Genomic DNA, 115,343 nt, shown 5'->3' on the forward strand with positions numbered 1-115,343 from the left:
TTGTATTGATGACCACGCGTCAGGCCCTAGCCGCGGTACACGATATGGAAAATATAACAGCTTTAGCAACTGCAATTTTTTGCATGGAAGACCTGGTTAATTTGCCTGATGCGGACTTTAATCCGGTACAGCAAAACATTAATGACCTGGCGTACGTCATTTATACATCAGGCACAACAGGTAAACCTAAAGGCGCCATGGTAAGCCAGAAAGGAATGATGAATCACCTTTGGGCGATGATTGATATCCTGGGCATAAGCAGTAGTGATGTAATTGCGCAAACAGCTTCTGCCTGTTTTGATATATCAATATGGCAATTACTCAATGCACTTCTTACCGGAGGAAAAACACTGATTATAGATAAAGAAAAATTACAGTCTCCGAAATTGCTGCTGCAGCTCTTGCTGGAGGAGGAAATCACTATTTTCCAAACGGTGCCATCATTGCTTTCTGTTTTTCTGGAAGAGCTTGTACAGATAGATACCACGGCCTTGCCGCAGTTAAGATGGATGATTCCTACCGGTGAGGCACTTAGCGTGGCCCTTGTAAAAAAATGGCAGGAAATATACCCCGGTATTTCGCTGCTTAATGCCTATGGACCTGCAGAAGCCTCGGATGATGTAACCACCTATGTAGTGCCGCCGCCTGCCGAAGGGCAGCTTTTTATTCCGATAGGAAGGCCTGTGCAAAACATGCATGCTTATGTGCTGGACAAAAACAACAACCTGTGCCCACCGGGTGTTAAAGGTGAAATAAGTGTAGCCGGATGGGGGGTAGGTGAAGGATACTGGAAGGATCCGGAAAAAACAAATAAAGTTTTTGTACCTAATCCATTTATCGGCGATATCGGTGATCCGGCCTTTGCTGTGATGTATAAAACAGGTGATATCGGATATTACCTGGATGATTATAACCTCATCTGTTTGGGCAGAAGCGACGATCAAGTTAAAATACGGGGTTTCAGAATTGAGCCTGGCGAGATTGAAAGTATATTGCTTACTTATGCACCGATAAGGGAAATAAAGGTAATGGCCAGAAATTGGGCCGACAATAAATACCTTGTGGCCTATTATGTATCTGATGAGGCAATAGATCATACTGAATTGGAACAATACCTGGCCGATAAGTTGCCCCTGTATATGATACCAGCATATTTTATTCACTTGGAACAGTTCCCTGTAACACTAAACGGAAAAATTAATAAAAGGGCGTTACCGGTGCCTGAAATACAACAGGCTGATTTTAAAGCGCCTGAAGGCAAAACTGAGGAGCAACTGGCCTTGATGTGGGCAAATGTTCTGGGGCTTCAAACCGGGCAGATCAGTGCAGAAGCCAGTTTCTTTTCCATGGGCGGCCATTCGCTTAACGCCATTACCTTAATCAACAGTGTTTACAAACAGTTTAATGTTCAGCTTTCTTTAAAAGATTTCTTTATGAAACCCACCATCAGAAGTATGGCTGATTACCTGGATGCGCATCTCTGGCTAAAAAAAGAAAACCCTGTTACATCATCCACCAAATCAGAATTATTACTTTAATGGAAGTTCTTATACATAAGTTGAGACGCCACAACATTGATGTTGATGTGGTGGGCAGCCAGCTGAAACTGCAGGTGCCCGACGGATTGCAGGCAGATGATATTATTGCTGAAGTAAAGCAGCATAAAGAGGCTTTGATTGCATTTATTCAAAAGGCTAAAAGCGGGCAATTATCTGGCGAAATACCTGCTGCAGCCATACAGCCATCATACGTGCTTTCGGCCGCGCAGCAAAGGCTTTATTTTTTACAGGTGTTTGATCCTTCCTCATTGGCCTATAATATGCCGCAGGCCATCAGGATCAATGAGGAGCTGGATAACGAAAGGGTGGAACGTGCACTTAACAGATTAGTTAACCGGCAAGAAAGCCTTCGGACGTCCTTTGTGATGGCAGATGAGGAGCCCGGTCAGCATATTGCTGCAAACATCAGCTTTAAGCCTGAACATTTTGTGGCCACCGAGAAAGAAATTGATGTGATCATTAAAAACTTTATCCGGCCTTTCAACCTCGAAGAAGCACCCTTATTCCGCATTGGCCTGATCAGATTAATTGGCGAAGATGGCACTCCCTTAGGTGTTTCCGTGCTTCTTGCAGATATGCACCACATTATAACCGATGGTATTTCAGGCGACATCCTGATCAATGATTTTAATGCCATTTATCATGAAAACGAGCTGCCTGCATTACGATTACAATACAAAGATTATGCGGTATGGCAGCAGGGTAAAGCGCAGCAGGAAATCATTTCCGCCCAAAAAGATTTCTGGCTCCGGCAATTTAATGAGGAAGCTGCGGTATTACAGTTACCGGCTGATTTCCAGCGGCCGCTCCAACCTTCAAATGAAGGCGCACATTTATCTTTTAATATTGGTGCTAAAGAAACAACAGCGCTGAAAAGCTTATGTACAAGCAACGGTGTTACGATGTTCATGACGGTGCTTGCGGTATACAACATCTTGCTGGCAAAATTATCTAATCAGGATGATATAGTGGTTGGTACACCCGTGACCGGCAGAAAGCATGCCGATTTTGAACGTGTTATCGGCATGTTTGTCAATACCATCGCCATGAGAAACAAAGCCGATGGAACGCTGGGTTTTATAGATTTTCTGAACAGGATTAAAGCCAGTACCCTGAGCTGTTTCGAAAACCAGGATTACCAGTTTGAAGAACTGATTAATGAACTGAAAATCAAACGAGATCATGCGCGCAATCCTTTATTCGAACTTTTTTTTGTATATGAACATGCCAATGGAGCCAAAGCCGATACTTCCGGTTCGCCATACCAAGTATTGAGCAGCGGACTTACTGTAGCTAAATTCGACCTCACTTTGCTTGCGGTAGAAACGGAAGACCAGTTACTGATGCGTTTTGAATACCTCACCTGTTTATTTAAAAAGGAAACTATAGCCCGTTTTGCCGGGTATTTTAAGCAGATCATCACGGCAGTGATCACTAATCCCAACCTGACTATTGCTGAAATCGATATCCTTAGTGCAGAAGAAAAAAAGCAGGTGATACACGGTTTTAATCAAACCAGTTTTGCTTATACCAACGAAGGAAGTATCTGTGAATGGTTTGCCAGGCAGGTAGCAGCCAGCCCCGAACAGATTGCCGTTTATGAGGATGGACAAAGTACGAGTTATGAAGCATTGGATGCCAAAGCCAATGAACTGATAATATTCTTGAAGCAAAATAATTTACCTAAAGGTGCTGTTGTAGCCATATTACTGGATCGTTCGGTACAGGGTATTGCCGCAATATTGGCGACCATTAAATGTGGCGGTGCCTACCTGGCAATGGACATCAGCAATCCTGATGAAAGACTCAGTTTTATGCTGAATGATAGTGGTGTCGCCATTTTGCTTACCACATCTGCATTAATAGCCGGCAGGCAGTTGGATTGGAACGGCAAGACCCTCATACTGGATGATCCGTCAGCTTTTATTGCACAACCTGCAGTGCCTGTAACGGTACCGGCAGGTACACTTTACATCATCTATTCGTCGGGTTCAACAGGTACTCCGAAGGGTGTTGCCGGCAGTGAAAAGGCCCTGATGAACCGCTTAAACTGGGGCTGGGAGCAATATCCTTATCAGGCGGGTGAGGTTTGCTGTTTTAAAACCAATCTCAGTTTCGTAGATCATGTAGCCGAGCTCTTTAGTCCTTTACTTAAAGGTATACCGTTGGTTGTATTTCCGGATCATGTGGTCAGTAACCCTGAAGTATTAACCAATGCATTGATGGAACATCAGATCAGTAGGATAACCCTGGTGCCTTCTCTGCTTCAGTCGCTGCTACAGGTTAAAAAATACCGCAATCTCCAGCTTAATGCATTAAAGTATTTATTCTGCAGCGGCGAAACCTTGTCGATGCAGCTAGCGCAACAGTTCTGTAAAGAATTCGGGCAAGCCGTATTGGTTAATATCTACGGATCATCAGAAGTAGGCGCTGATGTTACCTGGCACCAGATAGACCGTTTTAACGTGGAAGAAGTGCTGGGTTATTTCAGGCATATTGCTGCACTTAACGATATTGAAGTGCAGGGCGGAGCCGATTTTACATCGGGGCACGTTGGGCTGGAAGAAATGGCTGCGCGGTTTACCAACAGTAATGTGGCAGAGTATCCTGTTCCGGTAAGCGAATATTACAGCATGCTCCGTAAAGATGTTATACCTTATACCATCAATACGGCATCGCCAACTTTTATCGGGCACATGACCTCAGTACTGCCTGATTATGTGCATGATATCAGCAAACTGGTTTCCCAGTTGAATCAAAACCTGGTAAAAGTAGAAACGTCCAAATCCCTTACCTTTCTGGAGCGGGAGGCCATAGCCATATTACACCGTCTCTTTTATAACCGGCAGGCTTCATTTTATAACCAACATATCCAGCAGCTCAATGCTAACCTGGGTATCATTACCAGTGGCGGTACCACAGCCAATATTTCGGCATTGCAATGTGCACGCAACAGGGCCCTGCTTAATCTTGTAAAAGATGAACGAACACTTAAAGAAAGCAGTGTACATGCGCTATTAAACACGCATGGTTATAATGATATGGTGTTGCTGGGATCCGGACTGATGCATTATTCTTTTAAAAAAGCCATGAGTATCATGGGGCTGGGTACAGGTAATATCATACTGGTTGAAAATAATGAAGATGGGGTAATGAGTACAAAAGATCTTCAGAAAAAGATCGATGAATGCAGGCAGAACCGGTTGCTGATCATTGCTATTGTTGGCATAGCAGGATCTACCGAAAGGGGCAGCATAGATCCGCTCGAAGAAATTGCGGTCATTGCCAGAAATAACCAGATCCATTTACATGTAGATGCTGCATGGGGTGGTGCGCTTATCTTTTCAGATACTCATCGTAATTTATTGAAAGGAATAGAACAGGCTGATACCATTACTTTTTGCGGGCACAAGCAGTTGTACCTGCCGCAGGGTATCAGTGTTTGTTTGTTCAGTGATCCTGACCGCCTTCATTTGAACGCCATTACCGCTACTTATCAGGCCGCTCCCAATTCATATGATACCGGCAGGTTCACTATCGAAGGATCAAGACCTGCATTGTCCATGTGTTTGCATGCATCACTTAATATTATCGGGAGAAGAGGCTATGAAATGCTGATCAACAGCAATATTAAAAAAGCGGAAACATTCGCTTCAATGCTCCGTGCATTGCCTTTTTTTGAGCTCATCAGCTGTCAGATCAACATTATCAATTATAGGTATTTACCTGTGGCTTATCGAAATAAGAAAATCAGTTTGGATAAAAACAGGCGCATTAATACCATTAACCGTGAGATACAGGAGAAACAATTTTTTCAGGGAGCCACTTTTGTTTCAAAAGCCGTAATTGTACAGCCTGTGTATGGAGATACCGTTGTTTTCCGCGTAGTGCTCTCAAATCCGCTTACCACACACGATGATTTAATCCGTGTACTCGAGAATCAGCTGCAAATTATCCGTGAATATTATCATGAAGATAACGAATTGCAGTTTAACGGACACCTGCCTGCAACGGATGATGTTTTTGAAGAAGATGACCACTACAGCATCAATAAAATACCCATTGGCAAACCTTTGCCTCATACGCAGATCTTAATTACAGATAAATACGGACAGGTACTGCCCATTGGTGTACCTGGAGAGATAAGTGTTGCAGGCTTGGGGCTGGCAAACGGATATATTGGGCATGCTGCTCATACCATCAATAAATTTGTAAAGCATCCTTACCAGGAAAATGACTGTTTATATCAAACAGGCGACCTGGGGAAGTGGCTGCCTGATGGCAATATTGAATTTCTGGGAAGAATAGATGGCCAGGTTAAAATACGCGGGTTTAGGATAGAACCCATTGAGATAGAACAAAGCCTTTGCCTGCACGATGCCGTTGAACAGGCAATTGTTATCGGTAAAGTAAAACAGGGAACCACTTATTTGATAGCCTATTATGTATCGCAGAAATCCATACCTGTAAATGAGCTTAAGGCATTGCTGCTTAAGCGCTTACCTGCCTACATGGTTCCGGCTCATTACGTCAGGCTAGAACAGTTGCCTTATACGCCGAGCGGAAAAGTAAACCGGAAGCTGTTGCCGGAAATCGAAGCGGGCGAAGTGATGCGTCATGTTTATGAAGCACCTTGTACCACCTTACAAAAACAGTTGGTTCTGGTATGGGAAAACCTGCTGGGTATTAACCGCATCGGAATCAATGATAATTTCTTTGATCTGGGTGGGCATTCTCTGTCGACCATCAGACTGGCAGCCGCCATAAAAAGAGAGATTGGTGTAGCCCTGCCCATCCATATTATTTTTCAGCTGGGAACCATTGCCCGTATTGCGCAGTGGATAGACCTTAACGACCCTGAAAAAAACGAAGAGACAGCACTTTACGACGAAATAAAAATATAACTGCAGATGAAATTACATATTTTACTTTTATGCCTGCTCGCATGGCTGTGTCCTGCAGTATCATTTGGCCAAAGTGATTCCTTTACCGTAAATGGTAAAAAGGTGTTCATCCAAAGTTTTGATCGTGCATTTGAGCAAGTGCTGAAAGCAACTGATGTTCCCGGAGCCAGCGTGGCTGTTATCAACAACAATCAGGTGGTGTATGCAGGGCACTATGGGGTTAAAAAGTTAACGGATAAGGAAAAGGTTGACGCTGAAACTGTTTTTGAAGCTTGTTCACTTTCAAAAAGTTATCTCGTTTATGCCGCATTCAGGCTGGTTGAAGAGGGTAAACTCGATCTGGATAAACCGGTATATCAATATATGGAGCCTGGACCCGCACTTAATCATGATCCACGTTATAAGTTAATTACTGCCCGAATGATTTTGTCACATTGCTCGGGGATTGAAAACTGGAAAGAAGACAATAACCGCGATACACTTGAAATATTGACCGATCCGGGTAAAAGTTTTGTATATTCTGGTACGGGGTATAATTACCTGGCAGAAGCGATTTCCGCTATAATTGGCAAACCTTACGAAACATATGTGAAAGAATTGGTCCTGCAGCCATTGCAACTGAAACATTCCTATTTGACCTTTACCAGTAACGGCCCTAATAATTATGCTACCGGTCACAACATGTTCGGAAAAGAAATCCCTAAGTGGAAAAATGAGGAAGCCGTACCATCCAGTGCGAACAATGTTACCGCAGAAGATTATGCAAAACTGATTATTGCCACATTTGATGGCAAACACTTTTCCAAAAAAACCGAAAAATCGCTTCTTACACCGTTGATTAGCACAAGCGGTAATGAAAAACAATACTATTATGGACCAGGTTTCGAAATATTTTATGCTGCCGGTGATACCATTATCGGTCATGGCGGCAACAATGCTGGTTTTAAAGGGCAGGTATTTTATTCAGTAAAGCATAAATGTGGTTTTGTATTGCTTACCAATGGCGATAGGGGAAAACTGGCAGTAACGGCCCTTAATAAACTGACAGCTAATCTGCCTGTTGAAGAATACTATAAACAAATAAGCCTGGAGGAATATCCGGATGTTTCCATTGATTTATTTCATACTTACTTAACCAAAGGCCCCAGTGACATGCTGGATTTAATAAAAGTGATGGAGCAACGTAAAACGCTTCCTGAAAATACATTGAATGCTTTGGCAAATGCATTTATGGATACAGATACCGCTTTAAGCCGAAAATTGCTGCAAAAGAATATCAAACTGTTTCCACGATCTTCACTTGGAAATTATCTGCTCGGAAACCTATATAAGAATCGTTCTGATTATAATATTGCCTACAAATACTATCTAAAGGCGAAAGCGCTTCAATTTGATATTTGGGAAACAGAATTAACGCACGAGCTGGAAAACTGCAGAAAAGAAATAGCTGACGCAGAAAGAAGAACAGCGTTGCTTTCCAAAATTGATGTGGAAGGTAAACTACTGCTGCAGGCGGAAGATTATAATGCCATGCATGGTGTAGAGGTGAGGGCCACACAAGATACAGGTGAAGGGCATGCGCTTGGTTTTATTGATACCAGTGACTGGATGAATTATAAAGTAAAAGTATTGTCTGCCGGTAAATATAAACTTCAGGTCAGGGTCTCCAGCGAATCCGGAAACGGTCGTTTAGAACTGCGATCCGGAAATCATGCCATCGCAGCCTTTAATATCGATCCAACAAAAAGCTGGGAATCATTCACAACGCTTACTGCCTATGCTGATTTGCCTGCAGGTATACATACCTTCCAGGTTTATGCAGCTAAAGGTGGTTTCGACCTCAACTGGATACAGTTTACTAAAGCCAATAGCATATCCTCTAAAAAATAAACATCACTTATGAATAGAACCACATCAACCACCGAACTTGTCCTGCCTTATATCATACAGCTGGATAACCTCAGCCCGGATAAGTTTATTGATTATTACCAGCTTAACAAGCCATTTATTGAAGAGCAGCTTCTGATTAATGGTGCAGTAAAATTCGCGGGTGTAGAAATAAATGCCCTTGATATATTTGAGCACATTGTCCACTCGATTTCGACCAGGTTTTTAAATTACGTAGATGGCAATTCGCCAAGGGTAAAACTGTCAGGAAGTGTGTATACTTCTACAGAATACGATAAATCCCAGGTGATTACCATGCACAATGAATTATCGTATTCGGCAAAATGGCCGAATAAACTGTTTTTTACCTGCCTCAAGCCTGCTGAGCGTGGTGGAGAAACCCTGCTGGCAGACAGCCGTGAAATATTGCAGAACATGAACCCGGATATTGTAAAAGAAATCGAATCCAGAGGTTTACTTTATATCAGGAACCTGCATAGTGGAGATGGTATGGGACCATCCTGGCAGGAAACCTTTGAAACGGCAGATAAAAAGGAACTCAATAATTACTGTAGAAAATACAACATTAATTATGAATGGGCGGATGGTCACAACCTGAGGCTGAAACAACCTGCACGCGGCATTATAAACCACAGGATTACCGGAGAAAGGATATGGTTTAACCAGGCAGACCAGTTTCATCCGCTGCATCTAGGTGCAGAAATGATGGAAGCGCTGGAACTCATGTACGGTGCACCTGAATATTTTCCTATGTATGTTAGTTATGGCGACGGAAAGGAAATCAGCGAGGATACCATACGGGAAATCTTACAAACCATTGGCCGCGTAACCAAAGCACCTGAATGGAATAAAAACGAACTGCTTATCATCGATAATGAACTGGCAGCGCATGGCAGGAATTCATTTACCGGCGACAGAAAAGTGCTGGTTGCCATGTCCGAATAATCCCATATACTTCAAAACAGATCCAGATGAATACTGAGAAAGATCAGGTAATTGGCATTGTGGGCGGTATGGGCCCCGAAGCCGGTATTGCACTTTGCAATTATTTGTTGCATAACCCCGCCGGTAATGCAGACCAGGGTCACCTGTCTTTTATGCTCATGTCTTTTCCTTCGTATATTACCGATAGAACGGCTTTTCTTGAAGGAAGTTGTGCAACCAATCCGGCTTATGCTGTTGCAGGCTTGATTACCAGATTGGAAATGGCAGGTGCAACAATCATTGCCATTGCCTGCAATACCTGTCATGCCCCGGAAATATATGATGTTATACTCGATGAGCTTATTAAACGAAACAGCCGGGTAAAATTGGTTCACATGCCTTATGAAACGCTCTGTTTTATCAAAGAAAACCATCAGCATGTGCGCCGTATCGGATTAATGACAACCAATGGTACCTATCATTCCGGAATATACGAAAAACTGTTTAAGGCAGGCGGTTACGATGTGGTGCTTCCTGGTATCAGCTTGCAGAACAGTTGTATCCATCGGATGATCTATGATCCTTTAACAGGTATAAAGGCTAACCCGAACCACATTACGCCCGAGGTTAAAGCATGGATGAGAGAAGCCATGCATTTTTTTAAAAGTAACGGTGCCGATGCCATTGTGTTGGGTTGTACAGAATTATCGCTCATTCACATGGCCGAATTTGAAAATGAAATCCCGGTGATTGATGCCATGAAAATATTATCGCTTACACTTATAAAAGAATCTGCATGCCGTCCAGCTATAATGCCCGGCAAACTAGCCGGCTAAAAAGGCAAACTAAACCATTTAAACCTATTATTCATGAATGATCTCTTAGAAAATAAAACTATTGAGGATGAAATGATACCTGTGATGAACCGTTTCTTGTCGTTTATACCAGGTATAAGCAAATCGCTTGCTGTTCCGGTGGTATACGCCGAAAACCTTACGAAAAAGGAATTTATAGAAAAATGGGTGTCGAGGAATAAACCATGCCTGGTAAAAAATGCAGTCCTTCATTGGCCGGCAGTACAAAAATGGAAACATCAGGAGTACTGGTTAAGTCAATGCGATAATTTTGATATCAATGTTTATCCGCATCAGAATTTCAACACACATGAAAGACAAGACGCAGGAAAGGAAGTCATGCCGTTTCATAAAGCTATTGAGCGGCTGTTTAGTGATAATGAGGATACGGTTAGCCTGCCGGCCGAACATATCACAGAAAATGGAAGATTTGCTAAAATAAAAGCAGATATGCCCGGGTTCACTTTTTTACCCGAAACTGAAAACCCGAGATATTATCAACGCATGCGCTTCTTTTCGTACAGGAGAGCCGCCACGGGCTGGCACTACCATGGAATAGATGAAACCCTGATGTGCCAAGTAAATGGAACCAAGCGTGTTGCACTGTTATCTCCTGAAATACCAAAACCGGCCTACATTACAAAATACCTTAACCAGGAAAACTATTTAAACAATGAACCCTTTAATGTACAGCATGATATAAATCCCTACCTGGTAGATGTGGAGGAAGGTGATGCACTTTACATTCCTCCTTACTGGCACCATGTGGTGGTTCCGGTTGATGGAAAGGTTGGTTTTACAGTAGCTTTTTGCTGGAAAAGCCCCTTGCATATACTTGGAGATTTCTCAAACTATTTTGTGCGTGCACTCTATAAACAAGGCATGTGGCCATTAAATATCAATACCTTCTTTATGCCACTTTTGGGCTGTTATGCAGGTACTTCACACCTTATCAGAAAACTATCACGACGAGTATGAAAAAGATGATGTTGTTTTTAATTGCACTCTTCCTGATGCACCCATCACTGATGGCTCAGAAAAAAAAGCCTCCTGTTTTTAACTTCAGCCAGGTTGATCAAAAAGTACTGAAGCTGATGAAGCAGGGAAGCATTCCGGGGTTAAGTATCGTGATAATCAGGGGAGATAAGCAGTATATCAAAAGCTATGGTTATGCCAACCTGGAAAAAAAGCTGCCTGTAAATTCAAACACCTTATTTGAACTTGGATCATGCAGCAAGGCTTTTACCGCCCTGGCAGCTGCCAGGCTGATAGAAGAAGGCAAGCTGCATCCTGATAGCAATGTGCAATACTACCTGCCCTGGTGGAATGTAAATTATAAAAATAAAAAGGCTAATGTTACGATAAGCGAATTGTTACACCATACCAGCGGTTTGCCCTGGAATACAATCTCTAAAATTCCGCAAACCAACAAGCCTGATGCCCTGGAACTTACAGTGCAGCAGCTTCAGGGTCAGGAACTCAGTCATTCGCCTGGTAAAGAATATGAGTATGCAACCATTAACTATGATGTTACAGCCCTCATTATCCAGGTGATTACCAAGCAGCCATTTGAAAACTATTTGCAGCAGCAGATCATTAATCCGCTGGGTTTAAACCATACCACAATTGGTTTACAACCTGAAAAAGTAATAACCGCTACCGGTTATAAAAATGGTTTTTTTAAGCCAAGACCTTATCCTTCACCTTTATTCCGCGGTAATAATGCAGCAGGATATGTAGTTTCAAATGCCATTGACGTAGCCAAATGGCTGCAGTTCCAAATGGGGCTGGTATCCAGCCCTTTGCTTAACCGTGCCCTTGCAATTACACACCGGCGAGATGAAAACGTGCCTTTACATTCCATGTCGGCTTATGCCATGGGCTGGCACGTATCCTTAAACGGAAACCGGGAGATCTTTCATGATGGGTTAAATCCAAACTTCACTTCCTATACCACTTTCAGGCAGGATAATAAAACCGCGGTAGCCGTACTGGCCAATTCCAACAGTAACCTCACCGCAGTGATAGGCGACAGGGTAATGCGGATCGTTAACGGCGAGGAAATGCCTAAAGAGTATGATACAGGTGATGGGTTAGACAAGGGCTTTTCACTTTTTGCCATAGTTATTGGTGTTTACCTGCTGGCGGTATTGGCATTTTTGGCCATCATCATCGCTGCCGTGCTTAAAGGCACAAGAACATATACAGGTTTATCAGTAAAGAAACTGCAGCAACTCCTTTCCATGCTGTTGGTTTTTTGTCCTTTTTTAGCTGGTATATATCTGTTGCCCAAAGCAATAACTGGTTTTTCATGGCATGCTTTATTAGTATGGTCGCCGGTGAGTTTACCCGTAGCCCTTTACATGATTATTGTTGCCATGGCCTTCAGTTACCTGGTATACGGGGTAAGCCTGCTTTTCCCGGAGAAAAACAACCTGAAACGTATTGCGCCCATGCTGCTCTTGCTTTCCATCCTTTCCGGCCTGGCCAATATGGCAATCATCATCATCATTACCTCCTCACTGGACAGCAAAGTAGAATTAAAATACCTTATTTTTTATTATGTGTTAACCATCGGCCTGTATTTGTTCGGAAGAAGATTTGTACAAACGAACCTGATCCGTTTTTCGAGAGACCTGACCAATGAACTGCGTATAAAACTGATAGAAAAGATGTTTTCAACCTCTTACCAGAAATTTGAAAAAATCGATCGCGGCCGGGTGTATACCGCGCTTAACGATGACCTGAATACCATAGGTGAATCCACAAATGTATTTATGACACTGGTTTCGAGTGTCATCACAGCAGTTGGCGCTTTTATATACCTGGCTACAATTGCGTTTTGGTCTGCCGTGTTAACCATAGCATTATTAAGCATTATCATGCTTTTATATTATTCGGTAAGCCGAAAAGTGAATTCCTATTTCGAGGATGCACGGGATGCACGGAATGTATTTATACGCCTTACAAATGGTATGATAGACGGTTTTAAGGAAATCAGTCTTCACAGGGATAAAAAAAGGCAATATAAAAATGATGTGGCCGATTGTGCCACCGAGTACAAGGATAAGGTGGCCCTTGCCGGTATACGTTTTGTGGATGTTAACTTGGTAGGAGAATCGGTACTGTTTATTTCCCTGGGGGTAGTGGTATTTGCTTTTCCGAAGCTTTTCCCGGGTATACCATCTTACACCATCATGAATTTTGTGATTATCCTGCTTTACCTGATTGCGCCGGTAAACGGTATACTCAATTCAGTACCGGCGGTAATGCAGTTACGGATAGCATGGAACAGGATCAAGCAGTTTTCAAAAGAGATTCCGGCCAATCTTAACCTTTTAGAAGTTCCTGAACTGGAATCTGCAGTCAGCAGTATAGAAGCCGATGGCCTGAAATTCAAATATAAAAGTGAGGCAGGCACCTTTACCGTTGGTCCGATAAACCTGAAAGCCGGGGCAGGTGAAATACTTTTTATTATTGGTGGTAACGGCAGCGGTAAAACAACACTGGCCAAAATGCTTACCGGGTTGTATGAGCCCGATGAGGGCAGCCTGAAGATCAATGATAAACCCGTGTCATCTGCCGTAATCGGCGAATATTTTTCTGCGGTATTTAGCCCGGTCCATCTTTTCGAAAAATTATATAATATCGATACCATAGCTAAATCAGAGGAGATCAGCCGGTACCTTAAATTACTGGATCTGCACGATAAGGTTACGATCAGGGATAGCATGTACAGTACCATTGCACTTTCCGGCGGTCAGCGAAAAAGACTCGCACTGCTGCAATGTTACCTGGAAGATTCGCCGGTATACCTGTTTGATGAATGGGCAGCTGATCAGGATCCCGATTACCGCTATTTTTTCTACCGTACCTTACTTCCTGAGATGAGGAAAAAGGGTAAAATTGTAATCGCCATTACCCATGATGATCATTACTTCGATGTGGCAGATAAAGTATTGAAAATGAATCAGGGCCAGCTGGAAAGTTATGTGCAGAGCCCCTAAAAAACGATAGGCATTCTCTAAAATAAACAATCAGAGCGTTTCTTGACCTATCTGAAAAAGGTTACCGGAACCGACGGCTGGTTGCCTGCGCATTCAAAAAAATAATAACTAACTAAATCACCTGAGCCAATAAATCATGAATAAATTTACAGAATTTCATTTATCAGAAAATGCACGGATACTGTCTCCGTCAATCCCCGGCGAAAAATCCAGGTCATTACTGGATTTCCAACGTGCCCATGAGGGAAGTATTGTTTCATATCCCGTTGCCATGCCTATTGCCATTTCGCATGCCAAAGGATCCATTATTGAAGATGTTGATGGCAACAGGTTTATTGATTTTTTCAGCGGTGCAGGGGTACTGAATGTGGGCCATAGCAACCCATATGTATTAAGCTATGTACGGGAACAACAGGAAAAACTAGTACATGCACTTGATTTTCCGACAGCAAACAGGATGCAGCTGGTACAGAAAATTTTAAACCAGTTGCCGGCAGCGATCCGCGATGAGTATAAGGTAAGCTTTTGCGGGCCTAGTGGTTCAGATGCGGTGGAGGCATCCATAAAGTTGGCCAAACATTTTACCGGCAGAGAGGGCATATTTGCGTTTCAGGGTTCCTATCATGGTATGACTTCCGGCGCCCTGTCGGCAACCAGCAATGTAAAACTGCGCTCACGTTTACATGCCATGGTACCCAATATAACATTTATCCCTTATAATTACAGCTATCGTTCCTTTTTTCAAAAGGATTCATCCGGGCGCCCTGGCTGTCTGGATTATCTTGAAGATTTGCTTAGTAATCCCCATTCTGGTCATGATAAACCCGCTGCCATTATCCTGGAGCCTATACAGGGTGAAGGTGGATCAATCGTGCCTGAAGATGGTTTCCTGCAAGGTATTGTAGAAATTGCCCGTAAACATGAAATCGTAGTCATCTTCGACGAAGTGCAAAGCGGTTTTTTCAGAACAGGCGATTTTTGGGCCTTTCAGCAAAGCGGTGTATACCCCGATATCATTACCATGTCTAAAGGATTGGGCGGGGTCGGTTTCCCGATATCTGCCATTATTTATAAAAAGAATATTGAATCATGGGGGCCGGGCGATCATATTGGAACTTTCAGGGGCAATCAGGTGAGCATTGCTGCCGGTAATGGCGCATTCGACTTTATAGAAGAATACCATGTAGGCCGCCATGCAAAGGAAATGGGCGAATATTTGCTCGGCAAACTCCGGATATTGAGTGAATCAGTAGCCGGCATTGGCGAGGTAAGGGGCCGTGGATTAATGATCGGAATAGAATACGTTACAGACAGGATCACCAAAAAACCCGATCCGGTTACCGTGAAAAAGATCCGTTCAGTGTGCCTTCAAAATGGCCTGCTGTTCGAAACAGGCGGGCATTATAATAACGTTATCCGGTTTCTGCCTGCTTTAATTATTACCCCTGCAATTATAGATCACGCCATGTCCATTTTTGAAATGGCCAACACAGAAGTATTCACTGAATCATTTGTACCTGAAATTAACCAACACTAATATGCCTGCTATAGATTTGATTAAAGTGCTCGACCTGCTGACCAGGTACGGAAGACAAGGGATCCGAATATCGCTATCTGATGACGAGCTGCTGGTAAAATACCCAAAAAAATACACGGTAACTGAAGAACTGATTGAAGAGATTAAAGCCAATAAAGCGCATTTACTCGAATATTTCAGGTATTACGACCGCGAATTCGGTTTTATGGATGATGCAGTTGAAACGCCTAAACCCTTTGAAAACTTATGCGGCTTTAAAGAACCTGAAAAAGTGCTCAACAGCCACCTGTTATTACTAAACCAGCCGGAAAAAGAAAGGCCGATTTTTATGTTACCTGGTTCGGGTGGTAAAAGCGGTGCCTACCAGGAACTTGCAAATTGTTTGAACGATGTATACAGCGTGTATGGCCTGGAAATGATGGGCACACAAAAAGGTGAAACCCCGCTTAAAACCGTACCTGAAATTGCTTCCCTGAATATTCAATGGATAAAAAGTCTGCAGCCGCATGGTCCTTATCGTTTTATAGCGCATTCTTTTAGTGCGTATGTTGTTTTTGAAATGGCACGGCAGCTGGAACGCGAAGGCGAATCGATTGAATTTATTGCGGTACTGGATCAGCAGATTATCGGGCTCTCCGGCTTGCAGCAGGTACCTGTTGAGGTAAACAATGTTGATATTGTTATGGGGCTCGCCATCGATTATTTCGATAGTTTTAAAATCCTAAGTCCCCCTTATCCGGATTGGGCCCTTAATTTAAGTGCACAGCTACAAAACCGTCCGCTCGAACAAATGTTGCCGTTTATTACTGAAACCGTTATAAAGCACATGCCCCATACCACAAAAATTGTGGAATATGTGGAAAGGCTGATCAATATCAGGATTTATAACGATACCATGGAATATGTACCGGAAGGGACCATAAATGCTGGTGTAATTGTTTTTAAAGCAATGGATAATGAAGTAAAAAACCCGGACGAATGCCTTGGATGGAATATGTTTTCCAGTAAGGTGGAAGTTTATGAAGTGCCGGGTACTCATCATAATATGGTAGATGGCGATCATGCCGTCGAAATTGGCCGAATTTTCAAAACACGTATGGGCTTGCCCGCTGATGCTGTTTTATTGACAGATCAAACCAATGCTTAATTGATTGTGTATGCATAATTTTTCTACAGGGATTTTACAGCCTTTATCCAGTAAAAAGAGTTTACAACAGCAACTGAATAAGATTTATCTCGGGCCAGATGTACCATTAAATCATCCCAGCGGTGATATTACCTTAAATCCTGAAGCCATTGGAAAACTTCCCGTTATCGCAGGTAATTTTACAAAGCAGCTTACCAAAATACTCTCCGCATATGCGCAGGTACTTAAAGAGGCCCATGAATTGTTAAATGCGCTTGATCAGCAGAATATACAGGCTCTTCAAAGTCGTGACTTGCTGCAAACCACCTATAATATCATCCGGGATCAGATACATAAAACGAACAGATTATTGCTGCTGGCAGAAAATGACCTGGCAGGTGTAAATCATCCCATGCTTGGTAACGTACCCCGGGTATATGCACTATGTAACTGGCTTGTGCAGCATACCAGCGCAAAACTTGATGCTGCTAACCTGTGGGCACTGGTTGGCGATTGCCAGCAGGTTATGGACCTGCATATAGCAGATTTGAAGGCCATCAGAGGAATGTTAAAACTGGTGCTGATTGATCATTTGCAGCGCATAGCCCTACGTATGTCTGCCAGCGCTTTGGGTATAGCCCCGAAAGACGGGGCAGAAACAGCAAATGATACTGCAGATAAGGTTATGTTCAGGAATATAACCAGCAGCCTGCGGGTACTTGATACGATAGACTGGCATCAGTTTATTGATCAGGTTAATATCATAGAGCCCCTGTTAAATAAAGATCCTGCAGGTGTATATCAACTGATGGATTTCTACACCCGTGAAAATTATCTTACCGCAATAGGTGATGTTGCAAGGCTATCGAAACGAACAGAACTGGAAGTAGCACAAAAAGTTATGACGCTTTCCCTGCAGGCACCGCCCGATACTCCTGCTGCACATGTAGGCTTTTTTTTGGTGGGGGAAGGTCGCGGGCAGCTCGAAAAGACATTGGAAATTCCCAATCGCTGCAGAAAAAATTCAAAACAGGTACCAACGAAAATATCATTTAACTTTTATTTGGGAATTATCCTAGCATTTACTTTGCTGCTGCTCATTTTGGTAAGCATACCATTATATCATCATCATATAAAAGCATGGCCAGCGACATTAATGGTAATCTTACTGTTAATAATGATGTTGGGGATATCAAGACTTGTAGCAGATACCATAGCCATGCTAACAGTTAAACCATCGTTTTTACCCAGATTAGACTTTTCAGAAGGCGTACCATCCAATCACGCAACGCTGGTGGTAATACCCGCTATACTCACCAGTGAAACATCTATAGAATCACTGGTTTCTGGTATAGAAGTTAGATTTTTAGGAAACAGAGATGAAAATATTCGTTTTGCCCTACTAACCGATTATGCTGACGCCAATGCCGCGGAAATGCCTGGAGATATTGCATTGCTAAATAAAGCAAAAAGTTGTATTAATGCATTAAATGCTAAATATAATACAGATTGTAGTAAACACTTTTATCTTTTCCACAGGCCACGGCAATGGAACGCAAAACAGGGTGTTTGGATGGGCTGGGAACGGAAAAGAGGTAAATTGTTGGCACTAAATGAGTTTTTGAGAGGATATGGTGAACAGCATTTTGAATATGTATCAGCCAGTACAGATTTATTGCAAAATGTAAAATACATCATTACTTTAGACTCAGATACACAATTGCCAAGATATACCGCATGGAAAATGATCGCCGCTATGGCACATCCATTAAATGCGCCCGTATACAGCGAAAAAAAGAAAAGAATTACAGCTGGCTATGGGGTACTGCAACCGAGGGTTGGACTGGATATTCGCGGCATGAGTGATTCCTACTACCAGCACATGCACAGTGTAATGCCCGATATAGATCCGTATAACTATGCAGCACCAGATGTTTATCAGGATCTTTTTGGCGAAGGCTCATTTGTTGGGAAAGGGATTTACCATATCGATACCGTAATTAAAGTTGTACATGATGCATTTCCAGAAAATAGAGTGCTTAGTCATGATTTGATCGAAGGCTGTTACATCCGTTCTGGCCTGCTTAACGATGTTACTTTATATGAACATTCTGTAGATTACTGGAGTGATGTTAGGCGTCGTCACCGATGGATTAGGGGTGATTGGCAAATTGCTTCCTGGATTGGTTTACATGTTCCTCATGCCAATGGTAAAACCAAAGTCCGTAACCCGCTCTCCGCATTATCCCGCTGGAAAATATTTGACAATCTTCGAAATAGCCTTGTGCCCCTTGCACAGGTCTTTTTGTTGGTATTGGGTTGGTTACTTTTACAATTCCCTTTATACTGGACACTGATTATGATACTTCCCAGTTTGTTTCCGGGAATGTTAATTGTAACGAAAACAATATCCGAAAGGCCTGACAGATTAATTTCCTACCAGCACTGGGGAAACGCTTTTAAAGAAGCATCAGGTCGCTTTTTTATAGGAATATATAGTCTTGTTTGCCTACCTTATGAAGCTTGGTATGCTTTCGATGCCATAGTATTGCGAACTGGATGGAGGATGCTCTTTTCGCATAAAAAAATGCTGGAATGGACTGCTTCAGACAGCCATTCAAAAGCGCATGATACCAGTATTGGCCATACCTATTTACGTATGCTTTCAGCACCGGTTGTGGCCATAATGATCGGGCTTGCATTGTGGTCATTGAATCTTGAATCATGGTGGCATGCCGCACCATTGCTCATACTTTGGATACTCAGCCCCGCTATGGCCTGGTATATGAACCGTTCGTATATTAAAAAAGGTATTATATTGACCAAAGCACAGGAAGCATTTATTCGGAGAATAGCCAGAAAAACATCTGCCTACTTCGAAGAGTTTGTAAATGAAGCACATAACTGGTTACCTCCCGATCATTACCAGGAATACCCAAGCCCGAAAGATGCAGCATATACATCACCCACTAACATTGGTCTTGCATTACTATCATATATTACAGCAAACGATTTTGGCTATATCACACAAGGACGGCTTTTGCAAACCACCACGGGTACATTGCAGACCATGGGTAAGCTTGAACGTTACAAAGGCCATTTTTATAACTGGTATAATACACAAACATTAATGCCTGCTACACCCCGTTACGTATCTACAGTAGATAGCGGAAATCTAGCCGGACATTTATACGTTTTTAAACAGGGAATCAAAGCATTGTGCAATCAGCCGGTAATTAGTAAAGTCTTATTTACAGGGCTTTATGAAACCATAGGGATCTTAAACGATGCTTTTAAGGAGCACTCAGGTTCAAAACAGGATGATGTTTTTATTTTACCAGATGAACCTTTACAAATCATCAATTTGCAACTAGGCTTTCAATATCTCCAACAGGTATTGGAATATGTCCGGCACACTTACAATCAGGCCCAGCAGTCTGAGGAAACAAATTACTGGTGGAAAGTCCTCAATCGCCAATGTAATGATATCAGTGAAGAAATGTTATTGCTTGCACCTTGGCTTCAATTGCCTACTGCACCTGAAAAATACAAACAGCTTATTCCTGTGGCATTTCCGGTACTGAATGAGCTGTCAGCATATGAGGTGCAATTAGAAAATACGGGCAACGAAGCAGAAGACGAGTGGTTACAGGCATTACACAATTGCAGGCTGCAGGCAAAGCAAGTTGCAACCAAACGTTTACAGGCAATAGCAGAAATTATGAATTACTGCGTGGATTATGCCATCATGGAATATGGATTTGTTTACGACGAATCAGCACACTTATTGTCCATAGGTTATCATGTAGAATCAGGGTGTGCGGATACGGACTGTTATGATGTACTGGCTTCTGAAGCAAGACTTGCAGCTTTTATAGGTATTTGCCAGGATAAACTTCCGGTTAAAAGCTGGTTCTCACTGGGACGCCCGCTGGTTAATACCCAAAATACCTGTACATTATTATCGGCTAACGGTACAATGTTTGAATATCTTATGCCATTACTCGTAATGCCGGCATTCGAACATTCTTTACTTCTCCACGCCTGCAACGCTGCCATCCAAAAGCAAATAGATTATGGTAATAAATATGGTATTCCATGGGGTATATCCGAATCATGTTATGGCATCATGGACAATAATGACAATTACCAATACAAAGTTTTTGGTGTACCAGGCCTTAGTCTTAAGCACAATAACACGAACAATGAAATGGTCATTACGCCATATGCATCTGCTATGGCACTCATGTTGGCACCGCAGGCTGCCTGTCAAAATCTCGAAAATCTTTCTTCCTATGGCTTTGAAGGTCGTTATGGCTTGTATGAGGCCATTGATTATACATCTTACGTTGCCGGACAAAGTGCACCTGAAATTGTGAAATCCTATATGGTACACCATCAGGGAATGAGCTTCCTGGCTTTTGGTTACCTTTTACTGAACCAGCCTATGCAGAAACATTTCATGAATGACCCAGAACTCCAGTCATCTATGCTACTGCTTCAGGAAGGATTGCCCAAAGACATTTCTTCTTATTTGCAGGATGCAGAAATAGATGGTCATTCAGAAAAAATGCCAGAGCTTGCATTGCCTCACGAAACAGATGGTTCAAAGGCAGGTCAAAACAAAGCTACAATAAAACCACAGATGCATTTACTTTCTAATGGTAGTTATCATTTAATGCTTGGTGAGGGCGAAAATAATTTTTGCCGTTGGGGCACGAACTTACGTTCAAGAAGCTTTGGCGAAAAAGTGCCGGATGCAGGCATGTGTTGTGTGATAAATGATTTAGAAAATGATACACGCTTTATTGCTTCAGTTTCCCTGCCTGCCAAAGATGATCAAAAGATTTTAGCCTTCAACCAAGGCTATACAGATGTATATCAAAAACATAATGACCTTGAAATCCACACGCATATTATTGTAGCACCAGAAATTGATATTGAAGTAAGACATTTGAAAATTCAAAACACTTCATCATATTCTAAAACCATAGAATTGCAGAATATATGTGAATTGGGCATGGAACTTGCCGGTAGCCGCGAAACCAGTATCGTTCCATTTTTTCATAAAGAAGTGATTCATGATGGACAGGCGATCATCAGTTGTAATTTGTTTCTACCACCAAATCAGCAGCAGCCATGGACATTTCACACTGTAACTGTGCACACTGGAAAAATTCTGAATACCTTTTGCGAAACAGATAGTGTTCATTTATTTCTTTCAGATACCGACAATGTCCAACTGCTCAATGCTTCTGCAATAAAGTATAGGTTATTGCTGAAGGCAGGTGAACAGGTTACATTAACGGTTTGCAGGGGCGTTGCTGAAAGTAGAATGGCATGTTTGGCATTGATTTTACAATGCAGGCAACCAGATTTCAGCAGAAATCTTATAGCTGAGGTATACCAGAATAATCTGGTCGTTTTGCAGCGTATTAACGCGGTAGAAAGCGATTTGCAGTTATGTAATTTACTGGCTGTTGAAATTTTGAGGGCTGGAAATATATCTTCCGGTTTCATGTTTGACTATAAGCCCAGCTTTGATAAACAGCCACTTATAATATTGCGCATTCATAGCTGCGACCATATAGAAGTAGTGGCCAAAATGATACAGTTACATGCCTATTGGCATTTAAAAGGGTGGTCGATGCAGCTCGAAATCTGGAATGAAGATGACAGCAGTTATAACAATTTTCTACAGCGTCTGGTGATGGAACTCATTACAAGTGGTATAGGAGCGGAGGCTGTTAACCGCAATACGGCAGGTATTTTTGTTAAATATAATAAGATTCTTTCCGAAGCTGACTATGCTACAATACCTGTAGCTGCGTGTGTGATAAATGCAGCCGAATGGATGGATTGGAATGCGCGTATTAATGATGATTTATATTCACAAAATTGAGCAGAATAAACCACTTTTATCCATTAGCCGGAATAACTTTTCATAAATATTAAAATGAATAAAATAGATCAACCCACTATTTTTATGTTGCACTTTGCCGGTGGTAATACTTATTCATTTAATCCGATCAGTGCTTTTTTAAAAGATTTTAACCTGGTAACGCCCGAATTGCCGGGAAGAGGAAACAGGATGAACGAAGCCTTAATTAAGGATTTCGAATCTGCGGCGGAGGATCTTTTTTTTCAAATATTAACTAAGCCAAAGGTTACAGAATATTTAATTTTTGGACACAGTATGGGCGCATCACTGGCAGTAAAATTGGCCGCAATGCTCGAAAATATCGGCAGACCTCCCATAGCGACTGTAGTGAGTGGCAATGCCGGCCCAGGCACGGGTAAGAAGAAAAATACTTATTTACTTAATCCCCCCGGATTTAGGGCTGAACTGGAAAAATTGGGCGGTATTTCTGAACAAATATTTGAGCATGAAGAATTGTTCGGCTTTTTTGAACCAATTTTAAGAGCAGATTTTGAAGTTGTTCAGAAACACCCCCTGCAAATAAAATCTGTGAATACGCCGATTTATGCCATAATGGGCAGCGAGGAAGATACAGTTTCAGAAATAAGTAACTGGCGCAAATTTACCACAGCAGAATTTGATTATAAAGTACTTCCAGGTAATCATTTTTTCTTATTCGACCATTGTGAAAAGATGGCTGAAATTATCAGGCACTGTTACAAGCGGTATAAAATCTCTTGATTAAATAATCATTTAAATGGCTCGGTTTATCAGATAAGCCGCTAACCAGCATTTAAATCAAAATCAAATCATTAGCTTACATTGTCCATCAAATCCTTCCTGAAAAATCCACCAATAGGAATAGTATGATTGCCCTTAATCACAATTTCATTTCCAATAATCACTTCCACAAACTTTAAATTAATGATAAAAGATTTATGCGAACGAAAAAATAAGTGAGGTGGTAACTTTTCAAGAATATGTTTTAAACTGGTATAAATTGTATATGATTTTTCCGATTGCGTATGTATCCTGATGTAATTGCTCAAACCCTCAATATGTGTAATCTCCTCGGTATTTATTGTTAAGCGATTCTTGTTATTTTCAAATTCAATAAATTTAAAATTATTTTGAGGTACGGTGGTTGTTAAATTACCTTTGGAATAAATCTTATTAAGGCTTTGAAGAAATCTTTCGTACCTGAATGGTTTCAGCAGGTAATCTACAGCATTCAAATCGTAAGCCTGGTGGGCATAATTTTTAAAACCGGTCGAAAAAATAATATTTGTTTTATCCTTGATCAGGTATGACAGTTCAATACCCGAAAGTTCAGGCATATCAATATCTAGAAATGTAATATCTGGTGAAATTTCTTGTTTTGAAATTTTACTTAACGCCATCAAGGGATTGGTTTCCGTTCCGATCAGCTGAAGTCCGGGTGTCTGCTCTATATATTCTGAGAGAATTTCAATAGCGTGTTGTTCATCATCAATGATGTAACAGGATCTTATCATAAATTTATTAAAACGTTTAACATCGTAAATAAAATTTGCTTTACAGGTCTTTATTTTAATTCATTTTGTCTTGTTATTTTTTATTGTTAATATGGAAATAGTTCATGTTTATATGGTTTTTCGATGATAATAAAACCCGCTCAATAAATTATAATTTTGTATGTTTAAACAGTGTATTCTGAATAACAAATTTACAACTAAAGAGGTAGGCATCATTTTTTTTATGTATTATTAGTGTCTCAATTTCTTAATAAAAGGTTTAGCTGACTTTTTTTACAAAAATCTGTAAATTAAATTGGCCTATGTAACCTATATCCGCTTAAACCTATCTTAAAAATAAACGATAACAATGAGTACAGGTTACGAATTCTTACAAGCTTTTTTGTATAATTTATGTTACTAAAATGTTATTATTTAATTACGCCAAAAATTCAAGAAATAAACATGGTTAATATATAAATTGTTTTTACATCGATAAATTATAAAATTACATAGCTTGTAGTATATTTCGTATAATTTGCAATTAACAATATTTTTTAATGCCTGATTTAAAGTAATTTAGAAATTGAAAAATGATGATATAAGTTGTTAAAATTTCAATAGTTACTTATGAGTGTAATTGCAAAGAAATGGTATGTTGTTTATACAAAACCGAAGTCCGAAAAGAAAGCAGCTTCACAACTTGGTGAGCTTGGGGTGGAATATTTGTTACCTATGAAAAATGAAAGCCGTACCTCAAATGATCGCAGAAAAACAAACAATACGCCACTTTTCCCGTCATATGTTTTTGTCCAGCCACCCGATAAAAAAAGCTACCTGGATATTTTAGATTTAAATACTGTAGTCAACTATGTTAAAATTGGAAAAGACGCTGCCATTGTTCCCCAATCCGCAATTGATAACCTCCATATTATAACGCAACAGAATTGCGATATATCTGTAACATCCGATCGTTTTGAGGTTGGTCAGGATTTAACTATAGTACACGGACAGTTCAAGGGCTTGCAATGTGAAGTAGTGAAAGTTGATAAAAAAGATTTTGTACTGATCAGACTTGATATCTTCAAAAGACAAATACTAGTTGATATTCCTAAAGCTATGTTATCTTAAAGCTTAATATGTTAATTGCTTATCAAAATTTAATAAAATGCTAAGTTAATTTCCAGCTGAGATAATAAATTGGAAAAAACTTAGCATTATTTATAACAGATCGATGTTAAACTGATGCGGTACTTCAAATAGCTGGGGGAATATGGCCCTGAAGCTGGATTCCTGATAAAGCACTATCATGATTTCAACCACATCTATGCTGTATTTTGTCTGAATCCGATGGGCATATAACAAATCTGATTGTATAAGACGTTGATAACGTTCTAATACTTTTTCATCATTGAAAAAATCTGCAATATTAAAATCTACAGGATCTCCGGTTTGAGGTATATGCGGAGGATTCTCTAAAATAATAGCGTAAGGACCACAGTAATTTTTATGAAATAACTGGTTGTCGAATTCAAACCTGACGATTGTCTTCATTTTCTATATTTATATGAGCACAATAACATTCAACCCTATAAATTATTAGCTTCAATAACATCCATACCAATGAACAATTAAAATTAAATAGTCAGTTTTTTTTGAAAACATTAATTGGCCAGGTCATTATTTCTTATTGATTTTTTACTTTTGTTAATACCACCATTAAGACCGCCAAACTTATAATTCAGGCTGAGACCAAATGAGCGGAAATAATCCTGAGAAGTATATACTTGGTTAAAATCCGGTCCGAAACTGCGTACAATATTATCTCTGAATTTGGTAAATGGATTTTTAACCTGAGCAGCAAATATCAGTTTGTTTTTAATTAATTCTTTATTTACACTAAAGGCAGTTCCTACAAATCCATTCGAATATCCCTGTAATCCTGTAGGATTTCTGCTGATAACATTTAAATCGGCATTTACTGCCCATCCCTTAACAAAACGGAATCCGTTTGACAGGTTGAAAGAATACATTAACCTGTTATTGTTAACAATCTTTCCATCAGCTATGCCTTCCAGCCATAAGTAAGTCGCGTTACCATTCAGGTTAATGCTGTAGGTTTTACTAATCGGATAGGAAAAGGAAAGGTTACCGCCTAAATTGCTCGACCGGCCTGTATTTGCATAACTTGTTCTGGTGATTTGTGTAGCAGGATCAAAATCAATTACCTGGAGGTCAAGGTTGTTCATGAAAGAATAATTTATTCCGATATTTAAGGATACTTTTTTATTCAGGCCATATCCAATCTGAAAATCATTAATCAATACCGGACGCAGGTTGGGATTTCCCGTAACTTCAAAATTAGGATTCGATCGGTCAATATATGGATTGAGCCTGTTTATGCCAGGTCTTCTGATCCGCTGGGAAAAACCAAAGTTTAGTGATGTGCTGTTTTTAAAGTTTTTTCCTATGGCTACAGATGGTAGGAAATTCAGGTAATTTTGGTCTGTCGCCGTATTATTACTGATAAAATCAGCCCTTATCATAGTCCCCTCAACCCTTAAACCTGCATTAATATTCCAGCTGTTTAAGTTTATTTGATAACTGTTATAAGCACTAAATACATTTTGCGTATTGGTATATTGGTTTGATAGGGCAGGGTCGGGTTCAAACACATTGTTGAAACTATTGAAGCTATTATACCCAAAATCACTATTACTGTTACGCAGAATTGCTTTTAAGCCGGCTTCGATATTTACTTTTTTAACAGGTGTAATGAAATCGACCTGCATAGTGTGTTCGTTAAACCTTTGGCTATCGTGCTGTTGGTAATCGGGAGTGTTAAAATTAAGCTGTCCGGTGGTCGCTACCTGATCATCGCGATTGTTCTGATTATCCGAAAACTGATAAGAAAAAGTAAGAAGCCTGTCTTTAACTGCTTTAAATCCAATCTGATAGTTAATGGCGGCATCAATTCCGAAAACATTTCCCTGATTATCACTAAACAAATCATATGCCTGAGTAAGAATATTATTTTCCCTCAGTGCAGACATTTGCGTCCTGTTGGTATTTGAGTGGTTTCCATTCAAATTTAACTGGGCAGAAATAAGATGGATCGAATCGATCTCCAAACTCATTTCAGTACCAAAATATGCGCTTTTATTATTTGATTTGTTAATACCTTGCTGTAATAAACTTGTAGGGTTACTACCAAAGGTTGATCGGTTATTTATATAAGTGGTTTGCGGATTATAATTGAGGCTTCCACCACCATAGGCTGATATCGCAAACTTACCGGTTTTAGCTGTAAATGAGCCACCAAGACCTGGTCCTCCTACAGGAAAATTACCGTTAGCATTGAGCGATCCGCTATAGCCATCATTTAATTTTTTAACGGTAATAATATTAATAATGCCCGTTAGCCCTTCACCGTCATATTTTGATGGCGGAGTAGTGATGACTTCTATTTTTTCGATAGTAGATGCGGGCATACTTTTTAGAATTGTATTTAAATTATTCTCCACACTGGCTGATGGTTTACCATTAATTAATACTTTAAAGCTCGAATTGCCTTTTAACATGATATTATCACTACCATCCAAAGAGATGTATGGAATTTTATGCATCATTCCCAAAACACTGTTGGATTTACTTTCAGGGTCTGCCTGCAAATCGTAGACTATTCGATCGGCTTTTTGCTTAATGATGGGCATATTAGCCGTAATAGAAACTTCGTTTAAAACATTCACTTGTTGTTTCAGGTTAATCTGCCCCAAATCGGTATCCTTCTGCAGGTTAACAGATAAGATTTTAGGTTCATATCCTGTAGCAATAATTTCAATGCGGTAACTCGATGGACTTACATCAGGAAAATTAAAGGCACCATCTTCCATACTTACACCAGCCTTAATGGTTTTACCCTCACCATTATTTATTTTGATGGTGACGAAAGGAAGCTTGCTGTGTGACAGGGAATCGCTAATGCTACCTTTCAGAAAAAAAGAAGCTATGTTTGTTTGAGCCATTAATCTGCCATTTAGAAGAATAATAAAAGCAAATAATGCTATGAAGAATAAACGGAAATGTTTGTCTGTTTTCATATAGGCTGTAATAATGAGGTAGATAATTGTATATAAGAATTTCCAATAAAAAGGAAGATTTTTGAATTTGTTGGATATTTTTCTTGATAAATGCTTACTTTTTATCCTGTTTATTACGGATAAAAAGGTAGTAAAGAAAAAAACCTGATGCAATGAACATCATTTCAATGCCATATGGAAGTGGTGAATCTTCAGCGCTGTAAGGTATAAACTGCATTACAACCAAACCTAAACCAGTGGTCATTAAAATGATGGCCCATTTCATAGCCTCAGTACCAAAACCCGATAACTGCTGCAAAAACTTTAACCCTGTCTCATCTAAAGGACCTGATTCGATAATCCTTTTCTTTAAACGATAGTTATATAAAGCAAGGATGAAAACTGCAATTACAACGAAAAATAAAATTACGATTATAAATGGCATTAACTGTTTCATGATATTTAATTTAAATTTTAAAAATGGATTCAGAAACAGTAGACTTTAAAAACATGGCAACGGTTGCAATTTTTTTTATTTATTTTTTGCAACCATAAATTAACGGTTACCGACTACTGTATATATGTTAAATGAGAAGGAAATAATTTCTAGAGTACTGAGAGGAGATTTCCGCGCTTTCGAAATGTTGGTAAAACAATACCAGAAACTGGTATTTTATGTAGTAAACCGCTTGGTACATCAGTTACAAGACAAGGAAGACATCTGCCAGGAGGTTTTTATTAAAGTGCATTTATCTCTCCATAAATTTCAGTTTCAATCAAAATTATCAACGTGGATAGCCCGTATTGCCTATTTAACAACTGTTGATCATTTAAAAAAAAGAAAGACTGAATGGCTGGAAGATCATCCGGAACAGCTGGCGAATTATAACTTTAACGATGATAGTCCGGAATTGCAACTGGTGAAAAAAGATACATCGGCCTATGTTAATAAGCTGATAGAAAGAATGCCGATGCAATATAGAACTGTTTTAACCTTGTATCATTTAAATGAATTTACTTGCGCTGAAATAGAACAAATTACAGGAATACCGGAAGGAACAGTTAAAAGTAACCTTTTCAGGGCACGCAGATTATTAAAAGAAAAAATTGAACATAATTTAAAAAACGAATGATGGACGAATTAAATGATGAACAAATACAGGCGCTGTTGGAAAAAGGAATAAATCCAGCAACAGATTTATTCTCTGCAGCTGAACAGGAACAAGTAGATCAATATTCTTCTTTATTTCAAACGCTTAAAAATGAACCGCAATACGACCTGCCTGCAAATTTTGCATCCAAAGTTTCATATCGTATTGAATTTAAATTAAAACGCCGTAGTGATTTAAAGTTTAACTTATTTGCCGCCCTTGGCATGGCTGCCGGTTTAATCATCGCTTATTTTCTGTTAAGCATCATCAAAGTTGAAATAGGTAACCAGTTTCTATTAACCGTTTTCAAGTTTAAATGGCTGTTGCTAATAGGAACCATGTTGCTTATCGGGACACTTGTTATCGATCAGAAAGTGGTAAAGCAAACTATTGCATGATAAATTTAAGATCTACCCCAAACCTACACTCAGACCTGCTGAGAAATTAATTTATGCCTAAATGATAGCTAGTTAGCTCTTATCTTAACCAATTGGAGGTATTTGATAAGTGCCTCGGGATGATCGGTCTGCAAACCCTGAACGCCATGTTTTATTGCCTTATCCCAATCACCCTGTGTTTCGCTCGCTTTTTGTACATCCATGAAGATACTGATGCCCATGGTTTTTAAAACCGGCAGTAATTTTTCATTTGGAACATTATCAATCGCCTCCAGGGGTGTTTTTGCCATGGCCTCCAATAATCCTTCCCTGGTTGTAATGGTATTATCAAAACTCGACATTAAAGGCATTTCAGGTGTGGTTTTCCGCCACGAAAGGTAATCGCTGTTGCCACTCACATAAACCAGTACCTGACGCTCCATTTTGGCTTTTTTAATGGCCTGATAAGCTTTCTCTGCTTCGGCAGCTTTAAAGTCCAAATAGATATTGATTTTTCCTTTACAGACTTTAAGCGCCTCTTCAAAACTGGCAATACGGTGCAAACTGCCATCTTTGCCTTTAAGAACGAGTTTTTTTACCGCTTCTAAATCAAGGTCTTTTATGAGCCCCTTTCCATTGCTTACCCCATCTACACGGTCGTTATGTAAAAGTACCAGATGTCCGTCTTTTGTAGTACGCAGATCGAGCTCCACATAATCGGCACCGAAAGCAATAGCCTCCGTAATGGAAGCTATTGTATTTTCGGGTTTAATTAAATGACTACCACGGTGGGCAATCACAATAAAAGCATTTCTTGATTTCGGCAATGGCCTCATCACCTGTTGTGAGAATGCCGGTATCCATAAGCCACTAAATAGGATGCACAGTAAAAACGATTTTATTTTTATTTTCATGACTAAGGCTTTTGCGCAGGGTTCATATCTGTAAATGCTGCAGCGCTATTTCTGTCGCCTTTTTTTAATGAGAAGGCATCAAAAAGTTCGCCCGAGGTTTTATAGGCCTCAAATTTAAGGTTCTTACCATCAACGTGGATTACCTGGAAAAGCTGCGTGTTCTCTAAAGATACATCCATCCATTTTGCACCATCTACTTTGTACATTTTAGGGCCTGCAACCGAAACCAGATAAACCGGTCCGCTTAAGTCCCTTCCCGATAATCCCCTTGGCAGATTTTGGCCACGGCTGTAGGTATGGTCGTGGCCCTGCAGTACAAGATCAATGTAGTATTTATCAAACAATGGTTTAAACCGATCTCTGAATTCCTTATTATCCCTGCTTTTTGCTGTCGAAAAAATAGGGTGGTGGAAGGTAATCACTGTCCATAGCTTTGTATTTTCCTTTAATACTTTTTCGAGCCATTCGTATTGGGCTTTCGCCGAAGCTTCATCCAGGATAATCATTTGAGAATCCAGAGAAATGATCCTCATGTCCTGATAATCCACATAATAAACCGATTCTTCCAGCCCTTTTGGTCCATTACCTGCAAAGGTATACTGTACACCCCAATGAGGGTCGAGTACCAGTTTTCTTTTATCATCGCGCACATATTCATGGTTTCCGGGCGAAGGAATGCTCGGTACCATACCATTGATAAAACCACCGCCATAATGCCATTCACCCCATTCCTGGTCGTTGTTCGAACGGTTAATCAGGTCGCCCGTGTGGATGATAAACCTGGCATCAGGCTGATGTGAAAATGCCTTGCGGATTACCCTCGACCACTTGGAACGGATATCGTTCTGTGCATCGCCAAGATAAATAAAAGAAAAAGGGATGCTTTTAACCGATGCAGTGGTAAACTGGAACCACTCGCTCCAATGTTCGCCAGAGCCAACGCGGTAAGCATATACCGTTGCCGGTTTAAGGTTGTTAAAGGTAACATGGTGGTACCTTGCAATTTCATAATTATTTCCGCTGCCCAGAAGGTTAGAAGCAGCGTCGTAATTGGTGATAGATTGCTCGAGTGCCGGATTTGAATCCTCAGCCTTGATCTGTGCTTTTGAGGCTTTAATCGTGGTATCGGTACGCCAGTTTACGGTTTGACTCGTAGCAGGATCGCCGGCCCAGGTTAAAATTACGCGGTCGGGAAAATGCCCAGGTTTAAAATCCTGGGCATATGTTTTAACGCCAGTGGCTAAAACAGAGAGTGTAAATAAAAAAGAAAAAGTTTTGATGTATAATTTCATGTTATTTTAATCAGTAATAAAGGAATTGATTTATTTCAGGTACCACATTAGGGTAGTTTGATTGTCGGCACCGAAAACGGAAACGGCTTTTTGATAGTTGACACGGTTTTTTGCGCTTTCCGAATCGGGATAGGTATAACGTTTTGGAATGCTTCTTCCGGCTGCAAGCGGACCGGTAACAAAAGCAGGATAGCCGGTACGGCGCTGATCAAACCATCCCTCCGAACCTTTAAACAACATGGCCAGCCATTTTTGGGTGATCAATTGTTCGAGCGTACCATTATATTTTACCAGGGATTGATCGAAATAAGTTTGCGCTGCGGTTACCGCATAATTGCTCATCGATTCTCTGATGCCTTTATAGTACAGCGATTCTGCGGTTTCGCCACTTACCGTAAGTTTGCCTTTTTGTACGGCTTCGGCCAAAATAAAACACTGCTCGGTATAAGTGATCAGGCTGGCTTTTAACAATGCGTTCGAAGCACCTCCGTTTTTGCGGAAGAATGCAGAAGAGAAAACCGAAACATGATCTTCGCCACCGTTATAAGCTGATGGTGCATCGATGGCATTGGGTACACCCACATAACGGTTAAGATCAACGGTTGATCCGCTGGTGCTTTTTACCGGTTCTACCCAAACGCCAAGCCTCGGGTCGTTCCTTTGGATCAGCCTATCCACCAGTTCCTTACTTACTTTGGTTTTCTGGTAATCGAAATCGATCATCGCCAAAGGGCCACCCGGCCAGCTATAGGCCGCAATATTGCCCAAATAGGCTACCTCTGCATTATCAGCACTGCTTTCGAAAATAGGGAAGGCAGTTTTATCGTTCAGGATTTCCTGCATCTCGGTAAAGGCCGGTGCATAGTTTTTCGAGATCCGCAACAACATCCGCAAACGCAGTGAGTTGGCAAACTTGCGCCAGGCCAGTGCTTTTCCTTTAAACATTACATCGCCTTTGGCATTTATTTCCTGACTATTGCCTTTTAATATATCGTTGGCTTCCCTCAATTCTTTCAACAGATCAGGATAAATGGCCTGCTGCTGATCGTATTCCGGGTAGATGAGGTTGGCCTCTTTTGATTTTAATGCCTGCGAATAAGGGATATCGCCATACAGATCGGTCAAATAGCCAAAGTTGAAAGCCTTCATAATTTTACCGATGGCCACATATTGGTTTTCCGAACGTTTTTGTGCGGTTTCCATAAAGGTTTTATTCACCGCTAAGCGGGCATAAATGTCATCCCAATCAACCGGACCCCAATCTAACAAATCGTAGCCCGTATTGCGCACAAGGGTAAGGTAGCGCGCTGCCGAGGCCGGCCTCCGGTCCACGGCGTTTTCCTGGTAGGCATAAGCGGTAGAAACGAGCACATCCGACATTAAAAATTCGGTATTTGTGGTTTCAGGTGCATTGGGGTTGGTATTTATTTCTTCAAAATCTTTGGTGCAGCTTGTGATTAAAGCAGCCAGCGTGAATAGGAGCGTTGTATATTTGAATTTCATTTTTGTACAGGTTAAAAGTTACAACTTAGTTTAAAACCGAATGAGCGGGTGCCTGGGAGTGTCCAGTGGCCTACACCGAGTTTAAAACCTTCGGTTACGCTCATGGTCGTTTCCGGATCATAGCCCAATCCATTGGCAGTCCAGGTGTAAAGGTTCCTTCCGATAAGCGATAGCGACAGGTTGCTGATGGGCAGTTTACGCGTTAGTTTCTTATCGAACACATAGGTTAACGAAGCTTCCCTGATTTTCAGGAACGAAGCCGAATAGGTTAACCTTTCGTAGTATTTGTTGTAAGTATTATTGTAAAAATCTGCAGCGGCAATAATTACCGTGTTTTGGGTAAGGTTACCGTTTGCATCAGCAATATAACCCGGAATAATCATCCCGTCGTTACGTTTTCTGCCCTGCGAATCTGTCCATGGCAAACCGCCTGTTTCTGCATCTCTGCCTACCAATGTATTATCGGTTAAGCCGGCATTGATTAAGCTTTTAACTACATACGAATAAAAATTACCACCCTTGCGCCAGTCTAAAAGCACATTTAAAGTGAAGTTTTTGTAACTGAAAGTATTGTTAAAACCCACGGTAAAATCGGGGTTGTAGTTTCCTACCTTAATATATTCGGTGTTATTTCGGATATAATGCCCGGTTTTATCCAGTAAAGCCGCTCCGGCATTTGGCCCGCTGCTTACCTTGGTATAACTAGGCGTGTAAAAATCGCCGATTTTGGTACCTTCTTTAATCAGATAACGGATGTTGTCGCCATCGGCACTGCCCATAGAGTATTCTTTTAAACCTTCTGATAATTCGATTACCTTATTTTCGTTTTTCGTAAAGTTTACGTTGGTTTCCCATTTTAAGATGCCATCAAAAGGCACTGCATTTAGGCCAATTTCCCAGCCGCTGTTCTGGATGTTTCCGGCATTGATCAAACGGTTTGATGAACCTGATGCAATTGTGGTAGGGATGTTGATGATCTGGTTCCGCTTATTGGTTTTGTACCAGGTTACATCGATGCCCACACGACTTTTGAAAAAGCGAAAATCTCCACCAAATTCGTAAGATGTAGCAATTTCTGGTTTAAGGAAGTTGTTTTTAAGGTTAAACTCAATGGTTGCCCTTTTTACATCTCCCCAGTCCTGGTTAAAAGGAATGGTATTGTACAACTGGTAAGGATCTGTATCACTACCCACCTGCGCCCAGTTGGCCCTAACTTTAAGAAACGAAAGCACATCAGATTTGATTTTGAATACATCGGTTACAATGGTGCTTAACGATGCCGACGGATAAAAATACGAGTTGTTGCCGTCAGGTAATGTGCTCGACCAATCGTTTCTGCCCGTTAAATCAAGAAAAACCATATCCTTAAACGATACTTGCCCAAGTCCATAGATGCTATTAATGCGTTTGCGAGAGTTGTACTGCGAATTTACAATGGTACCGGCCTGTGCATTGGCAATATTATATACCCCTGGTATGCTTAGGCTTTCTGTTTTCTGCGCGGTAAATCTGTTGGTCTGGTTCATTTGGTTACCTCCGGCAGAAATACTTAACGACCAATCCTGGTTCAACAGTTTTTTATAGCTCAGTAAAAAATCGGTATTCTGTTCTTTAAAGAAAGAATTATCTACCCCGTATCCACCGAATTTAAAACGTTTTGAACTGAAGGGGCGTTTAGTTTCGTGTTCTTCGTTGTACATATCCAACCCTGTACGTACCATTAAACTTAAGTTTTTGCTAATGTCGTAAACCGCCTGTATGTTTCCCGTTAACCGGTTCCTGTCGTAGCCGTTGGTATGCTCATACGCTACAAAATAAGGATTGTCGGAATCATCTGCTGAAAACTGCTCGATGTTTTCCCTTCCCGGTTTCCAATAGTTTTTCAGGTCGTTGATGTTCATGTTCGGCGGAAGCGAATACAGCATTTGCGTTACGCTTTCGCGGTAAGCCGATGGCCTGTTGTCGCTTTTATTGTTTACATAACCAATGTTGGTACTGATCTTTAATTTAGGATGCAGCACGTAGGTGGCTGAAAGGTTAAGCGTATTCCTTTTCAGGTCGGTATTGGGTACAATCCCTTTATTGTTGAGGTTAGTGTATGATAAACGGTAATTGCCATCGGCATTTTTGCCACTAATGGAAATATTGTTGGTGTAGGTAGCGCCGGTTTCGTAAAAATCCTGCGGGTTGTTGGGGTGAGATACCCAATCGGTGGCAATCGGTTTTCCGCTGGCATCCAATGGGCTGTTCCATTGCAGGTGTTTTGTACCTACATCAAGCCTTGGGCCCCATGCCGAAGTGGTAGAAGAAGCCTGATCGTCAGTATATTCGCCGCCGCCAAAGGTATGCTGAAAATGTGGGAACATCCAGGCCTGATCGTACATGGCATTTGAGTTGAAATTGATGCCCAAACCTTTTTTGTTTGCCGAACCGCTTTTGGTGGTAATCAGTACCACACCGCTTCCGGCCCTGCTGCCATATAAGGCTGCTGCACTTGCACCTTTTAAAATGGTAATGCTTTCTACATCATCCGGGCTGATATCGGCAATGGGGCTGCCATAATCAACTGATGAGCGACCAACTTCTGATGTGGCGCGTAGCGAATGTGCTACCGGAACACCATCAACCACAAATAAAGGCTGGTTATCGGTAGCGATAGATGATTGCCCCCTGATGGTGATAAAAGAAGTTGATCCGGGATCGGAACCGGCACTTACTACATTTACTCCGGCTACTTTGCCTGCGAGCGAGTTAACCACGTTTACTTCTTTTACAGTATTAATATCGCTTCCCTTTACGGTGGCGATAGAGTAACCCAATGCTTTTTCGGCACGTTTAATACCCAGGGCGGTAACCACTACATCTGAAAGTGCAGTTTCATCAGGGGCGAGGCTAACAATTAGCTCGCTTTGGTTATTGATTGCGATTTCTTTGGTCTGATAACCGATCATCCTGAAAATCAGTATGGCCGATTTGTCGGTAACGCTCAGGCTAAAATCGCCGTTCAGTTTGGTGCTGGTAGAATTGTTGCTGCCTTTTTCGATTACGTTTACGCCGGGCAGGGGCAAACCTTTATTGTCAGTCACCTTTCCACTCACGCGGACTGATTTTTTAATAATCACCTGGTTTCTTTCGATCAGGTAGGTAAGCTGCATGGGGGTTAAAATCCGGTTTAACAAACTGCTAACCGTTTCGTTATCAGCTTTTAAGCCGGTAATGTGCTGTTGCGCTACCGCATCTTTATTGGAGTATACGAAATACAGGCCGGTTTTCTTTTCAATGGTTTTAAATAGATCGGTTAAGCTGCCCTGTTTTAAATTGATGCTTACTTTGGTGTTTAATTGTTGTGCATTTACGGGCGATGCCTGCCCTACAAAGAGCATTACCGAGAGCATGATGTAAATGATGGTGAAAAAACGCATTGCGCTAAAAATTAATTGACTAGTCACTGCTGACTTTTTCATAACTTTGTATGTTTTAATCTTGATGGGTTAAAATAAAATTTAAAATTTCTTAGCTGCGGCATGCGCCAACATGCTGCAGCTATCTTTTACGCGTTGTTTAGTTACATTTACCTCCTTTTATATAAATAGTCTGTTTGTTTATGGTGTAATGGATATCGAATGTAAGCCCGATGGTTTTCATTACCTCGCTTAGTGCCACATTGTCGAATTTTGCTGTGAGTTGGCAGTTTTTGAAAGACTGGTCGGTAATAATCTTAACCGCATATTTACGTGATATGATCTGAAATACCTCTTCCATAGGTGTGCTTTCGAAATTCATCTTTCCTGTTCTCCAGTCCACCGAGGTTTTGGCATCATCAACGTCTTCGCGCAGCAGCCGGGCTAATCTTAGATCGTAAACTGCTTTCTGATCGGGCAGGAGGTGAACCGCAGATGATTGTGCGCCTGCAGAATCTCTTGAAACCGCTACCTTTCCGGTAAGCACGGTTACTTCCGGCCGGGAGCCTTTCCAGGCACGGATATTAAAACTGGTTCCCAGTACCCGGGTTTGGATGTTCTGGCTTTTTACGATAAACGGATGAGCAGGATCTCTTTTTACCTTGAAGAAAGCTTCTCCATTGAGTTTAACCGTTCTGAAGCCGGCATGTTTCAGGTTTTGCGGAAAGCTGATGCTACTGCCTGAATTTAACCATACCTCCGAACTATCTGGGAGCATAACATTAATAATTTTGCCAGGCTCAGCAGTTTTGGTTACCCAGGCAATGGCGTTTTGGTTAGTAACAGCGGTTTTTTGATTACCGGTTACAAAAAATACCAGCGCCCCAATAACCGCTGCGGCAGTTGCAGCCGGCCACCATTTTAATATCTTCAGTTTTTTTGCCGGAGCCTCATCCAGCTGTTGTTTGATGATGGCAAAACTTTCTCTCCACGATCCATCGTCCGGTAGTTGCGCCGTATCTTCCCATAGCGATAATGCCTCTTCCAATTGTGCTAGCCGCTCGGCATCGTTATCTGCCCAATCGTTAAGCTTTTGTTCGAGCATGGCTATTTCGGCCTTGCTGCGGCCGGGGTTTTCCTTTACCGCTAAATATTCGAGTACCAATTTCCAGGTTTCCTGATCCATTCACATGCTTTTATACTTAAAAAGACAAGAATAGGAGGGGCACTACGGGCCGTAAGTCGTTAACTTTGTGTTAATAAATCGTTAAGTGGTGTTTTACCTGAATTCAAATCTGTTTTTCAGTACTTTTTGTTGAAGAAACTCAAAACCTTTTACAAGATGATCTTCTACGGTGCGTACCGAGATATCCAATAAAACTGCAATTTCCTTGTAACTGAAGCCATCAATCCGGTACATGTAGAAAATAAGCCGCCTGCGCTCGGGCATCTGATCAATAAGGGCATAAAGTACCCGGTTCCGGTCTTTATTCTGAAGCGCCTGCGCCGGGGTTTCTTTCATGTCAGTAATTTCAGGGATCTCTTCTTCGCTATCAATATGCCAGAGATTGGCTTTCGGCGCTTTGTGATAATTGGTAGCCGCATTTTTAACGGCACGGAAAAGGTAGGCTTTTTCGTTAGTGAGGATGGTGCCGTTTTTCCATATGGAAATAAATACATCATTTAAAATGAGTTGCGCATCTTCTATGTCCTTAACAAGATAAAGGGCATAATTTTTTAACGTAGGGTACATACGGCGATAAAGATCTTCGAAAGTTTTTTCATCAAACTTTTGTTCCATATCGTCGTTAAATCCGGCAGTATTGTTTTCGCCCATAAATTATCGCGTCAAAATTAAAATTCAGAAACGATACGCATATTAACAGAATATTAAATACTCATGGTAATTTAGCCTTCAGGTACCAACGGTCTGAGAAGAGGATATTAAGAATTGTACTCTATTTAAGCTTGTTTTTTTTAATTGATATTTAGTTAGTGTTAAATTATAGGAGGGTTAATTCATTGTTAAGTGTCTCATTTGTCTTGTTGTAATGATAATTTAATATTAAATTTATCATTAGGTAACTTTGCGCCAATGAACTTTCCCCTTTTTCTTTACTACGAGCTACTGATCAGATTGACCCTTTTTAATCCTGAGATTGGAGAATTCCGATCTGCACTGCCTTTTGATGATCATGTACTGCTCAAAACCGATAAGGGGATGATGGAGATCCCAATATATATAATGAACATGCAGTTCAACGATCCAGGATTGATCCCGGAGCTGGAGATAAGCAAACTTGCTGCCGCCTTTCGAGCCTATAGCGAAATTGACGCAATGACCTGTGGGCCGGTTTCAAATGCATCCTAAGGCAAGCTTGAAATATTACTTCAGCACTAGCCGAAATGCTATCATAAGCAGTATATCGAGTGAACATATAGAGGGATCCTAAAAAATAGCGTGCAATACCGAAAAGTGAAAAAAGGATTGAGATATTATTGTTTTTTTCTTTAAAAATTACGCCACGTTATTCACTTAATTTGCTTTGGTTATCTCTCATTCCAATTTGAAGGCTTCATTGTCATTCCCATCTTTCAAAACCACGGTTTGGCTTTACCTTTTTCTGAAGAATAAGTTTGCAAGTAAATGCAGTGATATATTACTTTTTTGTATCTTTTTTTAGCGTTTAAAAAGCAAAACCCCGGCTTTTTACAACCGGGGCTTCTTCTTTATATTTTAACAAGCAATTGTTCTGCTGGTTCCTTAGAGATATTGGCAGGCTGCTTCGCCAAAATTTTCCCCGGTTTCTTTTTCTTAAACTTCCGGCCATACCATACCAGGAATCCGGTAATCGGTAAACTGGCGCCAATGAGTGAGGCCAGGAAGGCCAATACTTTGCCAGGAAACCCTAAAATACTGCCTACATGGATATCGTAATTCATTTTTCTTAATTTCTGCCCGAAAGTGGCTTGCGCGTATGCAACAGAATAGGCATCTTCCCGCTTTAATTCCTGCAAGGTATGTTGATCAAAGGTGTAGCCCTGGCTATTGTAAAACTGCCCTTTATTTGGGTACACGGTAATGTTTATGGCGGCCTTAGCATCTGCGGTATCCACAAAACTATAATAAAAACCCATTGATTTAGGGTGGCGCGCAACGACTTGGTTCCAGGCCATATCCATCGCTTTTTCTGGCCTGTAACCTTTTCCTTTTAGTGTGGAGTCTGAATCCAGGCGTTTGTATTCTGCCAGCTTATCGCCACCAGATGTAACCCAATAGATACCCTCACTATACCATTTAATGCCATACACCATTCCGGTAAGGGCTATGGCTAACAGAAATAATAAAGCGTAAAAGCCGAGTACGTTATGCAGGTCGAGATTTAACCTTTTAAAAGAGGCACCCCATTTGATTTTAAAACTCTTATTACGCGTGGATTGATTCCATTTCTTGGGATACCACCAGATCAATCCGGTAAGCAGTAAAAACACAAAAATCAGGGTACCGTAGTTAACAATTGCCCGGCCTATTTGAGACGGCATCCAAAGAAAACGGTGTCCGTTTAAAATAAACCTGAAGAAATCTGATTCGCCAGGTTTATGCACTTCTGTACGGATTACTTCGCCCGTATAAGGGTTCAATTTAAGGATGGTATTGCCCGTACGGCGATCTTTTGGGCCGGCATTGGCGGCACGTAAATTTAAGTTAATGGCCCTGCCTTGCTGGTAGTTGGCGTACGACGGCACTTTCTCCGGGTAAAGCTTAGCCGCAATCTGCATCAGCTCGGAGGGTTTAATTACGGGCTTATCTTGCCAGGCTACTTTCGTGTCTGGCTCCAGCAGCCCGGTAATTTCTTCATTAAATACCCAAATACAACCAGTGAGGCACACGATGAATACAATGACGCCAGATATCAAACCTAACCACAAGTGCAGCCAATTGTTGATGCGTTTGAAAAGCGTGTCTTTTTGCTTTTTCTTTCCTTGATTTCGGGTATTGGTCATGGTGCCTGCTTTATTGATCGGATATAGATTATTTAAAACGGTAGGTAATGCTCAATCTTGCATTGCGCGGAACCTCATAAATATAGGTATAGTACGAAACTGATGTTGCCGTTTCAGTAGCCAGCTTGGTATATGATCCCTGTGTGAGCAGTCTACGGTCCAATAGGTTATTCACTAAGGCTGCTATGGTTATTTTACCTTTTTCATAGGAAACACCTGCATCAAAACGATAATAAGCCGGTAACATCAATGGAACAGCAGTAGATCCGGCATAACGCCCCAATTGGATCTGGTAGCCCGCACTCAATCCAAAACCGTTCAACAAAGCCCCTTGCTTCTGGTAGCGGTATGATAACCAGCCGTTGGTAATATGTTTAGCCGAGTTAGGGGTATGCCTGCCTACCAGTTCTGGTTTAGCATCTTCACTTACCTTGGCATCCGTTAGCGCATAGTTTAATACAACGTTTAATCCTGGGGTAATTTCGCCATTGATATCCAGTTCAATACCTTTGGAGATGATACCGCCCAATTGGATCTGGGCATTTGGGTTCATCGCCAGGTGTGCCGGATCGAGGTCGGCAGTTAACACATTTTTTTTCTTGATGCGGAAGGCAGCAGCGGTTACGTTCCATTTACCATCAAAGAAATCCTTTTTTAGGCCCAGTTCGATATTATTGCCACGAATCGGCTTGAAGGGGTTTCCGGCATAATCCTGGCCGGCAACAGGCAGAAAACTCTGGTCATAGAGTGTATAGGCACTAAAATCTTTTGCCAGGGTTACGCTCAAGCCGGCCCTTGGGCTAAAAACATTATCAGATAGCTGCGTGAGGTTTGTTTTGCCCACGGTTACGGCATGTGTAAAACGGCCGGCTAAGGTTAACCGAACCCGTCCATCCAGCATGCGGAGCTCATCCTGCAGGTAAGCGCCTGTATAGGTCAGGCTAGTGGCATATACATTTGATCCTGAACGGTTCTGAATGCTGCGCGAACGATCGAAGATTGGAATACTGGAGATAGGAAGGCCGTAAACAGGATTGTAAATGTTAAACGGAGCATCATTTGTCAATGGTATATCAGACTTTGTTACACTCGAAAAATCGCCCCAGGTTTTCAGGTTCCCCATATCCAATCCACCCAAAATACGGTGTACAATAAGCCCCGTAGTCAGGTCGCCCATTAGGCTTACCTGGATATTTTTATTAATGGCCAGTTCCTCGCTGATGTTCAGATAGCGGCGCATATCGCCATTTGGCGCGATTTTCGAGGGCCAAGGAGTACCTCCGTCTAAACCATAGCGGAGATAGGCCGCCTGGGCATTAATCTTCCAGTCGTTATTTAAACGGTGGCTTACATAAACGGTGGCATTGTGATCATAAAGCTTTGCAGGGTCGAGCGACGGATCGCCAAGAAAGAAACTAGGGTCTGTATCAGCAAATCCTTTTGGCGAAAAACCGTATGACCCCAGTGCCTGTGCCTCTACATGCTGGGTAGTATATTCAGCAGTAATCAAGGTATTGCTATCCACCTGGTAGCTAATTACGGGGGCAATAATGTATTTATCGGTGTAATTGTATTTGTTGTAACTATCTTTGGTTTGTGCGGCTACGTTCAGGCGGAATAATAATCGGCCATCGCGGCTTAATTTACCATCCAGATCGGCAGCCACGCGACCCAGGTTATAGCCTCCACCCACTACACTTACCGAACTACGGTTTTGACCGGTAGGCTTTTTGGTTACCACATTATAAATACCACCAGGTTCGCCGTTGGCCATCATAAAGCCAGAGGGGCCCTTTACAAATTCTATTCGGTCGATAGTGGCGGCATCGTCAGCCAATGGCCCCCAGGGCATTTTTTGGTTCATGCCGTTCCGGAAGGCCGGAATACTGGTGCCACGCATAAAAATATTGGCATATTGAGCATCCCAATGGCCTACGCGCAAGGTACCGCTCACATTTCTGGTTACACCATCAACAATATCAAATACCTGTTGGTCTGCCAGTATTTTGCTGGTTACCACTTGGATGTTCTGTGGTACCTCGATCAGTGGCGATTGTAATCGCAATGATGGCGATACTTTATCCACCTTATATCTTTTTTTATTCGTACTGATCTGTACCTCGTCTAATTCCGAACGGTTTTCTTTCAAAGAAAAATCAGCAATTACGGTACTACGCGATGAAATCTGTATCAACTTTTCTTTTGGGTAAAGGCCAACCGCCGAAACCACCAATGTATAATCGCCAACCGGCACACGCCTGATCTGGTAGAATCCATCTTCATCAGTAACCGAGCCATAACGGGTGCCTTTCAACACTACGCTTACACCAGCAGCTACGCTACCATCGGCAGTAGTGATCCTTCCTCTCACTACACCGGTTTGCTCATCATTGCGGTTTTGAACTAGACTATCTTTCAGATTTGTATAACTTCCTGTAAGCGAAGTACCAGAAATGGCATGAGCTGCAAATATTCCCGTGCAGCATATACCTAAGAGTAAAATTTTCTTAAATTGCATTTACTTTTAATTAGACGTTAAAGGGATCCGGGCTTAAATCCGGTAGTGCCACACGGAGTTCCAATCCGCTGTGGCATTTTTTTGCAAAGGTATATTTATTTAGAATAAATCCAAATAGATTGCAAAAATTAGATCTAAATCGTTTAAGTTAGCCCAGAATTCGATAGTTTAGCTTTAAATTTTATTTGCACATCGAATCCATTAGCTTTTTTTTTAGCAGATTTCTTTAGAACAGTGATAAAGAAAAAGTTTTGAAATCGCATCATTAAGAGTGGTGGAGTAGGCTTTGCCGTATTTTTTATTTCTGATAAACATATTTAGCTGGGGAAGATCTAACCTATATCGCATTCCACAAATTGAAACTATCTATTTTCTTTAAAACTGCCTGTATTTACCATGTAATGTCTAAATTTGGAACACGGCTTTCAAATCATTAATGTTATTTATAAATCTACTAATTTTGTAGACGATGCGTGTTCTAAAAGATTCAGAGCCTGAACTGGTGCTAAAGTTGAAAAATGGCAGCAAAACTGCTTTTTCCCTTCTTTATGAACGGAACGTAAAAAGAATCTACGCATTTGCACTCAAGATTTTAAAATCACCTGTACTTGCCGAAGACGTTGTTCAGGAAGTATTTGTAAAATTATGGGAAACCGCTCCTAAATTGGAACCCAGCTTACCCATACAGTCTTACCTGTTTACCATAGCCAGAAATTTATCATTAAATGTGATTCGTAAAGCGGCCAAAGAAACCATTATTACGGAAGAGATCGCCAGATATGCGCTGGATCAGGGGGATAATGGACTTGCTTTTGCACAGTACAGGCAAACAACGGAATTTGTCTCCCGTGCTGTACAGCTGTTGCCCCCACAGCGTAAAAAAATTTATGAGCTTTGCCACGGCTCTGGCTATAGCTATAAACAGGCAGCTGAAGAACTTGGCTTAAAAGATGCAACCATCAACAGCCAAATGGTTAAAGCCATCCGCTTCATCAAAAAATATCTCGTCAAGAATGGGGCACTGCTGTCCTGGTTTTTTTAGTCCAGTTTAAATTTCAGCTGATTTTTCCCTTTTTTAGCGGAAACCACAAAGAAATAAAAATATTTTCTTTCCCGGTAAATGTACCATGGCCTTTAGGTGTTATGATATAAACCGCAAGCTATTTTGGAACAATCAATAAAGCAACTTTTTTTAAAGTATATACGGAACCTGACATCACAGGAGGAAAATGAGCAGGTGCTCTCGATGATACAGGACGGTAGCCATGAGGAAGCGTGGAAACTGGCTTTGCTGGAATTTCAGTGTGAATTTGAAGGCACAAAGGAAGAAACCAAACTGGCTGATGAACAGGCACTTTTTGAAAAAATTAAAAATCGCACAACATTAAAACCAATAAAAAAGCCATTGCATTGGATTGGGTATGCTGCATCTGTGGTATTAATTTCCGCGATTGGATTTTTGGTGTTTAAACCGGTAACCAGGCCCGTTACTGCGGCAAAAAATAAAACAGCTAAACCAACTGAAAACGCTAAGGGACATCAATGGATCAAGTTGCCAGATGGAACTTCTGTACAGTTGAACAACAATAGCCGTTTGGTGTATGATCAGGATTTTAAGGGAAAGAAAAAAAGAGAGGTAACCTTATTTGGAGAGGCTTTTTTTGATGTAACCCACGATGCTGCACATCCCTTTGTTATCCATACCGGGAGCATTACCACAACCGTACTGGGTACTGCATTCAATATTTCTGCTTACAATGATCAGAAAGCGGTAACCGTAACGGTTGCCAGGGGCAGGGTTGTGGTACGACGGGCTGATAAAACTTTGGCCATACTAACCCCAAATCAGCAATTGAGCTGGAAGATTGGCCAGGCCGATCAAAGCAAGCAGACGGTGAATGCGGAAAAGGTAACCGCCTGGAAGGAACAGGATCTGATTATGGATGATATTACGCTGTTGCAGGCTTCGGAGCTGATTGCGAAGCGTTACGGCATAGAAGTTTTATTTAAAAGTGATCAAGTAAAAACATGCCGCTTTACCGCTGCTTTCCTAAAGCGGAATAACATCAGTGAGGTTACAGAAGTGCTTAGCGCAATTACCGGAGCTTCTTTTGAACGCAAAGGTAACCTGTTGTTGATTGATGGTGCAGGATGCGAAAATTAATAAACCAACCAAAACATAAAATCTGATGAAGAAAAAAGTAACACCAACATGATATAGGAGCAGAATTAAGTAAACCCCGGCGGCCACCGGGGCTTACAACAGTTTTAAATTATATATCGAACAACCTAAAACCATTGCAATGTATTATAAAAATACACTTTTTGCAAGTCAATCCCTATTGACTTATCACTACACTATTATCCAAAAATTAAGATTTTTCATGAAAGTAAACGCGATCTTATTGGTTATTTTATTATTTGCAGTTAGTAGCCTTTATGCCGTTAACAGTTCTGCCCAGAGCCTGCAGGATGTAAATGTTTCTTTGGGCTTTTCTAAAGAGACTTTACAGAAAGCTTTTGCAAAGATAGAACAACAGACCGATTTTCGTTTTGCTTACAAACAAGAGGTCATCTCCGGTATTAAAGTACCTCAACTGAGCGTTAAGAAGCGGAGCGTAAAACAAACTCTTGATGAGCTTTTACAGGGAAGCGGATTAAACTATAAACTACTCAATAACAGCATTATTATTTTTAAGGAACCGGTTCCCCTCACACCAGTCAATAACCTCAGGGAAGAGATTAACGGTGTGGTAAAAGATGAAAATGGCAAAGGAATACCGGGTGTTTCTGTTAAGGTGAAAGGCAAAACCATTGCCGCCATAACGGATAACAACGGTGTATTTAAAATCCAGTGCTCGGCAGATGATAACCTGATCTTTAGTTACATCGGTTATGCGACTGTAGAGCGACCTGTGCAAAGCGCTAAATCTATGGAGGTATTCCTGGAGCCGCAAAGCGGAACATTGGATGCCGTTGTGGTTATCGGGTATGGAACTACCACCAAAAGAACCAATACGGGTTCTGTAACCACGGTAGGCGCTAAACAGATTGGCAATCAGCCTGTAGGCGACCCGGTTGCTGCCCTGCAGGGCAGAGTTGCCGGTCTAGATATTTCTTCCGTAACCGGTTATCCCGGGTCAGCTTACAATGTGCGCCTGAGAGGCCAAAATTCGATTACCGGAGGTACCGCACCCTTATATATTATAGATGGTGTACCTTTTGTTTCAGAAAGCCTGAGCCAGTTTGCTGGGGCAAATGGGAACCAAAGTCCGCTGGCCAGTATCAATCCTGCCGATATTGAGCAGATCGATATCTTAAAAGATGCAGATGCAACGGCAATTTATGGTTCAAGGGGAGCAAATGGCGTGATTTTAATTACTACTAAAAAAGGAAAATCAGGCAAGCCGGAATTCACGGCGAATATATACTCCGGAATTTCAACCGTGAGCAAACAGGTGAAGATGCTAGATGGTGCAGAATACTTGGCCATGAGGCGCGAGGCTTATGCTAAAGACGCGGTTACGCCCACAGAAGCGCAGGCGCCTGATCTTTTATTATGGGACCAGAATCTGGATCAGAACTGGCAGGACCTGTTAATTGGTAATTCAGCCAGTCTTTCAGAACTTCAGTTGGGGTTAAGTGGCGGTACAGAGCAAACCAAATACCTGATTAGCGGGACCTACCGGGACGAGAAAATAGTTTTGCCGGGTAATTTAGGTTTTAAAAGAGGGGCATTGAACATGTCGCTAAATCATAACTCAGTTGATCAAAAATTTCAGTTTACCAGTTCTTTCAAATATACGCTGGATGAGAATAACACCTTGCAGAGTGATGTAACCAGCTTTTTTAACCTGGCACCAAATTTCCCTATTTATGATGCGCAAGGGAATTATTACTGGATCGGAAATGAGCAGAACCCGATGGCTTATTTTGAACGTACAAATGTGAGCAATACCAACAACATTTTTGGGAATACCACTGTGAGTTATCAGTTTTTGAAAGGCCTTACCGCTAAAGTAAGTGCCGGTTTTAACAGGATGGATATGAAACAGACGCAAACCCTTCCAAAATTAGGATTCAACCCCATTAATTACACAGGGAGCAGCGCGAACTACGGTAGCGGAAATTTAAGTTCATACATTGTAGAACCTCAGTTAAACTATAATATAAAAGTGGGAAAAGGCAGTTTATCTGCTTTAGTGGGAGGAACATGGCAGCACAGCTTGACAGAAGAACAAGGTGTAACCGGAAGTGGTTATATCAGCGATTTGCAATTGGATAACATCAAAGCAGCTACACTGATTACGCCAAGAAGTTACAGTTATACCAAATACCGTTATACATCGGTTTTCGGAAGACTTACTTATAACTGGGACGAAAAATATATCGTAAACGGTACCTTCCGAAGGGATGGTTCTTCGAAGTTTGGTCCGAATAACCGCTTTGGAAATTTTGGTGCCATGGGTGCAGCCTGGCTGTTTAGCAATGAGACTTTCATCAAAGAAAATCTTCCTTTCCTGAGTTTTGGTAAACTAAGGGGAAGTTTTGGTACGGTAGGAAATGACCAGATTGGTGATTACCAGTTCCTGGATAGCTGGACGCCCACCACTTACCCATACGGTGGCATAGGGGGAATATCGCCTAGCCGTTTTCCAAACCCAAATTACAGTTGGGAAGTGAACAGGAAGCTGGAAGCAGGTTTAGACCTTGGTTTTTTTAATGAAAGGTTACTACTCACTACAAATTTCTATCGCAACCGCTCGGATAACCAGTTGATCGGAAGTACACTTTCCTCGCAATCCGGATTTACCAGCTACCAAGCCAATTTACCTGCCCTGGTAGAGAATAAAGGCTGGGAGTTTGAATTGAGTTCGATCAACATTAGAGAGAAAGATTTTTCATGGAATACTTCCCTTAACTTTACCGTGGCCAAAACCAAGCTGCTTGAATATCCAGACCTGAAAAATTCGGCAAATGCGGCCAGATACGTCATTGGCCAGCCCTTATCGATCGTAATGGGCTTTGATTTTCTGGGGATAAACCCACAATCAGGTGTACCGGAATTCAGAGATTTCAATGGAGATAAGGTCATTTCCGATCCGGCAGATCTGATCGTGATTGGAAATACGATGCCTAAATTTTATGGCGGCATACAAAACAGTTTTACCTATAAAAACTTCAGTTTTGATTTCTTCTTCCAGTTTGTAAAACAGGAGGGGCCACTGTTAAACTATGGTTATCTGAGTTATTCCAATGGTTCTGCACTTAGAAACAAAGACTTGAGCGCGCTTGAAAGATGGATAACACCAGGTGTTCCGGCAATGATCCCGGGAGCAAGTTCCACTGCAGGTAAACCGATCTACACGGCATACCAGAACAATTACCGGCTTTCTAATGCGGTTTGGGGCGATGCTTCATTTATCAGACTGAAGAATGTTTCTTTGAGATACAACTTTAAGGACTTGCTTAAAAGCTGGAAATTCAACAATATCACCATGTATGTTCAGGGGCAGAATCTCTTTACCATAACGTCGTACGATGGCTTCGACCCTGAAACAAAAGGATATTCAATGCCTCCAGTAAGTATTTATACCGCAGGTTTGCAGGTTTCATTTTAACTTAAATTAATTCCAATGAAAATTATCTATTATATACTATCCCTTGCCTTAATCAGTACAGGATTGTCCTGCAAAAAATATGTCGAAATTGAAGATCCGAAAGATCAGCTGGCTACAGGAACCGTTTTTACCACCGATGCTACCGCAACTGCCGCAATGGTTGGTATTTACAGCGATATGAATGCTTCTAATTACCAGTTTGCCAATGTACTCGCCAGCTTTACCTGTGCCATGGCTGCCGATGAGTTTGTATATGCATCTGTACTGGCCAATTTTGATGAATTTAAGAACAATGCCCTAACTTCCGGGAATACCTATGTGGGGATCATGTGGTCTTCGCCATATAACTTTATTTACCGGTCTAACGCCGTTATAGAAGGTGTTACCGCTTCCAGTACGCTTACACCAGCTGTGAAAAACCAGTTGTTGGGTGAGGCTAAGTTTATGCGTGCCTTCTGCCATTTCTATCTGGTCAATTTCTTTGGCGATGTACCACTGATCCTTAACACTGACGTATTGAGCAACAGCAATAAAGCCAGAAGCCCTAAGGCTGAGGTTTATGCGGCGATTGTTCAGGATTTAAAAGAGGCGAAAAGTTTATTGGTAGCCGCTTATCCCGGAGCAGGAGAGCGCACACGCCCGAATAAAACAGCAGCTACACTGCTGCTGTCAAGAGTCTATTTGTATACAGGGAATAATGCTTTGGCAGAATCTGAAGCCAGTGACGTAATTGCGAACACCACACAATATTCGATTTTAAAAAATGCAGACCCAAATGACGCTGCACACATGACCAAGGCGTTCCTGAAAAATTCAAACGAAGCCGTTTGGCAGCTTCAGGTAGTGAATACGCTTGGTGGGCGAAATACATGGGAAGGAAATACCCTTATTTCAACAGGTGTTCCACTTTACAGGCTTACCAAAGGTGCATATGGTCTGGAAACTGGTTTTGAAGCAGGCGATAAACGGTTTAGTAATTGGGTAGGTAGCTATAGTACCACTACGGCCCCTGTTGTAACACATTATTATCCTTTCAAATATAAAGTGAGGGTTGGGGCCACTGGTGCTGCCGTAACTGAATATTCGATGGTACTCCGCTTTGCCGAAGCTTACCTGATCCGGGCAGAGGCCAGGGTAGGCCTGAACAGGCTCGCCGAGGCTAAAGACGATCTTAATGTGCTTCGCGCACGTGCCGGATTAACGCCGCTGATGGTTGCAGCAAGCCCCGCACTTGCCATGGCCCAGGTTGAACAGGAAAGAAGGGTAGAACTGTTTTCGGAATGGGGCCACCGCTGGTTCGATCTTAAACGCTGGAAAAGTCTGTCGGGCGATCCTTTAAAATCCAGGGCAGATGATATTCTTCCACTAAGCAAGCCGTCCTGGAAACCCACTGCAGTACTTTTCCCTATCCCTGTGGAGGCCATGCGTACCAATCCGAATATGGTTCAGAACCCAGGTTACAATTAATTAATTCCTATGAAAAAAATCGTATTCAGTTATATGCTCCTCTTGCTTGCCGTTATGCAGGTACGGGGTCAAAGTGTAACCATTAAGCCAGAAAAAATAAAGAGAGGGGATACCGTTACCATCAGTTACGACCCTACAGCTGCCTATGCTAAGATAAAACCTGACGCCGCCTCTCTAACCATCGTTTTTAGCTATTCTACTTTTTACGACGTGCCCTGGAAAATGCCCATGGTAAAAAAAGGTAAAATATGGACAGCATCTTTCGTGGCCGGCAGGTTTGCAACATTTGCAGCCTTTTATATACAGAGCGGAGAACAGATTGATCAACCTGCTGCCGATCAGCATTATGCTTTGCGTGTATTTGACGGAGAAAAAAGGGTAAAAAGTAGTTTTTTGCATGAATCGTATAGCTTGTCTGCCCAAATGCCTAAATCTCCAGATCTTCAGGCTAAAAAACTGATCCTTCTTGGTGAAGAGTTAAAGAATAACCCGGATAATTATGAAGCGAAGGTAGCACAGCTTAATACCAGGATGATGATGGCTAAAAGCCCTGAAGAAAAATTGAAGTTCAGGGCGCAAGCCAGGAAAATCATTGCTGCGAAATTTGAAGAAAACCCTACGGTGCCGGGCAATGTGAACCTGGTTACAATGGGCTATCTGATGATTGGCGAAAAGAGCAGGCTCGATTCGGTGCGCCAGGTGATTATGCAGCGCTTCCCCAATGCAGATATCTCCAGAGACCTGCGCGCTGCAATGATCGCCAAAGAGCAGGATACTGCCGTTAAAATTGCAAAACTGGAAGCGATGTTAAAGAAAAGCGATCAGCCTGGTAAAGAGGGAGCTGAAAGCATCCATAAATTGCTTTTCGATCATTATGCTTCAGTTAGGGATTCTTCAAAGGCATTGTTTCATGCTTCAAAACTGAATTTAAAAGTTAATCCTTACACAGCCCAGGCACTTAAGGATATTGCAGCCAGGCTCACTGAAAATAAAATTGCTCCTGCTGCCGCTATTGAATATGCGAACCGGTCGTTAAAAACTTCCGGTACCTGGCCGGTAGGGATTATCCGTTATTTCCCGGAGTTTGGTTATATTCCTTCCTATGTTGCGGATAGCACCAGAAAACAAACCGTGGCAGAAGCAAGATCTGCGCTGCTTTCTATTAAAGCACTCAATTATTTTGACTTACACCAAACCGATTCAGCAAAACTACTGGCAGACCAGGCGATAAAACTATCAGACGGAAGAGAGGGTTTGATCAACAGCGCCGAAGTTTTTGCCAGGCTAAATAAAAATCAGCAGGCTTTTGATATCCTCTGGAAACTGCTGATCAAAAATCCTACAGATTCAGCCGTACTTAAAAGCGCAAAAATCAATTTTTTAAAATATAACCCGTCAGAATCCGCTTTCAAATCGAAGGTTGCAGCGCTGGAAGCTTTGGAAATCGCCCGGCTAAAGACCAAAACCAGATTGTTAATGATGAATAAACCCGGACCAGAATTATCAGGCCTTGTAGACCTGGAAGGCCGGCCGGTTACCCCAGAAATGATGAAGGGAAAAATTGTGATTCTTGATTTTTGGGCAACCTGGTGTGTGCCATGTATGCAGGAAATGCCTTATTTTCATAAAGTTTTCGAAAAATATCGTAATAATAAGGATGTGATGTTCATGGTGGTTAACAGCGGTTCAAACAACAACCTCGAAGATGCGAAAAAATGGGCAAAACAGAACCCGCAATATCATTTCCCGATTTATTTCAACAACGATAAAAATATAGGCGAAAAAGTAGGCTTCACGGTAATTCCTACCATTGCCGTTCTCGATCAGCAAGGAAAAATGCAGTTCAGGACCATTGGGTTTGAGGGGGAAATTCTTCAGAAAAAACTTGATGTAGAAATCGCCATTTTGCTTGAAAAACAGCAGAATGGCAAATAGCGTTGCCGGTAGTGTGATATAATGATCACATCTTCCACCTGGTCTGGATTGAAACCGGACCAGGTGTGTTGATGGATGTAATGGTTTATTGTAACCGCTCCGAGCAACAAGACTGATTAATGCTGCACCTGCTGTATGGCTTACATCCGGCATCAAGTCAATTCAACCATATTTCTTTTGTTGAATCGTGTGGATACAGTTAAAAAAATCAATGCTTTGGTTTTTTTGTACAAAACTGAACCATTTCCGTACAAAACTGAACCCCTCCTTAAGCACAAGTAGCTAGTTTTGGAATCTCCAAATATGACAGCTACAAATTATGAGATCAACAGGCGGTGCCTTCCGCAAAGTTTCGGTCATCTTCTTCCGAAGGTGATAACGATACCAATATTTGCAAAGATGAAAGGCAGTTTAACAGGGGAAATTTATACCTTTTTACTGCTGCTTTTACTTTTGGCGGCCGGTATGCCTTGCTCCGCACAGGATGGATGCTACAGTCGCCTGGATCAGGATACCCTGACCATAGGCAATCAATTTATCGAGCGCAAATTTATTTGGAACAAAGGGAATATGATCACTTATAGCCTGAGCGATAAGAAAGGCGGGAAAGTTTGGTTTAACAAGCTGGGAAAACCCGATTTTTATATTCAAGCGGGTACTGCAACTCAAAATGGGCATTATGAAGTGTTAGTCACGAAAGAAGATGCCATTCACATCGCCACACAGGAAACCATTATTTCTTTCTCTACAGGCGCGCTTGATGTCAAACGGATTTACCGGATAAATGCGCAAAGCGCATCAATCGCCTGCGAAACCCATCTGAAAGGACAGCTGGCAGGAATAGCAGTAGGACGGCCGGCCAATGCCGTTGATCAAAAAAATATTGAATTTGCTGAGGACATGAAGGTTAATGGTGCTGCCACAGTTTTAGATCAGTTAAAGCTGGAGGGTTTCCACTGGCAGGTTAAAGCGGTTGAATTTTTTGATGTAACGGATTGGAATAACAATCTGGTGCTGGAGAATAAGTTTATCCCCTATAGAAAAAAAGGTTACCGGGGTAACCTGCTTTTTGCACACAACCAGGAAAAAGATGCTGGTTTTTTTTTCTTAAAAGAGGCGCCAGGTTCGAGTGTGCAGCTCGCCTATGGCGGTCAGGATTTTACGACTGAATTTGGCCATTTTGCAGTAAACGGATTGGGCCTGAACGCAGCAGATATTTGTAAAAATGAATGGCGAAAAGCCTATACGGTGGTGTTGGGTGTTTATAGCGGACAGGAGCTGAACCAGTTGCAGGCTTTACGTAGTTATCAGAAAACCATCCGTAAAAATGAGCCAAATCGGGATGAAATGGTGATGATGAATACCTGGGGTGACAGGAGCCAGGATGCTAAAGTAAATGAAAGGTTTAGCCTTTTAGAATTGGAAGCTGCAGCCAAACTCGGTATTACCCATTTTCAGATCGATGACGGATGGCAACAGGGGAAAAGTCCAAATTCTGCCCTGGCCAAAGGATCTTTTACCAATATTTGGACTAACCCCAATTATTGGAAACCCGATACGATAAAGTACCCGAATGGACTCGGGCCAATCGTCAAAAGGGGGAAAGCGCTGGGTATTGAAATTTGCTTGTGGTTTAACCCAAGTATTCAGCATGACTATGCAGATTGGGAGAAAGACGCTTCGGCAATGGTAGAATTATACCGGATGTACGACATCAGGACCTTTAAAATTGATGGTCTCTCCATTCCAAATAAGCAATCGGAGATTAATCTAACTAAAATGTTTAATAAGGTATTGAGTGAAACAGACAACCAGGCTGTCTTTAATCTCGATGCCACTGCAGGCCGCAGGGGTGGGTACCATCTCTTTACCGAATACGGCAATATTTTTTTGGAGAACCGTTATACCGACTGGCAAAACTACTATCCCTACTGGACACTCCGAAACTTATGGCAACTCGCTAAATATGTACCACCAGAGAAGTTGCAGATCGAATTTTTAAATAAATGGAGAAATGCCGACAAGTATGGCCATGATCTTTTTGCCCCTTCCCAATATACATTTGGGTATCTATTTGCCATTACCATGGCTGCCCAGCCACTGGCCTGGTTTGAAGGCACGGTGTTACCTAAAGAAGCATTAGAACTGGGAATACTGATTAACAAATATAAAAAGGTGCAGCACGACTTCCACCAGGGAACCATTTTACCGATAGGTGAGGAACCTTCGGGCAAATCATGGACAGGTTTTCAATCGATTCATAAAAATAGGGGCTATTTTATCGTGTTCAGGGAAAACACGCTTGATGAAACGGACGTACTGGAAACCTGGTTGCCCGAAAAGGTTAAAATACAATTAAAGCCGCTACTTGGACGGGGGAAGGCGATCATTCAAACCACTGGTAGAAAAGGAGCCTTGAAAGTAGTCTTGCCTGCTATAAATGATTTTGTGATGTACAGCTATACCATTTTAAAATAACCAATGAAAAACATATTAAACCTTTTCCTTTTAACGTTCCTGAGCATCCCCGCAATCGCCCAAAAGAGGGTAAGTCTTACTTCTCCAGACGGGCGGTTGCAGGTCGATGTAAGCATTGCCGATAGTATCCGTTTTCAGCTGGAGCATGATGGTGAACACGTACTGAATTCTGGCGCCATAGCCATGAAACTAAGCAATGGGAAAACCTTCGGTATCAAATCTCACTTGAAACAAAGCAAAACCATTACCGTTAAACAGGAAATCCCTGCCTATTTTTATAAAAGAAACCGTATCAATGATGAATATGCAGAATTGACGCTGGAATTTAAGGAAGATTACAAACTGATTTTTCGACTTTACAATGAAGGAATGGCTTACCGGTTTGTATCTGTGGCTAAGCAGGATTTTATCGTGAATGAAGAACTGGCCGCTTTTCATTTTCCAAAAGATTACAAAGCCTATATTCCTTATGTAAAAACTAAAGAGAAAACCATTGAGGGCCAATATTTCAATTCGTTTGAAAATACCTATACCTACAGCCCTCTGAGTAAAATGGATAAACATAAGCTTGCATTTTCTCCTTTGGTGGTAGAATTGGATAAGGGAAAGAAAGTATGTCTGGCCGAAGCTGATTTGCAAAGTTATCCGGGTATGTTTCTTTTTAATCCTGCCGGAGGAAATGTTCTGGAAGCCAACTTTGCTACTTATCCAAAATCTACCGGGCAGGGTGGACATAACCAGCTGCAGCAAATCGTCACCTCGCGCCAGCCTTACCTGGCTAAGAGTAAGGCAAAAGCCAGATTTCCCTGGCGTATAGCTATTGTAACCACCAGTGATAAAGCCCTGGCAGATAATGATATGGTTTACAAGTTGGCCGAGCCTAACCGATTAAAAGATATTTCATGGATAAAACCCGGTAAAGTAGCCTGGGAATGGTGGAATAACTGGGGCTTGAGTAGGGTAAACTTTGTTTCAGGCGTGAATACGGAAACCTATAAAGCTTATATAGACTTTGCCGCCAAAAATAAAATTGAATATGTGATCCTGGACGAGGGCTGGGCGGTAAACCTCAAGGCAAGTTTGTTTGAGGTTGTATCAGAAATTGATCTGAAAGAACTGGTTGCTTATGGCAAATCTAAACAGGTAGACCTTATTTTATGGGCAGGCTACTATGCTTTTGCGCGCGATCTGGAAAAGGTTTGCAGGCATTATTCGCAGATGGGGATAAAAGGCTTTAAAATTGATTTCATGGACCGCGATGATCAGGACATGGTTGATTTTCATTACCGGGCAGCAGAAACAGCTGCTAAATATAAGTTGATGGTCGATTTTCATGGTACGTATAAACCCACCGGGCTCAACCGGACTTTTCCGAATGTCATTAATTACGAAGCCGTAAATGGCCTTGAGCAGATGAAATGGACCGGGTCGGAAATGGACATGGTTACTTATGATGTGACCATGCCTTTTATCAGGATGATTGCCGGACCGGTAGATTATACGCAGGGGGCGATGCGTAACGCTACCAGGCGTAGCCATAGGGGAATAAATGATGAGCCCATGAGTCAGGGAACGCGTTGCAGGCAGCTGGCAGAATATGTGGTTTTTGAATCGCCCTTAAATATGCTGTGCGATAGCCCGGATAATTATGCGAAGGAGCAGGAATGCACCGATTTTATCAGCGGGATACCAACGGTTTGGGATGATACTATTGTGCTTAATGGTGAGATTGGACAATACATTACCGCTGCCCGCAAAAAGGACAACACCTGGTATTTGGGTGCTTTAACCAATTGGAAGGCGCGCAAACTTGATCTCGACCTTAGCTTTCTTGGCAGTGGCGATTACGCCGCAGAGATTTACCGGGATGGGATTAATGCCGATAAAATTGCTACCGATTACAAAAAGGAGCGGATCAAGATCCATGCTGACCGAAAATTATCCATTAACCTGGCGCAAGGTGGTGGTTGCGCGATGAAAATCTTTAAAAAGTAAACACAATACGCTATGAAATCAATCAGAACTGTTTTTAATTTGCTCCTGCTGTTGTGTTGCTTGTTGTCTAAGCTTTCGGCACAGGAGACTTTGGTTAACGTATATGGCAGAGCGATCCAATCCCTCAACGGGAAATGGGAAGCGATTATAGATCAGTACGATCAGGGACGGAAAAATAAAATTTACCTCAATAAAAAACCAGTTGGAAAGACAGATTTTTATGAATATGCCTTTGATGGCGGCTTAAAGCTGAACGTGCCTTCAGACTGGAACAGTCAATTGCCAGAACTCAAATACTACGAAGGGACGGTTTGGTATGCCAGGCGTTTTGATGCGCCCAAAGCACATCAAGGACGGCTATTTATTTACTTTGCTGCGGTAAGTTATCGTTGTAAGGTTTATCTTAATGGAAAAGAAATTGCTGCGCATGAAGGTGGTTTTACACCTTTTCAGGTTGAAGTAACAGATCTGGTGCAGCAAGCAGATAATTTTTTAGCCCTGGAGGTAAACAATACCCGGACTGCGGATGCCATTCCGGCAAAATCATTCGATTGGTGGAATTATGGGGGGATTACACGTGATGTAATGCTGGTATCGACCCCAAAAATATTTATTCAGGATTATTTTGTTCAGCTCGATAAACCCCACAGTAACCAGATTAATGTGCGGGTTAAACTTATTGATCATCAGGATAATATTCCGGTAACCATTGAAATTCCAGAACTGAATATCAGGCAAAAAATTGTTACTGATAAACAGGGGATTGCGGGCACCTCGATCACCAACGTGAAAGCAATACAGCGCTGGTCGCCGGTATCCCCAAAACTTTACCAGGTGGTCCTGTCTACCGCGGCAGATCGTGTAGAAGAAAGCATTGGTTTTAGGAACCTGGAGGTAAAAGGAACACAGATCTATCTTAATGAGCAGCCAATTTTTCTAAAATCGATTAGTTTTCATGAAGAGATTCCACAGCGCAAAGGCAGGGCTTTCTCTGTAGCAGACGCCATGATGCTTTTATCTGAAGCGAAAGCCTTGGGCTGTAATATGATCCGTTTGGCACACTACCCGCAAAATGAGTATACGGTGCGTGCAGCCGAAAAAATGGGGTTTCTGTTGTGGGAGGAAACACCCATATGGCAAGGCATTGATTTTGAAAACCAGGAAACCAAACAGAAAGCCGGGAATATGATCAGGGAAATGGTGATGCGGGATAAAAACCGATGCGCCATCTCTTTCTGGGGGATGGCCAATGAAACGCAGCCATCTGCTGCCCGTAACGCATTCCTGAAATATTTGATCAAATGCGCGAAAGATATTGATAGCACCCGTTTAATTACGGCTGCCTTTGATCTGGTGCGCTTTAATGCAGATAAGCAACGCTTTGTGATGGACGACCCTTTTATTAACGAAATAGATGTGGTAGCCATCAATAAATATATGGGTTGGTACCATCCCTGGCCAGTTAAGCCAGAAAAGGCCATGTGGGAGGTGGCCAGCAATAAACCTTTGATAATTTCAGAATTTGGTGCGGAGGCTTTGTATGGTAAAACCGGTGATGGTGATGTAGCCGGTTCATGGAGCGAAGACTATCAGGCCCAGTTGTATAAGGATAACCTCGAAATGTTTAAAAACATTCCAAATCTCAATGGAATCTCGCCGTGGGTACTGTTCGATTTTCGGTCGCCATTTCGTTTTCATCCCACCTATCAGGATGGCTGGAACAGAAAAGGACTGGTTTCTGATCAGGGGTTTCGTAAAAAAGCCTGGTACGTCATTGCAGATTATTACAAAAACATCAAATAAAATTTATGAGGAGATATTTTTTAGCGCTGCTGTTAACAGGGCTATTATGGAACAAGCTTGCAAATGCGCAGAGCCTGAAAACCGTTGTTGATAAAGCCCTGGCTTTTGCCGAGCAGCAAAGTTTATTGATGGCAAGGAAATATGGGCATCAACCAGGCGTATTACCGCGGTCGTTCGAAGCGGGGAAAAGCACCGTATCTGATTCACGCTGGTGGTGTAGCGGATTTTTTCCGGGTTCGCTGTGGTATGTTTATGAGCATAGTAAAAATCCGGAACTGTTATCGTTCGCGAAACTGTATACCGCCCGGGTAGAGCGCGAAAAATTCACTACCGATAACCACGACGTAGGTTTTATGCTATACTGCAGTTTTGGTAATGGCTTACGTTTAACCGGCGACTCCGCTTATCAGGCGGTTTTGCTTAAGGGAGCAGAATCGCTGTCTACCCGTTATGATCCTAAAATAGGCCTGATCAGGTCTTGGGACCATAACAAAAACGTTTGGCAATATCCGGTCATTATTGATAATATCATGAACCTCGAATTGTTGTTGTGGGCCAGCAAGCAACCAGGGAATGCGCAGCTGAAAAAAATGGCACTTTCGCATGCCGATAAAACTATAAAGCATCATTTTAGACCCGATTTCAGCTCATACCATGTGGTTTCCTATAACCGGCAGACTGGCGTTCCGCATAAAAAGCAAACCCACCAGGGGTATGCTGATGACTCTGCATGGAGCCGTGGACAAGCCTGGGGCCTGTATGGCTATACTTATCTCTATCGCGAAACCAGGGAGAAACGCTACCTCGATCAGGCCATGCATATCGCAAATTTGCTAATCAATCATCCTAAAATGCCCAAAAATTTTATTCCGTATTGGGACTATGATGCGCCAGTACAGGCTGATACACCCAGGGATGCTTCAGCTGCCTGCATTATGGCCGCTGCACTGACTGAACTGAGTGATTTTGTAGGTGCCGACACTAAAAAGAAATATATGGAGGTAGTAGAAAAGCAAATTCGGACACTAGCCTCTGATGAATACACTGCGAAGCTGGGTGAAAACGGAAATTTTATCCTGATGCACAGCACCGGTGCATTCCCGTTTAAATCGGAAGTAGATGTACCCTTAACTTATGCAGACTATTATTACCTGGAAGCGCTTAGTCGTTTGAAGAAAAGATTGTAAGCCTGGTATTAGAGGATTTGGGATTGGCATCCTGATGAATAATTTGTTGCCTGAAGTTGATTAATAACATGCCCTTAAAGATGTTCTGCAGATATTTTAAACTCTCCATCGTCACCCTGAATTTACTTCAGGGTCCATCTAGCAGGAAAGATGCTGAAACGAGTTCAGCATGACGATCGCGTTAAGAAAAAGAGACAAAAAAATGATCATATTGTGCAAATATTAATCGGACTAAGGTTTACTGGATAAAAATTAATATGAAGAACAGTAGCACTTAATGGAAATACTCCTGGAGAGTTCGTCCTTTCGAAAAGGCTTTTTCAGGCGACAGCTAGCCCCGACTTTTTGGGGAAGCAATCTTTATTGCAAGGATTGATTAGCATGATAGATTGCTTCGTCGTTCCTCCTCGCAATGACGACTTTTTCTCGGGGCGTCTGTCAATGGTAACGACAAGCTAAGTTGAACGTAACAAATCCGAAATGAATGGCAATTAATGATATATGCCCTAAACCATGGCGATCATAACACTTATTTTAGATGCTTACTAGCAGCTATTGATATAATTCAAATAAAAATAAATTGATAGCTGGAAAATTTAAATGATGATTAGAAAACCTGCTTATGCATTTTAACCTTATAGATATCCGGAAAGCCGCTTATCTTCTGTTATTTTGTTGTGCATTTGTGCTGAAAAGTGCGGCTGCAATTGATATTTCAAGGTATCGGTTCCATGTAATGCCCGAAACATCCTATTACAGCGGCATTCAAAGTATCACCAAAGACAGTTTGGGACGGATGTGGTATACAGGGCCCGATGCCGTTTTTATGTATGATGGGAACAGTTTTTATCAGTTAAATGAACTGGCTTCGAAAAGTAATCCCAAGGTAAAATGGGCATATGGTTCTGTGGTGACGGATAAAAAGGGTGGGCTGTTTTTGGCCACCAATCACGGTTTATTAAAATTTAATTACGGGCAGTTTAATTTTGATCTGGTTCTCCCTGGAAAAATCCGTTCCATCTGTGTTCATAACGATGGCAATTTATACATGCTCTCTGGCGACAGCCTATATATATCTGGTCGGGGGAAAAAGGATTTTAAGAAAATCAAGCTTCCCTCCAGTAGGTATTTTGATAGTGTGATCAGCCTGAAGGGAAATATTTATCTGTCTCAGGAAAATTTACTTTATAGGTTCGATACCAAAACAGCGCGCTTTGCGGTTTTTGCCAATCTGGGCCAAACCTCCTTTGTGGCGAATGATGCGGTGGCCTATAATGGCGATTATTATTTCCTTACCCAGCGGGGTGGCATTTTCGTGACTGATACCAAAGGTGTAATTAAAAAACATATACCGATTACCGGCCCGGGCTTCCAGACGACGATGGCCAAAAAAATCTTTATTGACCAAACGGGCATCATGTGGATAGCCACACAGTCTGGACTGTTGCTTTATGATCCACAGACGCAAATCAGCAAGCTGCTCAAAATGAATCCAAACGATGCGTTTTCATTACCCAATAACTCGATATGGACCATTTACGGCGACCCAGACCAGGGTGCCTGGATTGGCACATATGGAGGTAAAATCGCTTATTGTTCACTTTATGATGCCTATGTCCGCTATTTTACAGCCAGCCCCGGCGGACTTAACCACCCCATCGTAAGTGGTTTTCAGGAAGATGACATGGGCAATGTTTGGATTGCTACAGAGGGTGGTGGGCTCAACTACTGGAACCGTAAGGATGACAGCTTTCGTCATTTTACCAAAGCCGAAGCCAATTCCATCAACTCTAACATGGTTAAACGGTTAAAATTCGATCCTGATCGGAAAAACCTTTTTATTTCTTCATTTAACGGCGGGATTTCTGCCTATGAAATGGCTACTAAGCGCTTTAGTAACCTCAATATCCTGTTTCCCGGAAACAGACAGCCTTTAACCGTATATGATTTTGTTCGTGATACCGAAGGTACGTGGTGGATGACCGATCCTGACAAAAACTTTTTCCACCGCAAGAAAAACCAGGCAACAGAAACGGAAATTGTTAAACTGATCGCTGCAAACGGACAGCCGCTCGATGTAGAGATTGAGGCCATTTCGCTTGATCAGCAACAGCATCTTCGTTTGGTTACCCATCAGGGGCTGTATATTGCCGATCCCAACACGCTTAAAGTATTACATCATTACGTCATTAAAAACGGTCCTTACGCGGTAAATCACCTTGGCTGCTATTATGAAGCATCAAATGGCGATCTCTGGCTTGGTACTTCGGGAAGAGGTGTCAACCTTTTAAAGAAAGACGGGCACTACCTTAATTTTAATAGTACCAATGGTTTTCCACCTAAAATCGTTTTCGGTATTCTTGAGGATGATGTTTCAGGCAACATTTGGTTAAGTACAAATGACGGGCTGTATTTTTTCGATCAGAAAGTTCAGAAGTTTGATAAAGCCAGATTTTATAAAGCAAATAGTTGTGGTTCGTTTTATTTAAGGTCGGCCTATAAAACTAAAAAAGGAGAGATGTTGTTTGGAGGGACTAACGGATTTGTACTTTTTGATCCGCAATACCTCAACAAAAACATCCAGAAGCCGAGGGTGTTTTTCACCAGCTTATTAATTAACAATCAACTGGTAAGCAGTGTAACGCAAGATTCACCTTTAACCAGAGATATTTCTACATTAAGCAATCACGATGAGGGCAAGATTAAACTTTCCAGTGAGCAGTCGAATATCGAAATCCGTTTTTCTTCAAACAGCTATTTATCAGCAGATAAAAATCAATTTTCTTATCGCATGGTTGGCTTAAGCGATAAATGGCTGAAAATGAATCCTAATCAACACGCTGTTCAGTTTTTTAATTTACCGGGCGGTGATTATATTTTTGAAATCAAGGCCTCCAACAATGACGGGCTTTGGGGCAACGAAATTTCAAGGCTTTACTTTCATGTCAATCCGCCTTTCTTCCTATCCTGGTGGGCCTACTCCATTTACATTCTAATTGTACTGGGGCTCTTATTTTTTATCATGCGGTATTATACCAATAAAAAGGTTTTTAAAGAACGACTGGCATTAGAAGCACTCAAAGAACAGAATATGCGGGATTTGAATCAGGCGAGAACTGATTTTTTTACCAATATTTCCCATGACCTTAAAACCCCGCTTACCCTGGTGCTCGAACCCCTGAAGCAGTTAAAAGAAACCGTTCAAAAAAATGACCATGCGGCGGGCTATATGCAATTAATTGAGAAAAATGTGGCCCGCATACAGCGTTCAATCAGTCAGTTATTGCGTTTTAGGGAAATAGAAAGCCAGAAAGTAACCTTAAATCCACAGGTAGGCGATTTTATCGGTTTTGTGCACGATGTTTTTGGACTTTTTGAATTATATGCGAACAAAAAAGAAATAGAAACCAGCATTACTGCTCATGCAGACCATTTATTTGTTGCCTTTGATTATGACATTATCGAAAAAATTCTGACCAACCTTTTCTCCAATGCCTTAAAGTACACGTCTAATAAAGGTTATGTGGGGGTCAGGATTTATCAGTCTACTGCCGAGGAACAATCGAAGTTGGTTATTGAACCTGATCACCTGGAAATAGAATACATTTCTGTAGAAGTATTAAATACCAGTATAGGCTTTTCGGAAGAGCAGATTGCTACACTGTTTACTTCCTTTAACCGCTTATCGTCTTATCGGCCTACTTTTGAAGAAAGCTCAGGTCTTGGACTTGCCATAGTAAAGGAACTTGTAGACGCCATTGGAGGAAAAATATGGATGGTAAATAAAAGCAATAAAGTTTCTTTTACCATAATGCTCCCACTAAAAAAAGAAGCGGGATCAGGCGATATGCAGTCGAACGTATACGATTATACCATTTCAGAAATTGACGAAATCCTGTTAGAAGCTGAAGAACCCGATCTTGCACCAAAGCATGCCAGGAAATCAACCAGCATTTTATTAATTGATGATGACCCTAACCTTCGGAACTACCTGGAACGCCGGTTGTCTGAAAAATATAATGTCTACTTGGCCAGCGATGGTCAGGAAGGTATTATTAAAGCTGAAAAAATATATCCGCAACTGATTATTACCGATCTGATGATGCCGAATACCAATGGATTTGAGGTATCTAACCACTTGCGGCAAAACTTTAAAACCAGCCATATTCCCATCATCATGATTTCGGGTATGGGCGACGTAAACCAGAATAAAACCAGGGCACTTGAACATGGTGCAACAGTTTTTATTGATAAACCTTTTGAAGTGGAGTACCTGATTCAACAGATAGATACCATTTTAAAAAACCAGCAGGAAATGCGGGAAATGTACAGCAAGCGACTGGTAGTCGATCCCGCTAATGTAACCATCACTTCGATGGATGAGGAGTTACTGGTCAAAGCCATGAAGTTTATTGAACAGCATATGGCGAATCCAAATTATTCGGTAGACGATTTCGTGTCTGATATGAACACCGGAAGAACAATTCTGTATCAAAAGATCAATGATATTGTTGGCATGTCTATTAAAGAATTTATTCTAAACATCCGGCTTAAAAGAAGCGCCTACTTATTGGAACATGCAGATTTAACAGTAGCAGAGGTGGCTTATCAAACCGGCTTTAATAACGCGAAATATTTTAGTGTATGCTTTAAAAAACAATTTGAAACCAGTCCGTCTGAGTATAAAAAGCGCTATAGTTCAGAGAATAATGCCGTTTAAAAATTATTGCCGAGCATGTAGACAATTGTACCATTAAAGCACTCCTCATTAACCAAATAAAACCTATGAAGCACTTGAAATTTTTTCTCATTATTTTATCTACAACCATGCTCTTATGCACACTGCTGGGGCAGCAAGTTTTTGCTCAACATCGGCTAAAGGGGATGCATCCGCAACAGCAGATTGATTTTGTTAAAAAACAGCTCAAAGCCAAAAAAGAACCTTATTTATCAGCCTATAAAGCTTTGTTGGTCAAAGCAGATTCAGCTTTGTTGATCTCAAAACATGCCGTAGAAGATTTTAGTATTCCTGGTTTTTACGTTGATAAAGAAACCCATCGACGAACTTCGCGGGCGCTCCAGGTAGATGGTTTTTCAGCGTACAGTTGTGCCCTGGCTTATCAGTTGAGTGGCAAAACAAAATATGCAGACAAAGCCATTTATTTTCTGAATGCCTGGGCATCTGTAAATAAAAAATATTCACAGCTGGATGGTTCACTTGTAATGTCTTATTCTGGTACTGCTTTAATGATCAGTGCAGATTTGCTAAAGGGTTATAAAAAGTGGCAGCCCAAAGCGGTAACGCAGTTTAACTGGTGGGCTAAAAATGTATTTCGTGCGGCAGCAAACAGCATCAGATACCGTAACAACAACTCTGGCGATTGGTCTCGTTTAGCCTCTATCCTGGCAGATACCTATCTGGAAGACCGGGAAGATATGCAGCAAAACATTACCTTGATTAAAAAGGACCTTTTTGATAAGATTGCAGCAGATGGACACCTGGTGGAGGAAGTAAAGCGGCAGGGAAAGGGTATTTGGTATACCTATTTCTCTTTGGCACCGCTTACCGCATCCAGTTGGATCATTTATAATCAGACAGGGGAAAACCTCTTTAATACATCGCGGGATGGGGCATCATTTAAAAAGGCGCTGGATTATTTATTTTACTACAATCAACACCCCCAAGAATGGAAATTTTTCAAAAATCCGGATACGGGCAATGTGCATACCGTAACAGGTTTTTGGCCAGCCAATTTATTGGAGGCGATGAATGGCATTTATCCCACGCCACAATTTGAGGAGTATCTCTCGCCCTATCGTCCCATCATGTATACCACACATGATTATGCCTGGACATTCCCAACCCTGATGCCTTTACGATTAAACGGATACCAATAAATTATTCACCATGAAAAAATATATAGTCAAATTATTATTGCCGGTCTGTGCTGTATGCATCAGCTTATCCGGAGTAGCCCAACAAAGAAAAAATCCTAAGCCGCCAGCGCTTCATTCAGATGGTTACAAACTGGTATGGGCAGAAGAATTTAATAAAGACGGTGCACCCGATCCGGCTAACTGGAGGTATGAACTCGGATTTGAACGAAATGAAGAATATCAATGGTACCAATGGGAAAATGCCAGGTGTGAAAAGGGAAAGCTAATTCTGGAGGCCAAAAGGGAAAAAAAAACAAACCCTAATTTTAAGGAGGGAAGCAGCGACTGGAAAAAAAATAGGAGAGAAGCTGATTATACTTCTGCCAGCATCAAAACCCAAGGATTGCACAGCTGGCTTTACGGCAGGTTTGTGATGCGCGGTAAAATAGATATCCGAGATGGCATTTGGCCAGCCTGGTGGACATTGGGAACAAAAGGATCCTGGCCGGCAACAGGAGAAATCGATATCATGGAATATTACCGGAAAAAACTGCTCGCCAATATCGCATTCATGGGTGCAGATCGAAAAGACGCTTGGTTTAGCACTGAGAAAAATATCGATTCCCTTGGCGGTCAGGCATGGGCCGATCAATTTCACATCTGGCGAATGGATTGGTATGAAAGCAGCATCGCACTTTATGTGGATAACCAGCTTTTAAATAAGGTATCGTTAAACCGGTTGGTCAACCAGGATGGGACCAATATTAATCCTTTTAAACAACCGCATTATATGCTGCTCGATTTGGCAATAGGCGGTAAACAGGGTGGAGATCCTTCCAAAACTACCTTTCCAGCCAGGTTTGAAGTAGATTATATAAGGGTTTATCAAAAATAATCAATTAAGAAATGAAAGATATGAATTTAAAACGACTGCTTTTGGTTTTACTATGGAGCTGCTATACTGGGCTAAGTGCCTTTTCAGCTCAAAAACCGGTAAAAAGAGATTCCACTCTGGCAACCGAAAACATTTTTAAAACGATGCAACGGGTTGCTGACTGGCAGCTGAATACCTGGAAGAACAAGGGGTTTAATCATCGAAAAGCAGATTGGACCAATGGTGCCTGCTATACCGGTATTTTTGCTTTTGGCAACTTGCGGGGCAATGAACGGTATCTGCAAACGCTGGTTGATATTGGAGATGAGTTGAACTGGAATACCGGACATTTGCGCTTTTATGCAGATGACTATTGTGTAGGACAAACTTATGCACAACTCTACAGTAAGTTCAAAAAGAAAAAGATGATTGCTCCTTTTATGCTACAGGCCGATAGTATCATTAGCCAGCCGCATGATGAAGCCCTAAACTGGAAAAACAATATCCAGAAAAGAGAATGGGCCTGGTGTGATGCCCTTTTTATGGGACCTCCATCCCTGGCTTATCTGAGCACGGCTACCCGAGATGAGAAGTATTTGAATACGGCCATTAAATTGTGGTGGAAGACCACCGGATTTCTGTATGATCCCGAAGAGAAATTATTTTTCAGAGATGAGAGTTTCTTTGCCAAACGGGAGAAAAACGGGCAAAAAATATTCTGGTCAAGAGGTAATGGATGGGTGTTGGCCGGCCTGGTAAGGGTGTTGGAGAATATGCCGAAAAACCACCCGGATAGAAAGAAACTGATTTTGCTTTATCAGGATATGGTAGCCAGGGTGGCGGGATTACAGCAGCAAGATGGCAGCTGGCATGCTTCGCTATTAGATCCTGCAAGTTTTCCGGTTAAGGAGATGAGCGGAACCGGCTTTTTTTGCTATGCCATTGCCTGGGGCTTAAATCACGGTATTTTAGAAAAGAAACAATACCTTCCTGTGGTAGAAAAATCATGGCAAGCCATGGTTTCCGCTGTGCATGAAAATGGTATGCTGGGTTATGTGCAGCCCATTGGCGCAAGTCCTGATGCCGTAAATGCCAATAGTACCGAGGTATATGGCGTGGGTGCATTTTTGCTGGCGGGAACACAATTGTATGAATACCTTAAGAAACTAAAATAGACGAAGTATGAAGATTAATATGAAACTACAGTTCTCGACTTTAATTAAGTTAAGCATATATTCCCTTTTGCTGGTTTGCCTGGCCGCAAATGTTTTTGCTCAAAGCCGGCCAGATACCTTACGTTTATTTATTATAGGGAACAGTTTTTCTCAAAACGCATCCGCCTTTTTACCACAGCTGGCAAAAGAAAGAGGGAAAATGCTCATTATTGGACGTGCTGAACTTGGTGGACATTCTCTTGAGCAGCATTGGGGTTATGTAGAAAAAGCAGAAGCCAATGCTGATGATCCCAAGGGAAAACCTTATGGCGGAAAATCATTAAAAATGTTGTTGGGGCAAGGGAAATGGGACATTGTTACCATTCAACAGTATTCTTACCTTTCAGCAGATTCTTCAAGCTACTATCCATATGCCAGCAAACTAGTTGACTATGTTAAAGCATTGCAACCCCAGGCGCGTTTAATGGTTCATCAAACCTGGGCATACCGTACCGATGCAAAGAAGTTTGGACGTATAGCAGAAGGTAAAGTTGCAGCGAGTCAGCAGGAAATGTGGCAGAAATCACGTGCGGCTTACCATCTTCTCGCAAAGCGGATTAATGCCCCGATTTTAGCAGTTGGTGATGCTTTCCAAATTGTAGCCGAAGACAGGAAATATGGTTTTAAGCCTGATCTTTCATTTAATTACGAGCATCCCACAGCCCCAAATCTGCCAGATCAGACCCATTCGATCAATATCGGTTACTACTGGAATAAGAAAGAGCTCGTATTTGATCCGAACCATGCCAATGATGCGGGGAAATACCTGGGCGGGTTAATCTGGTACGGTATCTTATTTAATGATTCGGTTAAGGATATCAGATTCAAGCCTGAAAATGTATCCGAAGAGTTTGCACAATATCTTCGTAAAGTGGCTGCCCAAACCATCCGCAAACAATAACCGGCAAAAATAGTTGCAAATGCTAAACCGAAGTCTACTTGACTATTTTGATTTTAAAACACAAACTTTCTAAAAATAAGCTGCAAATATTATCCATTCGTACAAAAACAAACCATTTCCGTACAAAAGTGAACCCTCTGAAATAGATAAGCACATAGATTTGTGTTAACCAAATAATAAACCTAAATATTATGACAACCTATTTCTTAACTATTCCCCTTATTGCAAATGAGGAAAACTCAAAAACTGGATTACGAGCTGTAACATCCGGAATGCCTTTCTCTTTGATTGATATTTCTCGGCATCAGCCTTAGCCTGAAAGCTTGAATCATGACGCTTTTTTAATGTTTTCTAATCTCCATTTTTAATTCAGCCGATAAAATCTGCACCCTTTTGTGGAATTAATGAGGACGCCCTGCGTGGTGCCCTGGAGATCTGTTATGCGCAAAAAGCTAGAAATATCTAACACATTAAAATTCTAACCATATCTCAGATAGATGATAAAAAACATAAACCTAAGGTCAAAAGGCTGGTTTCTTGTGGCTGCTGCATTTTGGTGTAAGGCGCAGGCATTGCCGGCCAGGCCAATGAAAATTGCCAGCGGCTTTGTTGCCGAACGCCACAAATCGCTGTTTCAGGAAATAACCGGAACCGTTAAAGATGATAAAAACCAACCCATACCCGGTGCAACCATCCGAATAAAAGGCACCACTACCGGCGTACAAACCGATTTGGATGGAAAATATAAAATCAATGTTAATCCCGGTCAGGTGCTTGTATTTTCAACCATTGGTTTTGAAAGCAAAGAAGTTACCATAGGGACTGCTAGTGTAATCAACATCAAGCTGATCTCTGCAAGCAGCTCCCTAAGTGAAGTGGTGGTAAACGGTTATTCTACACAAAGAAGATCGGCCGTTACCGCTGCCATCAGTACCGTTTCCGGTCAGGATTTATTAAAAGCACCGGTAACCAATGTGAATAATGCATTGGCCGGTCGCGTGCCCGGTTTGGTGGTGCAGCAAACTTCCGGACGTCCGGGAATTAACGGTGCAGCTTTGTATATCCGCGGGCAGGTATCTCCTTCAGCTACCGCGCTCATTATTGTCGATGGTGTGGAACGGACTTCTTTCGGTGATATCGATCCCAATGAAATTGAAAGCATCAACGTACTTAAAGATGCCTCATCAACCGCGCTCTATGGCTTGAAAGGTGCGAATGGCGTATTTGTCGTAACCACCAAGAGAGGGGTAGAGGGACCGGCAAGGGTAACGTTTTCCGGTAATCTGGGCATCATCAGCGCAACATCCCGTCCCGAAATTCTGGGCGCCTATGAGAGTGCCATGCTGTTAAGCGAAGGGCAGCGGAACGTTGGTGAATCCCGAACCTTTACCGATGAGGATTTAGCGATTTTTAAAGCTGGAAATGGCAACCCGTTACTTTATCCGGATGTGATGTGGTACGATGAACTGGTTAAAGATCATTGGATGCAGAACCAGCAGAACCTGACCATATCAGGCGGAAGTGAAAAGGTAAAATATTTTACCTCATTTAGCCATATGCGCGAGGAAGGAAATTTTAAGGAATTTAAAACACCATTAGATTATTCTACCTCCCCAAGCTACAGCCGTTACAATTTCAGGGCCAGGGTAGGCATCGATCTGACCAAAACCACCAATTTCGAAGTTAACCTTGCCGGCAGGAATGAGCACCGTTACAGCCCGGCAGGCATGAGTGAATATAACGACCCGGCGGGGGTGGTCAGCACCGGTATTGAAGGACTTGTGGGCCGGGCTTTGAAAATGCCTTCATGGGCAGCGCCGTTTTTTAAAGAATACATCAATTCTGATGATCCCAGAATTATTGCCCTGGATGGAAACTATAACCATATCGTAAACTATGGTCTGGGCGGGGTAAATGCTTTCAATCCTTACGCGTTACTCACCTATGGTGGATATGCCTTTACCGATAACAATATTGCCGAATCGATTTTCACCGTAAAGCAAAAACTTGATTTCGTAACCCAGGGACTCAGTTTTAAGGCTCAGTTTGGTTACGATGCGACACAACTATCCGGAAAGTTGCAACGTGGAAGCATAGGTTATCTTGAACTTGACAGGTTCAGCTTGGCATTAACGCCTGTGGGCGGGACCTATAATGATTTTTTTGGGGCACCTGCCTATTCGAGAAGTGGTTTTACCAAAACAAATCTGCAGTTGTTTTTAACCTATGGCCGATCATTTGGCAAGCATAATATCAGTGCCAATCTAATTGGTCAGCGCGAACTTCAGGGCTCGGCTGCGGCTGCCGCGCCTTATGCCAACCAGGGAATCATTTCGGAAGCTACCTATAACTACGGAAATAAATATTTTTTAACAGCAAGTGCAACCTACAACGGTTCGGAAAACTATGCCAAAGGTTATCGCTACGGGTTTTTTCCGGCAGCGACGCTGGGTTATAATCTGGCCAATGAAGAATGGATGAAAAAATTTACCTGGATCAGCATGTTTAAATTCCGTGGCTCGATTGGAAGGGTAGGGATTCCCAGCCCAGGTACAAGTAGATTCTATTACCAGAACAGATTCGGCGCCGGATCGAACGTAGTATTTGGAAACCCAAACAGCAACTTCAGCGCGCCAACTTATACCCAATTACAATACGGCAATCCATTTATCACTTTTGAGGTTTCTTTAAAAAGAAATCTCGGACTTGATCTTTCTTTATTCCGGGATAAGCTAAACATTACCGCTGATGTTTTTGATGATGAGCGCTCAGATATTTTAACTACCCGTTCGGCAACCAGTTTTGCAACTTACGGCGCTACAGTGCCAAGTACCAATTACGGGGTTAATTATAACCATGGATATGAACTATCGGTAACTTACCGTGATAAGATTAAAGATTTTACCTATTCCTTTACAGGCAACCTGAGTTATGCCAGAAACGAGCGAAGGGTACTGGATGAAGCGCCTGGTCTTGCCGAAAATCTGCGGGTAACAGGTAAACCGATCGGTACCTATTTTGGATACCACGTGCTCGGTTTTTATGCAGACCAAAAGGATATCGATAACAGTCCGCTAAACAAAATTACAGCTTATCCTTCCATACCGGGGGATTTCAAATATCAGGATGTTAATGGCGACGGCATAATTAATAACCAGGATGTGATCGCTATTGGGCATCCAAATATTCCGGAATACAATGCTAGCCTTAACATGCAATTTGGATATAAGGGATTTCAGCTATCTGCACTTTTTAACGGGGTGACAAATGTGAGTTCGAATGTTGTATTTCAAAGTGGTGGCCTCAACCAGTATTATGCACCAATGTTAAATAGATGGACACCAGGCAATACCAATGCAAGCTGGCCGGTAATTCGTCCGGGCCTGAATGCCAATCCTAATGAAAGCCTCAATGATTTCACACTGCAAGATGCTTCTTATATCAAATTACGTAATGTGCAGTTCAGTTACAGTTTACCTAAAAAATGGGTAAACAGGCTTCGGTTAAATGGCCTTACCGTATTCGTTAGCGGCCAGAACTTAGTTACCTGGACAAATTTTTATGGTATCGATCCTGAAAATAGTTTGTCGGGAAATGCCTATGCCTCTTCTATTGCCACTATTCCGACTACTAAAGTTTTCAATTTTGGCCTCAATTTATCACTCTAATTAAAGGTTATCATCATGAGAAAATTCATATACACACTATTTTTATTTGTTCTCTGTATTGGTTATTCCTGCAAAAAGGATTTTTTACAGCGTGATGTGGGCATACAGAGCGACCTTGAAGAAGTTTTTAAAGACCCCTTAACGGCTTCCCGTTTTGGCGACTTTACCTATACTTTTTCCATTTCAGATTACGGTCGCTTGAGCGGATACAAGGGAATGACCTCACAATTTACAGATGAATCTATTGCCAATAATGGTCAGATCGAGGTGGCGGCCATGAACAGTGGCCAGTTTTTAGATCCCGGAGCTTCAGATGTAACTGGCATTTATGCGCAAATGTACCGGGGAATCAGAAATGCAAATTTAATGCTAGCCAATATGGATAAAGTTCCCTGGACCGATCTTTACAATCCTGGTTACATTAAAGGTGAGCAACTTTATCTCCGTGCTTATTTCTATTTCGAGTTGTTAAGGCGCTTTGGAGGGGTAGTCATATTAACCCAGCCACAAGACTTTACAGAAGCTTCTACAGATCTTCCGCGCAGCAGTTATGCAGAAACATTTACGTTGATTTTAAGTGACCTGGAACAGGCCCTTAAGCTGTTGCCATTAACCAATGCAGACTGGCCCAACCCGGCAGCACAATCTAACCGGGCTACAGGGGCTGCGGTTATGGCACTTAAAGCAAGAGCCTTGCTTTTCGATGCCAGTCCCTTAAATAATCCGGAAAATGATTTGGCAAAATGGAAACAAGCCGCAGATGCGTCAAAGGCAATTATAGATCTGAATAAATTTTCACTGGAACCCAACTACGCCAATGTACTCACGGTAGCCAACTCCAACGAATATATCCGGATCTGGCCCCGTGGTGGCCGTGGATTTATTGGGACCTACCTAAGCGACTTTTTAATTCCTACCAGCTATGGCGGGGCACAATCTAACCTTTCGCCTGTTCAGAATCACGTTGATCTCTATGAAATGGCGAACGGGAAACCCATTACCGATGCTACCTCAGGATACAATCCGCAAAATCCTTATCTCAATAGAGATCTACGCTTTTATATTAACATTCTGTATAATAATGCCACCTGGCAGGGGCGGGCAGTACAAACCTGGCAATCTGAACCCAATGCGCAGGGCATTATCACCTATGGAACGGATATCAGTACCGCCACTTCCATAACCAAAACCAGTTATTACCTGAAAAGACTCTGGCCAGAGGCTTCACGTTCGGGCTCAACTGCATCAGCCTTGCTGAATTATGTTTTTTACCGATATGCAGAAGTGCTGATCAATTATGCCGAAGCTCTAAATGAAGAAACAGGGCCGACTGCCGAAGTGTACAATGCCGTAAATGCCATTCGTGTGCGGGCTAAGATGCCGGTTTTACCGGCCGGTCTCAGTCAAGCTGAAATGCGCGAACGCATCAGAAATGAAAGGGCCATCGAATTCGCTTTCGAAGACATGCGTTGGTGGGATATCCTCCGCTGGAAAAAGGGGGCGGAAATTGTGGCCCAGCCAATGAAGGCCATGAAAGTGATCAAAAATGCCAACGGCTCTTTCAGTTATAACGTGATCGAATTGCCCGCATTTAAAAAAGTATTCAATAACAACATGTATTTGTACCCTATTCCACGGACAGAAATGAATAAAACCAGCGGCGCATTGAAACAGAATCCGGGCTGGTAGTTATTGGGTTGTACATCAATTTAAAAGATAAGAAATGACAAGATATATTAAATGTTCGGGCGTTATGGCGTGCATCATCGGCTATCTGTTAACCTGCACTGCCTTCGCACAAACTAGTGGTAAGCAGGATACCGTTAGGATTGTGAAAGCTAACCGCACAGACTCGACAGATCAATTAATAGAAATTCCTTTTGCTACACGCAGCAGAGCAGAACTGAATTATGCCCAAAGCTCGCTTCGCTACAATCAGCTTACGCAAGTTCCGATCAGTAACCTGTCTGGTTTACTGGCGGGGCGGTTAAGCGGTTTTTTATTCAGGTGGACAGGTAATCAGCCAGGTGGCGGAAACGTGTCCTATCAAATCCGTGGAAAATCATCCTATGCGCAAGGCGCTACGCCAGCTTTTCTGGTAGACGGAATTGAGCGTGATTTCGAAGATATGGATATTAGCGAAATTGAAAGTGTAACGGTATTAAAAGATGCTGCTGGTTTAAACTGGTATGGCTTAAATGGAGGCAATGGTGCAATTCTGGTCACCACGAAACGGGGAAAGATAGGGCAGAACCTGATTTCTTTTGATGCGCAGGGCGGTTTTCAATCTGCCAGCAACCTGATCAAGCCCTTAAATTCCTTTGATTTTGCTACCTTATCTAATCGGGGGTTAACCAATGTGGGGCAGGCACCAGCTTATAATGATGCAGCGCTTGAAGGTTATAAAAACCATACCAACCCTTACCTCTATCCAGACAATAACTACTTAGACCGCTTTTTGAGCAAGAGGGCAGCTACGCAAAGATACGCACTTACCTTTAGCGGAGGGAGCAATAGGGTGCGTTATTTCAGCTCCGTAAGCTACTTTAACCAGCAAGGTCTTTTTAAGGAAACAGAAACACCTAACTACGATTCTAATTATGGATATAAACGTTATAATTTTCGCATCAATTTAGACTATGATGTGACCAAAACACTTACGCTGACGCTGTTGGCAGGCGTGAGGAGCGAAGTACGTAATGATGTTGGTGATGGTACCAGCACGGTTTTGAGTAACTTATATAACTTACCGCCAAATGCCTTTCCAATTTTAAATGCAGATGGATCTTACGGAGGAACTTCACTCTTTCAAAGTAATCCCCTTGGCCAGTTACAGGCTACAGGATTTTCGAGGACTACCACTAATATTTTGCTTGCCAGTATCATGGCCGATCAGAAAATGGATTTTATCACTAAAGGCCTTTCGGCTAACCTATTTTTCTCTTATGATGGTTATGGTAATTATGGCGATGGCTTATCTCAGAATTATGCAGTTTTCAATCAAACCGTAACACCTGTACAAACTTATCGCACGCCAGCGGTTATTGCTTACCGCACTGCAGCTTTCCAAACCAATACCAAAAACAATGAACTCTGGTTTGGCCTGGATTACAACAGAACTTTTGCCACAGATCACCAGGTAAAAGCAAATGTACGGGCGCAGCAATATGTAAGTGCTGCGGTAGACCGGCTGGATTACCGTTCCCGGATGCTTGTAGGACGGGCAGATTACAGTTTTAAGCAACGTTATCAGTTGGGATTTACAGGGAGTTACTCCGGATCAGAGAACTATGCGCCTGGAAGACGTTTTGGCTTTTTCCCTGCATTATCAGCCGGCTGGTTAATGTCCAAAGAAGATTTTTTGAAAGAAAATTCGGTGATCAGTTACCTGAAATTGCGCGGATCTTATGGTCGCTCGGGCAATATTGGTCCAACTTACGATGCCAATGGCAATGTGGTCAGACTACCGTACCGTACGCTGTTTACAAGAGATGCAGGACCATTTCTAGGCTCTACTTTTTCTACTTCGACCACAGCGAGACTGGTAAGTCCTGCAGGTAACCCCTTAACCACCTGGGAAAAAATCGATCGTCTGAACCTGGGTACAGATGTAGACTTTTTTAAAGGCGCACTTTCTCTCTCTGTTGATTATTTTGATGAAAAACGAACGGATATCCTTGGTCCTGCAAACTTACCAGGTATCGTAGGAATAGCCATTGCGCAGGTAAATTCGGGTAAGGTCAGCAGTAAAGGGTTTGATGCCAGCGGAACTTTCACTAAAAAAATTGGCGAAGTGCTGATCGGTACCAACGCCAACTTTACCTATGCCAAAAACATCATTTTGGAAAGAACTGAAAATGTATTGCCCAATCAATCTACCATAGGCCGGTATGTGAATGGGGGAAATTATTACATTGCAGAAGGTATTTTTCAGAGCCAGGCAGAGATTAATGCCAGTCCGAAACAAACCCTTTCGAGCCTTGTTGTGCCGGGCGATCTTAAATACAGGGATGTTAACAATGATAACATCATCGACGCAAACGATGCTGTCTCCAGCAACTACACCGATATTCCTAAAATATATTATGGCTTTGGCTTTAACATCCGTTACAAACAGTTTGATCTAGGCGCACAGTTTCAGGGTGTTTCGGGCAGAACAGTAGATATCTCTGATATTTTTTACGCAGGTCCGAACGGGTTAAATCAATTAAGCTTAGACACCTGGACGCCCGCAACTGCAGCTACAGCTAAATATCCGCGGGTTGGCATCTCTGACAATGGGAACAATACGGCAAACTCCACTTTTTGGCTGTATTCAGGTGATTTTTTGAAGCTTAGATCTGCCGAGATTGGTTACAGCACGCCTCGAAGCCTGAACGAACGCTTGCGCTTCAAAGGTGCCAGGATTTTTGTAAGTGGCAATAACATTTTCACCATCTCTAAACTAAATAAGCTGGATATTGATCCGGAAACACCCAATGCAGGCCGTTTCTCCTCTTATCCTTACGTAAAAACCTTCGCAGTAGGCCTAAATGTTAAATTTTAATTTAAAAATGAAGATGAAAAAGAAAAGATATGTAGTGCAAATGGTTTTGGCCATTTTGCTGATGAGCTTTGCTGCCTGCAAGGATGAATTTTTTGAACCTTCGTACAGTGAAGGCCCTGTTAATGAAGCAGCGATCTGGAATACCGACAGGCGTGTGCGGGAGTACTTAAACAATGGTTATAATTATATGCTGGCCAGGTATAATGTTGATGGCTCAGGTGCATTAATGGCCAGTGGAAGTGATGAAGCGGTAAACTCCAACTTAAACAGCAATGTAAACATCTTTAATAATGGCAACTGGAGCAGTTTAAGGACCTTCGATGAGCAATATACCAATCTTTATAATGGCTTGTGGGTTGTAAACACGTTTCTGGAACGATCGCCCACGGCAGTGATTTTTCCGGCAAGTGATCTTCGCGGATTAAGAGGAGAAGCATTTTTTCTGCGGGCTTTATTACACTATGAGTTGTTCAAAAGATATGGAGGGATTGTTCTTGCCACCCGTTCCTTTTCGCCCGTAGAAGACCTGAATATTCCCCGCAATTCTGCTGATGAGGTTGTAAAACAAATTGTTAAAGATTGCGACTCGGCCATCAGTCAGATTCCTGCAGCCTCAACAAAAGATTGGGATGCTGCAAATTACGGACGTGCAACAAAGGCTGCGGGAATGGCACTAAAAGCCAAAACCCTATTGGTTTATGCAAGTCCTCTATACAACACGGGTAATGAGCTGCAACGCTGGCAAAATGCGGCCAATGCAGCAAAAGATTTAATCGACTTAAATAAACACAGCTTGTTGAGCACGGCCTTGTTTCCCAACCTGTGGGATTACACCACTACAGCAACCTCTTACAACAATGAGGTGATTTTCGCCACGCCGGCAAGCAATACCAATGCTATTGAGGCCAATAATGCACCCATTAGCTTCACTGGCGGATTGGGCAGAACAAACCCGACGCAGAATTTGGTAGACGCTTTTGAAATGACCAATGGCAGGCCCATAACTGACCCTGCATCAGACTATGATCCGCAAAATCCATATGCGAACAGAGATCCGCGTTTAAATCAGTTTATTGTGGTTAACGGTGCAAATTTTAAAACAGGAAGCCTAAGCAGGGCTGTGGAGACTTACGAAGGTGGACGTGATAATGTTCCTTCCAATGTAAACAGTACAAAGTCTGGTTATTACCTGCGGAAGTTTTTAAGCGGTAATGCTACTTACAATATCACAGGTACCACGAGTGTAAGAAGACCCTGGGTATTGTTTCGTTATGCAGAAATTTTACTCATTTATGCAGAAGCGTTGAACGAATTTGGAGGTCCGAATACGGAGGTCTATAACGCAATAAATGCAGTACGTAACCGCGCCGGAATGCCTGCACTGGCCGGGTTAACACAATTGCAAATGCGCGACAGGATTAAAAATGAACGGAGAGTGGAATTGTGTTTTGAAGAACAAAGGTTTTTTGATATCCGCCGATGGAAAGATGGAGAAAGTAAATTTAATGGCCCTGTTAGCGGAATGAAAATTACTAAGGTGGGTAATGCGTTAACCTATAGCCCTTTTGTAATTGAAAACAGAACTTTTACCAGTAAAAACTATTGGTATCCGTTTCAGCAATCAGAAATTAATAAGGCGAATAAACTCATTCAAAATCCGGGGTATTGAGTATGATGAACAGACTAAAATCCTTCGTTCAGGGAGGCAATTGGTGCTTCAACGAATGCATGAAAAGAGCATTGGTCTGCTTTATTGGTCCGGTTTTTTTATCGGCTGGAGTATATGCGCAGCAAACAGATCGGTTTATGGGAGAAATCGTTAATTATGACGAAAGTACCGTGCCAGCCTATACTTTACCCGATATACTGCTTACCGCAGAAGGTAAAAAGATTAAAGCTGTCTCCGCTTGGGAGAAGCATCGCAGACCAGAAGTTTTAGCCCTGTTTGAAGAACATGTGTACGGAAAAACACCAGCTCGTTTTGATAGTTTAAAATTTGTGGTAACCAAGGAAAACGTGGTTGCCATGGCTGGAAAAGCATATTTGAAAGAAATAACAATTACGGCCTGGAACAGCGGCAATTCGGTATCTTTTCCTGTCGTACTGTTCATTCCCAACAAGCGGACAAAACCTGCCCCGGTATTTTTGCTCATTAACAACCGCAGTAGCAGAAATACAGATCCGACAAGAATAGAAAAGAGTGATTTCTGGCCAGCCGAAATGGTTATCGATAGTGGATATGCCATTGCTGCCTTTCACCATTCCGATGTAGCTCCTGATCGCAAGGATAGTTATCAGAACGGCGTGTTAAAACAGCTGTTTCCTGAAGAACTGGAAAAAGATAATGGCATGAAAGCGATTGGTGTGTGGGCCTGGGCAGCAAGCAGGGTAATGGATTACTTCAAAACGGATAAGGAAATCGATTCTGGCAAGGTAGTGCTGGTAGGCCATTCAAGGGGTGGGAAAACAGCATTATGGGCGGCCGCACAGGATCAACGTTTCGCAATGGTGTTGAGCAGTTGCTCTGGCAGTACGGGTGCATCGCTGGCCAGGCGTAAATATGGAGAAACCATAAGTCTGATTAACAAGCAGTTTGGCTACTGGTTTAACAATAATTACAAAAAATACAGTAATGATGTAAATAGCTTGCCTCTTGATCAGCACATGCTCATAGGTTTGGTTGCGCCAAGGCCAGTTTATACCACGAATGCTACAGAAGATCGCTGGGCAGATCCTTACGGCTCTTTTTCGTCATTGGTACAGGCCAAACCTGTTTACGATTTATACGGCAAGAAAGTGACGCTTCCTGCAAATATGCCTGGTGTGAACAAGCCAATCATTCATTCGGCTATCGGTTACCATTTTAGGGAAGGAAAACACGACCTCAATATTTATGATTGGACAAATTTTATCCGTTTCGCCAAACTCCATTTTAATCTTTAAGATTTTTTAAACCTAAACTCTTTTTTAAAATTAAAGGATGTTTTTGCCAATTGCTGTAGGTAAAGGAAGATATAGCATAAATAAAATATGGTCCTCAGTTTCAAAATCGACACCAAATTAAATAGCAAACTAATATCTAAAATTTAATATTTATTACTATGAAAAAAATCATTTTCGGTTGGACTGGAAAGGTTACGCTACTCGCTCTTTTGGGGCTATATTCGCTTTCCTGTTCCAAAATGGTGGAAGAAAATCTTTCAGAAACCTTTGATAAAGGCCCCCAAAAAATGGCTGTTATTGCCAGTAATGTGGTGATTAACCCAGTATACAACAGTACTGCGGTGTTGCGAAACCCACTAAACGGATGGGTGATGTATGGCAAACGTGATGCTACCGATAGCTATTGGGACAGTCAGTTTTTTGTACCCGAATTGGGTGCCAATGTAAAAGCGATCGATTATGCTTCAGCCTGTTATATCCGAACCAGCTGGAGATCACTTAATCCAAGCCCGGGTGTTTATGCGTGGAGAGATCCTAATTCGCAGATTGGTAAACTTATCAATGGCGTTAAAACCAGAGGTTTGCCTATCGCATTCCGGATTGTGGTAGATGGGCGTGACCAGGGAGAAAATACTCCTGCCTTTGTATTCACGGCGGGTGCTCAATATTGGTTATCAAATCCTGCAGTACCAGCACAGAAGACACCCTTTCCCCAAGATCCGATTTTCAGGCAATATTACACCACATTCATTGAAGAGCTTGCCAAAGATTTTAACGATCCCGTTCGCACCTCTTTTATTGATGCCTATGGTTTAGGTAAATGGGGAGAAGCTCATAATACCGTATATGCCGCTCCGGGGGTATTAACAGCTGCACAAACAGAAACTGTAAAGGAAGAGGTACTGGATTGGATCATGGCACTTTACAACAGGACTTTCACCAAAGTGCCGCTCGTAATCAACTATCACAGGTTAATCGGTCATCCGACAAGCTGGGGTGCAGCAAACCCAAACAGCAACCAGCTACTGGTTAAAGCGATTAATCAAGGCTATAGCCTGAGGCATGATGCTTTTGCAATGACCGATTATTACCAAAGCTGGGAGAAAAACTTTGCAGCAACCTGGAAACATAAACGCCCGATTATTATGGAGGGGGGATGGATTGTAACCGGTACACATCGCTATTGGATCGATTCAAGCGGCCAATATCGCGAAGGGCATCCCGAAGATGTGAGAAAAGCTGAATTTGACAGGTCGGCAGAAGCTGCCGTAAATATGATGGATTTTAGGGTTGGCGAAGTGGCTTCCTGGTTTCAAACCAGTTTTCCTTTGGTTCAGCGCTTCAATGCAGAAGGAGGCTACCGCCTTTATCCTGATCAGGTATCATTACCCAATGAGATCGCCAATGGAGCCACTGCTACACTGAGCCATCGCTGGAAAAATATGGGCTGGGGTTACTGTCCTAATAATATTCCGCAGTGGAACTATAAGTATAAAGTAGCTTTTGCCATCCTGGATACTGCTGGTGTGGTTAAAAAACTTTTTATTGATGAAAATGGGGAGCCTTCTAAATGGCTAAAAGATAACCCTATGAGTTACAACTTTACCACAACGGCAATTAACCTACCTGTTGGCAGTTATAAATGGGCGGTGGCCATCATCGATAAAACGAACACCAACAAACCCGGCATTGCACTTGCCGTAACCGGAAACTTTAAAAACGGTTGGCTGGAATTAGGTAGCCTGCGTATACAGGCCGAACCTCCTATTGGCCAGACGATTAAATTGAAAGGTTCCAATAACCTGTTTGTATCCGGCGAAAACGGTGAAGTAGCCATGAGATGTAACCGTGCGAGTGCCTCCGACTGGGAAACCTTTACCGTTGTTGATGCAGGTGGGGGGAAAATCGCGCTGAAAAGTAAGGATAAATATGTATCGTCAGAAAATGGCGCTGCAACCGGGATCACCTGCAACCGCACAAGCATTAGCGATTGGGAAAAATTTGACTGGGTGGTAAACGCTAACGGAAAAATTTCTCTAAAAGGAAATAATGGCAAATACATTTCTTCAGAAAACGGCCAATCAGCCATGAAATGCAACCGGGATACGATTTCTGGCTGGGAAACTTTTTCACTGGAATAATTATCGAAGAAAATCTTCAGGTCAAATTTTAAAGATAAAGGGTTGCTCTTTGCTGGGCAACCCCTCATCAGATTTTTTTAGAAAATAAAAAAACTGACAGTTTTCAATCAATCAGCCACGAAAGGGTTTGAATTACGGAATAGATACTAACTCGTAACTGGGTTAAGATTTATTTAAAAGAAAAAATAATAACGTTTAGGTCAGTATCATTTTTCATTGAAAAAGCCTGGACTGAATTTTGGCTATGATATCAACCTAAATTTCTATGGCTCGGCTTAATCGCTAGCAAGCATAACAGCCTTTCCCTTATGTAATTTTTAGGATGAACCTCGCTTTTTTATAGCAGATACGCGCTATGAAATCTTTTTAAATACCCTCACGATCCAGTATAATCCTGTACAATTCTGGCCAGATGTTTTCCGCCGCAATCTGGTAGCCTTCTTTAAGTGGATGCACGCCATCATACATATTTAATGCGCGCACGCCTGCTACATTTTTTAAGAATGACTGCACCAGCGAAATTTCGTTTTTTTCAGCCAGTGCCGAAAATATACCCGAATAATCACCATGGTGTAAGCCTGTTGCCCAATCCGGAAGTTCGATACCTAATAGAAGTATGGACGCTGACGGGCATATATATTTAACTTTGCTGATGATGAGCTGCAGGTTGGATAAGATCAGCAACGGACTCATGCCACGCAGGAAGTCATTGGCACCCAGTTCAAGGATAAAAATCGCTGGTTTTTCGTTCAGGGCCTGGTCAAGTCGGGCCAGGGCAGAATCCGTAGTGTCGCCACTAACACCGGCGTTAATGACGCTGTAATGTAGTCCGAGATTTTTTAATTTTGTGTTAATGAGTGCCGGAATGGACTCAGATGATGGGTCTTTAAGTCCATATCCCGCCACGAGGCTATCACCGAAAAAAACAATTTTGTTTTCCATTACCATTTTCTTTTGATGAGTAATGCACCGAACAGCAACCCTGCCCCTAGGGCCACATATTTACGGTGCGCTTTGGGTTTTCCGGGAATTCCCCATCCTCCATAAACCGAATTTCCATAGGCCACCGGACTAAAAATATTGCCGTTGGTGGGTGAAATGTCTTTGGCATGTTTGAGGTAGGTACGAATAACGTTTCCGGTGATGGTCGTGGTCAGGCTTGGGAACAAGGCACGGGATAGTCGCATCAATATCGAAAAACTGCCCACCATCTTTTCGGATTTCGGGTTTAGCGATAGTTTGAATATTTCATGGCCTAGGCGGTTAGGGTCATAAACTACCGGGCCCGGCTTAAGCGCTTTGCCCGTGTAATTGGCCGCATGCTGCATGCCTGGCGTATCCAGGAAGCCGGGAAAGGCATCACACACATGAATGCCTGGATATTCCCGAAGCTCGGATTTTAATGAGGCAAAAAAGCCTCGGAGACCGAACTTAGCAGCAGAATAACCAGCTCCGAAGGGTACAGGCAGGAACCCACCGATGGAGATATTGTTAATCAGAATTCCGAACCCCTGTTTTTTAAAATAGGGTATCACCGCATGAGCACCATGCATATAACCCAAAAGATTGGTTTTGATCACCTGCTCACTGACCTCCATAGGCGTCTGATCGAAACTGCCAATAGCGAGTACACCTGCATTATTGACCCACACATCAATACCAGTACCGATATTTGCAGCTGTTGCCGCCAGGTTAAGCACCTGGTGATAATCAGCGGTGTCGCAGGCGACACATTCTGCCGTTCCGCCGAGACTTTCGCATTCTGCCGCGAGGTCTTTCAGCGCATCGATATTCCTCGCAGAAATCACTACCTGGTCGCCGTTTGCCGCAAAGGCCAGCGCGATGGCCCGCCCGGCACCGCTGGATGCGCCGGTGATGACTACTGTTCTCGGGGTTTTCTTTATGTTTTGATCCTGTTCCATATCTACCTAACTATCTTTAAAAGCTGAATGTTTTAGACAGGCCTCATTTTGGTGGTGAGTTTTTTGTTTACTAAATTATCTGGAGGCAAAAGTTGCCCGGTTTACAAGGCAATGGTTATTATGACTGTAATTTCTTTTTTCTATGCACATTACCTCCAGTATATACGAATTGTTCACAATCCTTATTTAAAATAACCGCGGTTTGGCCAAGTCTGTTTTTTCATTACTTTAATTTGGATATAATTCAATTTCACGATATATTTTAGCTTAGACGGTTATAGCATAATGAAGTGTTGAAGATTTAATACAGCTTTTTTTTAAGATAAAAGGCGAAGATTTTTCTAAAAGAAAACTTTATCCATCATTAAATACCGAAATTTTACTTCGCCTTTATTAATCCATGTCCCAGGGAAATGATAGTATAATGCCTAGTCATTTGTATTTCAAAATTGTGTGTTAAAAAATAAATTCCTTCAGGTATTGTTCAAATTCAAAACAATCGTCCCACTTAGGAGGTATTTGCACTACTAAATGTATTTAAATATGGAAAATCATACGATGTTGCAGTACTTTGAATGGTATTATCCCAACGACGGAAGTCTTTGGAAGAAAGTACAACAAGACGCTGCTAAATTAAAAGAAATGGGTATAGATTCCATTTGGCTGCCTCCGGCACACAAAGGGATGGAAGGCAAAGATTCGACTGGTTATGATTCTTACGATTTATATGATCTGGGCGAATTTGACCAGAAAGGAAGCATTGCCACTAAATATGGAACTAAAGAAGAATATCTGCAGGCGATTAAGTCAGCACAGGAGGCAGGTATAAATGTTTACGTAGATATTGTACTAAACCACCTCGGCGGTGCAGATGACCATGAGCCGGTGATGGTGCGCAAAGTAAACCCCGAAAACAGGAATGAATTCATCTCCGAACCTTTTGAGATCGATGCTTATACCAAATTTACTTATCCGGGTCGTGGAGGAAAATATTCTGAATTTAAATGGGATTTTCAATGTTTTACCGGGGTAGATTATGATGCCCGTACCGAAGAATCAGCCGTGTATAGTATTCAAAACCAGTATGGTGAAGGATGGGAGAATGTGCTCGATACCGAAAATGGAAATTACGATTACCTGATGCTCACCGATATCGATTTTCGGAATCCTGCGGTAAGGGAAGAACTTAAGCGATGGGGGATGTGGTTTTACCAGACCACAGGTTTTGATGGATTGCGTTTGGATGCGATCAAACACATGCCTACTGATTTTTATAATGAATGGCTGGACTACCTTCGGTCTGAAACAGGCAAAGAACTGTTTACAGTAGGAGAGTATTGGTCGCCATACGATCCGCAGGCCATGCTGGATTATATTGATGCTACCCAGGGCCGGATGTCGTTATTCGATGCCAGTCTTCAGGCTAATTTCTCTCATGCCAGTAAGGAAGGCGAACAATATGACCTGAGCACCATATTGAATGGATCACTGGTTTCATCCAGACCCGAACTGGCCGTAACATTGGTTGAAAACCACGATACGCAGCCACTTCAATCTTTAGAACAGACGGTAGAGCCATGGTTCAGGGCACATGCTTATGCCATCATTTTACTTCGTGAAGCAGGTTACCCTTGCGTTTTTTATGCAGATGTGTATGGATCATCTTATACCGATAAGGGAGACGATGGAAAAGACCATGAGGTAACAATGGCCGCACTTCCTCAGTTGGAAGCATTGCTACAGTTGAGAAAAACATTTGCCTATGGTTTTCAGCGCGATTATTTTGATCATCCAAGTTGCATTGGCTGGACACGCGCCGGGGATGAAGAGCACCAGGGATCGGGCCTTGCAGTAATTTTATCAAACGGTGAAGCGGGAAGTAAGCGTATGGAAATGGGCGCAGTGTTTGCAGGCAAGATTTTCTGCGACTATCTGGGGCATTGCGACAGAGAAATTACCATCGGTGAAGATGGATGGGCAGAATTTTATTGTGAAGCAGGCTCGGTGTCAGTTTACACTGTGAAAGCAAATTGATACATCTTCAGCCTTGAAATCTAAAAGTGGAAATCAGATGAATATAGGCTAATTTGCCCTATTGATTTAAGACATAACAGGTTACAGTATTAAATAATCCATCGGAATAATATATTCAAGCAATAAATGATTAGGCTGTATCATAAGTTTTCATTTACCTCAGATTTATCACGTCAAGCTCAGTGCAAGCTGAGCTTGACGGATTTTTTTAAATGAATTATCCCCCAGAACAACATTTATACTAATGATACCGCCTCTTTTCAGCGCAGCTGATCATCTGTTTACGGTATCTCGTAATTTTAGCATCTTAACTATCACATTATGAGGTAATTATAGTGATCTTTTCTTAACTTTTTCTTCAAGCATTTGACCTCCGGCTCGCCATTGTTCAAATGCTTTTATTGCTTCTCCGGGCATAATCCTTTCAAATGTTATGGGCTGTTCTGCTATTGGTTCCTGTAATGCATCTAAAATAAATTGATCACCAAAGCCTGCCCATTCCGCATCTGTTCTGGTATTTCCGTAATACACCTGCTTAATATTGGACCAGTATATGGCACTCAGGCACATCGGACAGGGTTCGGCGCTGGTATAGATCGTACAGCCTGATAGGTCGGCTTTTCCGATTTTTTTTGCTGCTGTCCTGATTGCATTTATTTCTGCATGGGCAGTCGGATCACAGTCTAGCGTAACTGAATTTGCTTCAGCACTCAGGATTTTACCATCACGTACAATTAAAGCACCAAACGGTCCTCCTTTTAACGAATGCAGATTCTGCTCCGATAATGCAATGGCTTTTGCCATAAACTTTTCATGTATTTCCATCCTAAAACAACATTGATTTTTGCTATTGGTTTTGAGGATCATACTGGTAAGTGCTTTGCCTGCAAACGTTGTATAAAGCCTCATATATAGCTAACTTTTACGACAGGCATATAAAAAGGGAGAATTATTATACGGCTTGCTGGCATCAATCCTTAATAGGCAATAGCCTAGCAGCCGAGTGAAATACTGTTCAATTGCGCTGGTTAAAAGCTCTCCTGCTAGCCACTTAATTGTTCATTTTATTCATTGAAGTTCGCCGGAAATCTATTCCAGATATCGTTCCGTTGATACAGCTTTCAAACCAAACTATAAGCTAATCATCATGAAACGAATACTTTTGTTAACCTGTTTAACCTTACGCTGTTTGTCGTTGTATGCTTAGGTTCCGCCCGCTGGAACAGGATGTTATTATAACGGAAGGTTATATTATCAGAACGTCCAACCCACTCTAGCTTCTGGTTTTAATTACCGGTTTCAATATGATCCCAATTATTATTATGAATTATCTTGCACAAACAACCAGTATGCCAGTCTTGGAGGTGTACTACCGTTGGCTTTTTCAATATGCCTGTAAACTGTGGTACCAGCAACAGCTATTTTGCCTAATACCGGAGTGATGTATTATTATAACGTAGTAAACTGTGAGCTTGATTATCTTATTTCATTTTTACTCATCCCGCTATCAGTAGTTGGAGCGGCGTTTATTAAAAGAAAAGTCAGTAGAAACGGTTGATGTTAGTGATTAGCCTTTTTTTTGGCGTGGTTAAATTTCATCGCCGAGCATTCTTAGTGTTCATACTTTTCTTTAATATACAAACAAAATCATAATGGTTTAGCAAAGCTACTTAGTTAAAGTTGATACAAATCGACAAAATGTTGAACAGATAATAAATTCAGTATTCCTTTACTTTGATTTCAATTAACCAAATAGCAAACCTTACTGCAATTTCCTCAACCAGCAACACCATGCTTTTTGCAGTTTCAAAATGTATTATGAGAAAACAGATATTTATTTCAGACAGCTAATCATCAACGCTTTAAAAATTACTAACCAAGGAAAATAAAAACTAAATTGATATGATGCTCAACAATTACCCATCTGTTTTGAATGCTTTTCTTGTTCGGTAAACCGCAACAGAACGGTGTTTGTCTGTAGGTTCCCGGCCTTATCAGAAAAAACCAGTGGCAAATGGCTTAAGGCTGGCCGCTTAATGCGGATCCAGTCGGTAAGCAGGGTAGAAAACCATATGGACATGTATCTTTTCTGCATTACACCGCCCTCCTGATTTTTAAACCATCAAAAGGCACCTGCGTTACCGGTCTGAAAGCGCCGGCTGCATATGCTATCATCCAGTTGCCAGGTATTCCGTTTTTAACCTTGAGCAGCTCTACATGCCACCTCGGAAAGCCCAGTCCGGGCAGGCCATCAATGGCAACACTCGGCATAGCTGATATGCGCCACCTTGCCGCCGCCAGGGTAGAACTGAGTTTTTCAGCATTTTTTCGGATCACAAAAGCAGTAACCCTGCTTTTTTCGATCACCAACTGGAGTCGCCTGCTTTGTGCAAAACTGATTTCATCCAGTTCAGTTACCACTGCTGCCAGGCTTTCGCATTTTAAGGCCTCTTCTGTGGCCCACAATACATCTCTTTCATTTTGCAGGTCGATAAAAATGATGCGTTCAGGCGACAAGCCAAAAGTGATGAGCGAAGGGGGAAAGATTTTTCTTTGGGTACTGATCCACAGGCAAACGCCATTATTTTTCATCAGGACAGCAAGAAGTGCCGAGATAAAGCCCCCGCTTGCAGCGGCATCTTCAAGGTTTGTTGCCAAAAATTCATGCAGGGCAGCCAATGGAAAGATATTACCCGGGAAAGCCGTAGAAATTATGCCCAGTCCAAAATCTGTCGCATGTGCATTCCTTTCAGGCTTAAAGCCTTGAAGTTTCAGGATCTGTTCCTGAAGCTTGCCAATGATCTCCTTTTTAACTATCGCCATATCCTTTTGTTCCCTGGGAGAATGGTAAAATAATATACAAACCTATAATACAAAATTAATACTAAAAATATTAGTATTTTTAGATTGTTAACAAAAATATCGGATATTGGTTTTTAATGCATTAGGAGCAAATTTAAGAGTATAATAAATGTTAATAAATACTAATTTATTTAGTAAAAATAATTACATTTGATTTTTAAAAATGATAAAGATGCTTTTTTATGACTGAGCTGGAATATTTTTTTGAGGGTGAAAATGGGGTATCGGAGCTTTATCAGCTGATCCGTTTTGGGGCAGGAGAGCCATGGAAGATCGTGCTCAACGGAGAACTGATCGGCAGTCTGGAAAAACAGCATGGTGCCTGGGCGCAACTCAGCGGAAATGGCTTTAGCAGGGAACTTCTGAACGGCATTACCACATATATAGATGTACAGTATTTTAACAGCCTGCCCGCAGAAATCTGTTCGCGTTGGCCAAATCTGGTCGAAAAAGTGGTCTTAAGGTCAGACACAGCTTATATGATCATCTGCAAAGAGGGCATTAGTTTTAAAAGCTTCCAGCGCATATTCTCCAGGTTTGTGCCAGGTCTGCTTAAAGATGAATGGACGGTAAACTTCCAGGTATTCAACCATGATTTTTCGGATGATTTCTCCTTGCTTGCTAAGCCATTGGTTTATAAGAAAGAATCATTTGGATGGGAAGAGGTGAACAGGTAATGGAACAATTGAGTTTTTTTGCTCCTAGCGGGCAATCTGCAGGGCTACCGCGAGATGTGCTTGAATACCAGGCAAATTTTATCGATCGAGATCAAAGCGATCTATTGCTTACAACACTTGTTCAAAACACGCCATGGCAGCAAAGGCTTGTTAAAATGTACGACCGGGAAGTACTTACACCCAGGCTCACCGCCTGGTATGGAGATGTTGCCGGTATTGACTATGGAGCACTTGGCAAATCCACGCCGATGGAGTGGACAACAACACTTTTAGAACTTAAAAGATTGGCAGAGTCCATTTCCGGAATTACCTTTAACAGCGTACTTCTTAATTATTATCGTGACGGTAATGATTCGGTGGCCTGGCATAGCGATAAGGAAACCGTAATGGGATCGCACCCGGTTATCGCCTCCGTTTCCTTTGGTGCGGTACGTAGTTTTGATATTAGGAAAAAAGAAAATCACCGGGAAAAGTATACCGTACGACTGGAGCATGGCTCCCTGTTAATCATGAAAGGGGATTTGCAGGCAAGATGGGAGCACCGGATTGCCAAGACCGCTCAGCATACTGGGCCAAGGGTAAACCTGACTTTTAGACGAATCATCAATTCATCTGTGTGATATGATTATATATGTATTGAAGTTTAAGATTTAGACAACTAAATTTATATTTGCTGTGTTATTGCTTTTTATCTGCAACCACTTAATATAGTACTTCGGCTAGGTAAATTTAAGCCTAAAGATACCGGATTTATATCATTAACACAGAGCAAAGTTAGCCATGCCACAACCTTTACCCTTGAAAAACATAGAAGCTACAAGGCGCGTATTGCCAATGATATTGGCTACTGCTATTTTTATGCAAATGCTCGATTCTACCATACTTAATACATCGCTGCCGGCCATTGCGAAGGATCTCCACCAATCTCCTCTGAATATGCAAAATGCCATTATTGGCTATGTATTGACACTGGCTGTTTTTATGCCGGTAAGTGGTTTCCTGTCTGATAAGTTTGGTACAAAGAAAGTGTTTATTTTAGCCTTAATGCTTTTTAGTTTGGGATCTCTTTTCTGTTCGTTATCTGCCAATTTAACGCAACTGGTAATTTCAAGAATTATACAGGGAGTAGGTGGAAGTTTGATGACACCAGTGGGTAAATTGGCATTGGTGAAGAGCTTTCCAAAGAAAGATTTATTGAAAGCGATGAATTTTGCAATTATACCCGCACTGATCGGGCCTGTTCTGGGGCCGCTTGTTGGTGGATATATGGTAGATTATCTATCCTGGCACTGGATATTCTTAATTAATATACCGATGGGCATTTTGGGGATTGTGCTCAGCATACGGTATATGCCTGATTACCGGTCTGAAGTGATTGATTTTGACCTGCGGGGCTTCCTGATTTTTGCCGCTGCATCATTATTGCTTTCCATCGCGCTCGAACTGTTGGGCGATGTGGTATACACTACGCCAGCCCTGGCTATATTGTCAGTCGGTGTGTTAATGCTTTACTTTTATTATCGGCATGCGGTAACAGACAATAATCCTATTTTTCCGTTGAACTTGTTTAAGGTGAGAACATTTAGGGTGGGTATACTTGGTAATCTGGCTACCCGATTAGGTATCAGTGCAATACCTTTATTGTTGCCCATGATGATTCAGATTGCTTACGGTCGTTCTGCGGTCGTCTCTGGCTGGATTATCGCCCCCATGGCACTAACTGCTATTATTGCAAAATCGCAAGTCATAAAAATCTTAAACCGGTTTGGTTACAGAACAACATTGATGGCCAATACTTTTATCATCGGGAGCTTAATCTGTACCATGGCTATACCTGCAATCGGGTCGTCCATCTATTACTATGTACCGATCATTGTTGTGATGGGATTTTTCAACTCCATTCAGTTTACGGCCATGAACACCATTTCAATTGCTGATCTGCGTGATTATCATACCAGTAGCGGTAATTCTTTAATTTCTGTTAATCAGCAACTTGCCATCGGGTTTGGTGTGGCCTTCGGACTGATCATCTTGAAGTTGTTTCGGGGGGATGTAAAGCTCATTCATGATGATATTCACAATGCCTTCAGGTATACCTTCCTTGTAGTGGGTATTTTGACTATACTATCAGGCCTTGTATTTAGAAGGTTGCATTTTAAGGATGGGGAAAATTTAAAATAATTCTATCAAACGCAACTGGTACAACATTCTTGCTGTCCGATTTTACGCCATCAATCAAAGATTCATTATTGTGCCAGCATTCGAGTTTTTTGATCATCTGAGGAAGATAGATAAACGAGCAATTCTCAATATTGTCTTTTAAATCTTATTTGCATTAAAATGCTTATAGAGGCAGATTTTTCATGGGTGATAACCTTGCCGGGTCATTTTAATCTTTTATGGGTTCGAGAAGATAAGCCTTTGCTTTAAAAGAATGGCCAATTTGTGAATACGAGGGGATTTTTAATCCAAGCTGTTTGAATTAAATCACTTTATTACGGTGCCGCCTCTCTTTTATTTTGTATCTATTTTCAACTCGTCTTTTATATAGGCTTTATTTGATCTGATGGTAAAGGTAAAGTCGCTGCCTGTGCCAGGGGTAGACTGTACACTGATCTCGCCACCTAGTTTCTCTACCAACAGTTTTACCGTAGCGAGGCCAATTCCTGTTCCACTTTGGGCGAAACGGTCTGAAGTGTTAAGGGTAACATTTCTTTGAAAAATGCGTTCCAGCTCTTCTTTTCTGATGCCCATACCGTTATCAGAAACGGTTATTTTAGCGATGTCGTCATTAATTATACAATCTATTTTGACCAGGCAGATTTGTTTATCGTTATACCGCACCGAATTGGTCAATAGGTTAATCATGATCTGTTGCAGTGCAATTGCTGAAGTGCTGATTTGGATCTTTGCTTCGGGGTAGCTGATCTGCACATTTTCCGGAATACTGAGCATAGATACCGTTTTGCGCAGAAAACCGTCAAGTTCAATGGTTTCATGTTGTGCCGTCAGAATTTCTGGTCTGATGGAATAGTCAAGCATGTCGTTAATCAGTTTAGCAAGCGCTTTTGCACTATTCAGGCTGGTTGATGCTAACTTAAGACCTTTCTGGTCGCCGCTATTATTGAGATGACGGGTCAACAGTTCTGCACTCATGGAAATGGTACTTAATGGATTTTTGATGTCGTGTGCTGCGGCTGTGGCAAACTGCTGCATAAACTGATTAGTCTCGGCAAGGTGCCTGTTTGTTTCGCATAACAGCAACAATTTTTTTCTCAGCTCCATGTGTGCGATCACCTGTTTGCCAAGTACCTTGAGCGACCATAGCTGCTGCTCATTTAGCGTTCTCGGAACGGTATCTATCACGCATAGCGAACCCATTGGCATTCCTTCCGGGGTCATTAATGAAATTCCGGCATAGAATGCAATATTGGGATTGCCGGTAACCAAAGGATTTTCGGCAAATCGCTGGTCTTCCTTTGCATTGCCAATCACCATTACCCCGGTTGGATCAGTGATGGTATGTGCGCAGAAAGCATGCTCTCTTGGAGTCTGTTGGACATCAATGCCCAGTTTACTCTTAAACCACTGGCGCGAGCTGTCTACCAAAGTAATCAGCGCTATTGGTGTTCCACAGATCTGCGAGGCCATTTTGGTCAGCTCATCGAAATCCTCTTCGGGCAGGCTGTCCATAATCTGATAGGATTCAAGGGCCTGCAGTCGCTGCTTTTCGTTCTCGTGGAGTTTTGGTATATTATTCAAATCGTGGTAAATGTAGCGTTAATTTTTTTTTAAAATTCAGTTCCTTGTTGCCTTCAGCTTTCCGCTCTTTTGATATTGCTGGGTTTTGATATTCTCCCACATAATCAGCCTATCTTCAATTCTGGAAAATACCCGTATATCTCCGTCTTGCGAAATAACAATACCCAGGCTACCGGGATGCGACCAGCAGTGGGCAATCATGGAGCGGTGCCGGGTACCAAAATGTTTGGGATCTACAGGGATCAATGATTTTGGAGTAGCGGTAGCTGTAGAGGAGTTATATATTTTTCCTGGCATCTTTTTCGATCGGATTACGCCCCCAAATCCACGTGCTACCATATCCTGTCCAAATAAAACCACGCCGTCTACACAGCTTTGAGAGGCAATAAAACTCACCGAACCCTTAATCTCGTTGGCTACTTCCGTTTTTGCATGCAGGGCCAGGGTTTCCTGCTCGTAAAGCGATCTGGTAACGGTTTGCTTGCCATCAGCTAGCCGTTGATCGATCATATGCTCGGTAACATAACTGTTAATGGTTTGCTTTAGGTAACCACTGATGGCAAGTAACAATCTTTTATAATTCAGTGCATATTTGATATCAACAGCGCTACTATCTTCTGAGATCAGTACTGCCCCACCATGATGGTAGTTTTGTATTTTTAGCAAGAGCCTAGATAGTGTCTGGGTCCAAATACTGTCCACAAATTCTTCCCAGTCTGCAAAATCTTCACCTGGATGTGATACTGATAGAAAATTCTTGATTTCTGCCCTGATGGCACCGGCATTTTTCCTGATGATTTTAGATACTGGTCCAATGGTAAATACATCCAGGTAGCGGGTAACCAATACGTTTTGTTTTAAGGTGGCCAGCAATTCGTAGTCGAACATCACCTTAAGTGTGGCTATATCATCTATAAATACCTGAAAAAGGCCGGGTTGCTCCGATCCTGATTCAGATTCGTAATTCAGAAAGCTCTGGTAGTGCATGGCCTGATCAATCATTCCCCAGATAAAGAGTTTCCCATCCTGATCATAATAAACGGCAAGTGAGGTACCGGATGGGTCGGCTGCTTTAGAAAGTTTAACCAGTGATCTGATATCAAGCGGAATGTGCTGCGCAAATTCTACGCAGCTCCATCTTTCAGAAACAATCTTTCTTGGCGGAGTGGGATCGGGATTGGCAGGATCAATAAGCGTAACGGCAACCTTAGTCAGTTCTCCCTCTTCTGTTCTCATTGAGGTATAGAAAAGACACTCGAAAAGTTCTTCGAGCACACTTAATGGGGGAGTAGCCAGCGCCATTCTGCTATGGTTCAGCTTGGCATGGATATGCGCCGCAAGGTCCGTTGTTTTTGATTTTTCCTCAATCATTGCCTAATAGCGCTTATTCTTCGTTTGATATAAGGTATACAACAGCAGATGGATGTAAGTGTTTTTGTAAAAATGCTTTTTTTATTTCGGATGTAAGGGGGCTGTATTTTGTTGAAATTCTCGCACTATTTTTAGCACATTTAGCTACAATTCGGTTGAAGACTATTCTGTAACAGGTTTCTTTCCTATCTAAAAATGTGAGAGGTAATTTTCTTGTACGACAAATCAACCGATGGTATAAAGCTTAATATACAGTTAACATGGCCACCATATTTTTGCATAAATATTTTTGGTCAATCTAATTCTTCATGGTGAAGCATCAATTTCAAAACGATCCGTTACATAATAGGAATGTTTTCGATCAAATCTTCAAGGAGTACCATAAGGCTGTATATGCCAATATTTTTAAGCTGATTAAAGATCCTTCCATCGCCGAGGATATTCTTCAGGATGTATTTTTCGCACTTTGGGAAAATAAAGCCAAGCTAGATCCTGAACAACCGGTATCGGCCTGGTTATTTGTTGTGAGTTACAATAGATCAATCTCTTATCTCAGAAAGAAAATAAAACAAAATATCAGCTATGTAGATAGTTATGATCCTTTTCATACTGTTGCCGAAGAAATATTTCCAGATCAATACCTGATCGAGGCAGAACTTAATATGCTTGAAGAGGCTATAAATGCACTCTCGCCCCAGAAACAAAAAGTGTTCAGGTTATGCCGGTTTGAAGGTAAATCGCAAAAAGAGACTGCTCAGCTTTTAGGATTATCTACTGAATCGGTAAAAGACTACCTCAAACAATCCAAATACTTTATCAAAGAGTATATTCTTTCCAGAAATCCAACTGGTGGGATAATCAGCGTATCAGTCTTGGTTATTTTAGCTAATCTGTAGTTTTTTTAACGGTAACTTAATGTTTTAATAACATGGTTGGCCACCCCCATTTCAATCGTTCAGCGTATTTACAAACAGATGAATGAAATAAAGGAACGCATAGATAAACTATGGTCCAACGAAATTAGTATAGAGGAGCAGCATAAACTACTTGAATCTTTAAGAAAAGATTGTGCTGGGTTAAAATCTGACTTAAAAAACGACTATGATCTGGAGCTATCTAAAGTTGAGAAAGAAATTACTGAAAAGCGGTTCGAGCATATTTTAGCCCGGCTCCATGCCCGTATGGATGACCAGGAGACAAAGCCAAATGCGAAGATATTTCCACTCTACCATTGGATCAAAGTTGTTGCTGCTTTATTAATCGTTGCTTTAGTTACGGTGCTATATTTTAGCCGTAATCATGCCCCACAGCAGAAAGAACTGGCCGGTAATCATGTGCAGTTAAAAAAAGAAATCCTCAGGCAGCCGTATAATTCTGGCAAGAGTGCCATGATCATCAATCTTTCAGATGGTTCGCGGGTTACCCTGCAGCCTCAGAGCTCATTAAGTTATTATGAACCCTTTAACAGCAGAAGTAGAAATATCAGCATGAAGGGAGAAGCTACTTTCAAAGTTGCTAAAGATAAGCACCACCCTTTTATCGTAAGTGCAAATGGTTTTACCACAACTGCATTAGGTACCGAATTTACCGTTAACACCAATAAAAAGGATCGGCTTACGGTAAAGTTGATAGAAGGAAAGGTAGTGGTTAAAGCTGGTTCTGAAAACAGGATGAAAATGAGTGATATTTATTTAATTCCAGGTGAGCAGTTATCTATTAATACCAAATTAAAGGTGCACAGTCTAATCAATTTTAAAGATTCGAATAATACAGATAAGCCGAAACCAGCATTAAGCGTAACTGCAAAGGATGCGCTGCTGTTTAATGAAACGCCTTTGAGTGAGGTATTTAGCAGCTTGGCTAAACGCTATGAGACTGATTTTGTTTATGAAGATGTTGAAGAGACCGAATTGCAAAAATTATACTTTACAGGTAGCGTTGGAGCTACTGAAAAATTAAATACCATACTGCCTGTTATCTGTAACATGAACGGGTTAACCTTTAAACTTACCGCTAAAAGCATCATCATCAGCAAACAAAAATAATTTTTTAACCCCAGGTTTTTAACCAGATAAATGTCCCCGAAATGGGATAAAGGGACGCTATTGCCTAATTTTTATATATATCATGCAAACAAACAAACTAAAAAAGACAATCAGAAAATTCAGATGTTTTGCCGCATTTGCGCTACTGACCATGATTACCCATGCTGTTTATGCACAGCAGAACACTTCCGTAAAAGGAACCGTAGTGGATGAAAAAGGCGCTACACTTCCCGGAGTTTCCGTGATGATGGTAGACCAGACCACTAAAAAACAGGAAACCACTGTTACCGATTTAAAAGGAATATTTGTTTTTAACAATGTTAAAATAGGAAACAGGTACGATTTTACTTTTAATTATGTTGGCTACGAAAAGAAAACGTCAGCAGCTTTCCTAATCAATCCGGGTACCAACAACTCTATCCTTATCCGTATGGAAACCAGCTCTTCAGGCTTGAATGATGTGGTGGTTGTAGGTTATGGCAGCCAGAAGAAAACCAAAATTACCGGTGCCATTTCGCAGGTAAAATCAGAAGAACTGAACAAATACTCCGGCAGTAACTTTGCCCTGCAACTTGCCGGTAAAGCAGCCGGTGTAGTGATTAATGATGCTTCTGCGCAGCCGGGTACCGATCCACAGATCGTAATACGGGGTATCGGTACGCTCACCGCAGGGGTAAGTCCTTTGGTAGTTGTAGATGGTTTTCCACTTTCTGAGGGAAGTTCGCTCAATACGGTGAATCCCCAGGATATAGAAACCATTGATATTCTAAAGGATCCGGCATCAGCAGCCATTTATGGCTCAAGGGCTGCCAATGGGGTGATCTTGATTACCACTAAAAATGGCCGTTCGGATAAAAACACTGTTTCTTTCGATTTCTATACTGGCGCGCAGGTGCGTGCAGATAAAGTTGATCTTGTAGACGGTTATCAGTTTGCTCAGCTGAATACCGAAGCAAGGGATTGGGGATACGTATCTAGAAATCCAACCAACAGAAGTGTCAACGATGATTATGCTACCAGAGTTGCTAAAGGAGCCAATAAAAGAGATTTAAGGTTAAACTATATTCAGCCCTATTTAAATAATCAGCCAGGTTTAACCAATACCGACTGGTTGGATGAGATTTTTCGAACGGCGCCTATCAGCAGTTACAATGTTGCCGTTTCAGGTGGAAACGATAGATCTAAATACTATTTTTCTGGCAATTACTTTAATCAGGAAGGGATTGTGGTAGAAACCGGACTGAAACGTTACAGCATGTCGTTTAAGTTTGATTCCAAACTCTCTAAATCATTTGATGTGGGTTTGAGCATTAATCCGAGCTACAACAGTCAGAATTTTTTCCAGAACGATGCCAGCAGGAGTAGCGATGCTATTGGTGCCGCACTGATTATGTATCCTTTTTTCCCTGCAAGAAACAACGATGGTTCTTTAGCCATAAGTCAGCAGATTATAGCGAATACGCCAGAAGATGGAGCGCTTGGAGAAAATCCTGTTGCCATAATGGAAAAAACGAAATACAATAAAAACCTCTTCCGCACCTTTGGTAATGCCTACCTTAATTTTAAACCCATGGCAGGGCTTACCTTTAAAACGCTTTTGGGTGGAGATTATAGCAATAATTTTATCGACTTCTTTACCCCAACTGACGTTGGCGAATACCGTGCGGCAGCACCAAAACCTGCCCGGGCAAGTGAAACAAAGGGCTCGGTAATGAACTATCTTTGGGAGAATACGCTCACTTTCGAAAAGACCTTTGGAAAACATGATATTAATATCCTGGCCGGAACTACTTTTCAGAAAGAATCTGGTAACAGTACGCTGGTTTCGGGTACCGGAATTCCTGATAATAATATAGACAATATCGCTGGCGCATCTTCATTTTCTGTGGTTCCGCAAAGGTACATCTGGACACAGCTTTCTTACCTGACCCGGTTGCAGTATGCTTATGCAAACAAATACCTGTTTTCGGCAGCCATTAGAAGAGATGGTTCTTCAAGGTTTGGCCAGGATGCCAAATGGGGTAATTTCCCATCAGTAACCGGCGGATGGATATTGAGCAGGGAAGATTTTTTTCCAAAGGTGAACTGGATTGATTTATTGAAGTTTAGGGCTACTTACGGCAAAGCAGGGAATAATCAGATTGGTAATTACAGCTCTTATGCACTTGCAAATCCCATCAGTTATGTAAGCGGATCAACACTTCTTCCTGGTTTTGCTGCCGTTAACCCGGCAAACAGTGCGCTTTCCTGGGAGACCAAAACCTCTTATAATTTTGGAATGGACTTAGGGCTTTTAAAGGTATTAAATATCTCTGCCAACTATTATTCGATGGTAACTTCAGATCTTTTATTACAGGTTCCGGTGCCCTCGCAATCAGGTTATGATAGTGCATTGCAAAATGTGGGCAGGGCCAGCAACAAAGGCCTGGAGCTCGAACTCTCTGGCACCAATATTAAACTTGGTCCCTTAAGCTGGAATTTCGGTGCCAATATCGCTACCAATAAAAATAAAGTATTGGAGCTTGGGCCAGGGCAGAACCAGATTGTTACCGGTACCAATAGTGCATTCAGAACCAAAGTGGGTGGCCCCATTGCCGAGCTTTATGGCTATAATGTAACCGGTGTGTATAAAAATCAGGCTGAGATAGACAATAGTCCGCATGTTGCCGGAACCCTGCTGGGCGATTATATTGTGCAGGATGTAAACGGCGACGGAAAAATAACGCCCGACGACCGGATGGGCTTTGGTACCTATGCCCCAAAAATCACCTATGGTTTCAACAGTAGTTTTGCTTATAAAAGCTTTGAACTGAGTTTCTCCATCAACGGAATATGGGGAAGGAAAATTTATGATAATGGATTGGTAAACATGGAATCTGGAGAAGGTTTTTCTATGGCCGATAATTATTATTACGAGAACAGGTACCATCCTGTTAACAACCCAAATGGTTTTCTGGCACAACCCAATACCAATTACTCGGCCAACAGGCTAAATACCAATGCCTCTAATATTTTCTTCCAAAAGGCCGATTATATCCGCCTGCGTAATGTTCAGCTTACTTATAACCTGTATTCAAAATTATTGTCTAAACTAAAAGTATCCAGGGCAAGTGTATATGTAACCGGGAATAACCTGCTCACCGTAACTAATTTTCGGGGATTTAATCCTGATGCCACCAGCGATAACGTACTGACCTCAGGCTATTCTAATTCCAACTATCCCGTGGCCAGGTCTTTTGTAGCAGGTTTCAATTTAACCTTTTAATGTATCATAAAATATTATTCAAATGAAAAATATAATCAATAAATTACTTTTTATGGGAGGGCTTTTCTTTCTTTTTTCCATCGCTTCCTGTACGAAAGAACTCAATCAACAGCCCATCACTTCTAAATCACTGGCTAATTTTATCACGACAGAAACCGAAGTTGAAGAGTATGTGAACGCGGTTTACGGCACTTTACAATTAAATGGTTTATATGGTCTCTATCTCCCAGCGATCGGAGAAATTCCTTCAGATAACACATTCGATGAAGTACCTGCAAACGACAGCGGTATGTATGGCCAGCTCGATCAGTTTACCACCGTTGCCTCTAATGGCATGCTTTCAGATTTATGGAAAAATTCCTACCAGGGCATTCAGCGTGCCAATACTGTGCTAAATAGGATAGATGGCATTTCTTATGCCAGTGCTTCCACAAAGCAGGCCAGAAAAGGAGAAATGCATTTCATACGCGCCCTGCTTTATTTTAATATGGTTCGTGTGTTTGGCGATGTGCCATTAGTGACTATAGAAACCACTAATCCTAATACATTTTTTGGTCAGGGACGTACAAGTAAAGATGTTGTATATACACAGATCATTTCAGATCTGAGCAACGCCATACAAGAATTGCCTGCAAGTACCACTACCCCAGGAAAGGCTGTTAAAACTGCTGCTCAATCATTAATGGGGAAAGTATATTTAACCCTGGGCAAGTTTGCAGAAAGTAAAACCGTACTTAATGATGTAGTTGCCTCCGGGAAACATACACTACTTTCCGAACCGGCAGATGTTTTTGCATTGAATAACAAAAACAACAACGAAGTTATTTTTGCTGTGCAGTTTGCATCTGGTCTGAATGGAAATAGCGAAGGCAGTTCAGCTTATCAGCAATTCAGTCCGTCGGGTACCATTAGTGGTGCCAAAGGCCATAATCTGCCAACCAAAAGTTTTTATCAGTTGTACAGTGCTACCGATAAACGCAAAACAGCGTATGTTGGTTTAACAAGTGCAGGAACACCTTTTTCTACGAAACTGAAGGCTTCTACAACAACACCGGCAGATGGGGGTAGCAATTTTGTGGTATTGCGTTATGCGGATGTATTATTGATGCTGGCGGAAGATGAAAATGAATTGGGGAATGCTGAGACGGCAAAAACCTACCTGAATTTAGTGCGGAGGAGAGCTGGCTTGGCCGATGCCGCACAGCAAGGCCAGGTAGATGTTAGGGATGCAATTACGCTGGAGAGAAGATTGGAGCTGATAGGGGAAGGCCATCGTTGGTTTGATCTGTTGAGAACTGGTGCCGCTCTTTCAGTAATGAATGCCTGGTTTGCCTCGCAAAATATAACCACCAGAATTACAGATCACGACCTGCTGCAACCTATTCCGCAAGACCAGATTGATACAGATCCCGCAATTAAACAAAATCCATAAATACCATCAAATTTTAATAAAAACGAAATGAAAAGAATTATTCTGCAGTTATCCATAGCATTTATTGCTTGTAGCAGCTTTGCGCAATCAACACCAGAAGTGAGCTTAAAAGAAGTATTTAATCCTAAAAGCCAAAGGGTATTGGTTACCGCCCATCGTGGCGATTGGCGCAATACACCTGAAAATTCAATCCAGGCCCTTAAAAACTGTATTGCTATGGGTGTAGACATTATGGAACTGGATCTGAAGAAAACAAAAGATGGGCATCTGGTGATCATGCACGATCAAACCATTGATAGAACCACAACAGGAAAAGGTGACGTTTCTGATTATACCCTATCTGAAATAAAAACATTTTTCCTACGCTCAGGTTCCGGGCATCCAACTAAACACCATGTACCAACCTTTAAAGAAATACTGGACATTGCGAAAGATAAAATCATTATTGATGTAGATAAGGGATACGATTATTATCCGCAGGTAATTAAGGAACTGCGCGAAAAGGGAATGATCGGCCAGGCCATTGTGAATGTAAAGGGAAGTACACCGCTCTCGCAGATAGAACAGGAGGTTGGTAAAATTGAGGAAGACATTACCATCATGCCAATAGTGGATATGAAAAGAGCTGATGCTTCACAAATTATCGCAAGTTATAAACCCCATCAAAAAACCATTATCCAGGCCAACTTCAATACCGATACCTTGTCGGTATTGAAAAATATTTCCAGCCTGAGAACAAATTATGGTTTATGGATCAATAGTTTATGGCCAGAACAGAATGGTGGGCATGATGATGACCTGGCGGTTGAAGAAAATAAAAAAGATGAAAGCTGGGGCTGGCTGATTAGCCAAAAAGCCAACCTGATCCAGACAGACAGACCAAAAGAACTTATTGAATATTTAAGAGCGAAAAAACTTCATAAATAGCATATTTGGTTGGATTTTGATTAAGTATAGTTAAGGATTGTATAGAGGCTGTATCATAAATTGTAATTCAATCGGATTTGTCACGTCAAGCTCAGCCTGTACTGAGCTTGACGAAGTATCGAAACGCCTTGTAAGATATCTAAAACAGGCCCTTCGACTAAGCTACCATTGACAGGATCCATTAGTACGGTCGTCATTCCCGCGCAGGCGGGAATCTTAAAGCACTTGCATTACGATTCCCAATCGAGTTGGAATGACGATCTCGCGCAGCCTACCATTTGCCAAAACGATCTGTCTTTTATATTGATTTTGATGAAATAATTATCCTTCAAGATGACAGTTCAATATTTTTGATACAGCCTCTTGTTTAATACAGTTCAGTTCGAAATCAATGTTTTTTGCACAGAACAATTTAATACCAATTTTTTGCGAACAGCCAATAGATTGGATTTATTTGATGAGATGGAGTCAATAGTTTGAGGTTTTTCCAGACTGGCTATTAAAATTAATGGCTTTCCTTTATCTTTGCCACCAACTTAATATTCCCTTTTCGTGATCAATGTAAATAATATCTCCGTTTCATTTGGCGGAACTACCCTTTTTAGCGATGTAACCTTTTCGATAAACGAGAACGATAAAATTGCGCTAATGGGTAAAAATGGTGCAGGCAAGTCGACCATATTAAAAATTATTGCTGATGTAGCTAAACCTACTTCTGGTAGCGTAACAGGTCCGAAAGAAGCTGTAATTGCCTATTTGCCACAACATTTGCTTACTCAAGATCAGGTTACTGTTTTTGAGGAAACTATGAAAGCCTTTGCCGAGGTAAACCAGATGCAAAAAGAGCTTGATGAACTGAACGAGCAGCTTACTATCCGTACCGATTACGAAAGCGATGATTACATGAAGCTTATTGAGCGTGTATCGGAACTGAGTGAGAAATTTTATTCGATTGAAGAAATCAATTATGATGCAGAAGTAGAAAAAGTATTAAAAGGATTGGGTTTCGAACGCAAAGACTTTACCCGTCAAACTTCAGAGTTTTCGGGTGGATGGCGTATGCGCATTGAGTTGGCCAAGATTTTATTAAAGAAACCCGATCTGATTTTACTGGATGAGCCTACTAACCACATGGATATCGAAAGTATTCAATGGTTGGAAGATTTCCTGATCAATTCCGCAAAAGCCGTAATGGTCATCTCACACGACCGTACTTTTGTAGATAATATTACAAACCGTACCATCGAGGTAACCATGGGCAGGATTTACGATTATAAGGCCAAATATACCCATTACCTGCAGCTGCGTGCCGACCGTCGTATCCACCAATTAAAGGCTTACGAAGAACAACAACGTTTTATTGCCGATAACCAGGAATTTATTGATCGTTTTAGGGGAACTTATTCTAAAACATTACAAGTGCAATCGCGCGTAAAAATGCTAGAGAAGCTCGAAGTAATCGAAATTGATGAAGTGGATACATCGGCATTAAGGTTAAAGTTTCCGCCCTCACCACGTTCAGGTCAGTATCCGGTAATGGTAGAAGAACTGACCAAAACTTATGGCGATCATGTTGTTTTCGAAAAAGCATCTATGGTCATCGAGCGGGGAGAAAAAGTGGCTTTTGTTGGTAAAAACGGCGAAGGTAAATCGACGATGATTAAAGCCATTATGGGTGAGATCGATTTTGAAGGTAGTTTAAAGGTTGGGCATAATGCTAAAATCGGATATTTTGCGCAAAATCAGGCTGCTTTGCTTGATGAGAATCTAACGGTATTCGAAACCATTGATCAGATTCCGTTAAGTGACGGCTCCGTAAAAATCAAAGACCTTTTAGGTGCTTTTATGTTTAGTGGGGATGATACTACTAAAAAAGTTAAAGTACTTTCTGGCGGCGAGAAAACGCGTTTAGCTATGATTAAATTATTGTTAGAACCTGTAAACGTATTGATCCTGGATGAGCCTACCAACCATTTGGATATGAAAACCAAAGACATTATTAAGGATGCATTAAAAGATTTTGATGGTACTTTGATTTTGGTATCTCACGATCGTGATTTCTTAGATGGATTGGTACAAAAAGTATTTGAATTTGGCAATAAACGGGTTCGTGAGCACTTTGAAGATATAAAAGGATTCTTAGCCTATAAAAAAATGAATAGTTTGAAGGAAATCGAGCAAAGCTAAATAGGGGTTTCTTAATACTGAAATTTGAAAGCAGTTCTGAAAAGAACTGCTTTTTTTTAAAGCTAGCACCGCGAGTGGTTTCGAAGCATCATCATTTCGACCGCAGTGGAGAAATCTTTTAAGATAGTCCAAAGATCTCTCCATTTCCCTGCGCTACAGTCGAGAGCACGACCATTCTATCGGAATCTGTCAATGGTAGAGGTTTGAATTTTTCTAAAGAACTAGCGCAGCGATTTCCTTCTCGGATGTTTCTACACGTCTAACATCTGTTCGGGCAGCTGCAAAAGTATCCATGGTTAAATTAGGCGCTTTCCCCATAACCAATGCATGATGGTTCGTATTACCTTTTAGTTTTAGTGTACTGCTACCAAGAATTTCCGTATATAATCCCTCACTACTGGTGTTGATATCTGCAAAGGCGTTGTCCTTGAGGATGATCTGGAGAAATTTGGTGGAGAGCTTCGCTTCTGTTTTTACTACTGCATTTTCACTAGCCTCAATACGGTAAATGTCATTTACAAAAATAACAAGTTTGCACTTTTCTTTATTAGGGTTGTTAATATATAGTACCTCGCCTTGTTGGGTAACTTTCGCATTTCCTATATTGTCATCTGCATAAGATATGCCAACAGTTGGTCGTTGAACTAGCATCACTTCTGCATTGCCTGTGATGACTAACTTTCTAAAATTTGCAATCTTATCAATTGCAGTTTTTATTTTTTCTGCAGCCCTTAAATTGTTTGGTTGAATAGCCGTTAAAGTTATTAGGGCAGATACCATGATTAGCGTTTTAATTGATGTTTTCATTGTCTGTTTTTATTAAACTAAATGTTAATTTTTAAGTGAAGGTGTTTTACTAATCTGAATTAGTTTGCACCAATATCGTTATGTTACATGCTTAACCAAGCTGGTGCCAAATTGAAAATGTGCCTTTAATGGCTTTTGAAATGTTTTTTTTGCATCATGCTTGTGCAAACCTGTTCATTTCCGAACAGTGTATGTACGCCTGCGGACAGTTTTAGAGGTAATGGTGATTAAAGAATTTTGGTTAACAGGCCATAACCAGATGTTAATTAAACCCCTTGGATGGCAATACGACTGTGGTTGTCAGCAATAAGGCATATTAACCTTATATGAGGATAATTTAAGGTTTTCCAATAGGCGTTTTGATTATTATGGATGGGATAATAATTAAGTAAGACTTTTTAAAAAGTAAAAGCGCTAGCATCGCGCTGGCGCTCTTATTATCATTAACTAAACTAAATCGACGACTGCATTTGGCAGTTGCTTCATTCGTTAAACAAATATCTCTTTCATTAAAAATTAAAACGAAGACATCTCTTAAATACGGAAAATATCCTGTTAAATAAGTGTTAGCGAAATTAAATTTTGTTTGTAGTCTTAATTCTACTTTTTATCGAAATTTTGTTCTTTTTTTAATCTATTCCTGATGATATTGAGCATGAGTATTCATATATTTGGTTATTCATTATAAACTAAGCCTAGAAAAAATAAATAGACTAACAACTATAATGGAATTATACACCCCTGACCAAACAGATAGAGATATTTTAACACTATTACAAAAAGATGCCAGGCTAACCTACAAAGAACTTGCTGCCATACTGCATATTTCAAAATCTCCCATTCAGGAACGTGTAAAACGCTTAGAACGTTTAGGATTTATTTCTGCTGTAGTGGCATTAATTGACCCAAATAAATTCGATAATTGTATGATCTGCTATTTGCAGGTTCAGCTTACTAACCATTCTGTACACAATTTTAAGTTATTTCAGCAGGAGGTAAGCAAATTCCAGGAAGTATTGGAATGCTACCATACAACAGGAGGATTTGATTTTATGTTAAAGGTTGTTGCTAAAAATATGATCGCCTACAATGATTTTCTAACCAACAAATTTGGTCAGCTAGAAAATATTGGTACACTCAACAGCTCGCTAGTCATTACGCAGGCAAAACGCGAAACTGCGTTGCCTGTTTAAGGCTTAAAATAATGTCTTTACGTTGATGATCTCTCTACCTGCTTGTACTTCATGCATTTGGTTTTCAAGTAGTGTTGGCTATCAGTTGCAGCGTTATAAACAGATTTGTTACGGATAAAATCCTGTTGAATAACTATTTTAGTTGGATATTGGGTAACGGTTTATATCAATAAAATCATATCGCTTGGTACAGGCATGCCGAATGCAATAAAGTTTTTTATAACTGAAGTCAAATTAACATCATATTATGTCGAGTGGAAACAATGCAGCAGATACTAGTGGAGCCTTAACAGATGCCGGAAAAAGCGCAGATAAGAAGACATTTTTACAATTACTTACCGAAGATTGGTGGGCAGTTATATTGGGGACAATTATTATCGCTACCGTACTTTATTTATCAAGCAATGGAACTGTAATCAGTTTACCAACATTTAAATGGGCAAGCAGTGAAGATCTTTTAGCCAGGATATTATCGGCAGCTAACTTATTGCTGATTGCTGAAATAGGCTTGATTTTTCTGGCCTTAGCTTCAGTAGCTATAGGTTTGTCAGGGGGTAATGTTGCACGGTTTGCCGGTGGCTTTGCCCTTATTTATGTGTTAGCCATCGTATCCTTTATGATTGGAGGCAATAAAAGCGTGTCCTATTTTGGGTTGGAGTATGTGGTATTTGCATTGCTTATTGGTATCGCGTTAGGTAATCTAATCCAATTGCCTTCTTGGCTAAAAGAAGCGGTACGATCAGAGTTTTATATTAAAACAGGTTTGGTAATATTGGGAACAACTATTTTATCGGCAGATTTAATCAAGGCTGGCTTACCTGGTATAATACAAGCAGTTATTGTTGTTACAGTAGTTTGGTTTTTTTCAATGTGGTTAAGCCGAAAGCTAAAAGTTGATGATGAATTTGGTGTGATATTAGCTTCGGCAGTATCCATTTGCGGGGTTTCTGCTGCTATTGTTGCTGCAGGAGCCATTAATGGCGATAAACGTAAATTATCTTATGTAACTACTTTAGTGTTGATTATGGCTATCCCGATGATGATCATTTTGCCCTGGGCGGTAAAGTATTTTCATATACCTGAAGTAATTGGAGGCGCATGGCTGGGTGGTACTTTGGATACGACAGCAACCGTAACTGCTGCTGGAGATTTGGTTGGGCCCATAGCTGTTAAAGCAGGTGTTATTGCTAAGTTTTCGCAAAATGTTTTTATTGGTGTTGCTGCTTTTTTTATTGCAATATGGTGGGCCTATAAAAAACCTAAAGGTAACGATGGCGTAACGCTTAAAGCAGAACGGCCGGGATTGAAAATTGTGTGGGAGCGATTTCCGAAATTTGTATTGGGGTTTGTTGCGGCATCTTTGGTATTTTCTTTTCTATTATCTCCTGCTACTGCAAAAAGTGTGGGGTCAACCTTAAATGGTCTACGCACTGTTTGGTTCGCTATCGCGTTTATTTCCATTGGGATGGAAGCTAAATTTTCGTCATTGGTAAAACTTGAGGGAGGTAAACCCGCCTTTACTTTCGTTACAGCACAAATATTCAATATATTTTGGACGCTTTTATGGTCGTATATTTTATTTGGCGGATCTCTATTTCCTATACCTGATTTTAAATAAGGAAATTGAGTTTTAGAAAATCCATCAATAAGTACATTTAAATAATAGATATGAAAATTACGAAATCCAACTATAGAGCTTTTTTTATTTGCCTGATTTATACCATCTTTTGTGGTTATATTTCAGATAAGCAGGTTTATCCGCGTTTAGGCATCGTGTCTGGTTTAGCGCAGGATAGTTTAGCTTATGCTTCAGGTTTTAAAATGATTGGAGAATCGGTTCCGAAGCTGCTTTCACCTACATTAACAGATGAGCAGTTTAAGGTTAATTTGAAAAAGATCAGCGCAGCCAAATGTAAAGTGTTGAGCTGTAATCTTTTCTTTCCTTCGAGTATGAAAATTGCTGGACCAGACGTAGATGAGGTGAAAGTGTTAGCTTATACCGAAACTGTTCTTTCAAGAGCTAGACTGGCAGGGGTCAAATTTATCGTGTTGGGCAGCTCTGGTGCGAGGAGCATTCCGGTAGATTATAATGTTGTTAAGGCAAAATCTGATTTTGTTGGTCTATGTAAAAAACTGGCCCAAATTGCAGGGAAATATAAGGTTATCATTTTGCTAGAAAACCTCGAAACTACTGAAACGAACTTTATCACCTCTTTAAAGTCAGCAGCAGAGATGGTAAGGGGGGTTAATCACCCGAACTTCAGACTTAATGCTGATATATTTCATATGATGCGTGAAGGGGAGGATCCGGATGAAATTATTGAGGCCGGTAAATGGATTGCATTTTCAGAAATTGCCGAAAAACAAAACAGATCATTACCAGGTGTAATGGGCGATGATTTTAAACCTTATTTACGGGCGTTACACAAAATAAATTATAAGGGTTTCATTTTTATAGAAGGCAGTATCAAAAACGCTGCTATTGAAATGCCGCTTGCTTTCGAATACCTTTCTGCTCAGATTGCAGAAGTATATTCAGAAAAGAAAACAAATTAATGGTGCGTCATCCCTTATAGATATAGCCCTGGAATTATTTAGATAAGGATAGCAGCGATTGCATATTTAAATTTTTTGCAGCTTTATCAATGTTTGGTAAACGCATTTTAGCCACATTTGCTTCAACGGCTAAAGATGGGTTTTCGTTTCTGGTAAGTGCAGCTATGTCCCTTACTGTGCTTGAGAACATTTTAAGTGTTAGCATGAATTGACGGTCGATATACCAGATTTTTTGAGGATTGGTTTTTGGATTAATGTATTCATTGTTTAAGCGCTCACTTTGGTCGAACTGGATGCTGTCTAAAAGAACCAGTTTCGCTGTAATTTGATTCAATACTGAATCTGAAAGATTTAAGCCCTCGATACCTGTTAACCTATTGTTTTTGATATGATAATCTAAACCATTAAAATTAATGATGCTTGGGTTACTTCTATTGATGATGTATTCTGCCTTTGGAAAATTGTTGTTTGAACGGTTTTTATTAAGTGCAATGCGCTGATCAGCTAGTCGCTCAAGTATCTCATTACCGTTTACTTTTTCGATTTGCCCAGTAATATTTGTTTGTATTGTTGTTTGCTTCTTCTGAGCAAGAACGATCGATGAGCCAGATAATGAGGTGATTAGAAAAAATGCAAAAGAGAGTGGTTTGATAATTTTCATGCCGCAAAAGTACGGATTTATTCCATAAATTAATTTCTTTGTATGCTTAATATGACGTTTTTGATGTCTTTTTTAATTTTCTAGTTGATAAAAATCAATTTTTTATTAACAGTTACTTAATATTTAAGATATATACATCGTTAAGTAGCTTAACAATTTGAAATTTTTGAGTTAAAATTTTTCGTCAATTAGATGCAAATCATACTTTTTTTGCTTTGGAAATCGTTCGATATTTTTCCTTTTTGCAATATTTGTAATGATGATCGAACTCGACTTTTTCTTCAATTTGACTAATGACGATATTATGCATCTTCAGCTTAAACAGTTTAAGGTAACTGAACCCTGGACTGTGCTCCTGCATGATCAGGAACTGGGAAAGATAATAAAAGAAAGGGAGGGGTGGAAACAGCTATCAGGCAATGTATTACCCGAAAAACTTATACATGGCATGGGCGTATTTATCGATGAACAGCAGCATCAGTATTTACCGGATGAAATCAGATTGAGGTGGCCAGCGCTTATTGAAGAAATTATCGTAAACTCAGATGCTGAATATATGGTAATCTGCAAACCCTTTGTAGATTTCAGATCGTTCGAAAAAATGTTTGAAGAGTTTGTGCCAGGTATGATAAAAGAAGAATGGGCAATCAATTTTAAAGTTTATAGTCACAATTTTGACAACGATTTTGTAAAGCAACTCCGCCGTAAGAATGAAAAGTCCAATTATCACCCTATTCAGAAATGGTAATTATCAATTAGTTGGTATATATGTTTAAAGGTAATTTTTATCTTAATAAATTAAATGTTAAGCAAGGATCGTTAGCTCAGCTTTTGTAGTTTTAGATGCTGTATTTAGTGCATTTAAAGAAATACTGATGTTTAAAGTATAAAAACCTTCTTCGTCAATTCCTGCAGTCATTTCTGCATTTTGATGGTATGCATATTTTAACCGGTTACTGATATTGTCCATTCCTGAGCCAAAGCCTACCTTGCTTTTGATCAATCTAGGTAAATTACGGCTTTCGATACGTAGCTTGCCATCAAAAGTGTAAACAGCTATGGTAGCCTTATTTTCTACATCATTAAGGTTGCCATGTTTAAACATGTTTTCCAAAATGGTCAGCAAAACCAATGGAATGAGCTTAATTTCGTCCAGATCAGGTCCGCTGGCCAGTTCAATATAAATTGCACCTTGTGTAATGTGGTGCAACGCAATCAGGTTTTCGCATTGCGAAATTTCTTCACTCAGATTTACAAAGCCCTCATTATGTTGCGTATTGGCGGCAAAACGCATCATATCAGAAAGGTAGAGCATTACTTTGGCATCTTCCGGAGAATGTGCACTTAGTTTTTGGTGTACAAATTCAAATGTATTAAAAAGCAGGTGAGGATTGATCTGGGCTTTCATAAAAGCATTTTTAGACATGGCAAGCTCCTTTTCCATTTTTTCCTTATCCAGGAGCATTTGAAAACGCTGTTTCTCAATCCGGGATTTTTCGGTTTTTTCTTTAATGAACCGCTTTAGAAAATAATAACCTGTAGAAAAAAGAATAAAAAACGATCCTCTATAAAGTACCCTGGATATTCTGATTCTGAGATTTGGCATTTCCCCTGGTAAGAGATTGGTGTAATTATATAGTATAATATCAACGCCGGTAACTAAAGCCAAATAAATCGAGATGGTAGATATAACAATCAATGGAACTTTCCAAGCTGTTCCATTAGGGAATCCTGTCGCTTTTTCAAGGAGTAATGCATAGGTGTAAAAAAAGGTAATATTAATTAGGTAATGAATGGCATAGTTTCCAAATGTTCCCAAAATACCTGTGAAAAAAAGTATAATAAGCGTTTCCCAAACTATAAATGCAGACCATGCAATCAAGTGTATCCGATAAGTATATATCCAGTTCCTTAACTTAATATTACTCCAATTTAATCTATTCATAAAGACATATTTACTATCTGTGTAACAACTAAAGTTACAGGGTGCTATCGCCGCTAGTTTTCGAAAAAAAACAATTATGAAAACTCAAAAACTAGCTAAAAGAACACTTTTTGTATTTAAAAAAAAATATAGTGGAAAGACTCATTCAACAACAACCACTTCAGATCCAACGACATCCATGGTTACTACGGGCTAATTAATAGTTTAAGCGTTGTTTTTTCATCAGTAGCCGTTACTTTTTACGGCTACTGATGATTAACTTCTCGGAAATAAAACTTTTAAATTCCTGGTGATAAATATCTCCAACAGTAAAGCTAATGTGGTTATTCATGGTGATCCTGTTACCATCTATATATAAAATTTTGTCGATGGCTACAATATAACCACGATGTAATTGTATAAAACCTTTTTTAATACTCAACTGTTCCCGAACGTCTTTCAAACTCAAATAAGCAATAATTACTTTATTTACCGTATGTAATTTAATGTAATTATGAAAGCTTTCAAAGGCAATAATATCTTCATATTTAACCATTACTGCACGGTGTTCCTCTTCCTTATTTTTAACCAGGAAATAATCTTCATTGGCACCACCCGTCATTTCATGCCCAAAAAGCCGGGTAATGGTGGTGGCAAATTTAGCATAGCTATATGGTTTAAGCAAATAAGCATCTCCTGCCGCTTCAAAAGCATCAAAAGCATATTGCTCATGTGAAGTGGTAAAAATGAGTTTCCTGGTTCTAAACCGGATGGCTTTGGCCAGTTCGAGCCCGGATATTTGGGGCATTTCTACATCCATAAAAATTACATCAACCGTTTCTGAGCTGGCCAGTTCTCTTAAGGCGGTAATTGGATCAGTAAATTGCTGTACTAGCCGCATATTTGGTGTATCTTCTATATATTTTTGTAGCCCGGCTAAGGAACTATATTGGTCGTCTATGGCTATGCACTTAATCATCTTCAAATATCTGGTTCTCTTATAACGAAATTACGCCTTTTTGTAACGAAAAGGGTACTATCTGTAAGCAATAATTTAAGTTTCCCCCCTTTTTTATTAATTTAATATAAAATATATGTCAATTGATTTTAATTGATGCGGGTTATAGCTACAATCCATAAATATTCTAGAATAAGGGTATAAACGACTTTTAATTGATTTGCTAATCAATATAATAAGTTTAATCAAATTAAGAGCGTATGCCCATCTGTTTTGTTACCAGAATATACAAACTCCTACACCGCTGTAATGAGTAGTGTCTATGTAAATTTTCATTTTTTAGTAACTTCTTGCTGTGCGTATACTGTTTATGTTGGCTAAACGTCATATGTAATTCATTTAAGCCAAACTTGGTTTTATTAACGATATTTTTGTAAATACAGATTTATCCTTTAATTTATGGCTGATCACTTATTGAAAAATATACCTTATTCCGTTCTCGATCTTGCAACCGTTTTAGATGGTTTTACTGCCGCAGATACCTTTAAAACCAGTCTTGATTTAGCTAAACAGTCTGAAACTTTAGGTTATACACGTTACTGGTTTGCAGAACACCATAATATGGCGGGTGTAGCCAGTTCTGCACCGGCGGTACTTATTGGTTATATTGCTGGCAATACCACTAGCATACGGGTAGGCTCTGGCGGCATTATGCTGCCCAATCATGCTCCCTTGATTGTGGCAGAGCAATTTGGAACATTGGCTTCGCTTTATCCTAACCGCATTGATCTGGGATTGGGCAGGGCACCTGGAACCGATCAGGTTACGGCAATGGCCATCCGTGGCGAAAACTTTAATGCCGCTCATAGTTTTCCAAGGGATATTGAGAAACTACAACAATTTTTCTCTGCCAGTAATAACCGTGCAAGTGTGAGGGCAATGCCAGGAGAGGGCTTGGATATACCGATCTGGATTTTAGGTTCGAGTACCGATAGCGCACGTTTAGCTGCAGAAAAAGGACTCCCTTATGCTTTTGCCAGTCATTTTGCTCCAACCTATTTCGAGCAGGCAGTTTCCATTTATAAAAATAACTTTAAACCATCTCAATTTTTGCGCGAGCCCTATGTAATGGCTTGTGTAAATGTAGTTGCTGCAGATACCGATGAAGAAGCAGAACGTTTATCGGGTTCGGTAAAACGTATGTTTTTAGGTGTGATCACAGGCAAAAGAGAATTACTCAAACCACCAGTTGATGATATTAACGTTTATTGGGATCGGATGGAAAAAGAAGCAGTAGAGCAGATGTTATACTATTCTTTTATTGGTAGTGCCAAAACCATTAAAGAAAATTTGACAGCTTTTGTTGCAAAATATGGCGTAAACGAGGTAATGAGTACTTCGCATATTTACGATCATCAGGCAAAATTGCGTTCAAATGAAATTTTTGCTGGTTTGTTTAAAGATTAACACAACGCTGTCCGTCGTGTTAAGCGGAGCGTCACTACGGATTGATAATATTACATTACAAACTCAAATTAATAATGAGTCAAAGACGCTATTCCATTCAATAATCCGTAGCGCCTTATAGAACGCTACGGACAGGATAGGCAGCCGGGGGCTAAGTGGCTATGCACCATTTCATATCAGATGTTGCAGTGTGCACTAACTTTTGTTCCTAAACCCGATTAGAGTGAAATAGCCCGGAGCGCAGCGAGGACTATAAGCGGAAGCGGGGTTGCATACCGCCAAGAACCACAGGGCATTCATTTCCTAATTCTATAAATTCATTCATTTCGGTCGGTGAAACAACAATTGATAGGACAATTATCATATAAAAGATACTGCTAGGCATATCGATTGACATTAATTTTCATTACCATCTTCCATTTTACCTCACACATCTAAATCTTCTCTCATCTTTTTTTTCTGTTTAAGATTTGTTAATAATAAGGGAATATTGAGCTGGTAGCTTTGCTGCCAGAAAAGCAGCATCCCTTGAGCGAAAATTTACTTTCATCTTTACAAAACGGAAGCCATCAGGCCATGGAAAAAATCTACCAGTTTTATTGGGAAGATATTTTTGATGTTGCGCTGAAAAAAACAGGTGATGAAGCCATTGCTCAGGATATTACCCAGGAAATTTTCATTTCGCTTTGGGAGAACCGTAAAACGATTAACCTCTCCGGAAGCCTCGGTGCTTACTTATATGGTGCTGTAAAATATAAAGTAATTAATTATTTCAGGTCGGGCGGTATTAAAGAACAGCACCAAACTGCACTTACAGCCTTAATGGATGAGCAGCATACTGCCGCAGCTGATGATAAATTAATTTTAAAAGAGCTTCACTTAGCGGTAGATACCGCCATTGCACTATTGCCCGAAAAAATGCAATTGGTATTCTCCATGAGCCGAAAACAGGAGAAATCGATCAAAGAAATTGCTGCCGAACTCGGCGTTTCTGTGCAGACGGTAAAAAATCAGATCTCAGCAGCACTAAAACTTCTTAAAAAAAGCCTTTCCTATATCCTGTTAATTGCTGCTTTGATCGGCTTAACATAAAGTTAATCTATAGATAACATCTTTGGTTAGTACCTCTTTGCTTTTGAACTGACATGTATTAAATGACAGAAGAACAGGC

At 41.3% G+C, this 115,343-nt stretch carries 75 protein-coding genes (2 of these 75 cut by a window edge); 52 read left to right on the forward strand and 23 right to left on the reverse strand.

From position 1 onward, the window contains the following. The 11 genes from OQX63_RS05210 to OQX63_RS05260 form a co-directional block, all read left to right on the forward strand. Nucleotides 1–1,538, forward strand: partial view of a non-ribosomal peptide synthetase gene (locus OQX63_RS05210; RefSeq protein WP_265849827.1) — the 3' portion only. 4,231 nt of this gene lie to the left of the window's left edge; only the last 1,538 of its 5,769 coding nucleotides appear in the window; the start codon falls outside the window, past its left edge; the stop codon is at nt 1,536–1,538. Continuing rightward, nucleotides 1,538–6,463 carry an aminotransferase class V-fold PLP-dependent enzyme gene (locus OQX63_RS05215; protein WP_265849828.1) on the forward strand — a complete coding sequence of 1,642 codons (4,926 nt, stop codon included), beginning with the start codon at nt 1,538–1,540 and terminating at the stop codon, nt 6,461–6,463. Before OQX63_RS05210 ends, OQX63_RS05215 begins: the two co-directional genes overlap by 1 nt. Nucleotides 6,464–6,469: 6 nt before the next feature. Further along, a complete protein-coding gene (locus OQX63_RS05220) occupies nt 6,470–8,353 on the forward strand; it encodes a serine hydrolase (protein ID WP_265849829.1) in 1,884 nt (627 codons plus the stop codon). A gap of 9 nt (nt 8,354–8,362) precedes the next feature. Continuing rightward, the gene (locus tag OQX63_RS05225) at nt 8,363–9,316 is read left to right on the forward strand and encodes a TauD/TfdA family dioxygenase (RefSeq protein ID WP_265849830.1); all 954 of its coding nucleotides are present in this window, start codon (nt 8,363–8,365) and stop codon (nt 9,314–9,316) included. 26 nt (nt 9,317–9,342) lie between these two features. Next, the gene (locus OQX63_RS05230; protein WP_265849831.1) at nt 9,343–10,131 is read left to right on the forward strand and encodes an aspartate/glutamate racemase family protein; all 789 of its coding nucleotides are present in this window, start codon (nt 9,343–9,345) and stop codon (nt 10,129–10,131) included. Between the two features lie 33 nt (nt 10,132–10,164). Further along, nucleotides 10,165–11,127, forward strand: a complete 963-nt coding sequence (locus OQX63_RS05235; RefSeq protein ID WP_265849832.1) for a cupin-like domain-containing protein — start codon at nt 10,165–10,167, stop codon at nt 11,125–11,127. Further along, nucleotides 11,124–14,156: a cyclic peptide export ABC transporter gene (locus OQX63_RS05240; RefSeq protein ID WP_265849833.1), complete on the forward strand. Its 3,033-nt coding sequence runs from the start codon at nt 11,124–11,126 to the stop codon at nt 14,154–14,156. Before OQX63_RS05235 ends, OQX63_RS05240 begins: the two co-directional genes overlap by 4 nt. A 136-nt stretch (nt 14,157–14,292) precedes the next feature. Continuing rightward, entirely contained in the window at nt 14,293–15,693 is a 1,401-nt protein-coding gene (locus OQX63_RS05245) for an aspartate aminotransferase family protein (protein WP_265849834.1), read from the forward strand. A 1-nt stretch (nt 15,694) separates the two neighbouring features. Continuing rightward, on the forward strand, nt 15,695–16,840 hold the full coding sequence (locus tag OQX63_RS05250; protein WP_265849835.1) for a thioesterase domain-containing protein: 1,146 nt from the start codon (nt 15,695–15,697) through the stop codon (nt 16,838–16,840). Between the two features lie 10 nt (nt 16,841–16,850). Then, on the forward strand, nt 16,851–22,721 hold the full coding sequence (locus OQX63_RS05255; RefSeq protein ID WP_265849836.1) for a glucoamylase family protein: 5,871 nt from the start codon (nt 16,851–16,853) through the stop codon (nt 22,719–22,721). Nucleotides 22,722–22,775: 54 nt separating this feature from the next. Continuing rightward, nucleotides 22,776–23,480: a thioesterase II family protein gene (locus tag OQX63_RS05260; RefSeq protein ID WP_265849837.1), complete on the forward strand. Its 705-nt coding sequence runs from the start codon at nt 22,776–22,778 to the stop codon at nt 23,478–23,480. 71 nt (nt 23,481–23,551) lie between these two features. Here OQX63_RS05260 and OQX63_RS05265 read toward each other — a convergent pair whose 3' ends face one another. Then, a complete protein-coding gene (locus OQX63_RS05265) occupies nt 23,552–24,253 on the reverse strand; it encodes a LytR/AlgR family response regulator transcription factor (protein ID WP_265849838.1) in 702 nt (233 codons plus the stop codon). A gap of 609 nt (nt 24,254–24,862) precedes the next feature. Here OQX63_RS05265 and nusG point away from each other — a divergent pair. Continuing rightward, entirely contained in the window at nt 24,863–25,363 is a 501-nt protein-coding gene (gene nusG / locus OQX63_RS05270; RefSeq protein WP_265849839.1) for a transcription termination/antitermination protein NusG, read from the forward strand. Nucleotides 25,364–25,453: 90 nt separating this feature from the next. Here the strand turns inward: nusG and OQX63_RS05275 are convergent, their stop codons facing one another. From OQX63_RS05275 to OQX63_RS05285, 3 genes are all read right to left on the reverse strand, one after another. Further along, nucleotides 25,454–25,786 (reverse strand): hypothetical protein, encoded by a 333-nt coding sequence (locus OQX63_RS05275; protein ID WP_265849840.1) that lies wholly within the window; start codon nt 25,784–25,786, stop codon nt 25,454–25,456. A 110-nt stretch (nt 25,787–25,896) separates the two neighbouring features. After that, nucleotides 25,897–28,257, reverse strand: a complete 2,361-nt coding sequence (locus OQX63_RS05280; protein WP_265849841.1) for an outer membrane beta-barrel protein — start codon at nt 28,255–28,257, stop codon at nt 25,897–25,899. A gap of 169 nt (nt 28,258–28,426) precedes the next feature. After that, nucleotides 28,427–28,768, reverse strand: coding sequence for a hypothetical protein (locus tag OQX63_RS05285; RefSeq protein WP_265849842.1), 342 nt, complete (start codon nt 28,766–28,768; stop codon nt 28,427–28,429). 124 nt (nt 28,769–28,892) lie between these two features. On the opposite strand from OQX63_RS05285, the gene OQX63_RS05290 reads away from it, so the two are divergent. Together OQX63_RS05290 and OQX63_RS05295 are read left to right on the forward strand one after the other, a co-directional pair. Then, nucleotides 28,893–29,444, forward strand: coding sequence for an RNA polymerase sigma factor (locus OQX63_RS05290; RefSeq protein WP_265849843.1), 552 nt, complete (start codon nt 28,893–28,895; stop codon nt 29,442–29,444). After that, entirely contained in the window at nt 29,441–29,860 is a 420-nt protein-coding gene (locus tag OQX63_RS05295; RefSeq protein WP_265849844.1) for a hypothetical protein, read from the forward strand. Before OQX63_RS05290 ends, OQX63_RS05295 begins: the two co-directional genes overlap by 4 nt. 68 nt (nt 29,861–29,928) lie before the next feature. Here OQX63_RS05295 and OQX63_RS05300 read toward each other — a convergent pair whose 3' ends face one another. From OQX63_RS05300 to OQX63_RS05325, 6 genes are all read right to left on the reverse strand, one after another. After that, nucleotides 29,929–30,753, reverse strand: coding sequence for a glycerophosphodiester phosphodiesterase family protein (locus tag OQX63_RS05300; RefSeq protein WP_265849845.1), 825 nt, complete (start codon nt 30,751–30,753; stop codon nt 29,929–29,931). 2 nt (nt 30,754–30,755) lie between these two features. Beyond that, nucleotides 30,756–32,045 (reverse strand): purple acid phosphatase family protein, encoded by a 1,290-nt coding sequence (locus OQX63_RS05305; RefSeq protein ID WP_265849846.1) that lies wholly within the window; start codon nt 32,043–32,045, stop codon nt 30,756–30,758. A gap of 30 nt (nt 32,046–32,075) precedes the next feature. Then, nucleotides 32,076–33,548: a SusD/RagB family nutrient-binding outer membrane lipoprotein gene (locus tag OQX63_RS05310; protein ID WP_265849847.1), complete on the reverse strand. Its 1,473-nt coding sequence runs from the start codon at nt 33,546–33,548 to the stop codon at nt 32,076–32,078. Between the two features lie 11 nt (nt 33,549–33,559). Further along, nucleotides 33,560–37,012: a SusC/RagA family TonB-linked outer membrane protein gene (locus OQX63_RS05315; protein ID WP_265849848.1), complete on the reverse strand. Its 3,453-nt coding sequence runs from the start codon at nt 37,010–37,012 to the stop codon at nt 33,560–33,562. 97 nt (nt 37,013–37,109) lie between these two features. Continuing rightward, entirely contained in the window at nt 37,110–38,135 is a 1,026-nt protein-coding gene (locus OQX63_RS05320; RefSeq protein ID WP_265849849.1) for a FecR family protein, read from the reverse strand. Nucleotides 38,136–38,228: 93 nt separating this feature from the next. Continuing rightward, nucleotides 38,229–38,786 carry an RNA polymerase sigma-70 factor gene (locus OQX63_RS05325; protein WP_265849850.1) on the reverse strand — a complete coding sequence of 186 codons (558 nt, stop codon included), beginning with the start codon at nt 38,784–38,786 and terminating at the stop codon, nt 38,229–38,231. A gap of 258 nt (nt 38,787–39,044) precedes the next feature. Between OQX63_RS05325 and OQX63_RS05330 the strand changes: the two genes are divergently transcribed. Continuing rightward, nucleotides 39,045–39,320 (forward strand): hypothetical protein, encoded by a 276-nt coding sequence (locus OQX63_RS05330; protein ID WP_265849851.1) that lies wholly within the window; start codon nt 39,045–39,047, stop codon nt 39,318–39,320. Nucleotides 39,321–39,679: 359 nt separating this feature from the next. Here the strand turns inward: OQX63_RS05330 and OQX63_RS05335 are convergent, their stop codons facing one another. After that, nucleotides 39,680–40,954, reverse strand: coding sequence for a PepSY-associated TM helix domain-containing protein (locus tag OQX63_RS05335; RefSeq protein ID WP_265849852.1), 1,275 nt, complete (start codon nt 40,952–40,954; stop codon nt 39,680–39,682). A 28-nt stretch (nt 40,955–40,982) separates the two neighbouring features. After that, entirely contained in the window at nt 40,983–43,472 is a 2,490-nt protein-coding gene (locus tag OQX63_RS05340) for a TonB-dependent receptor (protein WP_265849853.1), read from the reverse strand. Between the two features lie 469 nt (nt 43,473–43,941). Between OQX63_RS05340 and OQX63_RS05345 the strand changes: the two genes are divergently transcribed. The 20 genes from OQX63_RS05345 to OQX63_RS05440 all read left to right on the forward strand — a co-directional run bounded on the left by OQX63_RS05345 (nt 43,942) and on the right by OQX63_RS05440 (nt 82,122). Next, the gene (locus OQX63_RS05345) at nt 43,942–44,514 is read left to right on the forward strand and encodes an RNA polymerase sigma factor (RefSeq protein ID WP_265849854.1); all 573 of its coding nucleotides are present in this window, start codon (nt 43,942–43,944) and stop codon (nt 44,512–44,514) included. Nucleotides 44,515–44,637: 123 nt separating this feature from the next. Further along, nucleotides 44,638–45,636: a FecR family protein gene (locus tag OQX63_RS05350; RefSeq protein WP_265849855.1), complete on the forward strand. Its 999-nt coding sequence runs from the start codon at nt 44,638–44,640 to the stop codon at nt 45,634–45,636. Nucleotides 45,637–45,856: 220 nt separating this feature from the next. Further along, nucleotides 45,857–49,093 (forward strand): TonB-dependent receptor, encoded by a 3,237-nt coding sequence (locus OQX63_RS05355; RefSeq protein ID WP_265849856.1) that lies wholly within the window; start codon nt 45,857–45,859, stop codon nt 49,091–49,093. Between the two features lie 15 nt (nt 49,094–49,108). Further along, nucleotides 49,109–50,560, forward strand: coding sequence for a RagB/SusD family nutrient uptake outer membrane protein (locus tag OQX63_RS05360; protein ID WP_265849857.1), 1,452 nt, complete (start codon nt 49,109–49,111; stop codon nt 50,558–50,560). Nucleotides 50,561–50,569: 9 nt separating this feature from the next. Next, complete coding sequence (locus OQX63_RS05365; RefSeq protein ID WP_265849858.1) at nt 50,570–52,495, forward strand: TlpA family protein disulfide reductase; 1,926 nt, start codon at nt 50,570–50,572, stop codon at nt 52,493–52,495. 399 nt (nt 52,496–52,894) lie between these two features. Then, on the forward strand, nt 52,895–54,973 hold the full coding sequence (locus OQX63_RS05370) for an alpha-galactosidase (protein ID WP_265849859.1): 2,079 nt from the start codon (nt 52,895–52,897) through the stop codon (nt 54,971–54,973). A gap of 3 nt (nt 54,974–54,976) precedes the next feature. Next, a complete protein-coding gene (locus tag OQX63_RS05375; protein WP_265849860.1) occupies nt 54,977–56,968 on the forward strand; it encodes a glycoside hydrolase family 97 protein in 1,992 nt (663 codons plus the stop codon). 12 nt (nt 56,969–56,980) lie between these two features. Beyond that, nucleotides 56,981–58,771 (forward strand): glycoside hydrolase family 2 protein, encoded by a 1,791-nt coding sequence (locus OQX63_RS05380; protein WP_265849861.1) that lies wholly within the window; start codon nt 56,981–56,983, stop codon nt 58,769–58,771. Nucleotides 58,772–58,776: 5 nt separating this feature from the next. Beyond that, entirely contained in the window at nt 58,777–59,958 is a 1,182-nt protein-coding gene (locus tag OQX63_RS05385; protein ID WP_265849862.1) for a glycoside hydrolase family 88 protein, read from the forward strand. Between the two features lie 622 nt (nt 59,959–60,580). Beyond that, the gene (locus tag OQX63_RS05390; RefSeq protein WP_265849863.1) at nt 60,581–64,678 is read left to right on the forward strand and encodes a hybrid sensor histidine kinase/response regulator transcription factor; all 4,098 of its coding nucleotides are present in this window, start codon (nt 60,581–60,583) and stop codon (nt 64,676–64,678) included. A 74-nt stretch (nt 64,679–64,752) separates the two neighbouring features. Continuing rightward, nucleotides 64,753–65,856, forward strand: coding sequence for an alginate lyase family protein (locus OQX63_RS05395; protein WP_265849864.1), 1,104 nt, complete (start codon nt 64,753–64,755; stop codon nt 65,854–65,856). Between the two features lie 10 nt (nt 65,857–65,866). After that, nucleotides 65,867–66,730: a glycoside hydrolase family 16 protein gene (locus tag OQX63_RS05400; protein ID WP_265849865.1), complete on the forward strand. Its 864-nt coding sequence runs from the start codon at nt 65,867–65,869 to the stop codon at nt 66,728–66,730. 20 nt (nt 66,731–66,750) lie between these two features. Next, a complete protein-coding gene (locus OQX63_RS05405) occupies nt 66,751–67,884 on the forward strand; it encodes a glycoside hydrolase family 88/105 protein (RefSeq protein WP_265849866.1) in 1,134 nt (377 codons plus the stop codon). 7 nt (nt 67,885–67,891) lie between these two features. Then, a complete protein-coding gene (locus tag OQX63_RS05410) occupies nt 67,892–68,824 on the forward strand; it encodes a DUF4886 domain-containing protein (RefSeq protein WP_265849867.1) in 933 nt (310 codons plus the stop codon). Nucleotides 68,825–69,321: 497 nt separating this feature from the next. After that, nucleotides 69,322–72,492 (forward strand): SusC/RagA family TonB-linked outer membrane protein, encoded by a 3,171-nt coding sequence (locus OQX63_RS05415; RefSeq protein WP_265849868.1) that lies wholly within the window; start codon nt 69,322–69,324, stop codon nt 72,490–72,492. A 15-nt stretch (nt 72,493–72,507) separates the two neighbouring features. Then, the gene (locus OQX63_RS05420) at nt 72,508–74,181 is read left to right on the forward strand and encodes a RagB/SusD family nutrient uptake outer membrane protein (RefSeq protein WP_265849869.1); all 1,674 of its coding nucleotides are present in this window, start codon (nt 72,508–72,510) and stop codon (nt 74,179–74,181) included. Nucleotides 74,182–74,215: 34 nt separating this feature from the next. Continuing rightward, a complete protein-coding gene (locus tag OQX63_RS05425) occupies nt 74,216–77,038 on the forward strand; it encodes a SusC/RagA family TonB-linked outer membrane protein (protein WP_265849870.1) in 2,823 nt (940 codons plus the stop codon). 13 nt (nt 77,039–77,051) lie between these two features. Next, nucleotides 77,052–78,707 (forward strand): RagB/SusD family nutrient uptake outer membrane protein, encoded by a 1,656-nt coding sequence (locus tag OQX63_RS05430; protein ID WP_265849871.1) that lies wholly within the window; start codon nt 77,052–77,054, stop codon nt 78,705–78,707. 2 nt (nt 78,708–78,709) lie between these two features. Beyond that, complete coding sequence (locus OQX63_RS05435) at nt 78,710–79,981, forward strand: prolyl oligopeptidase family serine peptidase (protein ID WP_265849872.1); 1,272 nt, start codon at nt 78,710–78,712, stop codon at nt 79,979–79,981. Nucleotides 79,982–80,139: 158 nt separating this feature from the next. Continuing rightward, the gene (locus OQX63_RS05440) at nt 80,140–82,122 is read left to right on the forward strand and encodes a DUF4832 domain-containing protein (RefSeq protein ID WP_265849873.1); all 1,983 of its coding nucleotides are present in this window, start codon (nt 80,140–80,142) and stop codon (nt 82,120–82,122) included. Nucleotides 82,123–82,488: 366 nt separating this feature from the next. Here OQX63_RS05440 and OQX63_RS05445 read toward each other — a convergent pair whose 3' ends face one another. Further along, the gene (locus OQX63_RS05445; RefSeq protein WP_265849874.1) at nt 82,489–83,064 is read right to left on the reverse strand and encodes an arylesterase; all 576 of its coding nucleotides are present in this window, start codon (nt 83,062–83,064) and stop codon (nt 82,489–82,491) included. Further along, nucleotides 83,064–84,044 carry an SDR family oxidoreductase gene (locus OQX63_RS05450; RefSeq protein WP_265849875.1) on the reverse strand — a complete coding sequence of 327 codons (981 nt, stop codon included), beginning with the start codon at nt 84,042–84,044 and terminating at the stop codon, nt 83,064–83,066. The genes OQX63_RS05445 and OQX63_RS05450 overlap by 1 nt, the downstream gene beginning before the upstream one ends. Nucleotides 84,045–84,587: 543 nt before the next feature. Between OQX63_RS05450 and OQX63_RS05455 the strand changes: the two genes are divergently transcribed. Further along, nucleotides 84,588–86,078 (forward strand): alpha-amylase, encoded by a 1,491-nt coding sequence (locus OQX63_RS05455; RefSeq protein ID WP_265849876.1) that lies wholly within the window; start codon nt 84,588–84,590, stop codon nt 86,076–86,078. Nucleotides 86,079–86,408: 330 nt separating this feature from the next. Here OQX63_RS05455 and OQX63_RS05460 read toward each other — a convergent pair whose 3' ends face one another. From OQX63_RS05460 to OQX63_RS05470, 3 genes are all read right to left on the reverse strand, one after another. Beyond that, nucleotides 86,409–86,903: a nucleoside deaminase gene (locus OQX63_RS05460; RefSeq protein ID WP_265849877.1), complete on the reverse strand. Its 495-nt coding sequence runs from the start codon at nt 86,901–86,903 to the stop codon at nt 86,409–86,411. Between the two features lie 1,084 nt (nt 86,904–87,987). Beyond that, a complete protein-coding gene (locus OQX63_RS05465; protein ID WP_265849878.1) occupies nt 87,988–88,173 on the reverse strand; it encodes a hypothetical protein in 186 nt (61 codons plus the stop codon). After that, nucleotides 88,173–88,901: an ImuA family protein gene (locus OQX63_RS05470; protein WP_265849879.1), complete on the reverse strand. Its 729-nt coding sequence runs from the start codon at nt 88,899–88,901 to the stop codon at nt 88,173–88,175. Before OQX63_RS05470 ends, OQX63_RS05465 begins: the two co-directional genes overlap by 1 nt. A 221-nt stretch (nt 88,902–89,122) precedes the next feature. Between OQX63_RS05470 and OQX63_RS05475 the strand changes: the two genes are divergently transcribed. The 3 genes from OQX63_RS05475 to OQX63_RS05485 all read left to right on the forward strand — a co-directional run bounded on the left by OQX63_RS05475 (nt 89,123) and on the right by OQX63_RS05485 (nt 91,798). Further along, entirely contained in the window at nt 89,123–89,617 is a 495-nt protein-coding gene (locus OQX63_RS05475) for a hypothetical protein (RefSeq protein ID WP_265849880.1), read from the forward strand. After that, a complete protein-coding gene (locus OQX63_RS05480; protein ID WP_265849881.1) occupies nt 89,596–90,237 on the forward strand; it encodes an alpha-ketoglutarate-dependent dioxygenase AlkB family protein in 642 nt (213 codons plus the stop codon). The genes OQX63_RS05475 and OQX63_RS05480 overlap by 22 nt, the downstream gene beginning before the upstream one ends. A 178-nt stretch (nt 90,238–90,415) precedes the next feature. Further along, nucleotides 90,416–91,798 carry an MFS transporter gene (locus OQX63_RS05485; protein ID WP_265849882.1) on the forward strand — a complete coding sequence of 461 codons (1,383 nt, stop codon included), beginning with the start codon at nt 90,416–90,418 and terminating at the stop codon, nt 91,796–91,798. A gap of 333 nt (nt 91,799–92,131) precedes the next feature. Here OQX63_RS05485 and OQX63_RS05490 read toward each other — a convergent pair whose 3' ends face one another. Further along, complete coding sequence (locus tag OQX63_RS05490) at nt 92,132–93,379, reverse strand: GAF domain-containing sensor histidine kinase (RefSeq protein WP_265849883.1); 1,248 nt, start codon at nt 93,377–93,379, stop codon at nt 92,132–92,134. A 36-nt stretch (nt 93,380–93,415) separates the two neighbouring features. Further along, nucleotides 93,416–94,750 carry a putative sensor domain DACNV-containing protein gene (locus OQX63_RS05495; protein WP_265849884.1) on the reverse strand — a complete coding sequence of 445 codons (1,335 nt, stop codon included), beginning with the start codon at nt 94,748–94,750 and terminating at the stop codon, nt 93,416–93,418. Nucleotides 94,751–95,058: 308 nt separating this feature from the next. Here OQX63_RS05495 and OQX63_RS05500 point away from each other — a divergent pair, with 308 nt between their 5' ends. The 6 genes from OQX63_RS05500 to OQX63_RS05525 all read left to right on the forward strand — a co-directional run bounded on the left by OQX63_RS05500 (nt 95,059) and on the right by OQX63_RS05525 (nt 104,606). Then, nucleotides 95,059–95,646 (forward strand): sigma-70 family RNA polymerase sigma factor, encoded by a 588-nt coding sequence (locus tag OQX63_RS05500; protein WP_265849885.1) that lies wholly within the window; start codon nt 95,059–95,061, stop codon nt 95,644–95,646. A gap of 78 nt (nt 95,647–95,724) precedes the next feature. Next, on the forward strand, nt 95,725–96,795 hold the full coding sequence (locus tag OQX63_RS05505) for a FecR family protein (RefSeq protein ID WP_265849886.1): 1,071 nt from the start codon (nt 95,725–95,727) through the stop codon (nt 96,793–96,795). 82 nt (nt 96,796–96,877) lie between these two features. Next, the gene (locus OQX63_RS05510; RefSeq protein ID WP_265849887.1) at nt 96,878–100,060 is read left to right on the forward strand and encodes a SusC/RagA family TonB-linked outer membrane protein; all 3,183 of its coding nucleotides are present in this window, start codon (nt 96,878–96,880) and stop codon (nt 100,058–100,060) included. A 22-nt stretch (nt 100,061–100,082) separates the two neighbouring features. Continuing rightward, entirely contained in the window at nt 100,083–101,492 is a 1,410-nt protein-coding gene (locus tag OQX63_RS05515) for a RagB/SusD family nutrient uptake outer membrane protein (RefSeq protein WP_265849888.1), read from the forward strand. A gap of 27 nt (nt 101,493–101,519) precedes the next feature. Next, the gene (locus OQX63_RS05520) at nt 101,520–102,419 is read left to right on the forward strand and encodes a glycerophosphodiester phosphodiesterase family protein (RefSeq protein ID WP_265849889.1); all 900 of its coding nucleotides are present in this window, start codon (nt 101,520–101,522) and stop codon (nt 102,417–102,419) included. 552 nt (nt 102,420–102,971) lie between these two features. Further along, on the forward strand, nt 102,972–104,606 hold the full coding sequence (locus tag OQX63_RS05525) for an ABC-F family ATP-binding cassette domain-containing protein (RefSeq protein WP_265849890.1): 1,635 nt from the start codon (nt 102,972–102,974) through the stop codon (nt 104,604–104,606). Nucleotides 104,607–104,819: 213 nt separating this feature from the next. Here OQX63_RS05525 and OQX63_RS05530 read toward each other — a convergent pair whose 3' ends face one another. Further along, entirely contained in the window at nt 104,820–105,413 is a 594-nt protein-coding gene (locus tag OQX63_RS05530; protein WP_265849891.1) for a GIN domain-containing protein, read from the reverse strand. Between the two features lie 725 nt (nt 105,414–106,138). On the opposite strand from OQX63_RS05530, the gene OQX63_RS05535 reads away from it, so the two are divergent. The 3 genes from OQX63_RS05535 to OQX63_RS05545 all read left to right on the forward strand — a co-directional run bounded on the left by OQX63_RS05535 (nt 106,139) and on the right by OQX63_RS05545 (nt 109,162). Further along, nucleotides 106,139–106,606 (forward strand): Lrp/AsnC family transcriptional regulator, encoded by a 468-nt coding sequence (locus OQX63_RS05535; protein WP_265849892.1) that lies wholly within the window; start codon nt 106,139–106,141, stop codon nt 106,604–106,606. 247 nt (nt 106,607–106,853) lie between these two features. After that, nucleotides 106,854–108,224, forward strand: coding sequence for a YeiH family protein (locus tag OQX63_RS05540; protein WP_265849893.1), 1,371 nt, complete (start codon nt 106,854–106,856; stop codon nt 108,222–108,224). Nucleotides 108,225–108,274: 50 nt separating this feature from the next. Beyond that, nucleotides 108,275–109,162, forward strand: a complete 888-nt coding sequence (locus OQX63_RS05545; RefSeq protein ID WP_265849894.1) for a sugar phosphate isomerase/epimerase family protein — start codon at nt 108,275–108,277, stop codon at nt 109,160–109,162. Nucleotides 109,163–109,196: 34 nt separating this feature from the next. On the opposite strand, the gene OQX63_RS05550 is transcribed toward OQX63_RS05545, so the two are convergent. After that, nucleotides 109,197–109,823 carry a hypothetical protein gene (locus OQX63_RS05550; RefSeq protein WP_265849895.1) on the reverse strand — a complete coding sequence of 209 codons (627 nt, stop codon included), beginning with the start codon at nt 109,821–109,823 and terminating at the stop codon, nt 109,197–109,199. A gap of 256 nt (nt 109,824–110,079) precedes the next feature. Between OQX63_RS05550 and OQX63_RS05555 the strand changes: the two genes are divergently transcribed. Continuing rightward, nucleotides 110,080–110,571, forward strand: coding sequence for a hypothetical protein (locus OQX63_RS05555; RefSeq protein WP_265849896.1), 492 nt, complete (start codon nt 110,080–110,082; stop codon nt 110,569–110,571). Nucleotides 110,572–110,628: 57 nt separating this feature from the next. Here OQX63_RS05555 and OQX63_RS05560 read toward each other — a convergent pair whose 3' ends face one another. After that, a complete protein-coding gene (locus tag OQX63_RS05560) occupies nt 110,629–111,768 on the reverse strand; it encodes a sensor histidine kinase (RefSeq protein ID WP_265849897.1) in 1,140 nt (379 codons plus the stop codon). A gap of 232 nt (nt 111,769–112,000) precedes the next feature. Further along, nucleotides 112,001–112,726, reverse strand: a complete 726-nt coding sequence (locus tag OQX63_RS05565; protein ID WP_265849898.1) for a LytR/AlgR family response regulator transcription factor — start codon at nt 112,724–112,726, stop codon at nt 112,001–112,003. A gap of 438 nt (nt 112,727–113,164) precedes the next feature. On the opposite strand from OQX63_RS05565, the gene OQX63_RS05570 reads away from it, so the two are divergent. From OQX63_RS05570 to OQX63_RS05580, 3 genes are all read left to right on the forward strand, one after another. After that, complete coding sequence (locus OQX63_RS05570; RefSeq protein WP_265849899.1) at nt 113,165–114,172, forward strand: LLM class flavin-dependent oxidoreductase; 1,008 nt, start codon at nt 113,165–113,167, stop codon at nt 114,170–114,172. 528 nt (nt 114,173–114,700) lie between these two features. Beyond that, a complete protein-coding gene (locus OQX63_RS05575) occupies nt 114,701–115,264 on the forward strand; it encodes an RNA polymerase sigma-70 factor (RefSeq protein ID WP_265849900.1) in 564 nt (187 codons plus the stop codon). A gap of 62 nt (nt 115,265–115,326) precedes the next feature. Then, nucleotides 115,327–115,343, forward strand: the beginning of a protein-coding gene (locus OQX63_RS05580) for a FecR family protein (protein WP_265849901.1). It continues 928 nt past the right edge of the window; only the first 17 of its 945 coding nucleotides appear in the window; it begins with the start codon at nt 115,327–115,329; its stop codon lies beyond the right edge, outside the window.

Origin of the sequence: Pedobacter sp. PF22-3, from assembly GCF_026239555.1 — a bacterium.
Classification (GTDB): Bacteria; Bacteroidota; Bacteroidia; order Sphingobacteriales; family Sphingobacteriaceae; genus Pedobacter.

Excerpts from the sequence above, each read along its gene's own strand:
- OQX63_RS05215 (WP_265849828.1), top strand. The coding sequence starts at position 1,538 with ATGGAAGTTCTTATACATAAGTTGAGACGCCACAACATTGATGTTGAT.
- OQX63_RS05220 (WP_265849829.1), top strand. The coding sequence starts at position 6,470 with ATGAAATTACATATTTTACTTTTATGCCTGCTCGCATGGCTGTGTCCT.
- OQX63_RS05225 (WP_265849830.1), top strand. The coding sequence starts at position 8,363 with ATGAATAGAACCACATCAACCACCGAACTTGTCCTGCCTTATATCATA.
- OQX63_RS05230 (WP_265849831.1), top strand. The coding sequence starts at position 9,343 with ATGAATACTGAGAAAGATCAGGTAATTGGCATTGTGGGCGGTATGGGC.
- OQX63_RS05235 (WP_265849832.1), top strand. The coding sequence starts at position 10,165 with ATGAATGATCTCTTAGAAAATAAAACTATTGAGGATGAAATGATACCT.
- OQX63_RS05240 (WP_265849833.1), top strand. The coding sequence starts at position 11,124 with ATGAAAAAGATGATGTTGTTTTTAATTGCACTCTTCCTGATGCACCCA.
- OQX63_RS05245 (WP_265849834.1), top strand. The coding sequence starts at position 14,293 with ATGAATAAATTTACAGAATTTCATTTATCAGAAAATGCACGGATACTG.
- OQX63_RS05250 (WP_265849835.1), top strand. The coding sequence starts at position 15,695 with ATGCCTGCTATAGATTTGATTAAAGTGCTCGACCTGCTGACCAGGTAC.
- OQX63_RS05255 (WP_265849836.1), top strand. The coding sequence starts at position 16,851 with ATGCATAATTTTTCTACAGGGATTTTACAGCCTTTATCCAGTAAAAAG.
- OQX63_RS05260 (WP_265849837.1), top strand. The coding sequence starts at position 22,776 with ATGAATAAAATAGATCAACCCACTATTTTTATGTTGCACTTTGCCGGT.
- OQX63_RS05265 (WP_265849838.1), bottom strand. The coding sequence starts at position 24,253 with ATGATAAGATCCTGTTACATCATTGATGATGAACAACACGCTATTGAA.
- nusG (WP_265849839.1), top strand. The coding sequence starts at position 24,863 with ATGAGTGTAATTGCAAAGAAATGGTATGTTGTTTATACAAAACCGAAG.
- OQX63_RS05275 (WP_265849840.1), bottom strand. The coding sequence starts at position 25,786 with ATGAAGACAATCGTCAGGTTTGAATTCGACAACCAGTTATTTCATAAA.
- OQX63_RS05280 (WP_265849841.1), bottom strand. The coding sequence starts at position 28,257 with ATGGCTCAAACAAACATAGCTTCTTTTTTTCTGAAAGGTAGCATTAGC.
- OQX63_RS05285 (WP_265849842.1), bottom strand. The coding sequence starts at position 28,768 with ATGAAACAGTTAATGCCATTTATAATCGTAATTTTATTTTTCGTTGTA.
- OQX63_RS05290 (WP_265849843.1), top strand. The coding sequence starts at position 28,893 with ATGTTAAATGAGAAGGAAATAATTTCTAGAGTACTGAGAGGAGATTTC.
- OQX63_RS05295 (WP_265849844.1), top strand. The coding sequence starts at position 29,441 with ATGATGGACGAATTAAATGATGAACAAATACAGGCGCTGTTGGAAAAA.
- OQX63_RS05300 (WP_265849845.1), bottom strand. The coding sequence starts at position 30,753 with ATGAAAATAAAAATAAAATCGTTTTTACTGTGCATCCTATTTAGTGGC.
- OQX63_RS05305 (WP_265849846.1), bottom strand. The coding sequence starts at position 32,045 with ATGAAATTATACATCAAAACTTTTTCTTTTTTATTTACACTCTCTGTT.
- OQX63_RS05310 (WP_265849847.1), bottom strand. The coding sequence starts at position 33,548 with ATGAAATTCAAATATACAACGCTCCTATTCACGCTGGCTGCTTTAATC.
- OQX63_RS05315 (WP_265849848.1), bottom strand. The coding sequence starts at position 37,012 with ATGAAAAAGTCAGCAGTGACTAGTCAATTAATTTTTAGCGCAATGCGT.
- OQX63_RS05320 (WP_265849849.1), bottom strand. The coding sequence starts at position 38,135 with ATGGATCAGGAAACCTGGAAATTGGTACTCGAATATTTAGCGGTAAAG.
- OQX63_RS05325 (WP_265849850.1), bottom strand. The coding sequence starts at position 38,786 with ATGGGCGAAAACAATACTGCCGGATTTAACGACGATATGGAACAAAAG.
- OQX63_RS05330 (WP_265849851.1), top strand. The coding sequence starts at position 39,045 with ATGAACTTTCCCCTTTTTCTTTACTACGAGCTACTGATCAGATTGACC.
- OQX63_RS05335 (WP_265849852.1), bottom strand. The coding sequence starts at position 40,954 with ATGACCAATACCCGAAATCAAGGAAAGAAAAAGCAAAAAGACACGCTT.
- OQX63_RS05340 (WP_265849853.1), bottom strand. The coding sequence starts at position 43,472 with ATGCAATTTAAGAAAATTTTACTCTTAGGTATATGCTGCACGGGAATA.
- OQX63_RS05345 (WP_265849854.1), top strand. The coding sequence starts at position 43,942 with ATGCGTGTTCTAAAAGATTCAGAGCCTGAACTGGTGCTAAAGTTGAAA.
- OQX63_RS05355 (WP_265849856.1), top strand. The coding sequence starts at position 45,857 with ATGAAAGTAAACGCGATCTTATTGGTTATTTTATTATTTGCAGTTAGT.
- OQX63_RS05360 (WP_265849857.1), top strand. The coding sequence starts at position 49,109 with ATGAAAATTATCTATTATATACTATCCCTTGCCTTAATCAGTACAGGA.
- OQX63_RS05365 (WP_265849858.1), top strand. The coding sequence starts at position 50,570 with ATGAAAAAAATCGTATTCAGTTATATGCTCCTCTTGCTTGCCGTTATG.
- OQX63_RS05370 (WP_265849859.1), top strand. The coding sequence starts at position 52,895 with ATGAAAGGCAGTTTAACAGGGGAAATTTATACCTTTTTACTGCTGCTT.
- OQX63_RS05375 (WP_265849860.1), top strand. The coding sequence starts at position 54,977 with ATGAAAAACATATTAAACCTTTTCCTTTTAACGTTCCTGAGCATCCCC.
- OQX63_RS05380 (WP_265849861.1), top strand. The coding sequence starts at position 56,981 with ATGAAATCAATCAGAACTGTTTTTAATTTGCTCCTGCTGTTGTGTTGC.
- OQX63_RS05385 (WP_265849862.1), top strand. The coding sequence starts at position 58,777 with ATGAGGAGATATTTTTTAGCGCTGCTGTTAACAGGGCTATTATGGAAC.
- OQX63_RS05390 (WP_265849863.1), top strand. The coding sequence starts at position 60,581 with ATGCATTTTAACCTTATAGATATCCGGAAAGCCGCTTATCTTCTGTTA.
- OQX63_RS05400 (WP_265849865.1), top strand. The coding sequence starts at position 65,867 with ATGAAAAAATATATAGTCAAATTATTATTGCCGGTCTGTGCTGTATGC.
- OQX63_RS05405 (WP_265849866.1), top strand. The coding sequence starts at position 66,751 with ATGAATTTAAAACGACTGCTTTTGGTTTTACTATGGAGCTGCTATACT.
- OQX63_RS05410 (WP_265849867.1), top strand. The coding sequence starts at position 67,892 with ATGAAGATTAATATGAAACTACAGTTCTCGACTTTAATTAAGTTAAGC.
- OQX63_RS05415 (WP_265849868.1), top strand. The coding sequence starts at position 69,322 with ATGATAAAAAACATAAACCTAAGGTCAAAAGGCTGGTTTCTTGTGGCT.
- OQX63_RS05420 (WP_265849869.1), top strand. The coding sequence starts at position 72,508 with ATGAGAAAATTCATATACACACTATTTTTATTTGTTCTCTGTATTGGT.
- OQX63_RS05425 (WP_265849870.1), top strand. The coding sequence starts at position 74,216 with ATGACAAGATATATTAAATGTTCGGGCGTTATGGCGTGCATCATCGGC.
- OQX63_RS05430 (WP_265849871.1), top strand. The coding sequence starts at position 77,052 with ATGAAAAAGAAAAGATATGTAGTGCAAATGGTTTTGGCCATTTTGCTG.
- OQX63_RS05435 (WP_265849872.1), top strand. The coding sequence starts at position 78,710 with ATGATGAACAGACTAAAATCCTTCGTTCAGGGAGGCAATTGGTGCTTC.
- OQX63_RS05440 (WP_265849873.1), top strand. The coding sequence starts at position 80,140 with ATGAAAAAAATCATTTTCGGTTGGACTGGAAAGGTTACGCTACTCGCT.
- OQX63_RS05445 (WP_265849874.1), bottom strand. The coding sequence starts at position 83,064 with ATGGAAAACAAAATTGTTTTTTTCGGTGATAGCCTCGTGGCGGGATAT.
- OQX63_RS05450 (WP_265849875.1), bottom strand. The coding sequence starts at position 84,044 with ATGGAACAGGATCAAAACATAAAGAAAACCCCGAGAACAGTAGTCATC.
- OQX63_RS05455 (WP_265849876.1), top strand. The coding sequence starts at position 84,588 with ATGGAAAATCATACGATGTTGCAGTACTTTGAATGGTATTATCCCAAC.
- OQX63_RS05460 (WP_265849877.1), bottom strand. The coding sequence starts at position 86,903 with ATGGAAATACATGAAAAGTTTATGGCAAAAGCCATTGCATTATCGGAG.
- OQX63_RS05465 (WP_265849878.1), bottom strand. The coding sequence starts at position 88,173 with ATGCAGAAAAGATACATGTCCATATGGTTTTCTACCCTGCTTACCGAC.
- OQX63_RS05470 (WP_265849879.1), bottom strand. The coding sequence starts at position 88,901 with ATGGCGATAGTTAAAAAGGAGATCATTGGCAAGCTTCAGGAACAGATC.
- OQX63_RS05475 (WP_265849880.1), top strand. The coding sequence starts at position 89,123 with ATGACTGAGCTGGAATATTTTTTTGAGGGTGAAAATGGGGTATCGGAG.
- OQX63_RS05480 (WP_265849881.1), top strand. The coding sequence starts at position 89,596 with ATGGGAAGAGGTGAACAGGTAATGGAACAATTGAGTTTTTTTGCTCCT.
- OQX63_RS05495 (WP_265849884.1), bottom strand. The coding sequence starts at position 94,750 with ATGATTGAGGAAAAATCAAAAACAACGGACCTTGCGGCGCATATCCAT.
- OQX63_RS05500 (WP_265849885.1), top strand. The coding sequence starts at position 95,059 with ATGGTGAAGCATCAATTTCAAAACGATCCGTTACATAATAGGAATGTT.
- OQX63_RS05505 (WP_265849886.1), top strand. The coding sequence starts at position 95,725 with ATGAATGAAATAAAGGAACGCATAGATAAACTATGGTCCAACGAAATT.
- OQX63_RS05510 (WP_265849887.1), top strand. The coding sequence starts at position 96,878 with ATGCAAACAAACAAACTAAAAAAGACAATCAGAAAATTCAGATGTTTT.
- OQX63_RS05515 (WP_265849888.1), top strand. The coding sequence starts at position 100,083 with ATGAAAAATATAATCAATAAATTACTTTTTATGGGAGGGCTTTTCTTT.
- OQX63_RS05520 (WP_265849889.1), top strand. The coding sequence starts at position 101,520 with ATGAAAAGAATTATTCTGCAGTTATCCATAGCATTTATTGCTTGTAGC.
- OQX63_RS05530 (WP_265849891.1), bottom strand. The coding sequence starts at position 105,413 with ATGAAAACATCAATTAAAACGCTAATCATGGTATCTGCCCTAATAACT.
- OQX63_RS05535 (WP_265849892.1), top strand. The coding sequence starts at position 106,139 with ATGGAATTATACACCCCTGACCAAACAGATAGAGATATTTTAACACTA.
- OQX63_RS05540 (WP_265849893.1), top strand. The coding sequence starts at position 106,854 with ATGTCGAGTGGAAACAATGCAGCAGATACTAGTGGAGCCTTAACAGAT.
- OQX63_RS05545 (WP_265849894.1), top strand. The coding sequence starts at position 108,275 with ATGAAAATTACGAAATCCAACTATAGAGCTTTTTTTATTTGCCTGATT.
- OQX63_RS05550 (WP_265849895.1), bottom strand. The coding sequence starts at position 109,823 with ATGAAAATTATCAAACCACTCTCTTTTGCATTTTTTCTAATCACCTCA.
- OQX63_RS05555 (WP_265849896.1), top strand. The coding sequence starts at position 110,080 with ATGATGATCGAACTCGACTTTTTCTTCAATTTGACTAATGACGATATT.
- OQX63_RS05560 (WP_265849897.1), bottom strand. The coding sequence starts at position 111,768 with ATGAATAGATTAAATTGGAGTAATATTAAGTTAAGGAACTGGATATAT.
- OQX63_RS05565 (WP_265849898.1), bottom strand. The coding sequence starts at position 112,726 with ATGATTAAGTGCATAGCCATAGACGACCAATATAGTTCCTTAGCCGGG.
- OQX63_RS05570 (WP_265849899.1), top strand. The coding sequence starts at position 113,165 with ATGGCTGATCACTTATTGAAAAATATACCTTATTCCGTTCTCGATCTT.